At 45.9% G+C, this 115343-nt stretch carries 94 protein-coding genes and 1 riboswitch (2 of these 95 cut by a window edge); of the genes, 37 read left to right on the plus strand and 57 right to left on the minus strand.

Annotation, left to right across the window (positions count from 1 at the left end):
* Positions 1–1839, minus strand: the 5' portion of a protein-coding gene (locus AAHF22_RS11935; RefSeq protein ID WP_347325230.1) for an ATP-dependent DNA helicase. It extends 444 nt beyond the left edge of the window; only the first 1839 of its 2283 coding nucleotides appear in the window; the start codon lies at positions 1837–1839; its stop codon lies off the left edge, out of view.
* A gap of 570 nt (positions 1840–2409) precedes the next feature.
* On the opposite strand from AAHF22_RS11935, the gene AAHF22_RS11940 reads away from it, so the two are divergent.
* On the plus strand, positions 2410–3144 hold the full coding sequence (locus AAHF22_RS11940; protein WP_347325231.1) for an NPP1 family protein: 735 nt from the start codon (positions 2410–2412) through the stop codon (positions 3142–3144).
* A gap of 449 nt (positions 3145–3593) precedes the next feature.
* Here AAHF22_RS11940 and cidR read toward each other — a convergent pair whose 3' ends face one another.
* Positions 3594–4478 (minus strand): cidABC operon transcriptional activator CidR, encoded by an 885-nt coding sequence (gene cidR / locus AAHF22_RS11945; protein WP_347325232.1) that lies wholly within the window; start codon positions 4476–4478, stop codon positions 3594–3596.
* A 936-nt stretch (positions 4479–5414) separates the two neighbouring features.
* On the opposite strand from cidR, the gene AAHF22_RS11950 reads away from it, so the two are divergent.
* From AAHF22_RS11950 to AAHF22_RS11960, 3 genes are all read left to right on the plus strand, one after another.
* Positions 5415–5786: a CidA/LrgA family protein gene (locus AAHF22_RS11950; RefSeq protein WP_347325233.1), complete on the plus strand. Its 372-nt coding sequence runs from the start codon at positions 5415–5417 to the stop codon at positions 5784–5786.
* Positions 5783–6463 (plus strand): CidB/LrgB family autolysis modulator, encoded by a 681-nt coding sequence (locus AAHF22_RS11955; protein ID WP_347325234.1) that lies wholly within the window; start codon positions 5783–5785, stop codon positions 6461–6463. Before AAHF22_RS11950 ends, AAHF22_RS11955 begins: the two co-directional genes overlap by 4 nt.
* 429 nt (positions 6464–6892) lie before the next feature.
* Positions 6893–7375, plus strand: a complete 483-nt coding sequence (locus tag AAHF22_RS11960) for an AbrB/MazE/SpoVT family DNA-binding domain-containing protein (protein WP_347325235.1) — start codon at positions 6893–6895, stop codon at positions 7373–7375.
* Between the two features lie 424 nt (positions 7376–7799).
* Here the strand turns inward: AAHF22_RS11960 and AAHF22_RS11965 are convergent, their stop codons facing one another.
* The 4 genes from AAHF22_RS11965 to AAHF22_RS11980 all read right to left on the minus strand — a co-directional run bounded on the left by AAHF22_RS11965 (position 7800) and on the right by AAHF22_RS11980 (position 12333).
* Positions 7800–8585 carry a DUF2087 domain-containing protein gene (locus AAHF22_RS11965; protein ID WP_347325236.1) on the minus strand — a complete coding sequence of 262 codons (786 nt, stop codon included), beginning with the start codon at positions 8583–8585 and terminating at the stop codon, positions 7800–7802.
* A gap of 350 nt (positions 8586–8935) precedes the next feature.
* Positions 8936–9559, minus strand: a complete 624-nt coding sequence (locus AAHF22_RS11970) for a hypothetical protein (RefSeq protein ID WP_347325237.1) — start codon at positions 9557–9559, stop codon at positions 8936–8938.
* Positions 9560–9908: 349 nt separating this feature from the next.
* A complete protein-coding gene (locus tag AAHF22_RS11975) occupies positions 9909–11093 on the minus strand; it encodes an MFS transporter (RefSeq protein WP_347325238.1) in 1185 nt (394 codons plus the stop codon).
* Positions 11094–11240: 147 nt separating this feature from the next.
* Positions 11241–11340, minus strand: a riboswitch (purine riboswitch).
* 99 nt (positions 11341–11439) lie between these two features.
* Positions 11440–12333: a LysR family transcriptional regulator gene (locus AAHF22_RS11980; protein WP_347325239.1), complete on the minus strand. Its 894-nt coding sequence runs from the start codon at positions 12331–12333 to the stop codon at positions 11440–11442.
* A 117-nt stretch (positions 12334–12450) separates the two neighbouring features.
* On the opposite strand from AAHF22_RS11980, the gene AAHF22_RS11985 reads away from it, so the two are divergent.
* The 4 genes from AAHF22_RS11985 (at position 12451) to AAHF22_RS12000 (ending at position 17678) form a co-directional block, all read left to right on the plus strand.
* Positions 12451–13824, plus strand: a complete 1374-nt coding sequence (locus AAHF22_RS11985; protein ID WP_347325240.1) for an MFS transporter — start codon at positions 12451–12453, stop codon at positions 13822–13824.
* Positions 13825–14164: 340 nt separating this feature from the next.
* The gene (locus tag AAHF22_RS11990) at positions 14165–15031 is read left to right on the plus strand and encodes a PRD domain-containing protein (RefSeq protein WP_347325241.1); all 867 of its coding nucleotides are present in this window, start codon (positions 14165–14167) and stop codon (positions 15029–15031) included.
* Between the two features lie 373 nt (positions 15032–15404).
* Positions 15405–16898: an N-acetylglucosamine-specific PTS transporter subunit IIBC gene (gene nagE / locus AAHF22_RS11995; RefSeq protein WP_347325242.1), complete on the plus strand. Its 1494-nt coding sequence runs from the start codon at positions 15405–15407 to the stop codon at positions 16896–16898.
* 324 nt (positions 16899–17222) lie between these two features.
* On the plus strand, positions 17223–17678 hold the full coding sequence (locus AAHF22_RS12000) for a DUF4385 domain-containing protein (RefSeq protein WP_347325243.1): 456 nt from the start codon (positions 17223–17225) through the stop codon (positions 17676–17678).
* A 153-nt stretch (positions 17679–17831) separates the two neighbouring features.
* On the opposite strand, the gene AAHF22_RS12005 is transcribed toward AAHF22_RS12000, so the two are convergent.
* Positions 17832–18590: a pentapeptide repeat-containing protein gene (locus tag AAHF22_RS12005; protein WP_347325244.1), complete on the minus strand. Its 759-nt coding sequence runs from the start codon at positions 18588–18590 to the stop codon at positions 17832–17834.
* A gap of 201 nt (positions 18591–18791) precedes the next feature.
* Here AAHF22_RS12005 and AAHF22_RS12010 point away from each other — a divergent pair, with 201 nt between their 5' ends.
* Positions 18792–19799 carry a MerR family transcriptional regulator gene (locus AAHF22_RS12010; protein WP_347325245.1) on the plus strand — a complete coding sequence of 336 codons (1008 nt, stop codon included), beginning with the start codon at positions 18792–18794 and terminating at the stop codon, positions 19797–19799.
* A 1291-nt stretch (positions 19800–21090) separates the two neighbouring features.
* Here AAHF22_RS12010 and AAHF22_RS12015 read toward each other — a convergent pair.
* The 3 genes from AAHF22_RS12015 to AAHF22_RS12025 all read right to left on the minus strand — a co-directional run bounded on the left by AAHF22_RS12015 (position 21091) and on the right by AAHF22_RS12025 (position 23955).
* Positions 21091–21648: a GNAT family N-acetyltransferase gene (locus tag AAHF22_RS12015; RefSeq protein ID WP_347325246.1), complete on the minus strand. Its 558-nt coding sequence runs from the start codon at positions 21646–21648 to the stop codon at positions 21091–21093.
* 382 nt (positions 21649–22030) lie between these two features.
* Positions 22031–23326, minus strand: coding sequence for an MFS transporter (locus tag AAHF22_RS12020; RefSeq protein WP_347325247.1), 1296 nt, complete (start codon positions 23324–23326; stop codon positions 22031–22033).
* Between the two features lie 158 nt (positions 23327–23484).
* Entirely contained in the window at positions 23485–23955 is a 471-nt protein-coding gene (locus tag AAHF22_RS12025) for an ArsR/SmtB family transcription factor (protein ID WP_347325248.1), read from the minus strand.
* 388 nt (positions 23956–24343) lie between these two features.
* Between AAHF22_RS12025 and AAHF22_RS12030 the strand changes: the two genes are divergently transcribed.
* Together AAHF22_RS12030 and AAHF22_RS12035 are read left to right on the plus strand one after the other, a co-directional pair.
* Complete coding sequence (locus AAHF22_RS12030) at positions 24344–25288, plus strand: YxiH-YxzG fusion protein (protein WP_347325249.1); 945 nt, start codon at positions 24344–24346, stop codon at positions 25286–25288.
* Between the two features lie 587 nt (positions 25289–25875).
* Positions 25876–26871 (plus strand): hypothetical protein, encoded by a 996-nt coding sequence (locus AAHF22_RS12035; protein ID WP_347325250.1) that lies wholly within the window; start codon positions 25876–25878, stop codon positions 26869–26871.
* 239 nt (positions 26872–27110) lie between these two features.
* On the opposite strand, the gene AAHF22_RS12040 is transcribed toward AAHF22_RS12035, so the two are convergent.
* The 3 genes from AAHF22_RS12040 to AAHF22_RS12050 all read right to left on the minus strand — a co-directional run bounded on the left by AAHF22_RS12040 (position 27111) and on the right by AAHF22_RS12050 (position 30449).
* Complete coding sequence (locus AAHF22_RS12040) at positions 27111–28523, minus strand: MATE family efflux transporter (RefSeq protein ID WP_347325251.1); 1413 nt, start codon at positions 28521–28523, stop codon at positions 27111–27113.
* A gap of 604 nt (positions 28524–29127) precedes the next feature.
* Complete coding sequence (locus tag AAHF22_RS12045; RefSeq protein WP_347325252.1) at positions 29128–30057, minus strand: stalk domain-containing protein; 930 nt, start codon at positions 30055–30057, stop codon at positions 29128–29130.
* Positions 30058–30206: 149 nt separating this feature from the next.
* Complete coding sequence (locus AAHF22_RS12050; RefSeq protein ID WP_347325253.1) at positions 30207–30449, minus strand: hypothetical protein; 243 nt, start codon at positions 30447–30449, stop codon at positions 30207–30209.
* 502 nt (positions 30450–30951) lie between these two features.
* Here AAHF22_RS12050 and kimA point away from each other — a divergent pair.
* Positions 30952–32769: a potassium transporter KimA gene (gene kimA, locus AAHF22_RS12055; RefSeq protein WP_347325254.1), complete on the plus strand. Its 1818-nt coding sequence runs from the start codon at positions 30952–30954 to the stop codon at positions 32767–32769.
* Positions 32770–33164: 395 nt separating this feature from the next.
* Positions 33165–33797, plus strand: a complete 633-nt coding sequence (locus AAHF22_RS12060) for a hypothetical protein (RefSeq protein ID WP_347325255.1) — start codon at positions 33165–33167, stop codon at positions 33795–33797.
* A gap of 868 nt (positions 33798–34665) precedes the next feature.
* On the opposite strand, the gene AAHF22_RS12065 is transcribed toward AAHF22_RS12060, so the two are convergent.
* A complete protein-coding gene (locus tag AAHF22_RS12065; protein ID WP_347325256.1) occupies positions 34666–35418 on the minus strand; it encodes a hypothetical protein in 753 nt (250 codons plus the stop codon).
* Positions 35419–35668: 250 nt separating this feature from the next.
* Positions 35669–36652, minus strand: a complete 984-nt coding sequence (locus AAHF22_RS12070) for a DMT family transporter (RefSeq protein WP_347325257.1) — start codon at positions 36650–36652, stop codon at positions 35669–35671.
* 316 nt (positions 36653–36968) lie between these two features.
* Between AAHF22_RS12070 and AAHF22_RS12075 the strand changes: the two genes are divergently transcribed.
* Positions 36969–38471 (plus strand): aminotransferase-like domain-containing protein, encoded by a 1503-nt coding sequence (locus AAHF22_RS12075; protein ID WP_347325258.1) that lies wholly within the window; start codon positions 36969–36971, stop codon positions 38469–38471.
* Positions 38472–38880: 409 nt separating this feature from the next.
* Here the strand turns inward: AAHF22_RS12075 and AAHF22_RS12080 are convergent, their stop codons facing one another.
* Positions 38881–39672: a hypothetical protein gene (locus tag AAHF22_RS12080; RefSeq protein ID WP_347325259.1), complete on the minus strand. Its 792-nt coding sequence runs from the start codon at positions 39670–39672 to the stop codon at positions 38881–38883.
* 312 nt (positions 39673–39984) lie between these two features.
* Here AAHF22_RS12080 and AAHF22_RS12085 point away from each other — a divergent pair, with 312 nt between their 5' ends.
* Positions 39985–40434 (plus strand): GNAT family N-acetyltransferase, encoded by a 450-nt coding sequence (locus tag AAHF22_RS12085; protein ID WP_347325260.1) that lies wholly within the window; start codon positions 39985–39987, stop codon positions 40432–40434.
* Positions 40435–40620: 186 nt separating this feature from the next.
* Here the strand turns inward: AAHF22_RS12085 and AAHF22_RS12090 are convergent, their stop codons facing one another.
* Entirely contained in the window at positions 40621–41196 is a 576-nt protein-coding gene (locus tag AAHF22_RS12090) for a hypothetical protein (RefSeq protein WP_347325261.1), read from the minus strand.
* Positions 41197–41503: 307 nt separating this feature from the next.
* Here AAHF22_RS12090 and AAHF22_RS12095 point away from each other — a divergent pair, with 307 nt between their 5' ends.
* Positions 41504–42880: a DUF2252 domain-containing protein gene (locus tag AAHF22_RS12095; RefSeq protein ID WP_347325262.1), complete on the plus strand. Its 1377-nt coding sequence runs from the start codon at positions 41504–41506 to the stop codon at positions 42878–42880.
* A 525-nt stretch (positions 42881–43405) separates the two neighbouring features.
* On the opposite strand, the gene AAHF22_RS12100 is transcribed toward AAHF22_RS12095, so the two are convergent.
* The 3 genes from AAHF22_RS12100 to AAHF22_RS12110 all read right to left on the minus strand — a co-directional run bounded on the left by AAHF22_RS12100 (position 43406) and on the right by AAHF22_RS12110 (position 47305).
* Positions 43406–44782, minus strand: coding sequence for an amidohydrolase family protein (locus AAHF22_RS12100; protein WP_347325263.1), 1377 nt, complete (start codon positions 44780–44782; stop codon positions 43406–43408).
* An 829-nt stretch (positions 44783–45611) separates the two neighbouring features.
* The gene (locus AAHF22_RS12105; RefSeq protein WP_347325264.1) at positions 45612–46439 is read right to left on the minus strand and encodes a carbohydrate ABC transporter permease; all 828 of its coding nucleotides are present in this window, start codon (positions 46437–46439) and stop codon (positions 45612–45614) included.
* Positions 46439–47305: a carbohydrate ABC transporter permease gene (locus AAHF22_RS12110; protein WP_347325265.1), complete on the minus strand. Its 867-nt coding sequence runs from the start codon at positions 47303–47305 to the stop codon at positions 46439–46441. Before AAHF22_RS12110 ends, AAHF22_RS12105 begins: the two co-directional genes overlap by 1 nt.
* 577 nt (positions 47306–47882) lie before the next feature.
* Here AAHF22_RS12110 and AAHF22_RS12115 point away from each other — a divergent pair.
* Positions 47883–48110: a hypothetical protein gene (locus AAHF22_RS12115; protein ID WP_347325266.1), complete on the plus strand. Its 228-nt coding sequence runs from the start codon at positions 47883–47885 to the stop codon at positions 48108–48110.
* Here AAHF22_RS12115 and AAHF22_RS12120 read toward each other — a convergent pair.
* Positions 48107–49342 (minus strand): ABC transporter substrate-binding protein, encoded by a 1236-nt coding sequence (locus AAHF22_RS12120; protein ID WP_347325267.1) that lies wholly within the window; start codon positions 49340–49342, stop codon positions 48107–48109. The genes AAHF22_RS12115 and AAHF22_RS12120 overlap by 4 nt on opposite strands.
* 707 nt (positions 49343–50049) lie before the next feature.
* On the opposite strand from AAHF22_RS12120, the gene AAHF22_RS12125 reads away from it, so the two are divergent.
* Both AAHF22_RS12125 and AAHF22_RS12130 read left to right on the plus strand, forming a co-directional pair.
* Positions 50050–50352 carry a hypothetical protein gene (locus AAHF22_RS12125; RefSeq protein WP_347325268.1) on the plus strand — a complete coding sequence of 101 codons (303 nt, stop codon included), beginning with the start codon at positions 50050–50052 and terminating at the stop codon, positions 50350–50352.
* A gap of 118 nt (positions 50353–50470) precedes the next feature.
* Positions 50471–50749 carry a hypothetical protein gene (locus AAHF22_RS12130; protein ID WP_347325269.1) on the plus strand — a complete coding sequence of 93 codons (279 nt, stop codon included), beginning with the start codon at positions 50471–50473 and terminating at the stop codon, positions 50747–50749.
* Positions 50750–50918: 169 nt separating this feature from the next.
* On the opposite strand, the gene AAHF22_RS12135 is transcribed toward AAHF22_RS12130, so the two are convergent.
* Positions 50919–52580: a diguanylate cyclase domain-containing protein gene (locus AAHF22_RS12135; RefSeq protein ID WP_347325270.1), complete on the minus strand. Its 1662-nt coding sequence runs from the start codon at positions 52578–52580 to the stop codon at positions 50919–50921.
* Positions 52581–52905: 325 nt separating this feature from the next.
* Here AAHF22_RS12135 and AAHF22_RS12140 point away from each other — a divergent pair, with 325 nt between their 5' ends.
* Positions 52906–54261: an AAA family ATPase gene (locus tag AAHF22_RS12140; protein WP_347325271.1), complete on the plus strand. Its 1356-nt coding sequence runs from the start codon at positions 52906–52908 to the stop codon at positions 54259–54261.
* Positions 54262–54831 (plus strand): RloB domain-containing protein, encoded by a 570-nt coding sequence (locus AAHF22_RS12145; RefSeq protein WP_347325272.1) that lies wholly within the window; start codon positions 54262–54264, stop codon positions 54829–54831.
* Between the two features lie 131 nt (positions 54832–54962).
* On the opposite strand, the gene AAHF22_RS12150 is transcribed toward AAHF22_RS12145, so the two are convergent.
* From AAHF22_RS12150 to AAHF22_RS12200, 11 genes are all read right to left on the minus strand, one after another.
* On the minus strand, positions 54963–57107 hold the full coding sequence (locus AAHF22_RS12150; RefSeq protein ID WP_347325273.1) for a serine hydrolase domain-containing protein: 2145 nt from the start codon (positions 57105–57107) through the stop codon (positions 54963–54965).
* Positions 57108–57243: 136 nt separating this feature from the next.
* Positions 57244–58533, minus strand: coding sequence for a GHKL domain-containing protein (locus AAHF22_RS12155; RefSeq protein WP_371834057.1), 1290 nt, complete (start codon positions 58531–58533; stop codon positions 57244–57246).
* Positions 58533–59273 carry a LytR/AlgR family response regulator transcription factor gene (locus tag AAHF22_RS12160; RefSeq protein ID WP_347325275.1) on the minus strand — a complete coding sequence of 247 codons (741 nt, stop codon included), beginning with the start codon at positions 59271–59273 and terminating at the stop codon, positions 58533–58535. The genes AAHF22_RS12155 and AAHF22_RS12160 overlap by 1 nt, the downstream gene beginning before the upstream one ends.
* A 376-nt stretch (positions 59274–59649) precedes the next feature.
* The gene (locus AAHF22_RS12165) at positions 59650–60159 is read right to left on the minus strand and encodes a hypothetical protein (RefSeq protein WP_347325276.1); all 510 of its coding nucleotides are present in this window, start codon (positions 60157–60159) and stop codon (positions 59650–59652) included.
* A 378-nt stretch (positions 60160–60537) separates the two neighbouring features.
* Positions 60538–60798 carry a hypothetical protein gene (locus tag AAHF22_RS12170; protein ID WP_347325277.1) on the minus strand — a complete coding sequence of 87 codons (261 nt, stop codon included), beginning with the start codon at positions 60796–60798 and terminating at the stop codon, positions 60538–60540.
* Between the two features lie 379 nt (positions 60799–61177).
* Entirely contained in the window at positions 61178–62146 is a 969-nt protein-coding gene (locus AAHF22_RS12175) for a nucleoside hydrolase (RefSeq protein ID WP_347325278.1), read from the minus strand.
* A gap of 54 nt (positions 62147–62200) precedes the next feature.
* Positions 62201–62380, minus strand: a complete 180-nt coding sequence (locus tag AAHF22_RS12180) for a hypothetical protein (protein WP_347325279.1) — start codon at positions 62378–62380, stop codon at positions 62201–62203.
* Positions 62381–62465: 85 nt separating this feature from the next.
* The gene (locus AAHF22_RS12185) at positions 62466–63467 is read right to left on the minus strand and encodes a glycosyltransferase (protein WP_347325280.1); all 1002 of its coding nucleotides are present in this window, start codon (positions 63465–63467) and stop codon (positions 62466–62468) included.
* Positions 63468–63616: 149 nt separating this feature from the next.
* Positions 63617–64129 carry a GNAT family N-acetyltransferase gene (locus tag AAHF22_RS12190; protein ID WP_347325281.1) on the minus strand — a complete coding sequence of 171 codons (513 nt, stop codon included), beginning with the start codon at positions 64127–64129 and terminating at the stop codon, positions 63617–63619.
* A 213-nt stretch (positions 64130–64342) separates the two neighbouring features.
* Positions 64343–66496, minus strand: coding sequence for an ABC transporter substrate-binding protein (locus tag AAHF22_RS12195; RefSeq protein ID WP_347325282.1), 2154 nt, complete (start codon positions 66494–66496; stop codon positions 64343–64345).
* 69 nt (positions 66497–66565) lie between these two features.
* On the minus strand, positions 66566–67756 hold the full coding sequence (locus AAHF22_RS12200; protein WP_347325283.1) for a phosphotransferase family protein: 1191 nt from the start codon (positions 67754–67756) through the stop codon (positions 66566–66568).
* Positions 67757–68140: 384 nt separating this feature from the next.
* Here AAHF22_RS12200 and AAHF22_RS12205 point away from each other — a divergent pair, with 384 nt between their 5' ends.
* A complete protein-coding gene (locus AAHF22_RS12205) occupies positions 68141–68584 on the plus strand; it encodes a hypothetical protein (protein WP_347325284.1) in 444 nt (147 codons plus the stop codon).
* 309 nt (positions 68585–68893) lie between these two features.
* Here AAHF22_RS12205 and padC read toward each other — a convergent pair whose 3' ends face one another.
* Complete coding sequence (padC, locus tag AAHF22_RS12210) at positions 68894–69391, minus strand: phenolic acid decarboxylase (protein WP_347325285.1); 498 nt, start codon at positions 69389–69391, stop codon at positions 68894–68896.
* Between the two features lie 207 nt (positions 69392–69598).
* Here padC and AAHF22_RS12215 point away from each other — a divergent pair, with 207 nt between their 5' ends.
* Positions 69599–70204, plus strand: a complete 606-nt coding sequence (locus AAHF22_RS12215; protein WP_347325286.1) for a PadR family transcriptional regulator — start codon at positions 69599–69601, stop codon at positions 70202–70204.
* Between the two features lie 82 nt (positions 70205–70286).
* Positions 70287–70523, plus strand: coding sequence for a hypothetical protein (locus AAHF22_RS12220; protein ID WP_347325287.1), 237 nt, complete (start codon positions 70287–70289; stop codon positions 70521–70523).
* Positions 70524–70798: 275 nt separating this feature from the next.
* On the opposite strand, the gene AAHF22_RS12225 is transcribed toward AAHF22_RS12220, so the two are convergent.
* Both AAHF22_RS12225 and AAHF22_RS12230 read right to left on the minus strand, forming a co-directional pair.
* Entirely contained in the window at positions 70799–71647 is an 849-nt protein-coding gene (locus AAHF22_RS12225) for an aldo/keto reductase (RefSeq protein ID WP_347325288.1), read from the minus strand.
* Between the two features lie 727 nt (positions 71648–72374).
* Complete coding sequence (locus tag AAHF22_RS12230; RefSeq protein ID WP_347325289.1) at positions 72375–72890, minus strand: DUF2179 domain-containing protein; 516 nt, start codon at positions 72888–72890, stop codon at positions 72375–72377.
* A 231-nt stretch (positions 72891–73121) separates the two neighbouring features.
* Between AAHF22_RS12230 and AAHF22_RS12235 the strand changes: the two genes are divergently transcribed.
* Both AAHF22_RS12235 and AAHF22_RS12240 read left to right on the plus strand, forming a co-directional pair.
* On the plus strand, positions 73122–73463 hold the full coding sequence (locus tag AAHF22_RS12235) for a sigma-70 RNA polymerase sigma factor region 4 domain-containing protein (RefSeq protein WP_347325290.1): 342 nt from the start codon (positions 73122–73124) through the stop codon (positions 73461–73463).
* The gene (locus tag AAHF22_RS12240; protein ID WP_347325291.1) at positions 73415–73636 is read left to right on the plus strand and encodes a hypothetical protein; all 222 of its coding nucleotides are present in this window, start codon (positions 73415–73417) and stop codon (positions 73634–73636) included. The genes AAHF22_RS12235 and AAHF22_RS12240 overlap by 49 nt, the downstream gene beginning before the upstream one ends.
* 241 nt (positions 73637–73877) lie before the next feature.
* Here AAHF22_RS12240 and AAHF22_RS12245 read toward each other — a convergent pair whose 3' ends face one another.
* The 5 genes from AAHF22_RS12245 to AAHF22_RS12265 form a co-directional block, all read right to left on the minus strand.
* Complete coding sequence (locus AAHF22_RS12245) at positions 73878–75536, minus strand: FAD-dependent oxidoreductase (RefSeq protein WP_347325292.1); 1659 nt, start codon at positions 75534–75536, stop codon at positions 73878–73880.
* A gap of 539 nt (positions 75537–76075) precedes the next feature.
* Positions 76076–77713, minus strand: coding sequence for a DUF4127 family protein (locus AAHF22_RS12250; RefSeq protein WP_347325293.1), 1638 nt, complete (start codon positions 77711–77713; stop codon positions 76076–76078).
* 329 nt (positions 77714–78042) lie between these two features.
* Positions 78043–78888, minus strand: coding sequence for a carbohydrate ABC transporter permease (locus AAHF22_RS12255; protein WP_371834060.1), 846 nt, complete (start codon positions 78886–78888; stop codon positions 78043–78045).
* Positions 78889–78920: 32 nt separating this feature from the next.
* Entirely contained in the window at positions 78921–79805 is an 885-nt protein-coding gene (locus AAHF22_RS12260; RefSeq protein ID WP_347325295.1) for a carbohydrate ABC transporter permease, read from the minus strand.
* Between the two features lie 105 nt (positions 79806–79910).
* Positions 79911–81191, minus strand: coding sequence for an ABC transporter substrate-binding protein (locus AAHF22_RS12265; RefSeq protein WP_347325339.1), 1281 nt, complete (start codon positions 81189–81191; stop codon positions 79911–79913).
* Between the two features lie 222 nt (positions 81192–81413).
* Between AAHF22_RS12265 and AAHF22_RS12270 the strand changes: the two genes are divergently transcribed.
* From AAHF22_RS12270 to AAHF22_RS12280, 3 genes are all read left to right on the plus strand, one after another.
* Positions 81414–81899: a hypothetical protein gene (locus AAHF22_RS12270; RefSeq protein ID WP_347325296.1), complete on the plus strand. Its 486-nt coding sequence runs from the start codon at positions 81414–81416 to the stop codon at positions 81897–81899.
* Between the two features lie 50 nt (positions 81900–81949).
* Positions 81950–82804, plus strand: a complete 855-nt coding sequence (locus AAHF22_RS12275; RefSeq protein WP_347325298.1) for an HNH endonuclease — start codon at positions 81950–81952, stop codon at positions 82802–82804.
* 287 nt (positions 82805–83091) lie between these two features.
* A complete protein-coding gene (locus AAHF22_RS12280) occupies positions 83092–83316 on the plus strand; it encodes a hypothetical protein (RefSeq protein WP_347325299.1) in 225 nt (74 codons plus the stop codon).
* Between the two features lie 308 nt (positions 83317–83624).
* On the opposite strand, the gene AAHF22_RS12285 is transcribed toward AAHF22_RS12280, so the two are convergent.
* On the minus strand, positions 83625–85691 hold the full coding sequence (locus tag AAHF22_RS12285) for a TPM domain-containing protein (protein WP_347325300.1): 2067 nt from the start codon (positions 85689–85691) through the stop codon (positions 83625–83627).
* Positions 85692–85865: 174 nt separating this feature from the next.
* On the opposite strand from AAHF22_RS12285, the gene AAHF22_RS12290 reads away from it, so the two are divergent.
* Both AAHF22_RS12290 and AAHF22_RS12295 read left to right on the plus strand, forming a co-directional pair.
* On the plus strand, positions 85866–86534 hold the full coding sequence (locus tag AAHF22_RS12290; RefSeq protein ID WP_347325301.1) for an MOSC domain-containing protein: 669 nt from the start codon (positions 85866–85868) through the stop codon (positions 86532–86534).
* A gap of 225 nt (positions 86535–86759) precedes the next feature.
* Entirely contained in the window at positions 86760–87713 is a 954-nt protein-coding gene (locus AAHF22_RS12295) for an Rpn family recombination-promoting nuclease/putative transposase (RefSeq protein WP_347325302.1), read from the plus strand.
* An 84-nt stretch (positions 87714–87797) separates the two neighbouring features.
* Here the strand turns inward: AAHF22_RS12295 and AAHF22_RS12300 are convergent, their stop codons facing one another.
* From AAHF22_RS12300 to AAHF22_RS12335, 8 genes are all read right to left on the minus strand, one after another.
* Positions 87798–89624 (minus strand): hypothetical protein, encoded by a 1827-nt coding sequence (locus AAHF22_RS12300; protein ID WP_347325303.1) that lies wholly within the window; start codon positions 89622–89624, stop codon positions 87798–87800.
* A gap of 3 nt (positions 89625–89627) precedes the next feature.
* Positions 89628–90599: a sugar phosphate isomerase/epimerase family protein gene (locus AAHF22_RS12305; protein WP_347325304.1), complete on the minus strand. Its 972-nt coding sequence runs from the start codon at positions 90597–90599 to the stop codon at positions 89628–89630.
* A 149-nt stretch (positions 90600–90748) separates the two neighbouring features.
* Entirely contained in the window at positions 90749–91579 is an 831-nt protein-coding gene (locus AAHF22_RS12310; RefSeq protein WP_347325340.1) for a carbohydrate ABC transporter permease, read from the minus strand.
* 89 nt (positions 91580–91668) lie between these two features.
* Entirely contained in the window at positions 91669–92571 is a 903-nt protein-coding gene (locus AAHF22_RS12315; RefSeq protein WP_347325305.1) for an ABC transporter permease, read from the minus strand.
* A gap of 95 nt (positions 92572–92666) precedes the next feature.
* The gene (locus tag AAHF22_RS12320; RefSeq protein WP_347325306.1) at positions 92667–94283 is read right to left on the minus strand and encodes an extracellular solute-binding protein; all 1617 of its coding nucleotides are present in this window, start codon (positions 94281–94283) and stop codon (positions 92667–92669) included.
* 298 nt (positions 94284–94581) lie between these two features.
* Complete coding sequence (locus tag AAHF22_RS12325; protein ID WP_347325307.1) at positions 94582–96195, minus strand: extracellular solute-binding protein; 1614 nt, start codon at positions 96193–96195, stop codon at positions 94582–94584.
* A 485-nt stretch (positions 96196–96680) separates the two neighbouring features.
* On the minus strand, positions 96681–98963 hold the full coding sequence (locus AAHF22_RS12330) for an AraC family transcriptional regulator (protein WP_347325308.1): 2283 nt from the start codon (positions 98961–98963) through the stop codon (positions 96681–96683).
* A 280-nt stretch (positions 98964–99243) separates the two neighbouring features.
* Complete coding sequence (locus AAHF22_RS12335) at positions 99244–101820, minus strand: winged helix-turn-helix domain-containing protein (protein ID WP_347325309.1); 2577 nt, start codon at positions 101818–101820, stop codon at positions 99244–99246.
* 169 nt (positions 101821–101989) lie between these two features.
* Here AAHF22_RS12335 and AAHF22_RS12340 point away from each other — a divergent pair, with 169 nt between their 5' ends.
* The 3 genes from AAHF22_RS12340 (at position 101990) to AAHF22_RS12350 (ending at position 103844) form a co-directional block, all read left to right on the plus strand.
* Positions 101990–102373, plus strand: coding sequence for a tautomerase family protein (locus AAHF22_RS12340; protein WP_347325310.1), 384 nt, complete (start codon positions 101990–101992; stop codon positions 102371–102373).
* A 107-nt stretch (positions 102374–102480) separates the two neighbouring features.
* Positions 102481–103116: an FMN-dependent NADH-azoreductase gene (locus tag AAHF22_RS12345; RefSeq protein ID WP_347325311.1), complete on the plus strand. Its 636-nt coding sequence runs from the start codon at positions 102481–102483 to the stop codon at positions 103114–103116.
* A 44-nt stretch (positions 103117–103160) separates the two neighbouring features.
* On the plus strand, positions 103161–103844 hold the full coding sequence (locus tag AAHF22_RS12350; RefSeq protein WP_347325312.1) for a metal-dependent hydrolase: 684 nt from the start codon (positions 103161–103163) through the stop codon (positions 103842–103844).
* A 238-nt stretch (positions 103845–104082) separates the two neighbouring features.
* Here the strand turns inward: AAHF22_RS12350 and AAHF22_RS12355 are convergent, their stop codons facing one another.
* The 3 genes from AAHF22_RS12355 to AAHF22_RS12365 all read right to left on the minus strand — a co-directional run bounded on the left by AAHF22_RS12355 (position 104083) and on the right by AAHF22_RS12365 (position 107892).
* Entirely contained in the window at positions 104083–105318 is a 1236-nt protein-coding gene (locus AAHF22_RS12355; protein WP_347325313.1) for an MFS transporter, read from the minus strand.
* Between the two features lie 244 nt (positions 105319–105562).
* Positions 105563–106582 (minus strand): ROK family protein, encoded by a 1020-nt coding sequence (locus AAHF22_RS12360; RefSeq protein WP_347325314.1) that lies wholly within the window; start codon positions 106580–106582, stop codon positions 105563–105565.
* Positions 106583–106584: 2 nt separating this feature from the next.
* The gene (locus tag AAHF22_RS12365) at positions 106585–107892 is read right to left on the minus strand and encodes an ROK family transcriptional regulator (protein WP_347325315.1); all 1308 of its coding nucleotides are present in this window, start codon (positions 107890–107892) and stop codon (positions 106585–106587) included.
* A gap of 190 nt (positions 107893–108082) precedes the next feature.
* Here AAHF22_RS12365 and AAHF22_RS12370 point away from each other — a divergent pair, with 190 nt between their 5' ends.
* Positions 108083–108601 (plus strand): Crp/Fnr family transcriptional regulator, encoded by a 519-nt coding sequence (locus tag AAHF22_RS12370; protein ID WP_347325316.1) that lies wholly within the window; start codon positions 108083–108085, stop codon positions 108599–108601.
* Positions 108602–108759: 158 nt separating this feature from the next.
* Positions 108760–109293: a cupin domain-containing protein gene (locus tag AAHF22_RS12375; RefSeq protein ID WP_347325317.1), complete on the plus strand. Its 534-nt coding sequence runs from the start codon at positions 108760–108762 to the stop codon at positions 109291–109293.
* A gap of 211 nt (positions 109294–109504) precedes the next feature.
* On the opposite strand, the gene AAHF22_RS12380 is transcribed toward AAHF22_RS12375, so the two are convergent.
* A complete protein-coding gene (locus AAHF22_RS12380; protein WP_347325318.1) occupies positions 109505–111583 on the minus strand; it encodes a methyl-accepting chemotaxis protein in 2079 nt (692 codons plus the stop codon).
* A gap of 356 nt (positions 111584–111939) precedes the next feature.
* On the opposite strand from AAHF22_RS12380, the gene AAHF22_RS12385 reads away from it, so the two are divergent.
* Complete coding sequence (locus AAHF22_RS12385; protein WP_347325319.1) at positions 111940–112119, plus strand: hypothetical protein; 180 nt, start codon at positions 111940–111942, stop codon at positions 112117–112119.
* Positions 112120–112351: 232 nt separating this feature from the next.
* Here AAHF22_RS12385 and AAHF22_RS12390 read toward each other — a convergent pair whose 3' ends face one another.
* The 3 genes from AAHF22_RS12390 to AAHF22_RS12400 all read right to left on the minus strand — a co-directional run.
* On the minus strand, positions 112352–113287 hold the full coding sequence (locus tag AAHF22_RS12390) for a serine/threonine protein kinase (RefSeq protein ID WP_347325320.1): 936 nt from the start codon (positions 113285–113287) through the stop codon (positions 112352–112354).
* A 52-nt stretch (positions 113288–113339) separates the two neighbouring features.
* Positions 113340–114368, minus strand: a complete 1029-nt coding sequence (locus AAHF22_RS12395; RefSeq protein ID WP_347325321.1) for a GTPase — start codon at positions 114366–114368, stop codon at positions 113340–113342.
* Positions 114369–114472: 104 nt separating this feature from the next.
* Positions 114473–115343: the 3' portion of a zinc-binding alcohol dehydrogenase family protein gene (locus AAHF22_RS12400; protein ID WP_347325322.1), read on the minus strand. Its footprint extends 164 nt past the window's final position; 871 of the gene's 1035 nt are visible here — the last part of the coding sequence; its start codon lies off the right edge, out of view; the stop codon is at positions 114473–114475.

The raw sequence follows: 115343 nt of genomic DNA on the forward strand, positions 1-115343 counted from the left end.
CATATATTGATACGATGGAAAAAAAGCAAGATAGTTACCCTGACGCTCATTGACCAGCTCCGCGAGTAATTGTGCCAGTTCCTGTCGGGTGCGTTCCCGATCTCGATAGCGCGTAGACAGTGGCACGATACGTACCTCTAATTGCTCTTTTGAAAACGGCGACGGAATCGAAATATTGTAATCGTCCTCTGCGGCACCGAGCATATCGCGGTAATACCGGATCGGGGATAATGTAGCCGAGAAATGAACGACCGAGCGATATCCTTTAGCCGTCTGACGCAGCTGTAGCGATGGATCGATACAGAACATACGCAGCAGCACTTCACTGCCATCCTGCTCTACATAGGTAATATGGCTCTCCATATCGTACAACCGTCCAATCCGCAAAAAGGCCTGTGCAGCAAAATACGTTTCCAGCAGCTGCTCTGTGTCGCCGCTATCCCCCTGTTCCAACAATGTAGTCTCTGCGCGAATTGTGAATTCTTCTAGTAGTTTGAAAATATCTTCGGGCGCTTCACTGCGACTAATCATCTTCTCCTCACCCATCTGCTTGCGTAGCCGGATAAAATACGCATTGATCGCACCCGCAATTTTGGACAACGGCTCCGAACTATGCTGGTAATCCCGTTTCAGATCGAGAAAGGCGGCTTTATTTAGCTGGGCGGAAAACATCCCGCGTCCACGGTCGACCAGATTATGTGCCTCATCGACGAGCAGTACCGTACTTTTACGCTGATCGTCGGTTAAACGCTTGAGGGATACGCGCGGATCGAACACATAGTTGTAGTCGCAAATGACCGCATCGGAAGCGTAGGAAGCGTCCAGTGACAGTTCAAACGGACAAACGGTATGCTTTTGCGCATAACGCTCGATCACATCACGATTCATGAGCGTTTCGTTCGTTAACATATCGAGAATCGCTTCATTAATCCGGTCGTAATAGCCATCGGTGTAGGCGCAGCTTTCACGTCCACTTCCACCCTCAGCTGTACAGAAGCAAACTTTATCTTTTGCAGTAATGGTCACGCCGTGCAAATGCAGTCCATTTTGCTGCATACGCTGGAGGGCATCTTCGGCATTGGCACGGGTGACCGTTTTGGCAGTAATGTACATCAATCGTTCGGCACGTTCATTGCCGATACTTTTGATCGCAGGAAATAAGGTGGAGATCGTCTTGCCCGTTCCGGTAGGCGCTTCAGCGAACAGATTCACCTGCTCACCAATCGTCTTGTACACCGCACCAGCGAACTGTCGCTGACCCGAACGGTATCCGGCAAATGGAAAAAGCAGTCCTTCGATGCTATCATTCCGACGCCTGCGATGCTCTGCCAGCATCTCCGCGTAGGGTGCATATTGCTCCAGCGTATCCATCGCAAAGTCATGTAGCTCCTGACGGGTGCGAATCCGCTCCAGCTTCGTTTCTTTGCCGCTACTTTTGTGCACATAGGTGAGCTGAATCCGCACCTGCTCCAATTCGCGTTGCTCGGCTAACATATGCCCATACATTTGCGCCTGTGCCCAGTGTACTTCACGCCCATCTCCGATATCCTCTGCTGTAATGGAGGTGGACTTGATCTCATCCACCGTTAACAATCCAGACTCATCCGTCCATAGCCCATCGCAGCGTCCTTCGATCCGAAATAACAGGTCACGTAGCGGAATTTCAATCCGTAGATGCACTTCCTTTTCGCCCTCTTCACCGTATCCTTCCTGCACTTGCTTATGAATACGTGTGCCTTCCTGCATCGTTTGTGCTACGCGAAAGCCAGATTCGATGCTGCCGCTCCGATACACATATTCCACCAGCGGACGCACTGGAATATCGATTATGGTCGTCATGACCTTCACCTGCCTTTTCTCTATATGTGTAGCTGTTTTGTATCTATATTTGTATCTGTATTTGTATCTATATCTGCCTCTATACGTGTCTGTGTAGCTTTATTCTGATTATCCTATCAGATGCAGCAAACGTATATGTTGGGTGCTTCAATCACTCCAGCAAGGAATAAGGGACGGATTCCCTCCCGTCTTGCACAGCAATCTATGCAGTAGAATGGAATTATAGATTACCGAGATTCTCGCATTGAAATGCTGCTCAAATCTATACAAGCTTGCTTAAGGAATTTCACAACCTAATATAAATTTCTTTATTGCCTCATCCATCCTCATGGTTGCATGAAAGATTCGATATAACTTCAAAGTGGTGTTCCTCACTATAATTGCTATTTTGTTACTCACTAGACTTTCTATCTTGCTATATTGTAGGCAAAATGATAGACAAGCTTCCTAGAGGTCTGTTTTTCGCCCGTTTATTCATGCCATTACTCGCTATATTGATATGGATATCTGCCTGATCCAATTGGATAATATTGCTATACATAGCATCTTACCGATACAGGAGGAATACATATGAAGCATACCGTCTCCAAATGGTTATTATCCGGCACACTTGCAATAACAGCCTGTTCTGCTATTTTACCCGTTTCGTCCAGTCATGCCGCTGTCATTAATCATGATCAGGTCGTTGGCTTTAGCGAAGTGACACCGACTAATGATTCACAGCGCGCCGCGAAGACATTTCAACCTTTTCTAAAAGTGTACAATGGCAGTGTGCCATTCCCGGCTGTCGATGCGCAGGGCAATACAAGCGGTGGACTCAAGCCAACTGGATCACCGGAAGGACAGAGCAGCAAAAGCATCGGACAGGTGTATGCACGTTCGGCATCGTATAATGGAGCTTGGGCAATCATGTATGCGTGGTATTTCCCGAAAGACGAAGCTTCTCCATCACTCGGTCATCGTCACGATTGGGAATGTGCCGTCATCTGGATCGACGATCCAGCGGCTGCCAATCCAAAGGTGCTGTCCATCGCCTACTCCCAGCATGGCGGCTTTCAAAATGCAGCGCCAACCAGCAATAATATGAGCGGTGCGCATGCACTCATCGGCTACCGCAGCATCTGGCCGCTGAACCATTCTCTTTTTAGTGTAACCGATGTCGGTGGTACACAACCGCTAATTAACTGGGAACAATTAACACCAGCCGCACGCGATGCGCTGAATACGACTGATTTTGGCGATGCGAATGTTCCTTTTAAAGATTCGAATTTTATGAACAATTTGCAAAAGGCATGGTTTAAATAAATTCATATTCTCTATTTAGAAAAGCCGCTAGCTCTCATCGGAGTATAGCGGCTTTTCGCGGTCAGCACTACTTGTAGCTGTTAAGTTCTTTAGGACTTTGTTAAAGGTTTTTGGTGCTTGTGCTTGTGCTTGTGCTTGTGCTTGTGCTTGTGCTTGTGCTTGTGCTTGTGCTTGTGCTTGTGCTTGTGCTTGTGCTTGTGCTTGTGCTTGTGCTTGGCAAAGTATAATCGAGCTAAAGCCTATTTACACATATTCAATTCGCATGATCAAATTATCTCTGCTTACCTCTATCGTCTCTATAAAATTCAGCTCCACAACTCCGCTTTAACCCAACCATACCAATCCATGCGCGCCCAACTTATCGTCATCTTCAGTCCTACGTACTACTCATTCTCCAATTCGCCTGATACTTCGTTAATCCTCACTTCTCACTTTTTACTTCTTCCTGCTTATTTCTGCATCTGCTCCCTCGTAAACCGTAACCATTCCCGTGCCGCAAACGATAAATATCGTTCTCGATGCCAGATCATGCCAAGCTGCCACGGAATCGCTGGCTGTACATCTGGCACGATATGTAGCTTCTGCTGATTGATTTGTGCGCAGATCGTCTCCGGCAACAATGCAATGCCCAGCCCTGCGCTTACCATCTCACTGATCAGATCCCACTGCGAGCTTTCATAAATAATTTTCGGCTGAAAGCCTGCTCGTATGCACGAATCAATAATCCGACCGTGCAATGTAAAATCCTCCCGGAAAATAATAAACGAATCCTCCGCCAGTTCAATCAGCTCCACCTGTTGCCGACCCGCGAGCGGATGCATGACCGGTACGAGCAGATTCAGCTTTTCCTCTCGAAAGGAGAAATATTCTAGCACCTGATCCGAAACAGGCAACACCGCAACCCCGATATCCAGTGCGCCGCTCACCACATCATTTTCCACCTTCTTACCACCATCTTCAAACAGCTGGATCGTCACATTCGGATACAACTGATGAAACTGCCCGATAATCCGTGGAAAAAAGCGCGATCCGATCATCGGCGGCAACCCGATACGCAGGTGCCCACTTTTCAAATTACGCAAATCATCCAGCTGCGAGGACAAACTTTCAAACGACTTCACAATATTTTGCGCCTGCTGCTCAATCACCCGCCCCGCATCCGTCAACTCAATCGACCGCCCGACCCGATTAAACAAAGCCGCCCCAAGCTCCTCCTCCAACGCCCGAATCGTCTTACTAATCGTCGGCTGCGTAATAAACAACGCCTCCGCCGCCCGCGTAAAACTCCCCAACCGCACAACCTCCATAAAATACTGCAAATGCCGAATATCCATACAAGCCCTCCTTTATACGATGTTATATACTCATGTGTTCATGCATTTATATGTTCATCTATTAATTTCTGCCCTTTTTGTTTTACGATTTTCCTTACCGTCTTATCGCCTTACTATATTATTCTCTTACTATCCTAATGCCCTACCGCCCTACCACCTTACTATATTGTTCACTTACTCTCCCAATACCCTACTGCCCTACCACCTTGCTATATTGTTCACCTACTCTCCCAATACCCTACCGCCTTACCACCTTGCTATATTGTTCACTTACTCTCCCAATACCCTACCGCCTTACCACCTTGCTATATTGTTCACTTACTCTCCCAATACCCTACCGCCCTACCACCTTGCTATATTGTTCACCTACTCTCCCAATACCCTACCGCCTTACCATCTTATCCTCTTGCTGCCATACCGCCTTATTGCCTTACGGTTCTAAGGTTCTACTGATCTACCGCTCTACTTCTATACCACTATACCGTTCTGCCTCTCTATTGCTCTATCGTTCTACCACCATACTGCTATACTCTCCTACTGTCTTATATCTATTGCAATTAGTTCTTAAATGCCCACCCTACCAAAGCGGGTATGCAAACACACCTGTTTCTCCTCGCACGGAACGGAGGGAAGGAAATAAGGGGAAAGGACGACTTTGGAGGGGCGGGAATCTTCAAGTGATCCCAATTCCAAAAGATTCCCGCGGCTCCACCCGAGTCCGTCCCCTTATTCCTTCCCGGAGTGATGTAACCAAGAACCTCCCCGTGTTTCATAAGCGCCCCCACCAACTCATAGCCAAAAGGAATACATTTCATGCCATATATGAATTTTACTCATGAAAGAAAGAGATGTAAACTTTTCACATCAGATAAAATACTCTGCATTTATTTACAATCCCGATGAACACATCGAATACAAGAGAGAAGGATTTATCTCATGAAAAATATAGGGAAAGGCATACTCCAAGTCGCTGCGCTGATGGGTTTCTCCGAGCTACTAAATCTGCTGGTAAGCTGGCTACATTTGCCTGTTCCCGGCAGCATTATCGGTATTGCGATTTTGTTTATTTTACTGCAATCTCGCGTCATTAAGCTGGAATGGGTCGATATCGGAGCAAGCTGGTTACTGGCTGAATTACTGCTGTTTTTTATCCCATCTGCTGTTGGCGTGATGAACTACATCCCGATGCTGGAGCAAGATGGGGTACGCATTATGGTGATCGTTATTTTCAGCACGATTCTCGTGATGGCTAGCTCAGGTCTACTGGCAGCTATTATGTCCAAACGAAAGGAGCGTCATTCCTCATGAATTCAATTATTTTCCTGCTGGCCACACTGATTATCTATGCCGGAGCGAAGAAACTGTACAAACGCTTTCCGCGTGTATACTTATCCCCATTACTGACGACTCCACTTGTGCTGGTCATCGTGCTGTTAATGATGAAAATACCGTATACGAATTACAATCAAGGTGGTCATCTGCTATCGCTGTTGCTACAACCAGCGACAATCGCCTTTGCGATTCCACTGTACAAAAACTTGCACACACTTAAAAAGCACGCCAGCGCGATTATCGCCAGTGTGCTCTGCGGCTCGATCGTTGCGGTTAGCACGTCCGCACTGTTTGCAAAGCTGTTGCATCTGGATCACAATCTGATGAGCAGCATCATCCCCCGTTCAATTACAACACCGATTGCAATGAACGTATCGCAAGCGATCGGCGGCGTACCGACGATAACGGCAGTATTTGTGATTATTACTGGATTGATCGGCAGTATGATCGGTCCCTATATTGTAAAATGGTTCCGCATTGAAAGTGAGATTGCACGCGGTATTTTGTTCGGAACAGCAGCTCACGGTACAGGCACATCCAAAGCATTTGAGTTAAGTTCATTAACAGGAACGATCTCCAGTATATCGATGATTCTGTCTGCTTTATTCACACTGGCTACAACGCCACTTCTTGCACTTGTTATGCTGCCCTGACCGGGCAGCTTTTTTTATGGCTGTATAAATAAACTGTGACATACATAACTACATAAACAATGCCCTTTCGATTCCTAACATAAATGTATAATTTTATACGTATAAGTGAATAATTATTAGTTTAGTTTAAATTTTTATTATATTAATTGCGTATTAATCGATTGCAATTTCTATTAATATTTGTTTGAATTGTTGCGACAATTATATGTAGTTCGCTGTTAAATTCATTATTATATATGTATTATTAACGCACATATTCGGACAATTTCCAAAATTTTTATGAAGTCCCAATTGTAAAAGATGAATTTTATACCGATATTGTTGTATATTTATATAAGAGCAGCCTGATGATTGGAGCCAACAGGCAGACAAGTGTTGATCAAGCGATAATGTGATAATCTAAACTGACCAAAGCGGAGGACCTTTATTATGAAAAAAACAGGTATGGTACGTCAATTGGACAGTCTCGGCAGAATCGTTATTCCGAAAGAAATTCGGGATACGATGGAGATTGGCATTAGTGATCCGATGGAATTTTTTATTACGGAGAAAGAGATTATCTTCCGCAAACACAAAGGCATTCAGTGCATCTTCTGCGGTAGCTTTGACGATCTGGTGTATTATAAAGATCAATTTATTTGTGGTGTATGTGCTGAGCAAATGGGCGATGAATCCCAGCATACACCGATGGCAGAAATGACGGAAGCGCCTGCATTTGGTCGTAATTTGCAGTCTTCTCTGCGTAAGTCCAGAAGCAAACGCGGCGAAATGCTAACCAAAGTAGAAACGGCGATGCAGGAAAATCCTGGCGCTACGCAAAATGAGCTAGCTCGTATACTCGGCATTTCTCAAAGTCGTGTCTGCCAGATTCAAAAGGAATTACGCGCCTCCGGTTCTACGTATGAGCGCTAAGCAAGACAGAGCCTGACGAGAAGCTTGACTGACTCTATGACATGATCAGCTGGCGAACAGAGTCATGACTCGTTTATTATGTTCTAGTTAGAAGCTATAATCGATATAAACGACAGAAATAGCCTTTGATGTGGCTGTGCTCCAACCTTTTACTTATACTGGTATCGATTCCATTATCCGGTATACCCCTACCACTTGTAGAAAATGTAGTGGATCTAGCTGATCGTTGGATTTCCAAAGACCGAAAACGATCTTGCGATCATGATCTGTTTCAGACTAACGAGGATCTACCTATAGATAAGCTTGTGCTCGCCTAACCTTATTTTGCGCGCTAACTTAAATTTCGATACACATACCAATGAACACCCTCTCCATTCCGTAACGTCGGAGTCGAGAGGGTGTTTTTATATTGCGGTTCGTATGATTATTGCTTTACCCAGTAGGCACTACCATCCTCATGACGATCCATAAAACCATATTCGATCATATAGCGGCGCAGTGTAACATAGTCGGCAAAGGCGGTGGATAGCACCTCATTCACCTGCTTTTCGGTATATTGACGATCCTTTTCAAAACGCTTCATCAGATGACGTAAAATAATAATTTTCCGTTTTTCTTTACGCGGAAATTCCGATAACGGTCCATCCAATCCCTCTTTAAAATACTGCTTCAAAAAGGAGGCACTTTCTTGTTCTGTAATGTTATAACGCTCATCGACCATCGTGGCGGTACGATGAATCTCAATAAATGGCGCTGGATCATGACTCTGCTGCTCCAACAGCTCCATGATCGCCAGCAATACACGTGCTTGCTTGGCTTTTTCACGCAGAGCAAACCGATGATTACGAATTGTAGATTTACTACTGCCATGCTCTTCGACCAGATCGTTATCACTTTTACCTTCATAAAAAGATTGCAGCAGCTTGCATTGCAGCTCTGTCAATCCGGTAAGCTTCTTGTTTAACGTTAGTAAATAGTGAAACATGGAAACGTAGTTCAACCGAATATGCTGTTGTACAAAGCGTTCTGCCTCATAAAACAAACCATCCTGCTCATAAATACGCCCTTTCTCAAATACTTTGCCATCAATCAGACACACAAAACCACCAAATGGCCCTGCCTGTGTATCTTCCATATAGCCTTGCTTCAATTGCTCCAGAGAAGCCTGCCAGAAAAGATCAGATTGCTGCTTGCTGGATATTTCGCTCATCATGAGTTGCTCCTTTGCCTTCATAATATATTGGCTTCAATAATACATTCGACTAATACATTCAATTTTCACATGTGATTAATATTTTAATGTCTACTAATATAATAGTCAAATTATTTAATTGTCTATTTTTAAACCAGAAGCACATTATATATTAACAAGTGATACCTACACGAATAATGTAATAATACTCACGTAAAGACCACATAAAGATTCCCATAAAAAAAGTCCATTACCGGTTTATATCCGATAATGGACGTATTATTGAAGTTCGTACTACAAAGTTCGCACTAACGCAAAGCTACCTCTACCATCGAAGCTGCCAACTATAGCAAACTACATTGATCGCATCAACCTAGCTCTTTTTGCAAATAACTTGTGACTGCATTAATTTTCGTCTGCATTTGTTCCAGCTGTAGTGGCGACTTCTTCGAAATTCTCGTTATTTGCACAAGTATATTGTCGTACGCAATCGAACATGTATCGTACTGTTTCAGTATTTGCTCCTTTTGAGCCGTAGCAAGCGCTTTGCTGGGCCATGAAATTATGTCTTTGCCGAGTGAATGCTTTAAATAGATCACATCAATGATAGTGAAAGCATCTCCACCTGTATCCTCGTAAATTAATTGCTTTTGCGTCGTATCATTAGATTGATCACCATGTAACGTCAAAAATGAACGCGTATGGAATGAATCAGCTGCATCAATGGCTACAAGATTCGTATCTTTGGTACGATCGACTAGATGTGCATCGGGGAATCTTAATTCAGTTGAACTTTTGTTAAATAGTTCCTTGTATTGTTGGTAGCTATATAGTGCATCATTGTTACTTTCATGCTGGTTTGCACTGCTTGTCATCTGCTGGGTTGTATGGCTAGCCTGCTTATTTGTAACAGAATCCACATGGTGATCACAAGCTGAGCATACAAGTAAGACTACACCGAATGGAATCAGGATCGACTTCATTTTAATCACAATAGTAACTTCACTCTTTTCTATGTAAACTATGTATTCTCTCCACTATATTCTTCCATCCAGTATATTGTACATATGATAATACTGATATCAAGATCACTCCTTTTCGCCTAACCGCACCGCTTAAAGCTATCTAATCACCAATCATGTCGCGGCATCTCTGTCATACATTCATTATGAAATGTAATCCTGCGGAATACATATCCAATATAATTCCTACGATAAAATAAGACCGGACACCCTCTTCATGCAGAGTGTCCGGTCTTATGCTTATTCACGATCTATTCGTAATATTCCACTTTATTTTCATCCATACTTTTCATTAACACCATATCTTAAACACTTTATGTTACGACGAATGCACCGTCTGCTTACTCACACGTCTAGCCGCTACAGCTGGACGGGACAGCGAGTACAATGCGCACAGGAACGACAGGACAACAATCGCTGCGCCGACCCATGAATTGAAGTTGACGTTACCGGTATTTTTGATCACGATTCCGCCGAGGGCTGAACCGATCGCAATGCCGACCTGTAGGGCAGAGAAGTTAAAGCTTTGCTGGATATCGGATGTTTCAGGTGCATTTTCGATCAGATAGCTTTGCTGTGCTGGCGACAATGCCCAGCTGAGTGCGCCCCAGACGAACAATACAACTGGGAAGATCCAGATCGATTTTACAGCTAGCGGCAATACCAGCATCGTCAGGGCGAAGACGCCGATTACGATCAGGATACTACGACGGCTACCGAGACGGTCAGACATCATACCGCCGATCATCCCACCACTTACTGCGGCAATACCAAAGACGAAGTATACAATACTAATCCAGTACGCATTCAACCCCATCGTATTTTGCAAAAATGGCGTCAAATACGCATACATCGTATAGTGACCAGCCAACAGCAGCATCGTTACGAGATGAGCGCTGAAGATTTTAGCATTTTTCAGGGAAGCGAGCTGTGCGCGCAGTGGCATCGATTCTTCCACTGGAATACGATCCAGGAACAGAGCGATGATCAACATCGCGACAAGCGTCAGTAGCGCAATCGCCAGGAATAAGACACGCCAGCCGAGTGCTTCTTGAATCAGAACGCCAATCGGCACGCCAAGTACGATCGACGAGCTAATCCCCATTGAGATAATACCAATCACACGAGCACGGAATTTTGGAGCAACAACTTTGACGGCAATCGTCAGCGACAGTGTAACGATCAGCGATCCACTCGCTGCGGTTAGCATACGCGATGCAAACAACACTTCATAGTTCGGACTCCAAAATGCAAGCAGGCTACCTGCGGTAAACACGAGCATCGACCACAGGTACAGCGACTTCCGTTCTACACGGGAAGTCAGTGCCAGTAAGGTCGGGCCAGCAATCGCATAAACAAGTGCATAAATCGTAATGAGCTGTCCCGCCGTACCGATCGATACGTTCAGGTCACGGGAAATCTCGGGCAGCACACCACCGATAATCAATTCAATTAAGCCGACCGTGAAGGTCGCAATGGTCAAAATCAGTACCTTGAAATTCAAGCCTTCTCTCTCCTTTGTTTTAAACGATTCATTTTTAACATGCCTGCAGACAGCTCCATATCGTCATCGGCCGCTGCTTATGTTCAAAACGGGAGTGTCGGAATGCTGCAAAATCCATAAAAAAATCCTGATTACGACAGGATGCATAGACGATGCACCATCTGTAGTAATCAGGATTGTTCGGTTCCTGGTAGAGACCCTCAAACCATATTATTGAGGTTATACACGATGTATGATAATTCCTTCACTCATTCAATTGTAGGTTAAACAGAGATGGGACATCCCATCAACATTACATACCTTACCAGATGGGAAATGGAATTTCAATAGTTATTTTCGTTTAATTTTAATCATTATATTTTTTTGCCAGCTCTTCAAAATGCTCTTGAACGACTCGTTGAAATTTCTGAGCTGCGGCAGAGATATATTTTTCCTGTCGCCATACTAGGGCAATCTGCCGGAACAGAGGCGGCTGGGATGGGAGCAAACAGATGCTGTCGCTCACAGGCATGCCGGTTGCTGGAATAAAGCCAATTCCGATTCCAGCTTCAATAAAAGCACCCAGACGCGCTGGTTCATTCCCCTCAAAGATGTATTCCGGCACAAAGCCAGCTGTCTGACATGCTTGATCGACCAGATCGCGTGTATGATATCCCTTTTTCACCCCAACTAGCCGTTCATGAGCAAGCTGGATCAATGGCAGACTCTCCATAGCTACCTTTGCAAGCGGATGACTGGTAGGAATAGCAATCAGAATCGGATCGTTGCACACAATTTCATACACCAACTGCTCATCGTGGATCGGCAACGATGTCAAACCAAAATCAACCTCACCTTTGTGCAACAAGTTTTCCAGTTCGTCGGTCGCACACATTTGCACATGGAACTGAATATGCGGTTCTTGCTCCCGAAATGTACGCAAAATTTGTGGCAATGTACTCGCATTCGTCACAGCGAGCCGAATCGATGGCAGACGTGACTGACTCCAATCGAGCAATTGCTGTCGTCCCTGTTCCAGTTCAAATAACGCCTTTTCTGCACGTGGCAAAAAAGCATGTCCGTACACGTTCAGCTTCAACTTTTTGCCCACACGATCAAATAACGGTACACCTATGCTTTGTTCCAGTCGCTGAATCGTTTTGCTTAATGATGACTGTGTCACATACAAGCTTTCCGCCGCCTCCGTCATATGCTCCAATCGCGCCAACTTCACAAAATACTGCAATTGCAACAATTCCATCCCTGCACCTCTTATTCCTTTGAGTCCATTAATTTATGTATGTAAATGAATTGGAGTAAATAAACGATTTCTTTTATTATACACCTATCTCATTTCTATCCTAAAGGGGGCACCACGATGGAATTATGTCGTAATTACATGGTACTGGCAATGAGTCTGGGCATGCTGCTCAATCCATTAAATTCGTCAATGATCGCTGTGGCTATTCCATCATTGCAACAGACGTTTGGGATTCCATTAACGACGGTGGTATGGATTGTATTTGCTTTTTATATTACCGGTGCTATCTTTCAGCCGATCATTGGCAAAGCCAGCGATTGGTTTGGGCGACGCCAGCTGTTCCTGCTCGGCTTGATCATTGCGCTGATTGCTTCACTGGCAGCTTCATTTGCAACTCATTTTGGTACGCTTGTTACGATGCGAATTGCCCAGGCGATCGGCACCAGTATGACCGTTACCGTTGGGCTTGCACTGGTGCGTCATCATATTACACAGCGGCGAGAACAGGCGTTATCACTAATCTCGTCATGTCAATCAGGCGCTGCGGCACTCGGACCGTTTGTCGGCGGGTTGCTCCTTCACTGGTGGGGCTGGTCTTCCATTTTTGATGTTAATGTACCGATTATACTGATCAGTCTTGGGCTGGCATGGAAATTTTTGCCGAAAGAATCGTCTCAGCATGACCTACGTCAAGTTAACGTATCCCTACATTCATCATTACGCCAGATCGATCTGATCGGCATACTGCTGTTTGCAATTGGGCTGATCGTCTTGCTTGGCAGTCTACTATCCGGCAAAACCAATGCACACTGGTCATTCATGCATATTATCGGCGCATCGGTTGGATTGTTGGTACTGATAGTATTTGTACGGCATGAATGGAAAATGGACAGACCGTTCATTCCGCTACGTACATTGTCCGAACTACCAGCGGTAAGCTGGATTACGGTTAGCTTTATGATTGCCAATGTGTTGTTTTATGCGCTCTTTTTCGGCTTTCCTTCCTATTTGCAGCAGGTGATACGACTCGATTCGCTGCATACCGGTCTGATCATGCTTGTGCTCGGTCTGTCTTCAGTAGCCGGTGCCACGCTTGCAGGCAAAGCGCTGCGCCGCTATTCATGCCGGATTATATTATGGCTGGCTGTATCACTGATGCTGGTCGGTTCTGTTCTGCTAATAATTCTGCAAGTGCATTCGTCATTGTACTGGTCGAGTTTGATTTTGCTGCTGTTCGGTTGCAGCAATGGACTCAGCAATGTAGCAATGCAAGCGGATCTGATGGAACAGACGCCAGCATCCGTCGCTGGTGTTGTGTCCGGTCTGTTTAATATGGCGCGCAATCTGGGCGGTATTGTCGCTTCGATGCTCATTAGCATCATAGCCGGTGCTGTATTTACAGCATCGCAATTCCATACGCTAGCGATTGGCTTGCTCGTATTTGTAGGTATCTATGGTGGATTATTGTATGCACGTAACAGATTAATGTAAGGTTAGATTACAAAAGAAAAAAATTTTCATTATGAAAATACAAAAACGATATTGACGCCTCCTCCCATCCGTTATATGCTACGTATGAAACCGCAAACAAATTAAATACAACGACCGTACATCGGCGTGTTACCAGTAATGGGCATGAGCCAAGCAACGGACGATACCAGAACCCGGTCAGGGTACTGATGTGTCTCCCTTGTCTTGGCTCTTTTTGGCGTTTCTGGGCTTGGATGGATGGCATGTCAGGTATAAATTGCAAACTGGACGGCTGAAGCATCATTCTTGCTTTTCGTCAGCGCCTGACCGTGTTATTCTGCAAGCAAGAGGTGATATCGGAATGAGTATAGACCATCGATTGTTGCGTGTAGATCGCATCATCGGCAACAACATCGTCATGGCCTCCTCAGAGGCGACCGGTGTTGAATATGTGTTGCTTGGCAAAGGATTAGGTTTTGCTGCCAAAAACTTGCAACAACTGGACACAGCGGATGAACGAATCGAAAAGCGGTTTCGACTCGAAGACCGGGAACAGCTAATGAACCATCCAACCTTTTTTGAGGATATGGATGCCCCTGTTATGGATGTATCGGATCGCATCATCCAGCGGATCGAACAGACCTTTCCAGAACGGTTGAACGACAAAATTTATCTGGCTCTGCCAAGCCATATCCAATTCACCGTGTACCGGATGCGTCATGAGATTGAGATTATGAATCCATTTTTGCAGGAAACCCAGCTGTGCTTTCCGCAGGAGTATGAGGTAGCTCTGGATGCGCTGCAAATGATCTGCGAGGCGTTCCATTTGGATATTCCGGAAGATGAAGCCGGCTTCCTCACGTATCATATCCATTCTGCGGTCACCCATGTTCCGCTGGGGCAACTGGTAAAAATGTCATCGCTGCTGGGCAAGCTGCAACAGATGATCGAGCAGGAGCATCATATGACGTTCCGGCAGGGTAGTATGAATCAGGTACGTCTGATGATCCATTTGCGCTTTGCATTGGAGCGAATCGTTCACGGCTCACTCGTGGACAATCCGCTCATCCAGCAAATTCGCGATCAGTATGCCACAGAATACGCGCTCGCATCGCGCATGAAGAAAGTGATCGAACAGGAGCTGAAGCTAACTGTACCGGAGGATGAAGTTTGTTTTCTGGCTATGCATCTGTATCGGCTATTTCGCACATACAACAAGGACAGTTAAATTCGAATAGGTGCCTGTACATTCTTTGACTTTATACCATCGTGTTGTGCCCTCCATCGCTGCGAAGAACGCTACGTACTCTCAAATTCAAACGGTAAACGATAGATCGCGCTTCACCACCGGAGTTACGACGGATCGGCTGCCATTCATCCGCTAATCATACGTCCTTATTTGTATCCACCATTGTGTGATCAAGATAAGCGTGAGATTAGCGGATGAATGAGCGATGTACTATATTCCGCCATGAAAATATTTTTCAATTTCTTGTGCTTTTCAGTGTATTATTTCATCATTTATGGATTTACAAATAGGATAGTCATAGCGGAACTGCTGTATTTGCGCCGTCCCTATGACTGACAGGGGGATTATGCTCATGCTTCAATTTTTGCAAAAGATCGGTCGCTCGTTGATGCTTCCAGTCGCTACATTGCCTGCCGCAGCTATTTTGCAAGGGATTGGCTTGCTCAACTATGAGACAGATATTCCGCTCGGCTCTACGGTGGGCGGCTTTATGAATCACTATATTACTCCACTATTGACTGCCGGTGCTGGTGCGATTTTTGGCAATCTCGCCCTAATTTTTGCCGTCGGTATTGCGATCGGGATGGCACGCGATGCTGTTGCCGCGCTGTCGGCTGTGCTTAGTTATATGATTTTAACTGCAATTCTCGGTATTATTCCGGGCATGATGGGCTACATACCAGATGATGTGAAGCTCAACATGGGTGTGCTGGGCGGTATTCTCGTCGGTCTGTGGTCCGCGTATATGTACAATCGTTTCCATAATATTAAAATGCCTGACTGGCTGGGCTTCTTTTCCGGTAAACGTTTTGTACCGATGATTACGGCTGCGACGACTATCGTACTTGCTACATTGATCGGTATGATCTGGAGTCCAATTCAAGATGTAATCTCTGCTTTTGGAATGTGGGTTGTCAGTTTGGGTGGTCTGGGTGCTTTTATATTCGGTGTAGCAAACCGTCTGCTCGTACCGATCGGTCTGCACCATGTATTGAACTCGATCGCCTGGTTCCAGATCGGCGATTATACCGATGCTGCCGGTAAAGTTGTGCATGGTGACTTGACTCGTTTCTTCGCTGGCGACAAAACAGCAGGCATGTTCATGTCTGGCTTCTTCCCAATTATGATGTTCGCTTTGCCAGGTGCAGCACTTGCCTTCATCCATACGGCACGTCCGGAAAAACGTAAAGCTGTAGCAGCCATCTTCATCAGTGCAGCCATCGCTTCATTCCTGACCGGTATTACCGAGCCGTTGGAATTTGCATTTATGTTCACCGCACCACTGCTGTATGTTGTGCATGCCTTACTAACCGGTCTGTCCGGTCTGATCATGTATATGCTGGATATAAAACTCGGCTTCGGTTTCTCGGCAGGTTTGATCGACTACCTCGTCAACATGAAACTTGCAACGAATCCGCTGCTTATGATTCCGGTCGGTCTGGGATTCTTTGTCCTATACTATGTATTGTTCCGCTTCCTGATCGTCAAATTCAATCTTAAAACACCAGGACGTGAGGACGATGATCTGGCGGTAACCGCTGTTCCAGCTACAGGTACAGCATCCGCTCAACCCAAAGCTGCCATTTCAGCATCCGGTGAAACGGAAGACAGCAAAGCTGCAAAAGTGCTAAATCATCTCGGCGGCGCACACAATATCGATAGCATCGACGCATGTATTACCCGTCTTCGTCTCGTCGTAAAAGATGATCGTCAGGTCGAAGATGCGGAGCTGCGTAAACTGGGTGCAGCAGGCATTATGCGACTCGGTCACGGCGCTGTACAGGTTATTTTCGGTACACAATCCGAAGCACTCAAGGATGAGATTAAAGATATCATCGAGAAGTAATCGAGGGGCATAGGATATAGGCCAGTAGGCTCTATCTATTCCACGCTCGAATACACAGATGACGAGTTAAAATAAAAGCATCGCAAATCGTGCATCTGTTTATAAAAAAAGGTACTCCTCAACCCTATAGCATCGCTCGCAGTGATCGTCTCGCTGCTGGCGATGCTTTTTTATGAAAATAGAGCTGAATGAAACTGACGACCATCCGACTGTCGATTTCAGCATGCCCTTTTACCCTATGAACAAAATGAACAAACTTGCAAACGAATACATCGATCGATAAACGGGTAAATGACTGGAAACAGACCAACCGAGGTGAATGCTATGCCCGACAAATTCGATTACGATCTCGATTATCCCAACTTGAATCTACGTGAGCACCCCGAACTGTATCGTGTCGGTAAAGGTGAACAGGGCGTGCTCATGGTAGAACCGTACAAAGGTGAAATTCTACCTCACTGGCGTTTCAAAACACCGGAGATCGCTACGGAATCTTCCGAGAAAATCTATGCGATGTTTCTGGAGTATAAGCAACAGAACGACTTCGTCGGCATGGACATGGCCCGTAAATTCCTGCAAATGGGCTATACGCGTGCGCGTCGCTATACGAACCATAAAGGCGGGCGCAAATACGACGAAGACGGCAATATCCTGCCCTACACCAGCGATCCGATTAAGGCAGAATCGGCGCGCATTTTCAAAGTGAAATGGGATGAAGCGAAGGCAGATGCCGATTATATACGGATGAAAAAAGAGCATCAGCAGCGTTACGGCGGCTGATGCTTTTTTCGGGCTAATACACAGGCTGTATTTTGTTCCCTATATCAAATTTTAATGATATACGATAACAGATGCACGACAATGACAATCAAAGTAGCGTTTAAAAATGGTAGATAGGAGCCAGCACATACATGTCTATTTTGACTGTCAGCGTTACATATCCAGCTCTACATACTGAACAAACTTCCGCACAAACCAATCTCCATAGATTTTCTTCATATACGCCGTATTGAATATATATTGCTCTACACCTTCCAGCTTCTGTACATAACGCAACAGTCTTTTTTGCTCATTACCAGACAACTCATCGTCTTGCGGAATATGCAGTAACGCTTGTTGTATACGTGGAGCTAGATCATCGACATACACATGATTTTTCAGTTTCGGTGGCACGGATTGCGTCAAATCGCAGCCGCGAAATTCCACACCGTCCAGAATACAGTTTTCAAAATCAGCTTGCAGCTTGGATCGACCCTTTCCCTCAAATGTAATATCGATCAGCTTTCCGGCGAACGTACAGTTCACCAGATGGGAAACTTGCAGCACACGATTACTCAACTTACATTTACTGAATACACAATCAATAAACGTTGCATGTTCAATCGTCATTCCCCTCATATCACAAGAGATAAATTCGCAATTTACAAACACAGCTTCATCTTCTCCAATGCCTACCGCACGCAGATCGCAGCGGACAAATGTGCATGTATCGATCGTACAATCGGCAAAAAATCTCGCATTATTCAGATCACAGGTATCAAAAACCATTTGCTTGAGCGTACAGCCAAAAAATATAGGCGAGCCTACATTCGAGTTTGCTATCGTGGCGCTATGTATCGATTCGTTCTCATACCTTACGATCTCCTGAAATGGTTCGTTATCGACTGCGATATAGGATTCAAGCTTTCTCATCAAATAGATCGCATCCTTTCTGGATTTTTATCGCATATACATATACTGCTTACTTCTATCTATAGTATGCCAAATGGTGTCATTACTTCGCTACATCCTCTATATTTAGAGCAAGGCTTTTACAATGTTCACTCCAACCTACAATATGATCAACAAATAGGATCTATCTATAACATATAACATTCACAAGCAGGTGATAGGATGAAAATCAACGAACTGGCGCGCAAGCTGGGCATATCGGCGCGTACGATCCGCTTTTATGAGCAAAATGGCTTGCTGCCTGGTGTGGAGCGTGAAGATAACCGCTATCGAGTATTTAGCGACGAAGACGTCTGGCGATTGCAGACGATTATCGCCTTACGTGAAGCAGGTATGACGGTAAAAGATATTCGTGAGGTGCTGGAATCGGAGTCAGCGCAGCATACCGTAACAGATCGGGAGCGGCTGCGTTATTATTTGGAGCTACAGCAAGCACTGCTTGCCGGACAGTGGCTGGAGATGCGTAGAATGGCGGAGACGACATCGCAAATGTTGGAGCTGCTACAAAAAGAGCAGGAATTGCCATTACAGGAATTTTTTGAACTGGCTCAGCAGGCTAGACAGCTGCGTGAGCTACGGCAGCATTGGCGAGATCACTGGAATTTTGATCAGCGAGCGAGCGAACATGATCAGCAGGTACATACCGATCGGGCTGCTTATCCAGGCTATAATGAAGTGCTGACGCATACTGCTACCAGCGTGCGTGCTGCACAGGGCGAACGCGGGCTGGATCTTGGGACGGGCACAGGCAATTTGGCTGGAAAGCTACTGGCACAAGGTGCACATATGGCAGGCATCGACCAATCTCGTGAAATGCTCAAACAATGTCGGAGCAAATTTCCTGCCCTGGATGTGCGTGTCGGCAATCTGCTGTCGATTCCGTATGATGATCGGAGCTTTGATTTTGTTGTGTCCAGCTTTGCTTTTCGTTATCTTGCTGAACCGGAATTACCGCTAGCACTGACAGAGATTCGGCGCGTATTAAAGCCACATGGACGAATATGTATTAGTGATATCATGCCGGATGAAGCGAGCGCTAGTGTATCTTCTCCTATCATTGTATTGCAAAATTGGCTGGAGCAACACGATTATATGCTACAGCGTACCTCGCCTTATGCTGGCGTGTTCACGTTGCTGGCGGTTCCGATTCGTCCGTCGTCATCCAGATGAACGCAGAAAAAGACCGCTTTTTCGGATTGATCGTGATGTCAGGGAAGAAATCCGAAAAAGCGGCCTATGATTGTGTTTATCGTTATATTGATGATGTTGAGGAAAGCCATATTGCGGAGTTGATATGAGGATAAAGGTACCGCATTTATTTAATGATAATGATGACACCACGATCCATGTGTTTGGACATATGCTTGCCTCCTTTGGCAATAAGTAGTCTAGCGTGTATGGCTACAATGGCCGTTTACTTAATAATGATAATTACGCTACGCTCGTTGTTCATAGGTGGCTCCTCCTCTCACGGGATGATCGCGATATGAAGCGATTACTTGGTTACGATGATAATAACGCCGTGTGCCGGTGCTTTGTGCATGGGGATCGCTCCTTTCTGTTAGGAATGGATACCGGGTATAGACCATTAGGTGATGATAATGATGACGCCGTGATTGGAAACCATTTGCATCGTTGTTCCTCCTGTCTATGAATGAATAAGCTTCCGTTTGGGAGCGGATAAGGGGTGGAGCTTGCATTGATTGCTTACTTAATAATAATAATCACGTTACGTTCGTTGTTCATGGATAGGCTCTCCTTTCATAGTAGAATCGTAGAATGATCGATGGAGATGCTTACTTCGTTACGATGATAATCACGCCGCGTGCTGGTGCTTGTTGCATGGTAGGTCCTCCCTTCAAATGATCTCATATGGATGTAGAGTCCAGGTTGATTACGTAATGATGATAATGACAGTCCGATTGGAATGTGTCTGCATCGTGATCCCTCCTTTAGGCAGCTATAGTAAATGAGATGTTATATCGCTGTTATTATGCAACTTGTGTGATGATAATAATGACGTTCAAAATAGAGCTTGTATGCATGTCCATTCCTCCTCTCAGCATTGTGTATGTAATGGATTAAAAGGGACTGCCCACTTGGTGATAGGGTGGCTTACTTTGTTACGATGATGATCACGTTGCGCTCGTTGTTCATGAGTATGTCCTCCTTTCACTGGTGGATAGCTGATGGCGAATTACTTCGTTACGATAATGATCACGCTGCGTTCGTTGTTCATGGATATGTCCTCCTTTCGTTGATGGATGCCCTGATGACGAATTACTTCGTTACGATAATGATCACGCTGCGCTCGTTGTTCATAGGTACATCCCCCTTCCATTGTTGATAAGCGAACCCTGTACACCTTACTTCGTTACAATAATAATCACGCCGCGTGTTTGCATACCGCTCACCTCCTTGATGAAATATCGATTATGCTGCGCCATAGCTGCCTACATTCTCAGCGAGCAACTGCATAGGGCTTCATCTGCGATGGATACATGACGGCGGATTTCAAAATGCTGTACATGTACATATCCCGATGCTCGCCTTCGCGGTACACATGGTCTCGTAAAATACCTTCCTGCTCGAAGCCAAAAGCGTGAATAAGTTTGAGGGCACCTTCATTGTGCAGATGCACCTCGCCGGAGATTTTACGCAGGTTTAGGTAATTGAAGCAATATTGCAGGATCAGTTCGGTGACGTAAGTACCGACCTTTTTACCGACATATTCGGGTGTCAGCACCAGACCGTATTTGCAGCGCTGATGAATGTACGACGTTTCATACAACATCGCCATACCGGCACGTTCGCCATTGACCTTAACGATAAACATTTTGTTATCGCCGGATTGGAAGAAACTGACCGTTTTATCGATACTGCTCGCCGAGATCGGATACTCTGACGGTTCCAGTGCATTCATAATTACCGTCGGACTATTGTAAAGCTGTAACAAAAATGCTTTATCCGCTTCCTCTACGCCCACCAAAACGATTCCTTGCTCTACATTCATCAACATCATAACCCCTCCATCTTTTTATTTGAGTGATCGATCCATTCCACAATACTGCCTAGCCTATATTTTATAGAAGCTTGTATTCAACCTCTTCAAGCTGTATGACAGCAGACGCTGCGGCATGTTCAGGATGCAGATTCAAGGATGCCATGACCTGGGGCGCTGCAAAATAACCGGTGTGATGATGTTACAGCCCATGCGCTTAATAGAAGACTTCTGCGAATATCGTCTGTTCTATAGGTAATTGATGGGCAATGGGACAATGGGACGGAGTGTCTAAAAATAAGGGTTGGCTATTCACTTTTACTTTTACTTTAGCTGTTAGTTTCAGAACTGTTGGTTTTAGGTGTTTACTGCGTCGATGTTCTCTTATCTGTGCACTGGTTTACTCTGCCATTCCGAGTACAGCCGGTGTCATATCCTTCGCTGGCGGCATAGCACGGGTATGCTTGTTTAGCAGCCAGTAGGCGGAATTTAGAATGACGATTACGCCACAGGAGATGATCAGCACGCTATTGCCTGCCCATGCTCCAAGCACTCCACCTAGAATCGCTCCAATTGGCGCGATCGCGGCAGATAATCCGAGTACAGCAGCCATCACGCGGCCGATTAATTGCGGCGGTACAACCGATTGAATCATAACCTGCGACAGTACGTTGATCATGCCTGCGGGAATCCAGCCGATTGCGAACAGAGCAATCGCCATCCAGGCTGCCGGCACCACACCGGTGAGCATCCAGCACACACCACAGATGAAGATGAGCAGGCAGTAGAGCAATCCCATTTTGAAGCGATGCAGCTTGAGTAGCGAAGCGGCATACGAGCCAGTGATAATGCCTACACCCGCAGCAGCCATGAAAAATCCGTAGTATTGCGCGCCGCCCCAGCTTTCTGCAAAGGCTGGAAGTACAGCGTAGATCGAAATCCCTGCCAGATTGACGAAGATGATACCGAGTAACATTCGTGTGAAGATCGGCTTTTTCAGCACATCCAATCCTTCGCGCAGATCGATGTTATATTGTCGGATTACACTTTTTAAAGTGGGGCGCTTTGCTTGCTGGGACGTTATAGCGGCTGTTTGTTGTGTAGCAGTTGCCTGTTCTTTCTGAACTTGTGGCAAGCGCAGTAAGGTGAATAACAATGCGGTCAGGACAAAGGTCATGCTGTTCAGATAGAACACTGATACAGCGCCGACCATTGCAATCACGATACCTGCCAGTGAGTTGAAAGCTGCATCACTTCCTTGATAGGCGATGGCAAATAATGAATTCCCGCGTGTAAGCTGCTCTTTTGGCAGTACCTTGGGCAGTAAGCTTAGCTGCGTCGGGTAAATGAACTGGTTAAGCAGCGAGATGATCGGCATCAGCACTAGCACGATGGTGATCGTTAGCATGCTATAGGCATACAATGTTGGGATGATCAGCAGCAACACCGATTGTGTAATCTGCGTAAAGATCATTAGCCGCTTGGCTGGAAAGCGATCGATGAGCGGTCCCATCACGATCTGAGCTAGTGCCGGAAGTGAAGTTAAAAATAACGCCAATCCCGTATACAGTGTCGAACCTCCGAGCTGATAAACGATCCACATGGCTGCGATAGCATAGAAGCTGTCGCCCATATTGGCTAGAAAACGTCCACTTAACAACAAGGTGAAATTCCAGTTTCGTAATATTGAACTCATGTTATTTTCTCCTTTCGTGTTCTTTTAATTATTCGGTCATATTTTTTTGACCGTTCTGGTAAAATAAAAACCTACCCTTTTTACAAGTAATAGGTTTATATTCGGCGAAGGAAAATGACCCTTCTCGCGCATGACTAGCTACTCGTACCCTCTGTTTCTTAATCGGCTACTTTGGCGGTGCTGCGCTCTGCCCATTGAATCTTCACTTCATAGCTTGCTCCGTCACTATCGCCACCCTGTCCATTCAATTGTTCATACAGACGATCGATGCCTTCCAGAAAACGTTGGAGCGATTCGGCATTGCCTTCGAAATGATAATCCTTTTTCGTTAGCTGTGGTGCACCACTGAAGCTAAGCAAATCTTCACTCGGAATGATAGCCTTCGCCACTGGACTGTAGAACTTTTGCAAAATTCCATTTTTCTCTTCCCGGCGAACGACTTCGATAATTCCGTTTTTCTCCAGCTCTTGCAGATGATAATGGATTTTGGAACGGGACAGATCCATCTTTTCAGCAAGTTGTTGTCCGGTCATTGGCTCTCTGCCCAGATGATACAGCAGTTGAACGCGAAACGGATCACTTACGGCACGAAGCTGGTTTAACTCATTAATAATCAGAACATCTTTCATTTGCAACTCACTCCTACTTTTTTAAAACCGTCAGTTTTGTTTGACCGTGTTGTTTGATTGTATTGTATGTCGCCGGAGCTGGGATTGTCAACGGTTTTTTGGAATTTTTTTCAAAAGAAAATTCGAACAACTTACAGCTGGACGATGGATAGGCGATAAATGAAATTTTGCTTCTACTTATGCACTTGTTATGCACTTGAATTGAGAGATATCCACTAATGTGCTTGAATAAACACAATCGATCCAGCATACACCTGATACATCTATATTTTTTCCGTTTCCCCCATTCGCTATACTTGTGCCATGTTGCCAGTAGGATGTCGTTGCTATAATCGATTGTATCAACAGCAACGACTGTAATGCGGTCACTGCTAAGGAGGATATCGTTATGTCTAACGTTACAATCAAATTACTACCATTTGCCGATCTGTCCAGCTATATGGACGGCTTTACCCTCGTCTCCGCTCAGTGGGGACATGACGGTCTTGCCTACGTGCTGCTTATAAACGAAGTACCGGAGCGAAAGCAAGGCATGTTTGTAAAAACCAAACTGGAGCAGTCTTATACGTACAAAGTGCTGGTTGTGGCAGAGCAGTATATCGAAGAGCTTGTCATTCCAGATCAGCGATATTTGTATCATTACGTACAGCCGCTACATGAGCAGCTGCTGCTTGTCGGTGCGCGCGCTACTTATTATGGACAGGATCAATTTGATCGTAATGCCCGTGTATGGAGCCGCGATGGTGTACCTATGCGCGACTTTCTGCTGGGCGATGGCATCGAGAGCGTACAGGTAACCCGCGCTGGAACAATCTGGACGAGTTATTTTGATGAAGGGGTGTATGGCAACTATGGTTGGGTGGAGCCGATCGGTGCCAGCGGCTTGATCGCCTGGGATGCGGAAGGAAACATTCGTTACAAAAACACGGCTGCTTTAATCGATGACTGTTATGCGCTCAATGTCGTAAATGAGCAGGACGTATGGTTTTACTATTACTCTGATTTTCAGCTAGGACATATTACGAATGGTGTGCAGACAGAGTCTTCACAGGTCACGTTCTTACATCCGGGTATATCCGGTTCTTCGGGATTTATTACAGATGGCGAACATTTCTTATTCGATGCCGGCTATAACAAGCACGGACTATTCAGATTCAAAACCATGCACAAACCCGGACATTTAAACAAAGGCAGAGTGATCGAATTTGTAAACGAGCACAAACAACCATTACAGCATGCAAGGCAGGATTTGAGACAGGATCGCCTGTTATTCTGCACAGAACAGGCATTGTATGGCGTCACATTGAACGAAATTCAATCGGCGTTAGTATAAACGTCAGAACGCAATCATAGCCATTATAGAGCCAATAAATGGAGCGCCTTCGCATTTAGGAAAGCATCATCTAAAAATAGGTTGCAAAAATGGGTTGCGGCGAAAATAACGTATAAATATGATACGTGATATTATGCGAGCGTCGTATAGGAAAAGGTTATACGTTAATGATATCGTTTATATACACATCTGCTAACAAGGGATGGAGTCTAAATCGAGCAATTCTTCTGTTTATGTCGATTTTCTGCTAGGGTCATTGCTTTACACAATGGAATACAGCTACAATAGGCTGGAAGAGCCATGTCACATCAGCATTAAAACAGAACGTTTGCAATGTTTTATCACAAAGCTGAGATCACACCAGCACTGGCATTCCGTCTAAGCAAGACATTCATGCGGCATATTTTTTGACTACAACTCCATATCAAAACATGGTTCATAGCAAACAACAAAAGGATATCAAACAACAGAGTGGTATTACACACAAAGTGATACTAAACACACATTGATATTAAACACACATTGGTATTAAACAAAAAAATCATGCTAGCCCTACGCATCATCATTATCGAAAGGAGCATAACATCATGATGAACGAGCAGTACAACCGTCCGATATGGACGACGCTGGACCAACAACAACGACGAGATGTATTAGAGCAATTGCAGTCGCGATTACCAGAAGGCTTTGCATTGGATCGACTCGAAACGTTCAGCCGTTACGGACAGACGACCGAGACCGGTGTATTTACATATAAGGGCAATGAATTTGTATTTGTTCCTGGGGATACGGTTACGCTGGGCTGGGAGCAATGGCCGATAGAGCTGGATCAAGCTACACGCGAAGATCTGGAGGCGGGATTAAGCGAACTGGATATACGGATTGAAGAAGCCGGTTCCGTTCTATTGGAGCAAATGTCTCCTGTACGACAAGCTTGTATCTCTCCGATGTTGGTGGAGCGAAGCACCCATTCTGTAGGCTGGGATGCCTACACGCCTGAGCAGCTTGATCCAGAAGAAGATGAAGATATTTTGGAACATATTGAAAAGTTTAAAACGGCAACCTATAACACACTTGAAGTGGATCAGACGTGTCTGCTGAAGCGTGACGGTGATGAGATTAAGCTATATTTGTTCAACGATACCGATGATGTGCAGGAATGGAAGGAGCATTATTTATCTCGTCGTTTTACGTTGCTATCCGAGGATGAATGGGAATATGTATATGGCGGCGGTTGCCGCACCTTATTTCCGTGGGGCAATCATTTTGACTATACGATGAAGCTGCATCATTTTGAGAATCGGAATGATCCTAATGAAAAAGAGCGTCCGTATGATCTGAATTTGCCTAATGGTTTTGGGTTGTATTTTAACGGTGATCCTTATCAATATGAATTGACGTTGAATGCGGATGGCGAGGATATCGATAAAGGCGGCGATGGTGGTAATGCGATCTGCGGCGGGATTGGCATGATGCTCGGGTATTTGCCGGCAGCGACTTATTATCGGAATCCGTATCAAAATGAACTGGATTGGGCAGAGCGTATGAGTTTTATGCATTATCGGCGTGTAATTCGGCTGTAATGTATGCAACATTGGTGTGGCGAGGCAGCATTCACTCTGGGAAGGAATAAGGGGACAGACTCCGTTCCTTACTACTCGCATCATAAAAGAATTGCATAGGCAGCAAGTTAGAGCAGACTATAGGTTGAGTTAGGACAACGTGTTGATCGGTATTCAACCTTCTCATAAAAGAAAACGTTAAACAAATAATCCCGTCCACCATCTGGTGAACGGGATTGTTTATATAGATGCCAACAACATTATACCGGAGCGGCAACAGGCAATTGTTCGGGTTTCTCTGGTTCGTCGTGCTGGACAAGGGCGTGTTTTTCCCATGCTCTGCTCTTCCAGCGGAAATACATAATGATGGCGCGTGTCCACTCGTCGGCAGCGATGGCGAGCCAGATGCCGGCGAGACCGAGGTTCATTTTGAATACGAATAGATAGCCGAGCGGTAAGCTCATACATACCATAGAGATCAGTCCGATATAGACAGGGAACTTGGCATCTCCAGATGCACGCAAGGAGTTAATAATGACGATATTGCAGGTTCGTCCAGTTTCCAGCAGGAAGCTAAGCAGGATCACCTGCGAAGCCATGCGGATAATTTCGGGATTGCTGGTGAACATACCGATCAGTGGCTCGCGCAGCAGGATAATGATAATATCCATGACGAGCGTTGCTGCCATCGCCCATTTCACACTTTTCCATACGCGCTGATATGCTTCTTCTTTGCGTTTCGCACCAACGAGACGACCGACGATGATCGCTGTCCCCATACCGATTGCAATGCTGAACAGATAAATAAAGGTCGAGATATTGTTCGCATACTGGCGCGAAGCCATCGCTTCACTACCGAGGTAAGTCACATAAAAGACGAATACGAGCTGGCATAGTTGATACATAATTTGTTCTACAGCGGAAGGGACACCGATTTTCAAAATTTTCATAATGTATTCTTTCGACATTCTGAAGTAATCAGCAATCATAATGCGTACTTCCATGACACGATACATGAGCCAGAAGAAAATCAATACACAGACAAGACGGCTAATGATCGTCGAGATCGCTGCACCCTGTACGCCCAGCTGAGGCAAGCCCCAGTGACCGAAGATGAGCAGATAGTTCAAGCCGATGTGCAGTACGTTCATAAATACCGATACAAACATCGTTTCTTTCGTAAAACCATATGTCCGAATGACCGCAGCCAAAATGTTAATGAGTGCTTGTAAGAAAATCGCACCACCGACAATAGCGATATAGCTTTCAGCCAGTGCCAGAATATCACCCTGTAAATGCATGGCTTCCATGATATGTCCACCAAACAGCAGGAAGGTTCCACTCAGGAGCACACCTACAGACAGATTCAGTGTAATCGCCAGTGCGGTAATGCGGCTTGCCTCCAATAGTTTGCGTGAGCCGATATACTGGGCTACAACGATTGCGGCCCCGTTGCCGATTACCTCCAGAATCAGTATAGCGATGGAAATAACCTGGTTGGATGTACCTACCGCTGCAACAGCGTTGTCGGATACGTCACTTAGCATTAAGGTATCGACGATCCCCATTAACATAAACAGGAATACTTCGAGAAAAATCGGCCAGGTTAATTTAAACAGATTAAATTGTGTTTCAACAGTAGCTTTACCTTGTGCAGGGTTCATAGCGCTCATGATGTCACCTTCCTTTTGTTTGTTTCTTGTTTACTACAATCCGTTATGGCAGTCTTCGCTGCAAAAACCTTCAGACAAACTCATTCAGCTGTGTGAAGGCCAAAGGGCATTTCCGACGGGCATCTCTTAAAACTCTACGTATCTTAGCACATCCATTTTCCAAATGCACTACCTAAATTGAAAATTTCTGAAAGAATTTCAAATTTTCCGATTCAAACATTTTACAGACGGGTATAATGCCGCTTTTACAGAAAAAATGTGGTATACACTATGCGTTTTCCACAAGCTTACACAAGCAGTCCAGATAGCAAAAAAGGCATTCTAATCTTCTACACTCAGAAGATCAAAATGCCTTACATCATAAGGATTGTTGACGTTCGCTTATTCCGATACACGATGAACTCCTACAATCCTTCGTTCGTATAATGGAGCGATAATTGCATACATTTCCCATAAACTTTCATTATGAAAATCATTGTGAAAAAAGTCTCGTATTTTTGAAAATAAAAGCTTGCTCAATCGCTTACAAATGTCTTCAGCTAAGAACCTATTTTCATAATTTGGCAGATCAATCTTTGACGAAAAAGTATCTTGCAGCCATGTTTTATTGTTCAGCCAAAATTACCGATACGCTATTGTAGCCTGGTCGCAACGACATCGGGTTACCCTGAATCGACACACCAAATGCATCGTTAACGATACCAACGATACTCAGGCCTGAGCTGGACACGCGCTTTGCCCCAAATTCCATATTGTAGCCTGTATAGTATGCGACATAAGCATCCCCTATCGTTTGCAAATCAGCCTGTGTGCGATATACGAGCGAAAGCTGCTTTTTGCCTCCTGCTAATTGCTCAACAAGACTTACGCGCTCCGCATCTGCTGGAAACGGGAAATCGGCTGACAGATATGGACTTTGAATCACTCCGGTCGTTATGGAAACATTGTATACCGGCGCGGTTGGCTCGGTCAGTGTATCGATCGGTCCAGGTGTCGCTGTCACAGGCGCACGTTGTCCCTGAGTATCCGTTGTATTCGAGCTTGTTGCAGCTGGCGTTGTTGTCGTCGTCGTCGTATCCTTCGTAGCCGCAGAGCTGGCATTACTGGAACTATTGGAATTGCTACTATTGGAGTTCGTATTCGTGCTCGTTGCTGCCGCTGAATTCGGCGTTGTATTTGCCGCTGTATTTTTGGTCGTGGTATTGGGGGTTGCGGTTGTTGCGGCTGGCATCGTTGCTGCACCTGCTTTGCCGATCAGCACTTTATTGTTGACCGCATCGTATAGCACCGATGTATTCATCGTTTCCCCAATCGAACGAATAGGTAAATACGTGCTGCCTTCATACGTAATTGGAGTGAGCGGCTGTCCTTCTGCATTTAATAGTGTATAGGGTTGTCCATTTAATTCAACGCGAATGCCATGATTTTTGAATGCTTGTATTTGTTCCAACTTGGTGCCCGCATATACACCAGTGGAGCCAGCGAGCACTATACCTGCTAGCATCATGGGAAACAGCCATTTTGTCTTTTTCATTTGTCGTCCTCCTGTTCGCCAGATGATTTGCCGTCAGCGCAGGAATAAGAGTAGGTCGCGGCAATTCATATTGATATTAATATCGGCGGAAGGACCACGACTCATTATATAGTACAAATGTAATATTTTAGATGATGAGCGATGTTCACTTATTGTTCTCGATCGTGGCGGTAACGTTCTGTTTCCTCTTCGATACGGCGTTCGTAACTATTGCGATGTAGCCATACATTGTTGTTCAGATTAGCTATCTGGCCCATTGCAAATAACACGGTCAAAATGATAAAGATAAGGAAATACGCCTGCATAAAGTACCCCAGATAAAAGCAGGTCACGATCGCAGCGAGCATGAGCACTGCGACAACTAGCAATACTCGGAGCATGATTTTCTTCATATTTATTCTCTCCTGTCTTCGGCTATTGTTTTTCGTGCATAGAGGAGCAAATGCTATGATTATCTATCTTTGATCTAGCTTTGATCTAGCTTGTATCTATCTTTAGTATAGCTGTACGGATTGTGATTTGTCGCAGATCCTGCCTTTTGCATCATTTTAATAAACTTCTATAAAATTTAGCATGACTTTTTACGCGTTAGGAGTATAATGAAATACGCCTGTTCAGTCTAGCCGCCATGCGAGCTGCACAGCCGGTAAGAAAGGATATAGGTATATGCTTTTTCGATCCTGTAAGCCGGTATGATGTCTTGCTCTGATGTGTGGTCTATTCGGATGTCTGCATACCGCTAAAAAACTGAACAAACTGCGTTGATACAAGAAAAAGGGTGTATATAAATCGTAACGCATTTTATATGTATCCATGCTCGCCTTGTACGCGTATAATCATTATGTTATTTTTAACATCAATTATCAAATTTACACAACGAAGGGGTACAAAAAGATGCTAGGCAAGTTAAAGCGTATCTTGATCGGAAGACCGATGAAATCCGCAGAACTCGAAGCGGAAAAGCTGGGCAAACTGAAAGCACTCGCTATTTTGTCTTCCGATGCGCTATCTTCGGTTGCGTACGGAACCGAACAGATTTTACTCGTATTGATGGTAGCCGGTTTTGCTGCACTGTGGTATTCCGTTCCTATCTCACTGGCTGTATTGGGACTGCTGGTCATTCTAGTTATCTCGTATCGTCAGACAATCTTTGCTTATCCAACAGGTGGCGGTGCCTACATTGTCGCCAAGGATAATCTTGGGCAGATTCCAAGTCTGATTGCTGGCGGTTCATTGCTGGTCGACTATGTGCTAACTGTAGCGGTTAGTTCGTCCGCAGGTACAGACGCGATTACGTCCGCGTTCCCTGTACTGCATGATCATCGAGTATTAATTGCACTTGTAATGATTGTATTTTTGACAGTAATGAACTTGCGCGGTGTAACCGAGTCCGCATCCGTGCTGGCGATTCCGATTTATCTGTTTGTCGTCGCGATTTTCTTTCTGATTATTAGCGGTATGATCAAATACATGACGGGCGGCATTGAAGCGGCAGCTCCGGAATTTGGCGCTACCGTATCCAATGTCAGTCTGTTCTTATTGCTCAAGGCGTTCAGCTCCGGCTGTTCGGCACTAACGGGGGTCGAAGCGGTATCGAATGCGATTCCGAACTTCCGCCAGCCTGCTGAGCGTAATGCAGCGGCTACATTGCTCATGATGGGTATCATTCTGGGTAGTATGTTTATCGGAATTACACTGCTTGCCTACTGGTATGGTGTAAGTCCGCGTCCGACCGAGACGATCATTTCACAGATTGCTCGGATGACATTCGGTAGTGGTATTATTTATTTTATTATTCAAGGGGTCACCGCGCTTATTTTGTTCCTCGCTGCAAATACGGCATACTCAGCGTTTCCGCTGTTGTCGTTTATGCTCGCGAAAGATAAATACATGCCGCATATGTTTATGGTACGTGGTGATCGCCTCGGCTTCTCGAACGGGATCATCTTCCTGAGTCTGGCATCGGCATTGCTCGTTATCGTATTCCACGGGGAAACGGACAATCTGATTCCGCTGTATGCGGTTGGCGTATTCATTCCGTTTACACTATCTCAGCTCGGCATGATGATTCGCTGGATCAAACTTCGTCCAGCGAACTGGGGCATCAAGCTGCTGATCAATACGATCGGTATGTTGACGACACTGTCGATTACGTTGATCTTTATTTTCACCAAATTCTCGCAAATCTGGATTATCTTCATTTTCCTGCCGATCGTCGTATATCTGTTCCACAAAATCTATGTGCATTATCAAAATACAGCTGAACAGCTGCGCATCGATCTGGATCATGATAAGCCACAGCCGAAAGGTAACACGATTATTATTCCGGTAGCTGGCATTACACGGGTCGTTATGAATACGATCAGCTATGCACAGACACTATCGCCAAATGTGGTCGCCGTATATGTAGGCTTTGATGAAGAAGCGATTGAGAAAATGGAACGCAAATGGGAGCAATGGAATCCGGGCGTGCGCCTGATCGTCCTGCGCTCGCGGTATCGCAGCATTCTTGGCCCACTACGTCGATTCATCGATACAGTGGAATGGAAAAATGGCGAGACCGATCATATTACGATTCTCATTCCGCAGTTTGTTACCAAGCACTGGTGGGAAAGCATTCTGCACAATCAGACCAGCTTGTTGATGCGCGCATACCTGATCAACTATAAAGATGTTGTTGTCACGACAGTACCGTTCCATTTGAAAAACTAAGGTAACGTGTAGCCTTTACTCTCATGCGAGCCGTAGCTAGAGCGATCTAATGAAACAACCACGGTACGCTGCCGTATCGTCTCGGCGTACTCGCTGAATCTGTATCTTTTCCAAGTCTGCTGTAAGCCGATGATGCTTGCAGCAGGCTTTTTTGCTTGCCATGCACCTGGAAAACATTAGATAATAAGTTCATCCATGCATCAAGTTAATCGATCCACATAAACTCAGTACAAGCTCATTCCTCTACTACGTGAATCACCGATTATCCGATCTAACCGTAGCTATACACTAGAAGTTATTGGTCAATCATGCTACAAATCGGGTATACATCAGTAAAGAAATGTATACAAAATATTGTAGCCGTACACGATATCATACACATAGGAGGATGAATCATGACCAACAAACGCACGCTTCCACTCATTGCTGTGATGACTATGGCATTAGCGACACCCGTTTATGCTGCTAACGATCTGACCGTGCCCGCTGTGAAAGAAGCAACGGTGGCAACGCCGTCTGCTCCGCAGATGCCAAGTACGCCAGCCTCTCCATCCATTTCTGCTAATTCCAGTAGTTCAAATTCCAGCAGTTCGAATTCGGGTTCCAGCTCCAGTAGCAGTTCGAGCAGTACGAATGGTAGTGGCAATAGTTCATCCAGTTCATCCACACAGGCGAATCTAAACAATCGACTCGTAAATGTTGCTGGCTTCGATTCTGCCAAGCAGTTTACCGGTTATTTTGCTAACCTCAAGCGAGCGGTAGCGAAAGGGAATCTGGATGCGGTCGCTAAACGTGTCTCCTACCCACTAGCTGTTAATCAAGCGGATGGCAAACGGCGTAGCATTTTGAATGAGAAACAATTTCTGAAAGAATACAGCTCGATCATGACCTCAAAAGTGCGTAATGCACTGGCTAATCAAAACGTGAATGATGTGTTTATTAATTATCGCGGTGTGATGGTCGGGAATGGCGAGCTATGGATCGGAGTTGTAGGCGGTAAGCCGGGGATTTATGCGGTGAACCAGTGAGCGTAATAGTGGTAAGATGGCGTTGGGTATTGATTTAGGTATTGATTTAGGTATTGATTTAGGTATTTGCTTCACGAATTGCGCTATGTATTGCTTTAGGAATTGCGTTATGTTGCGTTATGTATTGCTTTAGGTATTTCGCGATGGACTGAACGTAATTTTTCATTTGTGAAAATAAAAGAAGCAGGATTGAAAGCTGTGATGTGATGGCTTTCGATCCTGCTTTTTCGTGCTTTGTGTTTGATGTGTGTGGGTTTCTTGCGCATCCACTCCAGGCAGAGAACATACCAACGACCTCCGGTTAAGCCGGGATACTTTGAATGGTAGGCAAGATGGTGGATCCCGGCTTAAAGGTCGGTCTTTTGGTATTGTTCTCTGCCTTCCGTTTCGTACAGGGAGGTGGATTAGGTGAACTTAGTGAACTTTACGCATTTTGCGAAATTAGCTGATTAGCAGACTTTAAGGACTTAACTTACTTCACGAACTTTGCGAACTTTGCGAACTTTGCGAACTTTGCGAACTTTGCAAAATCAACCGACTTCGATAGATCTGAAACTTTTACAACGAAATAAATGTCAAATGCTAAATCGCCATTTTCAATTAACTTCAATGGGTATGGAAATTATATCTTTTACTTTAAAAACGTAATACTGCACGGATATACGCGTAGTATTCAATGGTACTACTATCGACCGTGACCACAATAGATAAACTATTCCTTTTTAGATACATGAAGTACACGAAGTACATAAAGTACATAAATACAGTTAAAGTAATGACGTTAAGTTTGAAAAATACAGATGGCTGGCTTAGCTGTTAGGACTACATGTCGTACTTCCTGTACACACTCCGTAAGTTACGCCAAGCATTATTTCCCCTGGAACATGAGCTTGACTTGATCCATCGTGAGCACTCTTTTATGAAAGGGTGGGTACTCTTTGCTTTTCGGATCGTAGACGCTATCCTGTGGCAAATTGATGGCGTAGATGTAGTTGCCCTTCGCAGCGATACGGTCACCGTAAGGGACTTCGTCGGGTAACTGAGCATTCCAGACGGCGCGTGGGATTGCCATCAGCGTAAGGACAGACTGACCGTTATAGCTGAAATCGACGACCTCGGAGCTATCCATACCGGGTGGATGATAGATCGTTGATTGGATGCCTGTTTTCCAGGCGGGTGGATAGTAGAAACGGAAGTGCTTGCCTTCGTATACTTGCGTCTTCGTCTGGATGACGGTATTGATGGTTGGATTGACGAGTGCAGTATTGGATGTACTGGATGTTGATTGAGCTGCTATGGAAGACGTTTGCTTGGAGATCGAAGTGTTCGATGGCGTATTTGCTGCGATCGCATAAGAATTAGTGAGCGATATTGCTGCGGTACTGGCAAGCAGTATGCCCAGACTCACCGTGAAGAAAAGCTTACGTTTATGTGGCAATAGATAGGTGTTTGGAATAACTGTTGGATTCGTGGTTGAGTTCCGTTTACTTGCTAGGTGATCGGGAGCATGTACATAGGTGTCCGTGTGATAGGATGGTACGGATGAATTGGTTGGATGGATTGGGTTCGTTGGGTTTATTTTGCTCGTTGGATCGGTATCGATGTTGCGGTTGAATTTCATCGGTGTATCCCTCCATTTTGATAGGCTAGTGTTTTGCTTTAGCTACTTACCTAATTCGGAGTGGATAGGGATATTTCCTGCTGCTCAGGTAGGATCGATATGTTCGTGTAGGACAGATCAGCATGATCGGTACGAGATTGTGTGCCATCCTGCTTTCATGCTGATCTATCACCGAACGATGGGTATGCTTACGAGCTATGATTACTTTCTACTGCTTTTTGCTTTCTCATTGCCCTATTTGCAGAGCGATTTAGCGAGACTTGGCTGGTATCGGTTGTTCCAGGCGCTGCTCCCGTTCTAACGATCTTCTAGTTCTATGAACAACTCTGCTTTGCTTACCTTTCCAGAGCGTCTGCAACGATTCGAAATTGGTCAATAGGACACCGCATAATACAATACCTGCGCCCACAGCGACCATCCAGCTCATTGGCTCGCCGTATAGCGCCCAGCCAATGAGCAAGGCGAGTACAGGAGAAATGTACAGCCATGTCGATGGGAATACCGGATTTGTACGCGATACGAGCCAGTAAAAAAGTGTATGTCCACCCATCGAGCCGACGATGATCAAATAGAGCAGTGAACCGAGCGCCTGTGGTTCTAGCATCGCTCCCACATGAATTTGTCCGCGCTCGGTTAGCAGTGATAATAGGAGCAGCATCCAGCCACCGTGCATGAGCTGTGCTGCATTTTGCGCGATTGGTGATACGTCCGTCATGTTGGAAGACACCTGTTTGGAATACACAGCGCCGCTTGCATAGCCGATCTCGCCGATAATTACGACCGCACAGGCGAGCATCCACAAACCATGTACCGTACCGGACAAGCCTGGCAGCATGAGTAGCCCGACTCCGCCCAGACCAATAAATGCACCGACAAAGGCAAGGCGCGGCACATTCACCTTGAGCACCAGTGCACGAATGAGTAATACCATCGCCGGTCCCGTTGCCGACAGCAATGCGCCAACGCCCGAAGTTACATATTGTTCTGCCCAGTATAACGCTGCAAAGGTTACAAAGGTCATACTAGCGCCAATCCACAATGACTCCTTACGCAGCAGAACAGAAAAGCTTGTCTTTCCGCATAGACGCATAATGACCATCAAGATCAACCCTGCTACAAAGAAACGGACACCTGCACTCCAAAATGGAGGCATGCCTGCGTCCACTCCTACTTTAATGGCTAGAAAAGTTGTACTAAAAATAAGGCACATGATGGCATAGCCGAGCATAATCATCTGTCATTCCTCCTCTTGGTTCTGTTATTGTATAGGAAAAGAAACAGAACAGATGGAGTAAAGCAGAACAGATCGATAGGTATGCGCAGGCGATCGCGATAAGATGGAAGAAGCAATAGGATAGAAATACGCGAGTAGTGAAGTGCTGCGTACACGTATACAAGTTTGCGTACACGCCCTGGTGTTAATGCGAGATATATTCATTTTATGGCTACTTGTACTCAGGGCAATACAGCCATGCTACAAACTTTAATATCATCCTTACTACCAACTTCATTACATCCCTTAACGATATCGCTGGAAAGGAGCTTTGATGATGACATTCTCTCGTAACGCTATATCTTCCGAACACATCGATGCTCATGCATCCGCTAATTCTTCATCCATCCATTATCCACTGACACCAACATCCCGATCGATCGAGCTACCGGACACATCCACTCGTGTGTCGTATCGGCAGATCAGTTCCTATATCGAAGCACGTATTCAGCGCGGCGACTGGCAAGCGCATGAGCGTTTACCGTCCGTCAGACAGCTTTCGCGAGACAGCGGTATGCATCGCCTAACCGTATTTAAAGCGTATCAGCATCTAAAAACGCAGGGCACGATCTATGCGCGCAGCAAGTCCGGCTATTATGTCGCACCACCTGCCGTACACACGTTGACGAATGAAAATGAGCTGGAGCCTGCACGCTTTGATGGCACGCTCAATGAACTGCATCATCTGCCTGCACGCTTTCAATTTTCACAGGCGTTAATTGATCCCAATCTGCTGCCGAATCATTATTTTACGGAATATACGAAAAAGGTATTCGATCTGTATCCGAAGCTGCTCGGCACTTATGCCCATGTACAGGGTGATCTGGAACTGCGGCAATTGCTGGCACAATACTTTAGTCAGCATTCACGTTTCTACATCGAACCAGAAGAGCTATTGATCGCCAGCGGTGCGCAGCAGGCGATTTTCCTTATTGCTGAAGCCTGGATTCGTCCAGGTGATTATGTGCTGGTGGAGTCGCCTACCTATGCGACTGCACTGGACGTATTTCGGCAAAAGGGCGCACGCTTTCTTGAGGTAGATATCGATGCGAACGGCTACAATATCGAGCAAATTGATCGTCTGATGCGCCAATATCGTCCGCGTCTGTTCTATCTGAATCCAACCTTTCACAACCCGACAGGACTGTGTATTCCCGCCGAACAGCGCAAGCAACTCGTCGATCTGGCGGCACAGCATCAGTGCCTGCTAATCGAGGACGATACATGTAGCGATATCTACTTTGGCGCTGCGCCGCCTCCGCCTCTATTTGCTTATGATACCGAAGGGTATACGATTCATATTCGTAGCTTTAGCAAATACATTTCACCCGGTCTGCGGATTGCCTGTATCGCTGCCAGACAGCCGTGGATGCACATGCTCATCTCCTGCAAATCATTGACTGATGGAGGCACACCACTGCTGAATCAGAAAGTATTTTTGCACTATTTTATGTCCGATCGGTTGCACCGTCATCTGGATACGCTGCGCATTGCCTTGCGTATTCGTATGGAAAGAATGCAGGATGAACTGCAACAAACGAACTGGCGCTATACTGAGCCACAGGGCGGTCTGAATTTGTGGATCGAGCTACCGCAGGAATTATCTGCTTCCCGTTTGCTCAGCTATGCCTTAACAGAGGGAATTAGCTTCGTTCCCGGCTCCTTATTCGATCATGCGAAACGTCCCAGTCAGCATATTCGGCTGAGCTTTTCTTTTGCTAACGAGATGCTGATTGAGCAAGGGATGAAAGAACTGATCCGTATTGCCGACGAGTTATAAATATGCAGGATTGAACAATATCATTAGCTTAAACACACGGTTCATCCGTGTACATACCCGGCGCTAGCGTAGAATGCTAGCGCTTCATGTTGTTGGACGATTGGATCGTGAAGAACATAATCACTTCATAACTAAATTAACCGTCATGCTAGTTGGACATAAACCTAGTCTGTGCTTAGAAAAATGTCCAAACTGAGCATGACCAACCCCCCTTTAAAAAAATCGATTTCCTCTTGATTTGCCGGTTGGCTCTGACGTGCATTCGCTCCAGGTGTTTAGCCAGGTTTCAGGTGCAGAGCGATGGGATTTGGCTTGCGTATCCCCCTTAGAAAATAGGGATGATCCAAGATGAACGCAAACTCGCATCACAGGCCTACATTCTATCCGAACAGACATTATCGGACAGAGATTATTTTTCCAAATTCAGCTTCGCTGGTGACAGACGTAATACGCCATTCTCGTAACGGTACGTAGCGTCCAATTCACCGATAAATCCGGTCATACCGACTTGTAGCGAATAGATCGCTGTCAGCTCATTATGATCTACTTTGAACTGTTGTACCGCCCCTCCGAATACAGGCGGTTTGCTGGCAGCAGGCTGCTCGGGCAGCCCTTTTAACGCCAGCGAATGTGTTGTTCCGTTTAGTTTCAGTTCCAGCTGATCGCCATGCACGCTAGAACTGAATTGACGGGCAATTCCACTTTGCGGCGATTCGACCGGAATATTTTCACCATTTTGACTGAATACCTGCACGGTGTTTAGCTCCATTCCGGTGCCATAACCGGAAGTCAGATTTACGATGATCTCCTTCTCACCGTCTCCGTTCAAATCCGCCTCCGCTACCCACGGGGCGTATGTCGGATTCTGTACCTGCTCTCCTGGTAGACTGCACTGAAAAACAGGGGTGCGTATCGTCAAATGGTTGTACATGCCATTCTCATCCAGCTCTCCTTCGATCATCACGCCAAGAGCGCTATCGGCAAATACTGTTTCACGCTCACCTGTTGTTTGATCGGCAGCGTCTGCCGTCATCACACCTGAATTATCTACCGTAACCGCGTTCACACGAATCGGGGTCGAACTTGCACTTGCAAGCGTTTGACACGAATGTAGACGAGTCGCAGAGATCGTTTCCACACATACTGCACTTAAAATCAATGCCAAAAACAGCCATTTTTTCATATTCTTTTTTATATTCAAAGGATTGCCTCCTGAAAAATTATGCTTATTATGCTTTCATCGATCGTTTTCATGCTCCGCCTCGGAAAATCAGACAAAGCGGAGCCTGTTGCCTGACTGGATTATTCGGTTTCTTCCTCTATGCTAAGCTTTATTAACCATAATTGCCAGAAAAAATTGAAAATTTCCGAACAACCATTAATAATAAAGTCAGCAATATAAAAATACCGAACATGTGTAGCTATTTTTGTACACGGATAACAATAAAAGGGTTGTGGAACAAATACATTCATCCAGAAATGAAAGAGAATTTCTTACCAAAAGGAGTCTACCATGATCACCATTCGCGAAATGAATATGAACGATTATGAAGCGATGTACCATCTATGGAGCAGCACCGAAGGCATGGGATTGAGCGAAGCTGATGCTCCTGAACAAATCGACCGCTATCTTAAACGCAATCCAGGCTGCTGTTATGTTGCAATGAACACTAAATGTTCTGCTGATCATTGTATTGTAGGCAGCTTGCTCGCTGGACATGATGGACGCCGCGGATTCTTATATCATATGGCGGTAGCGGCTGAGATGCGCGGACAGGGCATTGCCAGACAACTGATTGCACGCAGTCTGGCAGCGCTGGCAGAGCAAGGAATCGATAAAGCGCATTTATTTGTCATGAGTACGAATGCAGAGGGGAAGTCCTTTTGGACAGCAAGCGGCTGGCAGAAGCGTACAGAACTGGACGTCTTTTCCCGGGAAATAAAAAGCTCATTCCCTGAGTGATGGAATGAGCTTTCTAAAATACAACTTTATAAGGCGCAGTTTATGTATTGGATCGATTATATATTGGATCGGTTTCGTATCCAAACGACCGTCCTGCTCGGTAGCATGAGATTACAACTTATCTATCCAGCGGAATCATAGCAAGTTAATGCAGCTGATAACGAGCATGTCTAGCCACACCTCATCTTAATGAGCCGACGACGAATCCTGAGGTTGTTTTACAATATAACGGCTAAACAGTGCCAGCGTGCAAATGACCAACAACCAGTACACTACACCTGACACGATAAAATAATCGTACATACTATCGATGTTAAACCACGAATCCATCGTTAATCCGTACATGATCAGCCAGACAACGAGAAACACAGGAATGATCATTACCGTTAAAAACATACTCCAGCCCTGACGAAATACATACTTTAAATCATTCAAGCTATAAATGGCTCCAAAACCAACCGAAATCACAGCCAGCATAATGGCATCTCGACCGGACACGCCTATGATCAAACCGCTCACGACAAAAGAAATGGCATATATGCCTACATACGCTGCCAGTCGTTGTAAATTGTAACTTATATGCTCTTCTTTATTGTAGCTGAGCCAGTTCATCGCTTTGATTACCAGACTCGTATACAACATAAAAACAACAATCAAATTAAATGAACTCCCACCATCGACTAGACCGCCTAACCACCACCCAGATAGCGCAGATAAGCCTATAGCGGCTAGAATTACACCCAGACTGAGCTTCCATGACATGTGCTGTCTCCTATACTCGATCATATGTCATCCCTCCTGTATAGACCATTTTCCAATAAGAAGAATTATTGGAAACGTCTACAACTTTGATTGTATTATACCTTTATTTAATAAAATGTGAAAACGGGGCGCGTCTTGCTACGTATAATCGTTTATCTAACTATTCGCTAAGGATGCCAGTAGACAGATTCCTACATGCGATCGGTAGACTCATTGTAACGATAGAAGGCGTTAAAGAAGTCTTTTCCAGCCCCATCGTTTACGCTATGATAGGGCTAAACGTACATCATATACAGGGGGACTGCATGTGAACTCAACGATTACTGAAAATGTAATTCGCACACGAACCAAGCTACGCCGGGATACGCTTATTTCGGTGCTGGAGGAATTTGATAGTGTTATTATGCAACTGGACGAATCGAAACGAGCGGAGAAATATCGCAAAATGGCGCAGACCGCGTTTTCCTTTTTTCGCGGAAGTGCATATTTGTTCTACTTTGATGCGACCCGGCATTATTTTCCGTATCATACGCCAGACGATCGTCCAACGTGGATTCAGGGCGACCTGCACTTTGAGAACTTTGGTGCGTTCCGTAATGAATCGGGCGATATCGTCTATGATGTGAATGATTTTGATGAAGGTTATGTCGGTTCGTATCTGTATGATGTGTTACGCATGTCGGTGAGCATCGCCCTCGTCGGTCGACAGCTCGGTTATGATCGTGAACAGCAATGGAATGTACTGGAGCAATACGCACTTACATATTACAAACAGATTCGCCGCTTTGCTTCAGGTAAAGATGATCCCGGCAAGTTCCGTATGGATGAAGAGCACGCAAACGGTGCGATTCGCAAATTGCTGCGTAAGCTGGAAAAGCGCAGACAGGGTCATTTTCTCGAAAAAGTGACTGCGGTCATGCAGACAGATCGTGTCTTTTTGGAAAATAGTGAGCTGGTGGTGCCTTCTACGCAGGAGCAACAGCTATTGGAGCAAGCATGGGCGGACTACCAGCAATCGTTGCTCTGCTGCAAGGATGATGTGTCTCACTATAAGATAAAAGATATCGCCATCAAACACGGCTCTGGCACTGCATCAATTGGACTGGATCGTTATTATGTGCTGATCGAAGGAGGTATCTTGCAACAAGGACAGGATGATATCGTGCTTGAGGTGAAAGAAGTGCGTGCGCCGGTGCCTGCTTATTTCCTGCCCTATAGTGAATCGTTCTGGCATAGCTTTGCTCATCAGGGGAAACGGGTAACGACGACGCAGCAAGCGATGCATCATCGAGCCGATCCATATCTGGGCTTTATCACCTTAGAACAACGCGACTTCTATGTGCGCGAACGCTCGCCTTACAAAAAGCGCCTCAAGCTAGAAAATATTACGAGCCTGAATGATATGCAAAAAATCGTAGCGAGCATGGCCAGTTTGACTGCCAAAATGCATGCTCGTGCTGATGCCGATGTGAGCAGCGGACTGCTCGACTACCATAGCGAGCGTGAAATCGCTCGTGCGATGGGTGATGAACCGGATGCGTTTGCACACCATATTTCGCGCTGGGCTTACGCTTACGCGGATCAGGTGGAACGGGATTATGCACTGTTCTGTGAGTGGACGTCACCGCTGCGTGCTAGTGCAGATGAAACGGCAACGGAAGCGGCGGAAACGGAAGTGGAATAAATAGCGTTAGATGCAGCTAATACGTTACAGCCATTTGTCTGAACGCAGTTATGTAGAAGCTTATCGCTCGTTTTAGAAGAGCATATTGGTTAGTATGGATGATGTACGATGATTTATAAATGTGTAGACGTATTGATTGATTCATGTGTAGATTTATTGGTGCATAGATGCACATACTGCCATAATAGCGCACAGCTACCTCTGTATTGAAATACGCACGCTCATGACTATCGTTCAGCAACTAAATACGAAATCGTATGAAAACAACTCCCGTTTCTTTATTAGAATCGGGAGTTGTTTTAGTTAGGTTAGCCGCAGTATCCATGTAGAAACTAACGTATGTTACAGCATACCAGAGCATTTCTGCAAACTTATATAGGTGTAAGCAGCATGGGAATCTACCATTTACTTCTAATCCGTACATTTCTGTGCGATAACGGAGTCCGTGCTTTTATTCCTTCCTGGAGTGTTATCTGCCCCAGCACACACCATTTGCGTACACGTCCTCACATCGCCCGGTTAGAATTAAGAATACACGATTCGATCTCCATCGGTAAATGTATAGGTTTCAGCCAGATATTCACGGCTTTGCAGCGCTAACTTGCGTACACGTTCCAGATCCACGTCGACCAGTTGACCATTACGCTTTACTGCGCGTCCGGCGACAAATACATGCTCTACATTAGAGGGTTGAGCAAACTGGACGACCGCGCCAATTGGATCGATCACAGGCAGCAAATTCAGATCGGATGCGCGAATCATGATCAAGTCGGCTTCATAACCTGGCTTGAGCTGTCCGATCCGGTGATCCAACTTTAACGCTTTTGCTCCGGCTGTAGTCGCCATCTCCAGCGCCTGTGCTGCCTGCACATTCAGCTCGCCCGGCATATTGCCAGACGCAATAATCTCTTCATTCACCCGTGCCCGTTCCGCTTGTAATGCAAACTTCATCTGCGTGAACATCTCGCCTGCGGTAGACGTCACCACATCCACACCAAGTGCTGGCATACCGCCCTGCTCCATAAAGAAGCCTGTCGCCGGATAACCATGTCCCATCATCATTTCCACTTCCGGTGTTACCGATAGCGATGCTCCAGTATCGGCTAGCATACGGTATTCATCGGTCAGCATTTTGTTGCCGTGCACCATGTTTAGATCGGGTCCTAGCAAGCCAGCTTCATATAAACGGGTAACCGAATGATCGTGTGCACCCCAGTTACCAAATCCAATATGCATCGAACAGACAGCATCCAGCTCACGCGCGATACCGATCTCTTGTACCGTTGTATCCCAGTGACTAAATTCAGGCCCACGAATGGCCAGTCCCAGTGTGAGTAGCTGATCATTGGAGGCAAAATACTGCTTTTTCACCCGATACACATCGTCCGATAACAGGAGTCGACTCTCCCGATTCCAATAATCCGTCTCTCCATTCACGCCAAGCGCAAATACCGCTCTCATCCCGGATTCCTGCAAACCACGCACAAGCTCATCGGTATGCTCAGGCGAATAGGGCATGCTCCAGTCGAGCAATGTGGTCACCCCGGAGTTAAGCGCTTCCAATGCGCCCAACAAATTAGCGATATAACTGTCCTGCGGACGTAAACGACTGCCCAGACCGCCATAATATAAATTTTGTAAATAAACAGGCAACGACCAGTTCGTCCCTGCTGTACGCACAAGCGATTCCCATACATGACGATGCGTATCCACCAGACCCGGTAGCACAATCATACCTGTCGCATCGATGGTCTCGTAATCATGTTCCGACACTTGCAGATTCGGACCGATCAGCTCAATACGTGAGCCGACGATGAGCACATCGGCTTGTCGATAACTGCCCAGCACACTGTCCATCGTTAAAACAGTTCCATTTTTCAGAAGATAGCCTTTAGTTTGCATAAGATTTTCCTCCTCCATGATGTAAAGGGTGTAAGCTATTTTGCTTTGCAAAATCGCTTTTCATTGCACCACGTGTTAGAAGAACGCTAACACTGGAAAATGTAAGCTATTTTGCTTTGCAAAAATCACTTTTTCATTGCACCACGTGTTAGAAGAGCGCTAACACTGGAAAATGTAAGATATTTTGCTTTGCAAAAATCGCTTTTTCATTGCACCACGTGTTAGAAGAGCGCTAACACTACAAATGGTAATTTTAGGATGTTCATGTTACATGATAACTTATAAAAAAGTTATTTACAATGGAAAAGTTAGTGAAAAAGAGCTGCTTTTGATAAATGACTGCACTTGCCGTTTAGCATTGCTTGATGCAGGTGCATATTTCATAAATAGAGTAGTTGATACTTTCAATTTAAGTTGGTCAATGAACTAGCATGTAGCAAAATTTTTGGACTGTTTAGATGCGCAAACTCGTATCGATATACGATGCACAGAACGGAGGACAGAAATAAGACAATGGACGAGTTATAGTGTTAGCGTATTCCTAACACAGGGTTCAATAAAAAGTCATTTTTGCGGAAGCAAACTACCTTACGTCTGCCAAGCACCGGAATCTACAATAATTCCTACTCCATCGATTTCTGTGCGATCCGGGTGTCCATACTCTTCTTCCTTCTCGGAGGAGTATACATCCCATAAGCTAAGCTCGTAATTACACAAATTTGAATGAATCGAAATAGCCTCTCCCTCACAACCTGTAGGTTGCATGGAAGAGGCTTGCGTTCGTTTGTGCACTTATTGTGTAGAGAAACAGCAGTATTGAACCAAACGTTTATTTTACCGAACCGCGAGTAACTCCGCTAATGATCCATTTTTGGGCAAACAGGTAGATGATGACCATTGGGAGCATTGCCAGTAGATACGAGGCGAATGCGAGATTAAAGTCAGTGTTAAATTGGCCCTGGAAAATGTATTGTACGAGCGGCAACGTATACATATTCTGGTCGCTGACGATGATGAGTGGCAATAGAAAGTCATTATACGTCGACAGGCAGACTAGGATACCGACCGTTGCGTTGATCGGTGCCATCAGTGGGAAGATGATGCGCCAGAATGTGCCCCATGTGCTTGCTCCGTCTACGGTAGCAGCTTCCTCCAGCGCGACTGGAATCGAACGGATATAGCCGACATAGACGAATACGTTAAAGGCAAGCGCGTACACGGTATGCAAAATGGTCAATCCGACCAGATTGGTCATATGCAGCGAGGCAGTCAGTTTGACGATCGGCAGCATAATGATCGGAAATGGAATGAACATCGCGCTAACAAAGTAGAAATACAATCCTTTGAAAAACTTGCTGCGCTGCATATTACGGCCGATTGCATAAGCGACCATCGAGTTCGTTAGCAGCGTCAGTACAACGGTGCCGGTAGTTACGAGCACACTATTGCGGAACGCTTGAAAGAAATTTGTCACTTCAATCGCATTAGCAAAGTTATCAAAACGCCAGTGTGTAGGCAGTCCGAATAGCGATTGTGCCATCTGCTGCGGGTCTTTAAGGGCAATCGTGAGCGCCATATAGAGCGGAAACAGAATGACAATCGTACCGATGGCAACGAGAATGTTGATCGGCCAGTTCGTTTTACGTGTATCCTTCATTACATATCCATCTCCCTTCTTTGCAGGAAACGAATCTGCACAATCGAAATGACCGCGATGACGATAAAGTAGATTACCGAGTTCGCGGATTGATACGCAAACTCACCGCCTTCAAAACCGCCAGTATAGATCAGAAATGAGATCGATTGTGTCGCACGACCGGGACCCCCATTGGTCAGGGCCACGATCTGGTCGAACACCATCAGTGCATTTTTCATCGCCAGCACCATATTGATCGTGAAAAATGGTGCGATCAGTGGGAACGTAATACTCCAAAATTCACGCCATTTGCTAGCGCCGTCCAGGCTGGATGCTTCGTACACATCACCTGGGATCGTTTGCAGACCTGCCAGATACAAAATTGTGTTCAGCGCAATCCCTTGCCATACCGCCACGATTACGACGCCAATCCAAGCAAGGCTTTCATTACCTAAAATATTGGTCGACAGCGATTGGATACCGAGCGTCTGCCCCCACACGGTGAACACGTTGGAGAACAGATAGTTGAAGATGTAACCGACGATTAACACACTCAAAATATTCGGCAGAAAATAAATTCCCCGGAAAAAGTTACGCAGTCGGATGCTAGCATTCAATCCGAGCGCGATCAACAAACTGAAAATGTTGACTAGAATAGTCACCACAACGGCAAACTTGATCGTAAACCAGTACGCATCACCCACTACATTGTCGGTAAACAGGTTCACATAGTTGCGTAAGCCGATAAAATCGTATGTTTGACCAAACCCGTTGTAATTTGTAAAAGAATAATACACACCCTGGATGGCCGGCAGTGTCAGGAATAGGAAAAATAGCAGCACTGCGGGAATCGTCATCCAGTAGTAGGTAGACATGCGTTTGGACATGGGGATGGCTCCTTTCATACTGTTGGTGGAAGCTTAATTTTTACAGGTGCGTGGGATGTACCTCTTAAAAATAAAGTTTGCTCGTTTGTGCTCGCAGACATAATGTGCTTGAGCAAGTACCACTCCGGCAAGGAATAAGGGGACGGACTCCCGTCTCGCACAGGAATCTACGGAGTAGGAGTAAGCTGTAGATTCCCGTGCTCAAAAGTCGTCCTTTCCCCTTATTTCCTTGCCTCCGTTCTGTGCTGCTTGCAGCATGTTTGCTTGTGCATTTTAAAACGGCAACCTTTGAAAAAAGTGACCGCTAATCAAAGTAGCTTTTTAGCGAACATTTGCCTGGGTGCATCATTTGTAAAGAAGTTAAGCTTCTTGTGGTGGGGATAGCAGTTAGAAGACCATGATGAATATGCGAATAGGTACTGAATAGTGCTTTGGTTTATTTTGAGATATGAATATATTTTGGTACGTTGGCTTTGAGCATGTTAGGGAAAATAGTAAGCTTTGGCATGTTTGCTCGCTGCTATGATGTAGGTACAGCATGTGCTGTTTTGTAGCTCATCATGAACATAGTGATTAGGTGGAGTCGTTTGATTCTGGTGACCTTTATAATGGAATAAAGGGACGGTTTATAAGCACAGGTACAGGTACAGGTACAGGTACAGATACAGATACAGATACAGGTACAGGTACAGGTACAGATACAGATACAGATACAGATACAGATACAGATACAGATACAGATACAGGTAATTTTAAGTTATTAGAAATGCAGTTTAACTCTCAACTTCACTATCTTTCCTCTTAACTGGCTCGGCGGGCGGCTACTTTGTTCCATTCTTTGTCCAGGGTGTTTAGGAAACCGTTGATGTCTTTGTTTTGTAAAAAGGCTTGGACGGTTGGGTTGAGTTGGACGGCGCTTGGGATGTAGTGGTCGACGAAATCGACGATTTTGCCCTGTTCGAAATATGGCAATAAGCCGGATACGCTGTCGTCTTTTTGTTGTACGCCATCGACGGCGGAGAACAGGTTTTGCTGGTCGATGTATTGCTGGCTGTTTTGCGGTTCCAGCAGGAAGGACAGGAATTGTTTGGCTTCTTCGGGATGCTCGGTTTGGGCGGAGATCGCCAGTAAAGTATCAACGCCGGCGGTGAGCTTCGTTTGGGATTCGTCGTTGCTTGCTGGTAACGGGAAGAAGCCCAATTTGATGTCCGGGTTCACTTTGCGGATTTCGGAAATCGCCCAGCTGCCTTGAATGTACATCGCCGCTTGTCCGTTGCCAAATGCGCGGTTTCCGTCGGAATAGCCTTTACCGAAGTTATCGTTATGTCCGTAATTCAACAGTTCTAGCTGTTTTTGGGCGACCTCCTGATAGGCGGCGAGGAATGTTGTTTTGTTCTCGCGACGTTCTTTATAAAAATCGATGCCGACGAGCGAGCCGCCCATATCGTTAAATGGCAGATTGCTTTGCCAGTCATCTTTGTACGTAAAATAAAATGGGATCACGCCTGCATCTTTAGCTTTTTGTGCGGTTGCAATCAGCTCATCCCATGTCTTCGGAACCGACAGGCCAAGCTTTTCAAAAATCGCCTTGTTATAAATGATACCGCTTGCATTAAGCGCAAATGGAACGCCTGTGACTTCCTGCATGCCTGTCACATCGCTTAGCATCTGTACATATTGTGGATTCACCTTTTTCAACAATGGATCATTGGTCAGATTGAGAAAAATCCCACTCTGTGCCAGCAAGGAATATGTATCTGTCGCGCCCATACCGATTAGATCAGGTACTGCATTTTTGACGACACGCGTTTTGAGTACCGTCTCGGCATCCGGCGGATTCACCTGACTTACGCGAATGTTCGGATGTTCCTTGTTAAACTTCGCAATCAGTTCATCAAAGCTCGCTTTCGCTTCCGGCTTGTTCTGGAAAAATTCGAGCTGCACGACATTGTTGCCAGCTGTATTGCTGCCTCCACATGCCGTTAATATCAGGACAAGCAGCATCGTTGCAATCCATGCACTTCCCCATTTTCTCATGCGATCATCCCTTTCAAGATTAATACATTGAACGATAGAAACGAATGATCTACATTCCCATCTTGTGCTTGGCCCATGCCTTGCCTGTACGCGGGCGCTAGTTGCTAATTATGCAAACGCAAGCCGCCTAAGATGCGAATGAGAACGGTCTCTACCGGTCATGACGATTGACTACTACAATAAACGTCTTGTGAAGCGCTTACAATAAGCACGAAGTCGGAAAAAGGTGGATGAATAGGATGATTTTATTATAGTTTGTGCATTTTAAGCAGTTCCTTTTTCCCATACATCCATTACCCTTTTCATTGCTATCTAAACTGCTTTATGCCGTGTTTTTTTGCAAGTTTTACCAATCTGAACTTAGCCGAATAGCGTGTTCCGTTTTTTTAATAGGGTAGGATTTTAGATATGGATTTATCCTTTTTTCTTAAAAGAGAATTACAGTGGAGTGCTGTAATAGATGAGCAATAAAGTTTGAGATGGATACGTGATGGAGTGTGCGATTATATTATGATGAAGTACGGTGGCTATGAGAGGGATAGACGGAGCGAGATCCTTTAGCCATAGCTATGACGAATGAAGTAGAAATCCACTGCATCGGGTAGAGTGAATACGATCAACATCTGTTTTACGTGTGAACATATTGTCGCAACGCTTTCAGATGGTAAGATAGAGAAGAGAATGATGGAACGAAAGGAGGAATAGATGTGCTACATCCGATTCATCCGCTTGTATATGCCGGGCTTGGTGCAGGCGTAGTCATGTATTTATTTGGACTGCTGCTGGCTTATTTTTTCCCCAAGCCTCGCTTTTTACGCTTTTTGCCGGGATTGCTGGGCGTGATGGCGTGCGTTATTTTACTATTTCAGGCTTTATCTAAACAAGCTGGAGGTCAAGGGATCGCTGCCTTCTCACTTGCTTTAATCGGTATGTGTCTGATCGGACTTGTATTGCTGATGTTTCAGCTCTTTTACCAGTTATCTCGTCAGCAGACCCGTGACAAAGCTTAGTTTGTTTATTGGGATTTGTGAGCCTATTATATGTACATCTTTATATTATGCATGCATAGCGTAAGCTCGTGGATCACATGTACTCATATTCAACATGATATGTACAGGAGGTGAACCGATGGGATTTTTATTTGGCATTAGTGGTGGTACTGCGCTTGTACTGCTGGTGATTAGTATCGTACTGGCACGACGGAATCGGCAGTCACGGACGATTCCGTTTGTACCTGGGCTGATCGGAGTGCTGCTGGGAGCTATTTGCATGTTATTCAGCCTATTTCAGGCTAGCTTAGAAGGCGCCATGTATTTGATGATGTCGATTATGTGTATCGTTGGCGCATTGGTAGCGTTGTTCATTATGCTTATGATTGGACAACGGCTTTCGGGACAACGCAGTTAATACTGCACTAGGGCTGCACCGTTCGCCATCGCCAACAGCCAGTTCATTTCTGCACGGATGCAGAAGGAACTGGCTGTTTTATGTTATACACGGTTGCGATCATGGGATAGCTCATTAGGATCATCGTACTATCGAATCATCGCATATTCTAATTATTATGCCTATTCGCTTACGACTCCCCTCCATGTAACGCCAACGGTGCCATTTCCTCATAAAAGGTAAGTCGATTTTTCCCCGCACGTTTGGATTGGTATAACGCTTGATCGGCCATACGCATAATCTCAATCGGATTGCCGCTAGCTGCTGGATAAGCGGCGGCACCAATGCTACAGCCAATGACAATTTTCTGATAATCCAATACAAACGGGCGATTTAAGCTTGCAATGATGTTTTGTCCATATGCTGTTGCCTGTGCCACTAGCTGATCCCCCTCGGTACGCAGCACAACGAGGAATTCATCACCGCCAAGTCGCACGGTAATTCCGTCTGCGCAGCCAACCTCATTCAAGCGCTGAGCGACCTTTTGCAACAGATGATCGCCTGCCTGATGACCGAGCGTATCATTTACTTTTTTGAAGCCATCCAGATCGATATACAGAAAAGCTAACTGCTGTCCCTGTTCATCTACCGATGCGATCGTCTGCTCCAGATAGTTTTCCAGTGCCGTCCGATTGGGCAAACCTGTCAGATGATCATAATGCGCGATCGTCTGCATCTGATCCAGCTCTACATCCTTTTGCCCCAGTGCGTACACCATTCGATTCAGCGAACGTGACAACATACGAATTTCTTCAAAGCCAACGTTTTCTGGCAATGTGACATCCTCACCAGCAGCAAGCCGATCGGCACGCTTCGTTAGACGCAAAATCGGCTGTGCAATACGTCCAGCCACAAACCAACCGATAATCGCAAACACGACTGCTGCACAGATCGCCGCGACCACACTAAAGCGATTTAGCTCTGCAACAGAAGCTAGCGCCGTCGATTCGGGCTGACGCACAAGCACCGTCCAACCGAGACCTTTATAATCCATATAGCCTTTACCGTAGGCATAGCCGGTCAAATACGTTTTGCCATCCGGCCACTGCTCCAGCTCCCAGCCGTTTCGTCCTGTTTGCGCTTCGCTAACACTGCCCAGATGGAGCGGCTGACCGACCATATTATTCGGTCCAAGCAGCACCGTCTGATCGTTACGGCTAACGATAAATAGATCGACATTGTTATCTTCACGCCGCAGAGAGGATAGCATGGAGCGCTTTACCTCACGTGCCCACTCCCAGCTCATATGCGCAGCCAGCACGCCGATCGTTTGACCGGAACGATCCGTGACAGGAAGACTAATATCGACGAATTGCAATGGTTCGCCGCTTGGATTCGGCAGCAGCTTGGCCAACAGTACCGCATCATGCACATCACCGATAAACTTTTGCTTGATCCCTTCTTTGTATACCGGACGCTGCGATAGATCCTGTCCGAGCAAAATATTACCGGTCGATGCGATCACTTTACCACGAGTATCCATATACCCGATCCATGAAAAGGAAGGAACGCTCGTCTGAAGCTGATCGAGCATCTCATGAATATCGTCTTGATCGATCGAATCGATCAGCACGGGTAAACGGGCAAGCAGATCCATTTCACCTGAACGTGTCCACATAAAATTATCCAGCTTATCTGCCGTATCGTATGCCGTGCTGGATAACGATGCTCCAATCTCTTCTTTCACACTGTGAGCTGAATAGCGATTTAATACTAGCCCGAGTGCGATCGACAGCACCAGAGATAGCACAATAAAGATGAGTACCAATCCGGTACGCAACTTGAAACTCATATCATTTCCTCCGTATCTCTATCTCTATATGTATATTGCCATGTTACGTATGCAACGCTTATGATGCTCGCTATCTTGCTGCTCTAAACAGTATCGGTAAAAGTGGTGGTTTTCTGAAGAAAGGAGTGTAGTATTTTGTATGAAAACGGCGTTTTGTGTCGAATTTTTACTCGAAATTTAATCCAGAGAGATAATCTACAAATAGAAAATCTATTTTATAAATTATTTTTTTAAAGTAAATAGCGTTATTTTCAATATAAAATCATCCAAAAATAGCTTATCTATTTTAATATCACTTTGTTATACTATGTAAAGGAGGGATACTATGCTATCTAAATTTTCAGTAAGTAATTTTTTATCAATTAAAAACGAGTTAGAAATTTCATTTAATCACGCTTATAATAGCGCTGGTATTTTTAAAGATAATATTTTGTTCGAATATTACGAGAATACTCGGAAAAGAGCAATTTTGAACGGCTCATTATTACTCGGTGCGAACGCTTCAGGTAAAACGAACATTCTCTTGGCACTTCGTATTATGCGCGAATATTTTATGAATAGTATTTCATTTCTAACACCAGACGATATTGAATTGCCACTTGTTCCATACAAATTTGATGACAATCACTTATCTAAATTTAATATTGAATTTGTCGCTGAACTTATATCAGCAAATACGAATGATCCACAATCCTATTTTATTAATTACGAATTTTCATTTGACCATTCATCCCAAAAAATTGAATATGAAGCATTATATTATCGTAAAGTGTTAAAAACTAAGCTGGATCAGCCTGTGTATATTTTCAAACGCTCCTATGATGTAATTGATTTTGTATCTCCTGAAATCTCTCAAATTTTAGAAAAAATTAAACAGGAAAATATTGCTCATAAACTCGTATTATCTTTAATACTATTTGATATTAACAGGACGTTTTATCAGCAAGAAATTCAGACATTGAGTTTCGAAATTGCAGAGACCTGTGGAGAATTTTTAGTCGACAAGCTACTATTTGATACAAGTAGCGATAACTTGAATGAATTCACACAAGAAGTAAATAAAAATCAAGTATTCAAAAAGTATATTTTACAAAATCTCAATAATTTTGATTTTGCTTTGACTGATTTTAAAATTGAAGATGTAACCGATGATGTTTTAACTTCTCTTTCAACAGCAGATTTTTTTAATGGAATGCCCGCAACTATACAAAAAAAAATGTTGAATGATGCCAGAAAAAATAAACACTACCGAATTGAAACTATTCATCATGTAGAGGATGTAAATCACACCTTACCTATGGGCATAGAATCAGCAGGTACACGTAAATTCCTCGCAAATTCTTTGCCAATCTATGAATCCATTTTAAATGGGGGCATCTACATTAGCGACGAGTTTGAGAGCCATTATCATTTCAGGCTACAAGAAGGAATCATAAACAACTTTTTGAACGAAGGTAAAGAAAATCGAGCACAATTTTTGTTAGTTACTCATAATCCATATTTATTAAACCCTGATTTTTTTGCTAAGGAACAGATTTACTTTGTGGATAAAGACAGAGAAGCAGAGAGCACTTTAGTATTCTCGTTAAAAGAGTTTAAAGAAATCACATACAATAATCACAACTGGTCTCAACTCTATATAAAAGGTAAACTTGGTGCTGTTCCAGAGGTGATCTTCTAAATGAATATGTCACTAAGAAGAACCATTCATATTTTATATGAAGAAGCCTCTATGAAAAGTAAAACGATTAATTCCAGTGAGCATTTTTATGTAGAACATTCCTTCCGCAGAAAAGCGAGCAGAAATACAAATATCATTTCTTACGGCAAAGACAAAGAAAAAGATTTCACACGAGAACTTCGAGCAAGCATGAAAAAGAAAAATAATATAGATTCTTTTTACATCGTATTGGATACCGATTTCGATGTTGCTCGCACTAATATATCGCAGATTGAGGCCAAACTAGCAAAATTAAATAAACAATATCCATCTGCTAAAATCATATTGTCTAGCCGTAGCTTTGAATGTTGGTTGTGTATGTACAAACGTGATCTATATGCTAAACCTTTTACAAGCCAGGAAGATTTGAATCGGGATGTTAAAATAAACAACCATACTATTTCTGATTATGAAAAAACAAGAACTTGGTACCAAAAGAATGCCGATAATCAAACACATATTCATTTTTTGGCCTCTTTATCTCCTGTTAGTTATTTCGATGTACTTTTGGATGATATTTTACAGTCGTAAACATATATTTGAACTACGTATATACGATTGCTCGTTGCGAATTAAATAATGATATAGAAAAATCTGATGCCCTCAATATAAAAAGGCATCAGATTTTTTTACATTCAGATTTGTAAAAGGCTTATTGCTGTTTATTTCTTCTCCAACCTAATATTCAACACATCCCCGGCTTTACCGCCAAATACAACCTTTCCACCTTTAGGCAATACAGCAGTATTAGCGCCTGTAGCAGCGGATAGAGCGAGCGGTGTATCGTCTTTATCATATACGACAAAGCCTGCATTGGCTGGCAATTTCACCGTCATTTGCTTGCCTGCGGCATGATCAGGAACGTTGAACCAGCGTGCATTACCGGATGCTGGAATCGTCACCACGGAATGATGTCCGCCACTTAACTTACTTACCGCATCTTCGCTCACATAGGTGCGACCATCCGCTTGCAAGTATTCCACGCCATTCTGACGGGAAAAGTCCAGATCAAACGCGTCACGACCATTCATCACCGGAATTTCAGCTACATTGACCGCATGATCAGCATCAACAATTTGCGTACCGTTCGCATAGCCGCCTGAAGCATCCAGCTTCACTGTTTTGGTTAGAATCGACGGTGAGATATAGAAGAAGGAATTGATTTTCTCATCCAGCGCATAATAAGATTTGCCTTCACGCTGCTTCCACACTTTCGCTACAGAAGCATCCAGCGGATTTTTATCCAGCTTTTGTAGTTCGTAGAATGCCATCCGTGCATGCCCGATACCCGGAAATACAAGGTCGCTGCGGATGCGCACATACGTATGTCCATTCGTTTGCTTGTCAAAGGCAAGAATGGTGCGTCCATCTTCGCTTGTAAATTGCTGCTCCCCTGTATACACATACGCTTGAGCCGGAATCAGATCGCTCATCATCGCAGGCATTTCGATTTTGCCATCTTTGATTGCAATTGTACGTGTTTCTCCTACGGTAGCGTATAAACCTGCGTACTGGTTCATCGTTTCCGGCATTTTTTGCTGTACAGGCTTCTCAAATGTAGGCTCTGGCGAAATGCTTGTAATCGTTCCAGTTTGCTTCAAATATTGCAGTAAAATATTCGTCGCTGCCGTTGTATTAAATACAGATGAACCGCCAGCACTCACGAGTGCAATCGAAATATCGTGATCAGGCAAGCTAATCAACGCGGAGTGATACATGATCGTATCGCCGCCTTTGGTCGCTGCACGGATACCGTAATCACCAAATGGTTCCAGATCAACCGAATCCCAGCCCAATCCGTAGCCAAACGCATTTTTCGTTTCAGGCACCCATACGCCGTTTCGGTATTCAGGCTGAAGCATCGCGTTGGCAGATGTTGAGGATAACAGTTCTGGATGCTTACCGATCAACACTTCGGAGAATGAAGTTAGCTCCTCGGCTGTCGAATACACACCACCTGTGCCGAGAATATTCGCATTTTCCGTCGGCAGTTGATTGGACAAACCTGGCAGACGCAGCGGTTCCAGCCTGCTCCGATCAAATGTATCCAGCGGTGTTTTCGTTGCTGTTAGCCCAAGCGGTTCGCTCACACGCTGTTGCAGGAATTCACTGTAGCTCATACCGCTGACCTGCTCCACCAGCAGCTCCAGCAGTTGAAAACCATCGTTCGCATATACAGAATACTCGCCTGGATCAGACTTCAGGCGTTCTTTGCTCAATTTGTTTAGCAATTGATCGATATTTTGCGTATCGTTATCGTCCATTAGAATCGTGTTTTTGTAATGGGAGCCATACAAGCCTGCTGAATGGTTCATGAGCATACGTACAGTAATTTGTTTGTAACGCTCATCTGCCATTTTAAAATTAGGAAGATACGTTGTCAGTGGCTGATCGATATCCACCTTGCCTTCGTCCGCAAGCATCATCGTTGCAGCGGTCACATACATTTTGCTAATCGAACCGATGCCAAACATACTGCCTGCTTCAATCTGCTGCTTGTTGCCCTCATCATCCAGCGTTGTACCGCCGGACAGCACAAGCTTGCCACCATCACGAATCGCATATTGCGCCCCGGTTACGCCGTAGTTGGCCATTAAAGCTTCGATCATTTCCTGTGCTTTGGCCTGGGCCAGATTGCTTTGTGCCGTGTTGCTTTGTGCCGCCATTGATGTCGGCATCGTATAGGTTGCTGTGGCAGGACTGACTGGTGCCGCAACACTCTGTGCCTGCGCGATCGGCATCGTCAGCATAAGTGCCACAAGTGCGGTCGTGCCTGTCTTTTTCCAAATCGGTATCGATTGTTTCATCGTATTGTTCATCCTCTCATTCCTGTTTTCAGTTCCGCTATCTATGAACCGAGCATAACGGATAACTATAAGCCACATACAAAAATGCCCTGAACGGCAAAAAAAGACCCCCGAACGACATGGTCGAGGATCTTATTTATGCTGAAAAAGGCAGCATTACCATATTATCAAACGTATGCGCTTCCGTTTCAATCGTCATATGACCACCGTATTTCTCGCAGATGCGCTCAATATTCGTCAGCCCAAACCCATGATCATCCGGCAGTGACTTTCGGGTGTGCAGTTCGGTAACCTGACGTTCGGTTTGGTTACGCACACGGATGAATAATGCCGATTCACTGGAACGAATTTCGATCCGAACGAGACGGTCTTCCGCTTGCCGCACACTCTTCGATGCTTCAATCGCATTGTCCAGCATATTGCCAAGCACAATCGATAGATCATAGCGCTCGATCGGTAGCTCTGGTTCACGCAAACGCAGTTCAGTATCGATGCGAATACCGTTGGCGCGCCCAACATTAAGCGTATTCGTCAATAATGCATCCACGACCAGATTACCTGTGTTCACACGTACATACGCATGATCGATATGATCTAGCGTTGTACGAATATGCTGGATCGCTTCTTCACTACGACCGCGCTCGATATATTCCGCGACTACGAGCATATGCTTGTTCGTATCGTGAATGATACGCTTAATCTCTTTGAAGCTATGCACCGTTTTCTCATAATTGGCATCCTGGTAGTCCATTTGACGCTGCAACCGATCATTTTGCAGCGTAAGATGAAAGCGGGCGATCAGCGTATCCAGCATGTACACAACCAGCACATTCAATACGATAAAGCCGAAGATCGCGATAAAATAATGGACATTTTTCTGGCTATAAATCGTAAACACATTAACGAGATAAATGGTAATCAGCGGTACACTTAGAAAGGGTAGGGAATATCTCGCTTCCAGCGGGAAACGCCGCCGCTTCACCACAAACCGAATCACCATCGTAACCGCAAACATCACCGTACAGCTAATTAATAGCGTGATCGCCATCCAGATACGTATCGGTGTCTCGTGCAATAGGGTAACATCCGACTGCACCGACGGAATAAACAAATACATAAGCATCAGATTAATGAGCGTTAACAACACCGCATACAAAATCGTGAACATCACTTTTAACTTCTGAGACACCGCATAACCTTGCGCGACTAGAAAAATAATCCCCACCGCCATGAGCGAAGACACGATATTCGGCCAATCCAGCGCAAAATAAGCAAAGCCTAACGGAAGAAAGACAGCGATCCAATATTTCTTACTCGACTTACTGTTCTCGCTTCCAAATACGGTATTAAAAAAGAAATGCAGCTGCACAGCCATCACCAGTGTCGTGCCTATATGTAGTAGCAATAACCATATCGAACTCTCCATCATTCTATCCTCATCACCATAAAGCGAGTGCAGGCGTCTTTCACCTCTTTGAGTTTGGATCGTCCGATCGGCAATTCCATCCCATTGGACATAACGACCCGATTACCGGCGAATTTGTGCACATGAGCTAAATTGACCAGCACCGACCGATGAATTTGCAGGAAACGCCCACCTTTTAAAGCATCTGCATAACTGGAAATCAATCCGCGTCCATCGTGCACATCACGCGTAGTCGTAATTTTCAGCTTATGCTTCACCGTCAGACTATTCGCCGCTTCGATCGCAATAATATCATCATGATGCAGCACCAGCTCGCCTTCAGCCGACTTAACGATTATAATTTCCTGCTCCTTCTCCTCAAAATACCGACAAAGCTTAAGCATCTTCTCGGCAAACACTTCGGGATCAACCGGCTTGAGTAAATATTGAAAGGTCATCACATCAAAGCTTTCCAGCATATATTCCGCATAGCTCGTCAGGAAAATAATCTGCTCACTCAGCCGCTTCATCTCCCGCAGCTTGCGTGCCGTCTCGATCCCGGTCAATCCATCCATTTCGATATCGAGTACCCAAATATGAAAAGGTTCGCCGCCATTGCTGTAATGCGACACTAGCGCTTCACCTGATGCAAATTGTTCAGTTGCAAAATCAATACCTGACTTCACAGACAAATCAAGCAGCATCCGCCGCACATCGTCCCTGCGCGGCTGCTCATCGTCACAAATCGCGATACGGTACATAGTTGGCGCTCCTTTCGTGATTGTATTTTTATTATATATTTTTAGTAAGTAGCGAAGTTAAAAGATATTGCTCAGGCAATGGCTATTGTTTACGCGTACAGCAAAATAAATGACTCCTAATAGTCTCCAAAACCCTTTTTTTGATTTAACGTAAATTAGATATACACCTATTTGATGATCAAATTACCACTCTCCTATTATTTAAAACTCAAACTAATTTCATATTTTTTAAAACATAATAGATAAAAACGGTAATTAATATACTAATTCAAAACATCTAGCTATACTATGTTAAAGCTCTATTCCATAATCGCTAATAAAAAGTTAAAAAAGAAACCACATGGAGTATATGTACTCACCTGTGGCTAAGTTATTACTACCGTTCATCAATATAATATCCTGAAGTATCCCAGTACATCTCATATTGTACCAGCATATCTAAAATATCTTTCACTGGATCACCATACTGAGATCTTAGTGAGGCCAAGACATCGGTGTAAGTTTTGCCTTCAAATAAATAAGATGAGTAACAGTAAGAATCAGGTACATATATAGGATTCCCCAAATATTTTACAATTCTCAAGCATACATCTCTCATATCTTTTCTCTTCTCTACATCTTTGAGAAAGAACAGCCATTCCCATTCCGTCACAAGCTCAACAAGGTGAGCACTGATATTGAATGTTATTTCGTTCAGTCCAACTAAACTTATAAACCCATACTCTCTATAATGCTCTTGCGGATCATTATTATATAGTGTTACCCATTCCAGATCTTTAAGAATTAACATATCTTTACATTCAAGCGACAGGAAATCTTTAAAATAATTAACCATTTCAAATGTTGGTAAATTACTCTTATACAACGCTGTAAATTTTAATCCCACCTTGCTCACCACCTTCTAAATGGTCTCCATATCAGTTCCAATATCCCCTATATTCCAAATATACATGCCCTCTCTCTTCCAGACCTGTAACTCCATATAATCATATAAAGGGACATTATTTCTTTGGTAATCAGTGTTCTTATACGCTTTTCCAGTAGTGGGATCTGTCCCTGTGTTCTTAGCTAAATGAGTAACGTTCCTTTCTGTCCATAAATTTGAATAGTAACTCCGATAAAAATAATTACAGACTTAGTAGGGTACGAATAGAGATAGACCTTGGAAATTCCACCAAGGTCTATCTCTTAAACAATATTTCATCATCTCTTTATACATATATTTCAATTACACATTCAAGATTAAATTTTGTATATCTAAATATTATTCCTCTTCTGTACTAATAACCCTTCCGACACCTTCTAATATATCTCGTTCTTCGATATACCACGGTTCTATCATCTTTATAGCACTTAGAGGAATTAATGCGCGCGTATCATCACCTGATTTGTATGGCATAATTACAATGACATTATTAAAATAATAATAATTAACATACAATCCGATAATAATTGCACCATCCAAAAAAGTTATTTTAATCCATTTTTCAAAATAACCCTTCATGAATATCTCTTGATTATTCATAGTTATTCTCCTCACATTTTTATAATTAATCTTTCATCACCCATTCTCCAGTCAAAAAAGAAAATTCCATCATCTGTCCATATTTGGACATCATACATGAAATTAGTATCTTTAAAACGGTCATGCAACTTTATCTGTAAATTCCTAATACGATCTATATCATAATCAACATGATTATAAGTCAGATCATAAATAACTACATTTGCTCCTTGATCTACAATTCCTTAGTAGAATTACTATATTAAAATTTCCAATAAAAAACGATTGCTTCTCAAATACAAAAGAAACAATCGTTTTAAAACTCTCGCAATCTAGTTTTTTTGCAAAACAACCTCATCAAACTTATTGAGCTAAATTAAATGATAGTTATTCATATGCACTACTCAATCGCCGTCAACACATCCAGCAACATCTGCTTAAACAGCGGACGATCGATATTTTCACATACCCGTACATTCGGCTGCTGACCGAGACGGCCGTTAATATCGACCACGCTATAACCGCGTGTCCATTCGCCTTTCGTTTCCACATCGACAAAGTATTCATGCGATTCGGTCATAACCGCTTCATTCGCAGCTACAGCCATCAATAGCGTATCCGGGTGCGTCGTGCCGTTCAGCCGATGTACCTGTTTGTTAAACTGCATGACGACCCGATTCACATCGATGAAAAATTGCGAACCCGACGTACCAAGCGCCTCAATCTCGGCATGATCGTCATCATCCATCAGCGAGTAACGTGTACACATTTCCCAGCCGACCATCGTGGTCGGAATGCCGGAGCGCAGCACGATATGAGCCGCTTCGGGATCAACGTAGAAATTGTATTCCGCCGCTGGTGTGATATTGCCAAGCGCATTGTTCGTGCCGCCCATCACATACAGATGCGGAATTTTCGGGACGATCGTCGGGTCCTTTTGGATCGCCATCGCAATATTCGTCAGCGGCGCAATCGCCAGCAGATGAATTTCGCCCGGATAGCGATGCACCGTTTCGATCAGAAAATCAACCGCATGTCCGTCTGCCGGACGCTGGATCGCTTTGGGGAAATTGGAGCCGCCCATGCCGTCACTGCCATGCACATCCTCCACCGTGCGATGATGCTCGGCATTCCATGTCGTTAATAGTGGACGCTCACAGCCTTTGTAGACTGGAATCTGTCCAGCTGCGCCGCCTTTGCCAGCTACTTGAATCGTATATAGTGCATTTTCAACTTCCTGATCAAATTGTACATTGCCGCCTGTCATCATAATGCCCTGTACATCAAAATGATGCAATGCGGTTAAAATAGCGATCGTATCATCGCCAGCTGTGTCCGTATCAATAATTGCTTTGCGTAAAGTGTTCATTGTATTCGCTCCCATTTTCGTATGGATAAATATAGTTCTACATTTATTTGCCGCTCAAATAGCGGTTGTGCACACTCGGTGCTGTAACGTGATGTGTATATTTTCTGGCATAGAGGGACTAATCTCGTAGTGCTCGTCCGGTACGAAGTGCATATGCCCAATCATGTCGTCCAGTGCAGCGATGTTGCCGTGAATGTCTGCGATAACGGCAATTTTCATACCTTCTGTTGCCATACGCCTCTTCCATTCTGCTCTGCGCTTCATACTTGATTGCTCAGAGTCATACTCGATTACTTAGAATGCTGCTTCTCACTACCTGCTATCCTTTCAGCCACTCCGAGTAGAAATTCCGGTAGCCTTCTTTCATTATCCGGCTGGAAAAGGTCGCAAACGCATAGTCACGGTTATCCTGGGAATGTCGACGTGGCGAGGAAGCCGCCATATTGACCAGCTCAAACCAGTTTTGTTCGTTACCGGCAAACGAATGCGCAGAGCTAATATGGTCATAACACGGATGCTCCGGCTTGACTACAATTTTGCCCATCGCGAGCGCTTCGGTTAGCGGCATCGCAAACGTGTCGAATTTGGAGCAGCTCCAGTACACTTTCGCACTGTTCATCAATTGGAAAATCTCATCCTGAGACAGGGCAAATTGCAGTTTAATATTGGACGGGATATCGTATTTCTGCATACTTTCACGATAACGCTCACCGCCAAATACCATATACACTTCCTTATCCGGATTACGACGCGCATATTCCAGCACCAGATCCGGACGACGATTCTCCTCATCGCGACCGATCCACAAAATCCGATTATCTACAACCAGATCCGGGTTATAATGCCGCTCTGCGAGCTGTTCGCTAAAACCGATCGGGATCACATTAACATCGGTAATGCCGAACTGCGCTGCCATTTGCCGTTTGAGAAAGGGAGTCTGCACGACCGCCTTATTTACAATCGTATAAAAAGGTTTCATCATTTCATAGCCGGTTAACGCTGGATCAGGGAAGCTATGCGGAAACAGCACACTTTTGGGCAAAAACATATTTAAAAAGGTAAAGCCTGACACCGTATACAGCACATGCTCAATCCCATGCTGATGAATCTGATCCAGTACGATATCGTAATTGACCAGATCGCCCTTCTCATGCTCATAGCCAGGCAACCAGTCATATCCGCTCACATGCCGCTCCGGGGAAATAAACACGATCTCCACCCCAAGCTCCGCACTCAGCGCCTTCAATCGTTCCGCAAATACTCGCGGTCCCTGATTTTCAGTAAACTGGATTTTGCGCATTACAAGTCCGATTTTTGTCACGATGTATTTCTTCCTCCCGTCTTGCTGCCATATTCATTACAACTATAGCGATTTTATTTTCATATGCCAACTATATACGTCCTTCATCACATCGAAAAAGCTCTGCCGGATAGGATGAAAATGATCCGGCAGAGCTATAGGATACTGAATTAAAATTGCAGTAACTTATAATACAAATTCGTCGCGTCTAACCCACCTATAGCCGATATCGCAAAGTGGGGAATCTGCCCTGCTTGTATATAACCAAGCGAACGATACAGCGTATTGGAGGGATCGCCATCTCGCGTATCCAGCACGAGCAAGATACGCTCTTTCTCCCTCGCATATTGCTCCGCTTGATCCATCAGCAGGCGAGCGATACCGCGGCGGCGAAATGATGGATGAACCATAAGCTTGGCAATTTCTGCGCGGTGCATCCCATTGGGCTTGTTACATAAATGGATTTGTACGGTGCCTGCGAGTTGTCCGTCAATTTCAGCGATCAATACGATCACATCTTCATCCGGCACGCTACGCCAGTATTGCTCTGCTTTCGCTACCGATACTGGTGGTAAAAATCCGATCGATGCACCATCATGCACGACTGCGATTAACATCTCGGCGAATGCAGATAGTCGGGTATCCAGCTGTTCGATTCGTTCAATCCGTATCTCTGTTTCCATATGATCTCCCCCTATGCTCTTTCATCTTACTTTGAGACGACCTGGCTCTACTAGTTCCATTTACTTGGAATGAACAGTGATGTCCTAACACATGTATTCGATCATGGCGATAAATGGACGGACATCATCGAGCGGTTCTATCATCTTATGACGAAGTATAGAGCGATCATGCGGACAGAAAAAGGGTAAATAGAGCGCCTAACTTTTCCACTTTTATACTTGATTCTGTTCCACCATATACAATCTGCCAAAATCGACCCATCCTCGCTCATTCATATGTACACCACGCACAAATGAAGGCAGGATCATGCTTGCTGAGCGTTCTGCCAGAAATACCGCGCTGGAGGTAGCTTGCAGCAAATGATTTATGCGATGTAACCATTCAGCAGCAGAAAGTGGAGTTGCAGCTAGTCGTTGCTGCTCCTGCAAAGACTGATCTGGATGATGTTGTTGCTGTTGTTGCTGTTGCTGAGATAACGCGCTGACTGAATCACCGCATTGGACGAACACATTACCGATTGAAGCAGGCTCAGACGAAGTTGATTTTTGCTCCAATGATAGGTGGGAAACGGATGCTGGTTTCGAGTCCTGACTCACATGTAGCTGACTGCTACTTCCATCGTACACAGGCATATTCGTCAGCAACAGTCGAGCCGTTAACGGCTCCAACAAGGTCAATAACTCCTGCGGCAGCATACGCCGAATCAGACTTTGACTGGAATGCATATATTCCAGCTGACGCTGTACTCCGCCGCCTATGACTGCCTCAAACAACAGCAGGTCAGCTTGGTCTACAATCTCATCGCTCACCAGATCAGACCAGGCGACAATATGTACCGCTATACGAATACCGATATTGTTGTATGCCTCACGCAACCAGTATGCCACGCGCTCATGGCGTTGAAACGTATACAGTTGCAATTCTCTGCCATCGTAGGCAGAGAATTGTAGCTGTTTTACCGCATTATACTGTTGATCTTCGTTAATATACTGCCGAGCTTCGCTAATAGCGAGATGACGCATGCCATCGTCGTTATCTGTCCCATCATTAGCTACATTGACGGGAGCTATACTGGTTATATTGGAGCGCGACCCATTCGAGTCTACACATAAGTTATCCGCCCGTGTAGACGATGTATGGCTAAGCAACAGCCCCCGAGCTGGAGCAATATACGTATCGCCCATCGCAGCTACTAGCGCTGCACGATCCACCCCATCACACAGCGCCTGCCGTAACGCTTCATCCTCTGCTAATATGCCATGCCTGCGATTAAGCATGAGCATGGATACGCCCGTCTGAACATCCTGACGTGGCAAATGATGAAAGGCCGCGGTATCGAACTCCCCCGTCAATACAGTCAACATGCCCTGACTCCCAGCTCGTGCAAGCGGTGCCTCCTGTTCTGGCACGATCACAATTTCAATCCGATCCAGTAGCGCTCCCGTGCCATAATACGCCTCAAAGCGCTCTAATACACATCGCCCTGCTGTCCGTTCGATTAATCGATAAGCCCCTGTACCGATTGGCAATAGATGCTCCTGCCATAAACCGTCCGGTACAATCGATGCTCCACTATGCGACAGCAGCAAAGGAAGCCAGTAATTCGGCTCTGTCAGCGTGATCACAACCGTATATGGACTTGTAGCATGAATTTTAGCGACTTTGGCTAGTAACCAGCTATGCGTATAATCGCCACTTTGCAATCGGCGTAAGCTTGCCACCACATCGTCTGCGGTCAGCAAGCGGTCATGATGAAAACGCACATGCTTATACAGATAAAAGGTCCACATCTTCCCGTCCGCAGCACATGCCCAGGCATGCGCAATACCCGGCAACAGCTTTTGCTCCTCCGCGCTAAATTCTACCAAACGGCTATACAGCTGATCGATGAGCTGTGTATCAAAAGCAAACACCGCATCCGCCGGGTCCAGACAGACGACCGGACGGTAAATAGGCAATCGTAGTATATCCGTCAGCTCTGTCGGTGAAGGTCGTCCCACCGTATAACCAAAATATTCACCCAGCCAGCTTCTAAATATCACCTCTACCTGCTCCGCTATGCCTGACTCACGTATCCAGCCAAACGCATCAGCCACATCGCCGCGTTGCACTCGCTCCTTTGCTTCATCCAGCACTACCTGAGTCAACGACTGGCAAAAGGTCAATACCGATGTATGTCCACGCCCTCTCCCAGATACAAACGTAATCCAGCCCGCATCTACCAGACGTGCGGTAATCAGGCGCGCATTCCGCGGCGTACAGCATAGCGCAGCAGCCAGTTCTGCCGTCGTCACATGAAAGGCTTCTGCTTCGCTATGTTCAGACCAATTTATTCGCAGACACACATATTCTTCGGCAAGTCGCATTTTGCACTGCATCTCCTTTCACGGCTGACGATTTGTTCATCTACAACGATTTATCCAGGACGATTCCATTCATTCGGCTGGATATGTGTCCTGCCATACAGCCAGACATTGCTCCATATGCTGCTGGGTTTCAGCCTGCTGCGCCAGCAACAGCGCATGTGGCCAGATCGGCGGTTGTTGCCGCAGATCATTTTGGATCAACAATAGCATCCAGATCGAGTAGATGATCGCATACAGTAGATAATCCTTTTCAAATTCGGCAAATGTATTATACGCACGAAGCACAACAGGATAGCGCTGTGAATGAGTAGCAGCAATCGCTTTGCCGCTACCACTTGCTACCCAGTACCGTTTCAGCAAGCTATGACGAAGTTCAGCCGTCATTTCGCGTGGAAACAATGGATGGGATAGATCGATCAGATGATACAGATCCCAGAATAACGAGCCGGCATGACTATGCTCCCAATCCAAAATAATCATCGTTCCCTGCGGATTCACCCCATAATTGCCAGCGTGTAGATCACCATGCAGCAAAACAGATGGTTGTGCTGCTATACGCTCGGTCGCCTCGTAAATATGATGCTGTAATGCCAACAGCAGTTGCTCGGATACGTGCGGTAATGGCTCGCAGCAGGATGGGAACGTATCATTTGCATGAGCAGCGGAAGCATGAATAGACAAAGCGATCTCCTGCATAACTGCTTGCACCTGTTCCCAGCGCTCTAACAGTGAAGAGGAAGCGATAGGTAACGGCGGCTTTTGCCCTGTTTGCGGTAGCCTGGTGAGATGATGCGCAGCTACTGTATGCCAGCCTGCCATCTGATCGATTACCTGCTCCAGCACAGCAGACGAATGCCGATGCTCCAACACACCGATATCCTCGGTAACGATCCAGCCTACAGGATGGGAAAGGACGACCATCGACTCTTCCACTGCGGCTACGGATGCTAACATCGACTCATGTAAAATGTCCAGCTGTTCAGCTGGCGCAGCGTAGGCAATCAGTGCTGGATAGGCTGGCGGCTGCGCTAGCTCCGACAGCAGCGGCATCACCTGTAGATAAGCTTGAATTTCCCGAAAACGGTCGTCACCCGGTGGTAATGGCTTATAAATATAACGATTTCCATCCTTTAATCGGAAGCGCTGTACCGATTGTCCATGTAAGCCTGTATATAAAATTTCGATATGAGATGTCATTTCGCGGTTCAATTGACCATTCGGTCGTACTAGCTGTGTCCAGTCCAAGTTAGTTGGCTTCACTCTAATTCGCCTCCTTTGTAGATATGATACATGTTTCTATTTCAGTTATGTTTATATCTATATTATGTGATTACTACACCTTGTATGAAAAAACATACTTTATTAAGACAATAATTCTTGCCAATGGTTTTTACACATGTTAAAATTTATAGAGTAAGACTTACGTGAACGTTGGCATTTCACGTACCGCGCCGGGCGGCATTTATGTATTCACACATAAATGGAAAATAATAAAGGCGAGCATGCTACATTATGTGTTGTGAGTTAAGAATGCATAGTGTCTAGGTACATCCTACAGAGAGAATGTCTCTGTCATTGCCAAACTATTATGAAGCGACCTTGATCATATCAAGGTCGCTTCTTCTATAAAATGGGAGAATACTCGTGACGTTATTAACAGTTGAACAGTTATGCTCATTAAATTCTATTGCAAATACCGAACAAGTTTCTTTGAAATTAATCGCAGAGTTCTATGATAGATATTTATCAAAAAAGCAAATGTACTATCGTATAGCACATAAACAGCAAGAAATTAGATTAAGGTTTGAAAGTGGTGCACTCTGTCACCTTTTAGGCATTCATCATATCGTTTCAGGTAGAGAAGGGAAATCTCATTTAGGTCACGAGAATCTAAAAAACGAAAAAATCACTTTTAAAACATTAGAAGCTAGAAATCCAAACTTATATCAAGAAGATCAATTAAGAATGCTGGGCTTTCACTTAATATATCAGCTAATTCAAAATCCTAATCTTCAAGAAGGGGATAAGAAAGGGATTTTGAGCGCCGATTTTATTTTTCATGATAATATTACTGCAAAGAGAGCTTAACTTTTTTTGAGAAAGCAATTTGATAAAGAGCCTAATTCAAACTTTTATGTTCCAGTATCCTATAGCATCGATAGACGATTACCTAGTAAGAAAAAGATAGGTGTAAAAGAAATAAAAGAAGTCCCTTTCCATGACGGCGAGTAGATACTTAAATCAATATGAAGCGGATATAATAATAGTGTGTCAGTAGATACAAACCAATACAGCTCCCCCTACTTCTATACTAAAAATAAAAACCCGTGCTATTCGAACATCGAGTCGAATACCACGGGTTTTATTACGCATACTTACTACTTCTATGATGCAAAATCAATCTTTCTTCAACGGACGACCTGCACGAATATCATCGGTCATACCTGGATAAGGGGCGACCGAGATCACGTCCTCATTATCTACGCCCGAATTTTCGATAAAGGTAATATCGGCAAATTCCGGTACGACATATTTAGGATACGTTTCGTATTTGAGACGCGATTCTTCCATGAGCGCGATGTGATCATTTTGGAAGCAGACGGTAATATCTGGACGCTCATGCACCCATTTGGGGAAGAAAATAATACCGTGCATACGCTTTTCTTCTGGCATAAAGTTCAAGGATACGTCTGTGCCTGTTGGTTCTGTCCATGACACTTTATATACGCCTTTAGTTAATTTCACCAGATCGACTTTTTGATCGCGAACCCAGCGGCCTGCAACCATACCGGAGTGAATACGGTAGTCGATCGTGTCGTTATTTTTGATATAAATTTCATACTCCCAGCCATTCTCATACGTATAAATCATATGACTGCCTACAAAGTTTTCCATTGTTAAGCACCAGCTTTCCGTTATGATGATGGGTGTAGCAGTGAATACTAGTTACATCAGGCATGCTCGGTGAACGGCTTTAATCCACCATGAAATTCATAAGCAGCGCATTCACCAAACATGTAAATATCAACATGTTTATTTTACCATCATCCTATGCTATGGTCAAATCAACATATAAATTGCTAATCGAAGGAGATAAACCCTGTGCGAGTTTTAAAATATGCCATTCTCGGCTTGCTGTATCGTCAAGAATACAGCGGTTATGACATTACAAGTCAGTTTAAGCAGGAAATCGGTCAATTTTGGAGTGCTAAACATAGTCAGATTTACCCGGAGTTACGCAAGCTCGTCGATGAAGGTCTGATCGAATTCCGTACCCAGATTCAGGGGGAAAAGCTGGAAAAGAAAATGTATACGATTACCGATAGCGGTCGCCAGCAGCTGCTAACATGGGCAGCGCAGCCAGAATCATTGCCGGAAACGGAAAAAGACGAGTTTATGCTGAAAATGTATTTTATTCATACGTTATCATTACTAGAAGCACGCACACTGTTCGAGGATCAGTTGCGACAGCGGCGCGCCAAGCTTGCTGATTTACAGCGGCGGTATGAGCAGTTAATGCCCGTATTTGTAAGTGAGGAGAATAAAGCGACACCTTCAGACCGCGCGCACGAGCACAAGAATGGCGATCGCCTCCCCCTCCAATTTAACAATCCGCATCTCGGTCATTATCTTGTTCTATCCAAAGCACTCGCACGTGAGCAAAGCTATGTAGATTGGCTAGAACGCCATGTTAAACTGTTTTCATAATAGGGGGGTGCTATCCCACACGAGGGTGAAATGAACGACGATATTGGCCAGGCAACTTATCGCATGATGGAGGAGGAGAACGATGCGCAAGCATATCATTCGTACCATTATGATTAAAGAGACGAATGCAGCTGTATTTCATAGTAAATTAACGGAAGTCATCAATGATGCGCAACAGTATGATCTCCAGGTGGATGTACAGTACAGCACGGCAATGTTGCCACAAACGTCTACGATGAATACCCGTTCCAATCATCCGAGTCTTGTGTCGGATCATATTATACATATGGCGCTTGTGCTTGTGTATGATGAGGTGTGACACGACAAACGATACTTTTTAATAGAATTGAATGATGCAATAAATGAATGGCTCGGTAGAGTATCGAACCTGATTGGCAAAGCCAACTTTCCTATGTACATTAACAAAAAGGTGCCCCATGTCTAATGTTAGGGCACCCTTTTTATCCTTATATTATTCGTAGTTATCGTGTTTGCGCCTATCCTATTTATACGTATACTATTTACCGCTATATCATTTACTATTTATAGCTATATCATTTACCATGTACAGCTATATCATGCCTACGGTTATACTCAAAACTCTTCATACTCCGCCGGATCTTGATCCCACAGCCGTTTGTTTTCTTTACTAAATGCAGAAATAACGCTCATCTGCTCAGCGGTCAGCTCAAAGTCGAAAATGCTCATATTTTCCTTCTGATGCTCTGCTGAGCCAGCCTTCGGAATCGGTACGGCGCCAAGCTGGGTATGCCAGCGCAGGATGATCTGCGTTGGCGTTTTGCCGTGAGCTTCGGCGATCGCGCGTACAGCTTCATCTTCCAGCACACTTTCGCCGCGTCCACGACCGAGCGGACTCCATGATTCGGTAATGATGTTATGCTGCTCATGGAACTTACGTTGCTCTGCCTGCTCAAAGTACGGATGCAGCTCAATTTGATTCAAGCACGGCACCACATCCGTCTCCCGAATAATACGCTCCAGATGCTCGGGCAGAAAGTTACTCACACCGATCGAACGCACATAGCCACGCTTTCTCGCTTCGATCATCGCCTGCCATGCTTCGACGTATTTATCCGTTTTCGGATTCGGCCAATGGATAATGTACAGGTCAAAATAATCCAGTCCGGTGCGCAGCAACGATTCTTCGATGGTCACCAGCGCTTGATCGTACCCATGACGACGACCAGGCAGCTTGGAGCAAATGTGCAGCTGATCGCGTGGCACCGAGCTATCCTGCACCGCCTTACCCACCGCACCTTCATTTTCATAATTAAACGCCGAGTCGATCAGCCGATAGCCAGTATCGATCCCCTGCCGAATCGCGTCAGCACCTTTATACCCGTTAAGCGAATACGTGCCCAGCCCAATTGCCGGGACCTTGTGTCCATCATTCATCGTCATCATCGGTACTTCGCTTGCCATATTGATCATCCTCCCTCAATCTAAAAATAGTCCAGTGGCTATATCGCCCTACCCTAGCACTTTAAACATACAGCCGCCGCAAAGAAACCCATCTTTTTACAATAAACATGAGTTTCTTGGCGGAAAATAAAGATGAGTACAGCTATAGGTAGGGTCACTACATCCTGCGGTTCGTCTATATACGCTTTGACGATACTCCAATGCGATACGTGTTAGTGCTACAAATGCGATACGTACTACAAATGCGTTAAGGAATAAACTACATGTAAACATGGAAGTCAAACGCATACCTGCCTGCTATACATTTTCACACTTATAACAAATAACTCGCTGCTGGCATCCCAATTAGATGCAAGCGCGAGTTATTTCATTTCATGACGGATGAGATCGATTAGGATCACTTTTTTATATCCATTTAGTTCACTTTATGTTCATTTGGATTCATTTAGATCACTTTATATCGATTTAGGTCGCTGCAACCTATCCTATCGCTGTATATCGAGCCATTCTATCTTACTAAGTTCGTTATTTCCAAAGAGAAGCTGAAAGACATTACAACTTGTGATTGTACATTCTATCTTACTAAGTTCGTTATTCCCTATAAAAACAGTTCGCAGTAAACAGCGAGCTGCTCATTCTATCTTACTGAATTCATCATTTCCTATCCATTCAGCAGGCTACCATGCTATAGGATCGCTCAAGCGCGTAAACGAAACCGTCATTCCCATTAACGCTTGATCGCCTTCGTCCAAAAACCTCCGTGAAACTCGCGCGGTTCGACCATAATAACAAACGCTTTTGGATCGATCTCCAAAATGTTTTTGTACAGGTTTTCCCGATTTTTACGTTTAGCCAAAATCTCCATCATGATCCGCTCGCCATCACGACCGTGACCGATCCAGGCGGTCACGCCATAACCTTTGTCGCGCAGCACTTCGGCTAGCTTGTAATTCGGCGCATCGCTAATCACTTTGACGGTAATATATCCGAGCGCAATCTTCTCCTCGATCCATGAGCCAAGCAAAATCCCCATCCCATATCCAACGGCATACACGACCAGACTCACAATCTGATCCAGGTAGCTGAGCACCATATTCAAACCAACGACATAAATGACGACCTCAATCGTCCCGATACTGGCGGCGATATACTTCTGACCTTTGAGGGTCAGAATCGTGCGTAGCGTATACGCCGTTACATACACAATCTGAATCGCAAAAATAAACAGCAAAATCGTAAACATTTCCCAAAACACCTTTCCGGGCCATTCCCTCAGCTTCCTCGCGTGTCAGATCCTCTGCACGCTGCATCACCTACCGTCAGAGCAGCAAGATTCCGCCAAAAATCATCTCTTTTTCGGCTATAGAACCGATTGACTTCCTACGCCATCGAACACTTTTCATTGTAAAATAAGAACATAAGTTCCCTTAATTGGAAATCATCGTATTCATTACATCATAAGGAGTGATAGCATATGTCAGTCATTTTAACGTTAAGCGAACAATACAGGCAGCGACTCCGGCAAGCATCGTGGCGGATGCAGTACCGCGCCAAGACCCGATTATATCATGAAAATTTAAGTTTAAATGAACAAATTCACCCTGTTTCCGTAAAATTCGATGACATGAATACCGTCATTGTACAGCAATGGATCGACAGCCTTCCCTGGGAAAAGGCACGTTATATTATGACATACCTTTATATGGAAGGACAGAGTGAACAAGAATTGGCAGCAAAGCTGCACATCAGTCAACAGGCGGTGAATCGATGGAAACGCAAAAGTATCCAATTCCTCTCCCAGACCAGCAATTTGTAATGTTGCTCGAACAGGCTCGTCGTCCGGATGGACAACAGGCAATGCTGGAGCTGCTGGACTACTATGAACCAGAAATGCACCAGCTAAGCCGTTATTTACCGATGTCGCGCGAAGATGCGATGCAGTCGCTACGGCTGGAGCTGATCGAGCTGCTCAAAACAGAACAGCTCTGATCCGGCTCGCCGGTTTATGTTATTCATTATCTGCTAACGTATGATCCATTTTAGTTCCTATACGCGTAGTTTGTGCATGCACAGTTCGTATATTTACGGTACATTCATTTACAGTGCATATAGTTCCAATTCAGGTGTCTACATTTCGTTTAGTTGCAGTTCCTTTAGTTATAGTTCTTTTAGCTATAGTTCCTTTAGTTACAGTTGAGACGGTTTCCTGTCTTACGCTGTATTGATGATATTAAGACGTTGGCGGCTGTAGCACTTCCTCTTCCACTTCTTCCGGCCAGTGCAGCTGCACACCGCGATCTTGTAACAGCTCCTGGTAGCGGCTCACATGTTCGGTCGACTCATACACTTCCTGCGGTGTCAATTCATTCGCGAGCGCATAGGCTGCCAGATAACCTGCGGCTTCACCGATATTCCACTCGACCGGATGCAGACGATAGCAGCCGCCAGCAATCTGGGTCATGCTAATGTTTTTGCAGGCTGGTAGCAGATTGGTCATACGTACCGGAATGAGCGAGCCAAGCGGAATTTCAAACGGATAGTTCGGAATATAAAATGTCCGATGCGTTACGACCGTTGGATGCAAATCCAGCGAATAGCTACCGATTCCTACACTATCCTCATAACGCTTAATGCCTTGTTCGCCGCGTAGTTCTTTGCTCACATCATGCTCAGTGATCGTATACTTCCCTTTGATACGGCGCGATTCACGAATGTATGGTGCTTTGGCGAGACCATCTTCCGTACCGAGAATATCGCCGCGCAAACGAATACCAGGATAGCCTTTGCCACCGTCTAAGCGCGGCGCTTCCGTTTGTAACCAGTAGACGAGCGATAACGTCAGCTGACGTGCACTTTCCAGATTCGGCAGACGTTCTTGCAACGGAACACCGGTGACAGGAGCGGCATAATAGTCATTCATCGCCCAGTTCAGCAAAGATACTTCCGCACTTAGCTTTTCCGTCCAGATCGCTGGATCGACAATTCGGCGATAATCCCATAGTGAAGTCACACCTTGCTCGTTCGGAAATAGTGTGAATTCCTTCAGCTTGGTCGTATCATTCGCATCGGTTGCGTACCAGCTCAAAATCGGATATTCGGAAAAGGACGGCTTGTACGCTTTCCAGTAATCGTATTCTGCCGGACGCTCAATGGTGAAGTCTCCGCCTTCGATATAATCGACTGCTGCTACATGCGTGATCGACTGCATATCCAGCGGTTCTGCTTCCTCCAGCGCATGCGGTTCATCCGTATCCGAGCGTGCTTCTGCACCGCTCACATATTCTGTTCCACTCAGCTCCAGCAGATCGCCTTCGTCTGTGCCATCCAGATAATAACTGCCAAACAGCGTCGTATAGTTAGCTACGCCAACAGGGGCATGTTCGTTCTTTTGTACCGTGACCGATACGATACGATCTTGCTCGGTCACCGCTTCTACAGGCACGGTACCATACAAAATGCGAATACGTCCGGTGTTCACATAGACGGACAACATATCCTCCAGCACCTGTAACGCAATTTTCGGTTCATGCGCCAGTCTACTGACCCAACCGTTACCAGGATTGAGAATTGGATTTTCCAGCGCTTCTTCGGTCAATGGATAATTGAGTCGGTAGAACTCGCGCACACGCTCGCGGAATTCGATAAATGTACCTGGTGCTCCGATTCCTTTTTCAATCCAGCGATGTTCATCCGGTGGAACTGCCTGTGAGGTTAACTGTCCGCCAATCCAATCGGTCGGCTCGGTTAAAATGACGTGCAATCCTTGCTTGGCTGCTGCCAGTGCGGCGAGCGTTCCGCCCAGACTTGCTCCAATTACGATCACTTCGGCTTGCAGAGATTCGTGGCTGGCATGCTTGTGCGCAGGGTGGGTCGATTGTTGTTCGGTCATAGGGATGATCTCCTTTCGATTATGCAAAATCATTAGCTGTACTTGCTGGGATTAAATGAAGGGCTGGGACATACACCACTCCGGTAAGGAATAAGGGGATGGACTCAGGTGGAGCCGCGGGAATCTACTGGATTAGAAATGAATGTAGATTCCCGCCCCTCTGAAGCAGGCAGTAAGATATTTTGCTTCGCAAAAATCCCTTTTTTATGGAACCTCGTGTTAGGAAAGCACTAACACTGTAAATCGTCCTTTCCCCTTATTTCCTTCTCGCAGTGAAGCGATGCTCGCAGCATAGGCATTTAAATCATACAAGTACGTGAGCCTTAGCCGTAAACAGCTACGATTTACTATTCGTAAATAGCTACGACTTACTATTAATGTAAATAATAGAGCTATTTATACAATCAAATGAGTACATGAATGTAATTGTTATTTCACATCTCTATAAGATAGGCAGTACAGTCGATACACCATTCATAGCTGTTATTCGTTTACCCTTATCTAAATGATATACAGCCTATCCATTATTCACCCTTTACTTATCCTTCCTGTCTCGCCTTTACGGATAAGCCTACTTCGAACATGCGATTCCAGGGCATGTAGCAGTCCAGAATGTCGATCGTGTAGCCTTCTTGAGTTAAGTATTGGGCGATGAATTGCTCCAATCCTTCTTGCACCATAGCAGATACGCGTCCTCTTGGGCCGTCGAGGTTGAATTTGTCGAGTCCTAGTTCCTGGATGGGACCATTGCTCAGTGCTTTGCGCACGATCGAATCGTAGCCGAAATCTTCGACATAGCGCAGTGCCAGAAAGTTCATCTGGCGCTGGGAATGTCCGTATTGTGCAAACAGCATCGACTGGGCGATGACGGTTCCAAGTGTGTTGGAACTGGTGTTCCAGCCAGCATAACCGCCGAGTTGGTACAGTATGCCCGCTTGCCGGAGCAGGTCGAGCAGTTCCAGATCGCCGCCGTTGGCGTAGGCGATATCGGCTAGCGCGACAACGGGATGATGTTGCTTTACTGTGAATGACGGATTGTTATGTTGATCAGGTTCTGTTTCTTTTTCTATCCCCTGTTTGGCATATGCACCTGCTTGTTGCTGTCGTAGCAAGTAGGTCGCATATTGTACCAGCTCAACGATGCCGCGCTCGGTATCGTAGTTAGGTGAAGGTGTGCCCTGATTGACAGCCTCGCCCATCCGTTCGCCCGGTGTATTGAGTAGCAGCACGATATCGGCTTCGTGCTGGCTCGATACCATCATGCCGCCAGCGGCGATAATTTGATATTTGAGCGTTTCCAGTAAGGGGCGATCCTCGTAAGCAGGCACAATCTGTGGGCCGCGTACAGAGCCGAAGCGCGGGTACACACGTGGTGTATAGTCATGGAGCGTATTCAACATCCGGGCGATAAGTGTGCAGCCGACTTCATCGGCACCTGGATACATATATACTTTTGTCCCTAATTGGCGCTCGCGAATCCCGGCGCGTACACGCTGCTGATCGCGTGCAGTATAGCCATACGGCGCAGAATCATCCTGTGGGAAAATAAGAAAATCGATCGTTCCATCTGCTACATATTCTAATGCCAGCCGATTCGCTTCACGGTTTACAGCACGGCGACCGAGATAATCGTCCAGCACTTCCTGTGGCAATCGGCTGTTAATATCGTCCAGCTCGCTCTGCTCTGCCGGAGTAAGTTCCTGATGTTCGGCTAGATGTTCCAGATAGCCTTTACGGAAAATCTCTCTGCCCCAATCTGCATAATAGTCTGGTTCTTCATCGGAGGACGAGTATTGCGGACAACGCATAATCAATTGAAAGGCATAAATAATCAGTTCCGGGTGATTCGCCTTTAACTCACGTAAGCGTGACAGTCGTCCAGCGATGGTAGCGGTGCTCAGTTCATGCAATCGTGAAGGCACAATGCCGCCATATAACAGTGTATCCAGGGACAGGACGGCTCCAGCAGCGCCCTGACTTTCCATATCGGTCCATGTCCATAGCCGATCGGTGTCGGCAGGTTGCTTCTTCTGTCCCATCCATTCCAGCGGTGGACGTACAGGCTCCACATCGGTTGTTCGCACGAGTCGATAAGGGAAATGATAGTTACATGGCCGCTCATCGAGCGGCATGATGACGATTTTGGCAGCGTGCTCTGTCGTATTACGGATACTCATGTCGTTACAGCTCCTTTCGTATCATCACACCACCAGCCTGCTCGGTTGCACAGAATACGGCACATTTGCCGCTCTGCCCCGATACAGGCTGGTTTCATTTACATTACAATGTACACTATTCGATTCACTTCTATGCTGGATGCTTTGTCAAAGTCCGAAACGATATCGATCCATCGATCAGGATCATGCCGTTTCTACAGTAAAAGGTATGAGAATGCTCTCAACAAAGGGTGATGAGAATGTCCTCCACTTTTAAATGTCATACGTTTTTATATAGTACGTGCTCATTTGCTAGCAATTATCGGTTCAACCGATTTCCTTTCACCCCATCAACCTTTTACCGCACCAGCCAGCCCTTCCATATAATAACGCTGGGTAAACAGGAACACGACGATAATCGGAATCACCGAAATGATCGTACCTGCCGCAATCCAGCCAAAATTATAGGCAAACTGTCCGTTTAAATACGTCAGCGCAGCTGCCAGCGGATACTTTTGCGGGTCATCCAGTACAACGATCGGCCACAGAAAATTGTTCCAGAACGCCATCACTTCCAGCAGTAATATGACAGCGATGCCCGGCTTCACGAGCGGCAACACGAGTTGCCACCAGATACGCAGCTCTGATGCGCCGTCCATTTTACCGGAATCACGAATCTCCGACGGGATGCTGAGGAACGTTTGCCGCATCAGAAAGATGTTAAACACCGACACCGCCGCAGGCAGCACGACCGCAATATACGTGTTCCCCAGATGCAGCCACTGAATGGTCAAATAATGCACGATCATCGCCGTTGCCGACGGAATGATCATCGTGGCGATCAGCATTGCAAATACCATATCCCGTCCTTTAAATCGAAACAATGCGAGCGGGTACGCCGTCATACACGACAAAATAATATTCGATACAACTCCAAGCGCTGTAATGATAACGGTGTTCATAATGTAGCGCGGGAAATTCATATAATTCCACACCTGCGTATAATTCGCAAAATCGATAAACGTCGGCCAGATCGCAGGCGGATTGGAAAATACATTACGCCCCGGCATGAGCGATACGCTCAGCAGCCACAAAAATGGGCCGGTCATCAGTAGCGCAATCAGAATCAATAGCGCATAGATCAGCGTATAACGCAGTACCTTTTTCACTATACGTATCGCGGTAGCGGACGACATGCTATGATCACGGGAATGCTCCATCGCTTTGTTCATGAGTAGGTCTGTACACCGCCTTTCCGGTTCAGACGGAACACGATGATGCTTAACGCACCAACAATCACACTAACGATCAAGCCAAGTGCGGACGCATAGCCAAAGTTAAATTGCTCCAGACCCTTCTGGTAAATGTACAGGCTGGACGTCAATGTTGCGTTACCCGGGCCGCCCTTGGTCAATACGAACATTTCGTCAAATACACGAATCGCCCCCATCAGCGAGATCAGCGTACAGAACAAAATATGCGGACGCAGCAGCGGAATCGTAATCCGCAAAATGACCTGTCTCCGATTCGCTCCATCGATCATCGCCGCTTCATACAACTCGGATGGAATCGACTGCAATCCAGCGAGATACAGTACCATATAGTAGCCTAGCCCTTTCCAGAGCGTAATGAACATGAGCGCATACAGCGCTGTACTGCTGGTGGAGAGCCAGCCGACCTGTTCATGAATGATACCAAGCTGCATCAAAATATAATTGACCACACCGTTGCTGCTGAACAGCCAGCTCCACATGAGCGCGACCGCGACCATCGAGGTCACGACCGGCACATAATAAGCGGCGCGAAATGCTTTGATCAGCGGCAGCCGTGTATTCACCAGAATTGCCATCAGGATCGAAATAATTTGAATACACGGCACGATCAGCACGTACACGAGCGAGTTCCACAGCGAAGTGAGAAAACTGCGATCATGCACAGCAGTTACGTAATTTTCAAAACCTACATAATGCGTTTCCCCGATGACCGAATAGTCGGTTAGGGAGAGCGGAATGCCGTAAAGAATCGGCCACAATACGAATACGGCCACAATCAGCAAACCGGGAGCCATAAAAGCCCACGCGGCAAACGTCTCGGTTCTCATCCATCTTGTCATGCTCGTCCACCGCCTTTTCAGGGTCAGTCCGTTCTCATTTCAGATGATAGGAATCATAATGATCTGCTCTTTGCGTCAAGTATTGCCTCTGTACACATGCCTCGTTTACTGCTTCAAAATCTGGTTTACTTCCTGCTCTGCCATACTCAAACCTTGCTGCGGATCTTTGCCGTTCAGGAAAATTTCCTGTAGCTGTACCGCAATCGCCGAGTTAATATCGCCAGCATTAGGCACACCAACCATGTAATCGACCGCTTTATCCAGACTTTCGGCAGAAGCTACTTTTGCCTGTGCTTCGAGTGAATTGTTATTTTCGGTAAAATAAGCGTCCTTGATCGATGCCTTCGTACTTGGCAACGTATTCGCTGCCTTCGCAAATGAAGTCTGATTGGTCGCATCCGTAATAAATTTGGCAAATTCAGCCGCTTGCTCCAGCTTGCCTGACTTCGCCGGCACGACCAGATTCATCGTATTGGATAGACGCACATCCGCCTTGCCTGTCGGCAACGGTACGGCAATCGTATTTTGATACACATCTGGTGCAGCCGTTTTAATAAAGTTAATGAAGGTTGGACCGGCGATCTCAAATGCCGTTTGCTCGCTGGAATAGTATTGAATTTGCTTGTCAAAATTAGCATCTTCGCCCACGAGCACACCCTGTTGAATAAGCTGCTGCATATGTTGGATCATTTGTAGTGCCTGTGGTGTATTGAAGGCGGCAGCCGTTTTATCCTCATTCAGAATCGGAATGCCTTCTACCGGAAATAGTCGTGCAGCAAAGGTGAGGGCATAGCCGCTCGCTCCGGTTTTCGCCTTGATCGCGCGCGCCCATTCATTTAACTCATCCCGCGTTTTGGGCGGCTTTGTTGGGTCCAGACCTGCCTGCTTCACCAGTCGTGTGTTCATATACAATACTTCGGTGCCGGTATACCAGGGCAGTGCATACGGTTTACTATCAAGTACGGTGGAATTGAAGATACCGTCAAAATAAGATTGGCGTTCTTCATCGCTTAAATACGGTGTTAGATCAGCCAATGCGCCTTTGGAAGCCATCTGATTAGCAAACTCCGTATTTAAATTTACGACATCAGGTACGTTGCCACTCGCAATTCCGGTTAATAATTTATTGGAAATGGCATCGTATGGATAATCGCTCCATTCGACCGTGACGCCGGGGTGGTTTTTTTGGTATTCTGAGATTAGATTATTGAAATAATCATTAAACGTCGGTTGCAGCGCAATCGTCCAAAACTTAATCGTTACACGTCCATCTTCTTCATTACTACTTCCGGCATCCGATCCGCACGAACTGAGCAAAGAAGCGAACAGGACAGCCAGTAGACTCAATATCGTCAAGCGTCTCATCTTCTTGTTCACAGGCTTCATTCCTTTCATAGTTTCAATCAGCTTCGTCTGCTCCACCATTTCCGTACTCTGACCTATATGTAGCTTGCCACGGGAAAAGTGTTTTCGATTCTCTTCCCTGCCCTTGTCACGCATTATATCAAATTAAAATGTAACAAAAAAGGGATGAGAAGGAATTAAAAGGGAATCATGAGTAGAGTAACCAACAGCATGGCTTAATTATCAGCGAAGAAGGTGAGTTAGATGCAACCTGCATGGATTTTACTGGCAGTCGGCATTGTCGCAATATTGTTGGTCGCCGTCTGGATCATTCTGATGCTGTTTTCCCAGCCACGTAAATGGATCAATCATCATACACCCAGACCGGATGATGCAGCTCCTGCTTTACCAACAGAGCGACATCCAGAACCGCGTAATGTGGTCAATCTTGCCGATTTTCGTCAGCGTCGTCATACGCCAGGCAAAGAGAGTAAACGCGCCCATCAGTTACCTCAGCAATTGCTCAAACGCGATCAAGTACACGAGCACAAAAAGGTGGTGCCTGCGACCGTAAGACCGCTGCCCCTATCCAAATCCGGCGAGGTGCCCAAGCTACGTTTGCAAAAATGTTCATATTGTAAAAAGGAAGTTCATCGCCTGACTTTCTATGCTACCGATAATGGCGGTCTGGTTGGCGTATGTAAAGATTGCGAACCGATCGCCAAACGACAGGATCTGCTGCCGTTGTAGACATAATAGCTATACGTAACAGGATAATTTACAGAAAATAGGTGAGAACGATGCAGCATCATTTTCCGGAATCAGCAGCAGCCGCTGCCGGTGAAGTAGACCCGGCTCAGGAGCAAGAAACACATGCGGCAGAACAAGCATCAGATAAAGTTTGTTCTCGCTGCGGCCAGATGTATCCACTCTCCCATTATTTGAAGCGCACCGGACGTAAGTCCGGACGAGCACGGCGGCGCGGCACATGTCGTAGCTGCCGTAAACAATTAAAAAACGCCCACACCGACCCATCACCTGCTTCAGTCCCAGCGCTGACAGAGATCGCGAGTGAGCAACCGATATCTTCACCTGGATTAGGTAGTGACGCAATATCCAGCAATATAACCAGTACCCATAATACAACCAGCGCCCCTACCAAAAAAGTTCATCCATCAGCAACCGATCATGAAAGCGGATCACCGATCGTCACTGCACGCCCGGTTCGTAGCCTGCCTTCGATCGAACCGAGCGACATTCGTGGACATGGTCTCGACCTGTCGATTTTGCGACCAACTCGCCGCGGTATCGTACACATGCGCGGACGCACCGACAAAGGTCGCCGCTGGCATCAGGAAACCGATCTGGAAACGGCGATTACGCTCGTCAAACAATATGCAGCCGTCGTCGTCAACCGCCACACCATTCGCCGACTGTACAGCAATCGTTCTTTTCGCAAATACATTTTAGAGCGCGATCACTACACCTGCTACTTCTGCGGCGGTCCTGGCGATACGATCGACCATCTGCTACCACGCGCAAGAGGCGGACATACTACACCGCTCAACTGCGTCTGCGCCTGCAATTTATGCAATCAAGCCAAAGCGGATCATGATCTGCATCATTTTATCCAGCCGATTGATGACGAAAGGTGAAGGATGAGTAGTAGTCGCTTAGGAAGTGATCCTTCTTAAGCAGTTGATTACCTGCTTCATGGCAGACGATAATTTGCCTATTTTGTACAAATGGTCACCAGGTTGCGAATATGTATCGCTGGTATTGATTTTAGTAAACAAGCGATATGATTCCTTGTTGGAGTGATGTGTGCCTTACAATTACTCTTTCACTTCATATACATGAAAATGTTCCCATTTTTAGTATTGAAGCCGCTTTCGTAATGCATTATGATAAAACCATCATACGCAGAGCGTTGGAGGTCAGGATGCACAAATATCAATTCATCTGGTGTGAAGGTGTATGCGGCTACGGCGGTGTCACCTCACTTGGAGTTATGGCGATGCATTATATGGATCATACCTTTGCACTAACGCTGGACGGCATTTTGGGAGAAATTTCGCGTACCGTACCGCTCTTTTTGTTATGCGGTTATTTGCTCGGTGAACTGATCTGGCGCTGGAAATCTGTCCGCTCGCAGACAGATAAATAAGTGCATACTTGAGACAGAACATACATTGTGCCCGGTAGGAAAACGTACTAAATACGAAACCGACATCATACCGATCAAACGATACCAACCAAGCGATATCTACAAAATGAAATCTATTCATCAAAAAGCCCTGTTTCCGCCAGCCATCCACCGTGTACACGATGAGGCTGCTTGGAACAGGGCTTTTGGGCTAGTGTATTGAAAAATAGAGCAGCGAGCAGCTTTCTTTTCTCCAGCTTCTCCATTTACTCCACTAATAGACTACATTATTCAGCATTTAGCATATATCATTCAGCATCCATGCTATATTACTCCGCATCGTTTAATTTCCGATCTGTATGCAGCTTTCCCACGTCTTCGTCTATCTTTTGCTCGCCGGAGTCCATAGAAGAGACGTCTTCATTATGCTCATCCAAGCGCATAGTCGCATCCACCGTTTCAAACTGACGAATAAGCAGCTCCAAATGCTGCTCAATCACTTCAAGTGCCTGCTCAGCAGCATGCAGGTCAATCGGTTCTTCCAGCAATAGCAATCGTGCTTGCTCCAGCGATTGAAAACTTTGCTCCTGAACCGGCTCAACCTGTAGATGATCCAACGGTAATTCGCTCAGACGACTGGCAATATCACGATGATGACTGCTAAGTGCTTCCCAGCGCTCCATATCCAGCTTTTTACGCAAATCCAGCTCTTCCGGGTAGCTGAGCAGCGCCAGACGTTGCTCCTGTAGCCGCTGAATGGCAGCGCTAATTTGCAAGCTATCCTCATAGGCACGTCCATAATGAGGCGTCTTGCCAAGCAGATTGTGGGCAATTTGCGGACAAAGTCGTTCGATACGCTGGAGCAGATGCTTCATATCGTCATATCGTTCCTGCTGCTCATGCAGATGATGTACCGCATAATGTCCTTCCAGTCTTGCCCATTCGCGTGCATGCCAATCGGATAGCGATTCGTATTCTTCGATCGTTCGTTCCGCTTCCTCGGATACGTGCATCGCCTGCTCGCGAAAACGAAGCATATCCTGTAATAGGCGCTGTGCTTGCTGGATATGACGATCCAGTGTGCGCTTCGCCGCCAGTGCGCCATCGCGATCGCCGCGAGTCTGTAACTTTCGCATCCGCTGTTGATCGGTGCGTGCCCGTTCCAGCAATGCTAACGGATTTTCCTCTCCGCCCGTATAAAGTCCTTCATGAGCAATCTGTGCCTCCAGTTCGTTTGCAAGCCAATCCAGATCATAAGCGGCATCAGGATATAGAGCTGTAAGCTGCTGCTGTCCTTCATCCTCTGCTAGTTTGTTCGTCTCGGCAGCTATAGTCGATGAAGGATTGACTGTAGCAAGCACCTCCGCAGGGACTGTACCATGAAGCAGCGCATGCTGCTGCTCCAGCGGCACCAGCTGCTCCTCTACAAGCAGCAAATCATGCTCTAGCCGTCCAAGTTCCAATCTGGCACGTGATAGCGATAGAAGTGGCAGACGAATGGTACGCACAGTAGAGCGGCATTGCTCGGTGTGTGCAAGCTGCTGCTCCGACTCCTGACGTAGTTGCGATTGGAGCATACTTTTATCCTTGCTACCGCCGCTTGCCAAAATATCCGCATTCAGCGCATCCGATTCGAGCAGCACGGCAAGCCGATGCTCGATTTTATTAATCCGGCGCTGGATGGCGGTTCGGCGTCGAAGTAGCTTGCGCCGTGTAGATAATTGCCGTAATAGGAACGCTCCCGTAGCAAGTAACAGCAAGATTAACACCGCTGCGCCGATCTGAAGTACAAGCTGACGCTTATAATGCAAGTTTTCACTTTGCTGCCCTGTCAGCTGCGCTATATCCGATGTCGCCGGAGAAAGCGTGCCTTCCTCCGCATCGGCTGCTTGCACGTCTTCCCCCGACACCGGTCCTAATCCGTTAATATACTCACTAATCGCAATGACGCCGCCGGCCACATCGCCATTTTTGGCATACGGTACAAATTGCGTATCGGTCACACCACGCACGCTTCCTGCGCGGCTAGCTGTAATGCGCGCGGCAAGTTCATCATTTTTAAATGCCATATGCACAAAATTCGGATTCGTCGTAATGAGCAACAATAGCTCATTGGAGCCAAGACCAAATTCATCATAGAGCTGATCGACCAACTTCATTCCAGCTTCCTCGGTGTAGCCAGATGCTGTGATCACATACAGCTTGTAATGATGATTCGCCAGTGCGCGATTCATCCGCCCCAGATCTTTATCGGTAAATAGCCCAGCATCATCTTTTACATGCTGTTTAAAATACGGACTGGCACTCGCGCCATCGCTCACGATCGCTGGTAAAACTGCACTAGCAATGAGCAGACAGAGTATGATCCTATACACAAATCGAAATAACCTTTCCATCATGCTCCCCTTTATATGTTGAACTCCAGAACGCCAGGCGTTTGAGTATCATTTATTGAAATCGTATCCACTCATTATTATGATACAATTATCGCCAAGACACAAAGCTGGAATCACCGTGAATCCTTCATCGTCTCATAAAATATATTGCGATCTCACGCCAAAGGAGTTTATATGAACACATCTATAACAAAGGATACTCAATCCGCACGTCTGCTGTCCTTGAATACAGGTATGCCACTTGATGTCGAATGGAACGGCAAATCCGTCTATACCGGCTTTATCAAAACCCCATCCTCCGAGCCGCTTCACATCAGTTCTGACGGGATTGAGCAAGATGGCCAGGGCGACTTAAAAAACCACGGTGGCCCGGATAAAGCAGCCTGCGTCTACTCCGCCGATCATTATCCGTGGTGGACGGAGCAAATGAATCGCCCATTCGAGGCAGGCGCTTTTGGCGAAAACTTCACCGTGCACGGGCTGCAAGAACAGAATGTCTGCATCGGCGATACATACCAGATTGGCACGGCGACGGTTCAAGTGAGTCAACCTCGTCAGCCCTGCTTTAAGCTGTCTGCTCATCTGGAACGTAGCGAAATGATCCTTCGCGTGCGCGATACCGGCTACTCTGGCTTTTATTTTCGCGTGTTAATACCAGGTACAATTCAGGCTGGCGATACGTTCACATGGTTAAAGCGCGAAGGCAATGGCACAACGATCGCCGACTGCAATCGCGTGCTGTATGGAGAGAAAGGCGACACGCCTGCACTGCGACAATTACTCGATGAGCCTGCGCTGGCGAAGTCGCTGCACAAGCATTTGAGTAAGCGTTTAGCCGATTGATACGGCGGCTATAGGATGGATGATAAATATAGCACTGAGCATTCATACTCTTTGAATGTTCAGTGCTTTTTTTTACCTCGAATAAGAACACTTGTTCTTGTGATTTATCTTACTTCTCGTTAAAATAAAAGTACCTAAAAAGACCCTACCTACATATCCCCCACCTGTAACCTCACCTGACTATCGAGGTTTCTTTTAGCAAAATTCATACACGGAGGCTTGTATATGAAGGAGCTGCTTGATCCCCGCAATGATTTTTTATTTAAACGCATTTTCGGTAGTGAAGAGAATCAAGATGTGTTACTTGCTTTTCTAAACCGGACATTTACCGAAGCCCATCAACCCCCACTACAGGAAATTATCGTGCTCAATCCTTATATCGAAAAAGACTCGCCCCTCGATAAGCAATCGATTCTGGATATTCGCGCGCGAACGATAGAAGGGGAGCTGATTAATGTTGAAATGCAGTTATTTAATCGCTATGATATGGAAAAACGCACTTTATTTTATTGGAGTAAGCTATATTCTTCGCAGTTAGTTGAAGGGCAGTCGTACAGTACATTGAAACGATGTGTAACTATTAATATTTTAGACTTTTCACTACTCAAAAATGACCCTTATCATAGTATATTTCATCTGCGTGAAGATCAGACAGGAATTACGCTAATCGACGATATTGAGATTCATTTTTTGGAATTGCCCAAGTTGAATGCTCAATCTGTCCATTTAGAACAGGGCGGATTAGCCAACTGGCTACTATTTCTAAAAGGCGTAACACCAGACCAATGGGAGGTACTAACGATGAACGAACCCAAGCTCAAAAAAGCGATGGATACGCTGGAATTTCTCAGTCAGGATCAGGAAGCACGCATGCGTTATGAAGCCCGGCAAAAATTCCTTCACGACCAGGCTTCCTTAATGGAAGCAGCCAAAAATGCAGAATTGTACGGTTTTAAGGCTGGAATGGAACGTGGCTTGGAAGAAGGGATCGAAAAGGGAATCGAGCAAGGCATAGAGAAAGGCATAGAGCAAGGCATTGAGAAAGGAATTGAGAAAGGCATTCAGCAAACAGCATTACGCTTATTGAAGCTAGGATTAGACATACAAACCATCAGTGAAGCAACGGGTTTAAACGAACGCGACATTCGTTCCCTATCCGACTCTTCATCATCCAATTAAATAGACATTACCTACAAAGCAAAAGCCGCATAGACAGGAAACCCTGATCTCATGCGGCTTTTACAATTAAAGTTTTGACCTGACCTATACGATGGAGTCGATATCTTCCCCTTGCTGACGCTCCAACCATTGTAGCGCCCGCGTTTCGCTATCCATACTCGTTCCAGGCGACAGCCGAATGCTAATTTTATGTTCAAACGGTGTCATCAGGTTCACCAGCAATGTGCGACAATCCAATGGATAGGAAGCTTCTCGCACCGACGTTGCCTTGTGCTCGCCTGCACCACCGGACAGTACCATCCAGTCCTCACCGCTTTCTACACGGATCAGTCCATCCTTCCAAAAGGCTACTTTATTCTCCACTATCGGCTCCAGTTCACCATCTTCTGCAATGAGATGGGACTCGCTGCCGAAAATAAACGACAGCTGTGTCATCACTTCCGCTGGCTCGGTTGAACGAATGTACAGATCGATTCCACCTACCTGCTCAACCATTTCCACCTCTACACGATATTCACATGTATGCGTCGATGCGCGAAATTGATGGGGTAGCAAATACCACGGACTCACATCGTCCGTAGCCGAACGTGGCAGCTGCTCTGTCGGAATCGGGGCATTGTAGCCTTTGTGATAAACCGCGGTCAGCTTGTATCCGCTAGCCGTTTCTTCCAGTGTCTGCATCGGTACAAAGCCCGGACCAAAATACGATGCTAGCTGCAAACCAAGCAACTGCACTTTCCCATGACGAAGCGCCAGCATAGAAGATGTTTCCGTCATCATCGTCAGGCTCGTCTGTTCATGACGCATGCGCAGTACAGGTGCACCAAAATCCAGATGTGGACGGCTATACCGAATCGCATTGTGATGACCGGCCGCAGGAATGCCTGCTACATACTGCTGGCGACCGAATTCGCCATTGATCATACGACGATAGTTGTGCGGCAACTGAGCAGGTTGCACTTCATCTTCTTCTGCGCGCGGGTAGAGCAACATCCCAATCAATGGATTGTTGGCACAGCTAAATGTTTCCTGCACCGCATCTGCCGCCAGCTGCTCCATCGCCGCAAAGCGTGGATCATGATCAATCGTAGTCATCAGATAATACGATAACAGATAGCTTTCCATCGTAAACTGCTGTCCAAAATCCTGACGTCCCGAATAATCGGTCACAACCTCACCGGACGGATGGATCAGATACATCATCATCTCCAGATTATGTCGTACCGGATCAAGTAGCTCTGGACGATTTAACTCACGTGCCGCATGGATCAGCATCACATCGCTCACCGCATTGTAAATCCCATTGCTACGCTCGGTCCATTCACCATCTGGCGTAATGTCCATTCCTTCCGCCATCCATTCATCTGCGCGCTGTGGCAGCCGTACATCTGCAAAGATCCGATATAAAAATCCAAGCGCCGCACATAACACCCAGCGATGATTGGGTGTATGACAGCCGCCGGTCAACATTACCGGAATCGTACGTTCCAGAAACAAACGCATATTGGCTATCGTCTCCTGCGCCTCCGGCCATGCTTCGCGTGCTAGCAACATATACAGTTGAGCATAACCGACGATCACAAAGCCTGTATCCGGTGGCGAATGAAAGTTTGTCCAGCCAGGCGAGATGGAGCCATCCGCATGCTGAAAACGGAGCATATAGTTAGAAGCCAGCTCCAATCGCTTCAGCAAATCGGCATTGTGATAATAAACCGAATCCCGATTGACTAGCGCTGCTGTCCACACCGCCATCCAGACCGGCGTGCCTACACTATGATTCGGCCAGGCGATGCCGTTTGTCACATCGATAACACCGCCATAGTAGCGACTCTCCGCTTCCATCACTTGCCGATGCATGCCAAGCTCCACCCATTCTTCATTCAGATTGACCAGCTTATCCAGCGTCTGCATCGGTTATACTCCTTTCGTGCTGCCTAGTTTGCGCGCAGCGATTTTGCTCATGAGCAGCTTATGACTTTCATCAATTTCATGCGGCTGACAGGCTGCTTTCAACTCATACACTTTGACCGGCGCATGATCGATAATATCAAGAAAGCGATCGAAAAATTCCATATCACCGCTATGCACATACGGACACCAGTGATCGGATAATCCTAGCGTTTCATGAATGTGGACGCCAATAATATCTTCCTTCATCGCATTCGCTTCTTCTGCATTATGGTACAGTCCCATCCGATCCATCATCATCCCGTGACCGATATCATACCAAAGATAGACCGGTGCGCCCTTCATCCGTTCGCGTACCGTTTTCGCTTCGGAAAGCGTAGGCATCTGATAGCAGCGCGAACGTGTTTCGATACCAAACGCCACATCATAGCCTTTCGATACTACACGATCACACACTTCCTCCAAACTATGCTGAATGCGCTCCAGATACGTTGCCGCCAGACGTTCACGTCGCTCCAGCATTTCCGACCATAGCTTCTGATAAGCAGGGGAGTCCTTGCCTTGATCGTGGTAAATGCCTTTCAGTTCTTCATCGATATTATAAGCAAATGGCACCTCACCCGGATGTACTACAACGGCTTTGGCACCATAGCGATGTGCATATTCCGCTGAACCAACGAGCAGATCGATTGCCTTTTTGCGTTTCTCTTTGTCTTCAAAGCCGAGCAATACCGAATCGGTACCATAATCCGGATCAGGCGTATGCGGAAATGTATTATGCACACTCGACACGCCGATCTGTCCGCGCTCAATCATCGGCTCGATCGTTTGTAACATGTCACGGGTCACATTGTAATTTAGCTCGACATATTGAAAGCCCAGCTCTTTGATTTCCTCGATCATCGCCGCTCCATGATCGGGATGACGCTTAATGTTCCAACATGTAGAAAATGAATATTCGCCTTTGGATGTGTACATCGTCAACCCTTCCTTCTCTCTATATCGTAAGGTCCGTCTGTTTTCTGTCCTCAGACCGCACCTCCGTAGTAAAAAGGATGCGGCCCCCTGTACGGGAAGCCGCGATCCTGACTATCGTTTGTGCTATGAAATTGTAGTTTTATGCCTAATCAACCCTTAACCGCACCGAGCATTACACCGCTAACGAAGTAGCGTTGCAACCACGGATATACGATCAGAATCGGCACCGTTGCGAAAATAACACTCGCCGCCTTTAGACTTTCCGGCATCATATTGGCTGTACCCGCAACCTCATTACGCATCAGTTCGGTTGCCATATTGTTCTGGATCAGTTGATACAGCTTCAATTGTAGCGGATACAGCTCTGGACTGTTAATGTACATGAGCGTGTCCATAAATCCATTCCAGCGTCCAACCGCATAGAACAGACTGAGCGTTGCAATAACCGGCATCGACAACGGTAAAATAATGCGGAGCAATGTACGGAAATGACTGCTGCCATCAATCTCTGCCGCTTCTTCCAAGCTGTCCGGTATCCCTTTAAAGAACGAGATCATAATGATCAGATAAAATGGACTGATCAAGCCCGGCAGGACGAGTGCCCACATCGTGTCAAGCAGGTGCAAGTTACGCACCAGAATGTACTCTGGAATGATACCACCACTAAAGAACATCGTGATGATGATCACGACCATAAAGAAGCCGCGACCTTTCAGATTCGATTTGGACAGCGGATAAGCTGCCGCAATCGTCATCACCATACAGAACAGAGTAAAGACCGCAGTCAGCATGACCGTAAAGCCAAGCGAACGAATCATCGACGGATCACTGAACACTTTTACATACGCTTCAATCGTGAATTCTTTTGGGAATAACGTAACTTCACCTGACATAATCGGGCGCGACGAGCTAAGCGAGATTGCGAGCACGTGGATAAAAGGGAAAATACAGATCAGTACGGATACAGCAATGAGCGTCATATTTACAATATCGAAGACGCGGTCACTACGGCTGACGTTAGGCTTCACTTTGATACGATCCGTTTCATTAACGCGAGCTGCTTCTGCCATTACAAAATCCCCTCCCCGGTCGTTTTCTTCGCTGCAAAGTTTGCACCTAATACGAAAATGAGTCCAACAATCGCCTGGAACAGACCCACAACGGTCGCCAGCGTATATTGTCCGGATTCCAAACCGATCCGGTAGACGAATGTACTCAGCACGTCGGAATATTCTTGCACGGCAACGTTACCGATAACATAAGGACGTTCAAAGCCGATCGTTACCATGTTACCGAGGTTGATAATGAGCAACGTAATGATCGTTGGACGCAGTCCCGGCAAGGTAATATGCCAGATACGACGCATCCGTGTAGCACCATCAACTTCTGCCGCTTCATACAGCTCTCTGTTAATACCGGTCAGAGCAGCAAGGTACAAAATCGTCCCCCAGCCTGCGCTTTGCCATACACCAGTCAGCAAGTAGGTGATCAGCCAGTAGTTCGGATCTGTCAGAAACGGAATCGGCTGGAAGCCCATCGATACCCACAGATTGTTAATAAAACCAGATTGCGTGCCAAACACTTGATACACGATACCGCCGATAATAACCCAAGAGATAAAGTGCGGAATATAGAGAATGGTCTGCGAAAGTTTCTTAAACCACACCGTTTTAACCTCATACAGCATAATCGCAAGGATCAGCGGTGCCGGGAACGAAACGATCAGGTCCAGAATATTCAACATCAGTGTATTGCGAAGAGTACGATAAAAATCCTGGTTTTGAAAAACCTCTCGAAAGCCATCCCAACCAATCCATTCACTGCCGTTAATGCCCTGGAAAAAGTTAAAGTCTTTAAATGCAATCTGTACGCCATACATCGGTCCATATTTGAAAATGGCAAAGTAAGCGAGCGGTAAAATGAGCAGGAAATACAGCTGCCAGTATCTTCTCAGGTAGGTGGACGTCTTCACTGTCGTACTCCCCTTTCAGCTTATAAATAGGGAAGCCGCCTGTGCCTGTAAACCAGGCGACTTCCAATCCTTACGATCAATCCTGTGCAAATCAATTACTTGTTAGCGCCGCCCTCTTGGAATACTTTGGTGCGCTCGTCGAGAATCGCCTGTCCACCGCTGCTCATATAATCTTTGAGTAGAGCATCATACGTTGTATCGAATTGTGCTGTTGGCGCCATTGTTGCTTTAACGATCAGCTGTGAATATTTATCTTGCAGTGCACTACCATATTTCGCTTCCGCTTCAATCGGTTTGTTAAAGTTCACCGGTGGGATCGTATCCGTATTGGAGATTTCAACCGATTTGCGCATCGCTGCCTGGTACTCTTCCGGTACTTGCATAATATAAGCGTCATTATTTTGCTCTTCTGTACCTGCCACTTTACCATTGGCGATAATTGCCATATCCCCATAGTTGTACAGACGGTTTTGCGCTTCAGTCGAAGCATTTTCTTTGGCTACAGGTACACCATCTTTTAAAGTGTAGTTTTCACCCTCTACGCCATTTTGCATATCGAACAGATTTTTGCCAGATGCCATCCAGTCCAGATACTTGATCGCCTCTACCGCTTTGCTGCTCGATTTCGGGATCATAATGTACAGACCATTCGAAGCATATTCTGGCTTCGCATGTTTGCCTTCGTTGTTCGTAAACACATCGGCTGGTGTCAGCTTTGCATCTTTCACATTCGCTTGCAGGTTTTTGTACGTTCCGTTGTACGTGAAGTACAGCTCGCCTGCATCCTCTGTGTAGAAACCAACTTTACCGTTTTGCACATCCTGCCACAGTTGCTTTTTGTCTTCATCGAGACCGAAGTCGCGACTGATCATGCCTTCGTTGTACAGTTTGTTCATAAACTTCAGACCATCTTTAAAGCCTGGCAGCAACGTTGGATAATCGCTGGAACCGAGCTTTTGGGTCAGTGTGTACTTCTGTTCATCGGTCAGCGGCTGCTGAACGAATGACCAGAGCAATGGCTCATATTGTGCCGGAGCGATTGTCATCCCAAATGGAATTAATCCGCTACCCACTTTACCTGGGTCTTTCTCTTTGAATGCTTTCAATGTTGTATACAGTTCATCGGTTGTTTGCGGTACGGGCAGCTTGAGTGCATCGAGCCAGTCCTGACGAATATAAGAAGCGTATTTGCCAAGCACCGAACGTTTGCCCGGAATGGCGAATTGTTTGCCTTCGATTTGTCCGTAGGAGAGTGTATCCTCACCGAGGAATTTTTTTAGGTTCGGACCGTACTGATTTAGCAGATCCGTCAGATCGGTCAAACCGCCTTGCTGTGCGTAACGGTTAAATGTGCCTTGATCGTAAGTAAATACGATATCCGGTACATCGCCGCCACTTGCCATCAGTACGTTCAGCTTTTGCAACTCTTCCGAACGCGGGATCGGTACGTATTGAACATCGATTTTGTTAGGTTCACCAAAACGCTCATTAACCAGCTTCGTCATATAGTTGTCGCTGATTGTCGAGCCTGCCGGCGAATTACCACGGTCAAACACTTCAACTTTCAGTACTGACTTGCCATCCGCTGTAGTTGCGCCAGCTTCACTACCTGAACTGGAACAACCAGCGAGTACAGTCGTACCTGCGAGTACCGTTGCCAGCATAATACCCGACCAGCCCTTAAACCATGTTTTACCAGAAACCAATTTCATTGTTCCAACCCCTTTATTCACTTTTCTCCCTCTTTAACTTTAATGACTGGACAAGTTAATTTTCCTGTCATAATCTCGTGTTCGGGATGTCCTCATTATGGCATTCAAGTATAAAAAGGCTCAATAAACTTGTTTCCGAGTATAAACATAGCATGAGAAATCGCTGATATCATGCGTTTTGTAGCCACACTGCATTTTATAAATAACTTTTAATGTTATATTAATGTTATTTATTGTAGTGTGGCTACAGACAACGTATAAGTTATAAGCAACTATAATAATTCATCATTTCGAAAGATTATTTATTATATGCGCCTTCTTGAAATGCTTTTGTACGCTCATCCAGAATCGCCTGTCCACCGCTGCTCATATAATCTTTTAACAGAGAATCGTACGTAGCATCGAATTGATCCGGTGTGACCATTGTCGCTTTTACAACGAGCTGATCGAATTTATCCTGCAAGGCACTACCATATTTCGCTTCCGATTCAATCGGTTTGTTGAAGTTGATCGGTGGGAATGTGTCGCTGTTCGAAATCTCGACCGATTTCCGCATATCTGCCTGATATTTCTCCGGCATTTGCATAATGTAAGCATCATTGTTTTGTTGTTCCGTACCGACGATTTTACCGTTAGCGATAATGACCATATCACCATAGTTGTAAATGCGGTTCGTTACATCAGCCGCTGCATCTTCTTTAATGACAGGCAAGCCATCTTTAAGTGTATAGTTTTCGCCTTCTACACCATTTTGCATATCGAATACGTTTTTGCCGGATGCCATCCAGTCCAGATATTTGATCGCTTCAACAGCTTTTGTGCTTGATTTTGGAATCATAATGTACAGACCGTTTGGAGCGTATTGTGGCTTGATGTGTTTGCCTTCGTTGTTTGTGAACACGTCGGTTGGTGTCAGTACAGCGCCTTTTACGTTCTTTTGCAGGTTTTCGTATGTGCCGTTAGCGTAGTACGGGTTGCCTGCATCTTCCGTGAAGAAGCCCACTTTGCCATTTTGGATATCCTGCCCAAACTGCTTTTTATCCTTATCCAGACTGAAATCACGGCTGATCATGCCTTCGTTGTATAGCGTATTCATGAATTTCAGACCGTCTTTGAAGCCTGGCAGCAAGGTTGGATAATCACGCGAGCCGAGCTTTTGCGTCATTGCATATTTTTGCTCATCGGTCAGTGGTTGTTTGATAAATGACCAGAGTAGCGGCTCATACTGTGCCGGTTCAATCGTCATCGCGAATGGAATCAATCCGCTGCCCACTTTACCCGGGTCTTTCTCTTTAAATGCTTTCAGTGTGCTGTACAGCTCGTCTGTCGTTTGTGGCATTGGCATTTTTAATGTATCCAGCCAGTCCTGACGAATATACGAAGCGTATTTGCCAAGTACAGAGCGTTTGCCCGGAATGGCGTATTGTTTACCTTCAATTTGTCCGTAAGCCAGTGTCTCATCGCCGAGGAACTTTTTCAGGTTCGGACCGTACTGGTTCAGCAAATCCGTCAGATCAGTCAAACCGCCTTGCTGTGCGTAACGGTTAAATGTGCCCTGATCGTAAGTGAATACGATATCCGGTACATCGCCACCGCTCGCCATTAGTACGTTCAGCTTTTGCAGCTCTTCCGAACGGGGAATCGGTACATATTGTACATCGATTTTATTCGGTGCACCGAAGCGCTCGTTAACGAGTTTGGTCAGGTAGTTATTCGTAATGGTAGAACCCGCTGGCGAGTTGCCGCGATCAAACACTTCAACTTTTAATACCGATTTGCCATCTGTCGTAGTTGCTCCAGCATCACTTCCTGAACTTGAGCAGCCTGCCAGTACGGTAGTGCCTGCGAGCATAACCGCGAGCATCGTGCCGGTGAGTCCCTTCATCCACTTCTTACCTGAATACGCTTTCATTTTTCCATCCCCTTTTATCGGCTTTTCCCCTTATGAGTTATGACTGTTCCGAACTAGCGTAATTTTCATGTGTTCCATTTAGGGTTGCCCCAATTATGGCATTCTCAATTTAAAATTCTCAATAAACTTGATTCCTTCGATAAACTACTATAGAAAACGCTTACATTTGATGTGATTAACCAAATTCAACGGATAAACTATTTTCAGCAGCTCACAAACCGCATAACAGCGGGCTTTTCGGAACATGACGAAAGAAGCATGTCACATCGGACACGCTTCTTTTGAGGTATAAAATTTGGTTTATTGACTGTTTATTGACGCTATATTCGCTTTATTACCATATATGATTATCATCAGTTGATCAGAACTTAACCTTAGATTGATCAATATCGATCCATTCTATATTACTCACGAATTAACAGTTGCTATTCATTGTATGACTATAAGCGATATACTTTATCCTCTGCGCCAACCCCAATATCCGTTTATTTGCGTTGTTCACCTGGTGGTGAAATTAGACTGCCCGGCTTCATTTTGAGCTTGCGATAATCACCAGGCGTCACACCGATAATACGTTTAAATACACGGCCGAATGTAATCGAGTTGGCATAGCCGACTTGAATAGCGATATTTTGAATCGTATCCTCGGTGGAATGCAGCAATTCCTCTGCACGCTGTAAGCGAAGCTGGACAAGCAGATCAATAAATTTTACATCCAGTTCGGCTTTGAACAGATGGCTGACGTATTTGGGTGTCACATTAAAGCGTTCGCTCAGATGATTCAGAGACAGATCGGGATTCGCAAAATGCGCCTCCATATAAGCCTTCATATCACCAATAAGCGCGCGTTGATTGGTAGAGTCGCCTGCTTCTTCATAAACGCGATATAACTGTTCCAAATAAGGCATTAATGCGAGCTGTAGTTCATCAACCGTCTCAGCATGAGCGATTTGTTCCATGACCGCCTCTGCCTGCTCACTCGCCAGCAGGCGATCCAGCGATTCCGACATGCCCTCCAGCTCGCGATTCAGCATTTGCAGCAAGGACAGTACGAGCGAGCGTATGCTATCATCGCGCAGCACGTCTTCCTCTAGCTTACCGAGTAGTTGTTGCAGGTGATCACGCCATTCCGGCTGACGCAGGCGGAATTCTTTGATCCAATCGGAGATCGATTGCAAGTAACGATAGCTATCTGGCTCGCCGCCTTCCGGCAGATCGCTGTACATGACCACTCCATCTCGTCCAAGCGTCATCGAATATTTCATCGACTCCACTGCTGTATCATACGCCAGATGTAGCTGAGACACTTGCTTTACCGTCACACCCGTACCAAAGATCATCGGTAAATGCAGATTATGCTCCACCCATTCTCGACTACCCGCAGCAAGGGAAAATAACAATCTTGTCCACTGACGTGCATCGCCTTCACCTGCAATAATAATGCCAGCACGACGCGCACTGATCCATTCCGACCAACCATACACGCCATCCTGCTGCGCCAGCTCCTGAAATACATTGGTTAGCGCCAGCTTGAGCGTATTATGCTCCTGTGAGTTACCCTTTTCGCGAAACGCATGATAATCTTGAATTTCAGCCACGATACATGTATACGTGAGCGCTTCATCGACGCCTGTTCGACCGTTTAGCTCCGGAAAAATCCGCAATCGCTCCAATTCCTGAGGCAATTGTTCCGGTGGCTCCCCTTCAATCCAGTTCATAAACAGACGACGGCGATGGATGAGCAGGTTCTCATGATGCTGACGCTCATAATCGACCGTTTGCTCGATCAAGCTCTCCAACGCCTGATCAATCAGCGCCATTTCATCCTTACGCGGTGAATCATGAGCGGACAATTGCAGCGAGTCGATCCGCTGCATCATCACCTGAATCGGTTTGTAATTTTTGCGGGTGATATAAATAATGTAGGCGATCGATGCCAGTACGACGAGTACACCGATCAGTACCCAGATATACGAAATGACCGATACCCAGGCAAATAACTGCCCGGCACGCAAACCACTCTCCATCGTCCAACCGAGACGCTGCGAGCGCAGCACAGTTAACGGTTGGTCATGCTCAAACGTATCCTCTTCCGTCATCACAGGCGGATAAATCTGCTGACCTGCCGCATCGGTAATATCCAAAAACGATACCTGGCTATTCACCATCGATGCTGCCAGTTGCTGCATGCCATAAACGCTCACATTAATAACGATCATGCCCTGATCGCCAAAAGGAAGCGGTAGACGCTTGTGCATACTAATGACCTGACGTTGCTTATCCCCGCCCATCTCGGCAAAGGAACGCATAGTTGACCAACCTTGCTGTTCCGGCTCTTTCAAAGCACGATCGATAAACGCTTCATCACGAAAACCGGTCAACGATTGCAGTCCCTGTACAGTCAATACGCTGCGATCCGAATCGCGGTACACATACACTGATTCCAGCAACTCATTGTTGTCCATTAACTGACGTAAATGCTCCACGACTTGATACGTCACACCTGTATTCCCTGTATTTCGCTCCGCTAGAAATTCATCATATAGGGGTGACGTTTCCACATCACGCAATACATCCATCTCAATTTCCTGTACCGATCGCTCCATCGTATCGATCATATAACTAGTCGAGATGCGATCCGCACGAGCGGTTTCTTTTTTGGAAATCTCATTGATGACGATAAATGATAGGAAAATGAGCATCGAAATCGTCAGTAGAAAAATGGGAAAATACGATAATAGCAACCGCCGATACCAGTTTTTTGACAACAATGGACTTCCCCCTTCCCCAGCATACGCTGTCCATCGATTTCAACAGGTACGTTAAATGCACGGTAGGTTTCTTTCTATAGATGTACTCTTTATCCGTTTTTCGATAGGATTGTTATTTGGATGATGCTATCAAATATGACGCAGAAAAGTTCCAGTTCTTTTTTATTCTATACTTTTCTGCGTATTCTGTAGAGTGATTTACACAAATTTGCGGATAAACTTTCTGCAATATGCTCTTACCATACATTATCGACTTATTATGGGATAATATGGAGCGCTATAATTCCAAACAGTATGCTACCAGGCGTTCTCTGGACAGGTGATCGGACAGTAATCGGATTTCCCGCTGCTCATGCTCGGTAAGCTGCTTGTTCACTTCCAGATCCATCTGCTCCATATCGATTCCATCTGGCTGTTCGCCCATCATCTGCTCCTGTTGACGATATCGCTGAGCCGCATGAATCAACATCGCTGTCTCTCGATATCTTTCCGTAGCATACAGAGCAGCAATCAGCCCTTCCAGACTACGAATTAACACCCATGTACCTTTGTAGATCTGACTGATCGAAATACTTTTTTTAAAATAATCAATCGCTTCCTGAAATTGCTCTGCTTGCAGGGCAGCATATCCGAGGCTCTCATAAGGCCCGGATAGCTCCCAGCGATCATCTGCTTGCTTAAAGTAGTGAATACTTTCTTTTAATAACATGGTGCCCGACTCTACTTCGCCCAGCAACAGCTTCATACGTCCCAGTGCATGTAACGAGCTTGCCAGATTCCACACATCTCCATGCTGGCGAGCCATCTGTATACTTTCCTCCGCATGTACAACGGCTTGATCTAGCTCTTGCTGATGCATACGAATAAAGGACAGTAGCCGCAGCGAAGCAGAGTGTATGACATTATAGTGTTCGCTGTGAGAGAGTATTATACTTTGTTCGACAGATTGATAGGCCTCTGGCAGATGCACCAGTACAAATTGAATGACGCCCTGTCCATGATAAGCCGTAGCTAGCGCTTCTCGATCATACGCTCCCAGCTGACTGTCATGATCCAAAAAGCGACTCAGCCACAATAAGCCTTCATTCCCCATCCCTTCATGTAGCCAGAACCAGTACAACGACGAAGCGATACGCATACCGCTGTTCTCGCTTAAAATGCCTTGATATGCTCGCTGCATCGCTATACTCAAATTGCTGTATTCCAGACGAGTCTGCTGTAGACACTGATCTCGCTCGCTCGTGCGAAATGTGAATGATAGCTGTCTAATTAATACATCATAATAACTTGCATGCGCGATATATACGTCCTGAATAGAAGCTGTCGACGCTTCATCATAAAGCTGATGGTGTGCATACTCCCGTATCGTTTCCAGCATGCTATACCGAACAGGTCCAGCTTCATACTGCTGTTCACGCATCACAAGTGACTTGTTTACAAGACTGGATAACAGATCGATGATTTCTTCCTGCTGGATCGGATGATCAGCCTGTTCCTCCGGCTCACGTTGTACACAAATCGCCTCTACCGCATCTAATGTAAAGTTCCGTGCAAACACGCTCAAACGCTGTAATAACTGCTGCTCCTTACGATCAAGCAGCGAATAGCTCCAATCGATCGTCGCCTTGAGCGTCTGCTGACGTGGAGCCGCTGTCCGCCGTCCTCCTTTTAAAAAGGTCAACAACTGCGTCAGGCGCTCGGCAATCTGCTCGATCGATAAAATAGTTAGCCGCGCCGCTGCCAGTTCAATCGCCAGCGGAATCCCTTCCAGACGACGACAGATGTTCTCAATCGCGTGCATCTCCTGCACAGTTGGATGATGGTGTGGATGAACCAGCTGCAATCGTGCCACAAATAGCTGTACCGATTCTGAGGTAACGATTTGTTCGGCAATCGGACTGGCGATGTCATCGGTTTTCGGTACGGTAAGCGGTGGTAAACGATATACCTGCTCCGCAGCGATATTCAGCGATTCACGGCTTGTTACGATCAAACGGAGCTGCGGATTTGCAGCGATGAATGTCTCAATCAATGCTGCTCCGGCATCCAGCAAATGCTCACAATTATCCAAAATAAATAAAATGCGTTTCTCTTCAATATACTGAAGCACAATGTCCAATTCGGAGCGTTCCGGTTGATGCTGTAGACCCAGCACAGACAGCGCATAATGATTAAGCAAATCGGCATCTTGCAGCGTTGCTAATTCCAGCAGCCATACGCCGTCTGGATATTGCTCTTTCATCTGATGGGCGATATGGATCGCAAGTGCGGTTTTACCGATTCCGCCCGAACCGACGATGGACACGACCTGCCCTTTTTCCAGCATGAGCCGTATAGTTTGCATATGTGCATCACGCCCGATAAATAGTGCCGCCTGCTGGGGGAGATTGCCTGTTGAGCGATGGGAATGCTGGCTTACCCGATCCATAGCTCGCTCATTCGGCATGATCGCCAGACGTTGTAACGATTCCGCGTTCGTCATCGTGTTAGTCTGCTGATAGGCTTCAAGTAGCCCGGCAAACCATGCCTCATCAAACGATGCGAACTCCCGCCCGGTTAAGGAACGCGCTTCTGCCATCTGCTTTACCGTATCCCATAATAATCTAGCTTCTTTCATCTCCGCATCGACTACGAATTTACCTGCCTGCAAAAATACCCCGATCAATCTTTTTAAGCTACTACTGCCCGGTGTGCGATCTCCATTTTCCCATTGCTGTACCGTTCGCGGGTCTACGCCTACCTGCTTCGCGAGATCCACCTGACGCATTTTCTGCTGGAGCTGATGAGCAGCAGGACGAGTACGTAGCTTTTTGATCATATCGGCGGGCCATTCCTTTTCCACATGTTCATTCATCCTTTTTACCACCCGCTATTTAAAATTGAGGAGCAGTTGTTCAGCTGTACTCCACTATATGAATTCGTGTCTACACGAACAAACACGAACTTATCTACATTCGTTTTTATTATTTTAACGGATAATATGAGCCTATGACATTCAAACCCCCGATAAAGGAGCAAACACGATGCCATTAACACGTATTTCCATGCTCAAAGGTCGTCATACCGACACGAAGGAGCAAATCAAATCACTGGTTGCTAGTACCATTGTCGAACAGCTGAATGTACCGGCTAACGACCGTTTTATAATGCTAGACGAATATGAAGCCGATCACTTTCACTACGATCCAACCTGTCTCGATATTGCGCGTACCGATGATCTGCTCATTATTCAAATTACGCTTAATGCAGGACGTCCAACAGAGGTCAAAAAGCAATTTTACGAGGCGCTGGCAGAACAATTGCATGGGCAGCTTCAACTGCGTAAAGAAGATATTTTCATCAATTTAATCGAGGTTACCCGCGATAATTGGTCGTATGGTAATGGGTTCGCGCAGTTCGCATTGTAATCTAGCTGCGGTCTGCGCATTCGAATAGGTGGGATGACCAATAGTTTAGCTCTCCACCAACGATATATTTCGATGAAAACAAACAAATGAAGAGAGGATGTTACATCATGGCTACATTGTTATACATTACTGCACACCCGGGGGAAGCACCTACCTCGTATAGTCTCGCTGTAGGCGAACAATTCGTTCAGGCATATAAGCACGCTCATCCAGCGGACGAGATCAAGCATCTAGACCTGTACGATGCGGATATTCCGCATATTGATGCCGAAGTGCTGGAGGCATGGGGCAAGCTCGGTCAGGGCATAGCTGCGGCTGATCTGACCGTATCGCAACAGGATAAAATGACAAAGCTTGGCCAGATACTCAACCAGTTTATGACAGCAGACAAATACGTTTTTGTGAACCCAATGTGGAACTTCTCGTACCCGCCTGTTATGAAAACATATATCGATGCGATCTGTATGCGTGGACAAACGTTCAAATATACCGAAAACGGCCCTGTCGGTCTATTACAAAACAAAAAAGCACTGCATATTCAAGCTAGCGGCGGCATCTATGCCGAAGGCCCAATGCAGCATATGGAAAATGGCAATCGCCATTTGAAAAATGTACTCGGTTTTATCGGTGTACATGATGTAGAAAGCATCCTGATTGAAGGCATCTCGTACACGCCAGCACGTGCTCCAGAAATAAAGCAGCAAGCGATTGAAGCTGCACGCCAGCTTGCACAAACATTTTAACGCTTGCTCGTGTGCACCGTCCTTATGTGAAAGGAGCCTATTTTATGAACGTTACGTATCATGGTCATTCAGTTGTACAGATTGAGACGCAAGGCACAACCATCTTTATCGACCCGTTTCTGACCGGCAATCCGGTAGCGGACATTGCAGCCGCCGATGTGAAAGCAGATGTTATCCTATTAACGCATGGTCATGGGGATCATGTGGGCGATACGGTCGAGATCGCCAAACGCAACAATTCGCTCGTGATCGCTTCTGCCGAGTTGTGCGATTGGCTTAGCTGGCAAGGGGTACGAACGCATGCGATGAGCATCGGTGGCGCAAGCTGGTTTGACTTTGGTCGGGTCAAATTAACCCAGGCATTCCATAGCTCCAGCTATACCGATCATAAGACCAAAACCATTATTTATACCGGTATGCCTACAGGCATTTTGTTCACCGCCGAAAATAAAACGATTTATCATGCTGGCGACACCGGTTTATTTTCCGATATGAAACTAATTGGTGAGCTGGATCAGATCGATCTGGCCTTCCTACCGATCGGTGATCGGCATACGATGGGACCGCAGGATGCCGCCCTTGCTGCTGAATGGCTGAAAGCGAAAGCTGTTGTACCCGTACACTACAATACATTTCCTTTCTTCAAGCAAGATCCGTATGATTTTGCCGAGCTGCTGGAGCCGGGAGTCGGTAAAGTGCTACATCCAGGCGATAGGCTACAGCTGTAATTCGCTTCAAGCGAACCGCAGCTTATCAGGCTTACACGTAAAGCCAGTCTGCATCGGTGCAGACTGGCTTTATTATGGATATTTTGTTGTAAATAGGCTTGGGGTATAGATTCTTTTGCTATCTATGCTGAATGTATGCACAAATACAATCCGTAGCCGAAATCTCAACGTCATTCTAACTTCCATCACATCTAATATATTTAATACATTTAATACATCATACATCTAATCGTAGCGCTTAACCGAGCACTGGTGTATGCTCCCGACTACGACTCGCCACATAGCCGAGCAATACCGCACCCAGTCCCGCACTAATAATACAGGACAGGTTCATCGCTGCGGCGCCGCCTGCTTCTAGCAAATACCCGTTCAGCAGATTGCCCGCGATGCCAGCCAGACCGACAAACACCATATTGAAAATGCTTTGTGCGGTCGCCTGCATATGTCTGGACGCGATGCGCGATACATACTCCACCGCCGAAATATAGAAAAATCCAAACGATAGCCCATGCAGCAATTGCACAGCGATCATCACCCACGGCACCGGAAAGACGTACTGAATCCCCCACCGTAAAATATAAGCAAAAGCCGCAATGAGCAGCATCCGTTCATGCCCATAGCGTGCAATGACACGCGCAGCAATCAGCATCGCTGGAATATTCGCTGCCGAAGCGATAAATAACCCTACCCCTGCCAATTCCAGCGTGCCGCCTGCTTGTTCAAATGACAGTACAAAATACGAGTTAAAGGCGGTCAATGTCTGATTGACCAGCAAACAGCCACCGAGAAAGCATAGAAACAGACGATTCCCGAGTAAGCTACGAATGCCCGTAGATAGCGATTGTTGAAGCACACGACTCTCATCCGAACGACGCGGTAAGGTAAACGTTAATACCGCTGCAAGCAGATTGAACACGAGAAACGGAATCCAGATCAATGACACATCGATCCGACTCACATACAATCCACCCAAATAGCTACCTGCTGCGGTGCCGAGGCTACCGAGAAAACGAATCGCCCCATACGTCGTATGCGCCTTCTGTGCAGCGACTAGCGCATATGAATCCGCCATCGGTGCCTGTGTAGCCGCGAATACCATCGAGATCGTATAAATGATCGTTAATACGATAAAATACGGACTCTGATAAAATACCGACAACAACGCAGGCACCGCTACACTTAACATCAGTACAAGCCGCATCTGCTGAAAACGGTCAACGACCATCCCCCAGAACGGCTGAATCAAAATCGAAATAAACGTACCGATCGACATCAATAAGCCGACCTGTGTACTGCCTAATCCACCATGCACCAGCATTGTGGACATATACGGATTGAACATACCGCCTGCCAGTCCAGCCAGCAAATAAAAACTGCGAATACGAAGCAGCGTCTGCTGCGCTTCGCGATCTACCGATACAGCGGACACAGCTTCCCGTTTCAGTCTTGCCTTTTCACCAAACAATGAACCCATTCCATTTGCTCCTTCTCTACCCGTTATCCAACGCTCGCGCTGTCTGCTTCGTGGCAGCAGCTTTCTCTACTGGTCATAAACAAAAGACGAGGTGGCGGACTATACGTACATCCAGGTACGCTGTCCACTTCTTTGTCCTGTCTCCTTGCTCATGCCATTGATCTTATAATGATCGTCCGGGTGTCCCGGTATATACAGTATGGTCATGGATTGGTGTTCTATGGTGTAAATAGCCAAAATAAATCTAGCGTTCAGCTGGCGTACGGAACGTTTGCAATACACCATACACAGCGCCCAGTGCGCCTGCTTCATTACCTAGCTGCGCTGGAACGAGCTGTGCTTTGATCGGTGTAAATTGCTGTACACGCCGCGCCAATTCGCTCATATAATAACTGGATTCGGACACGCCGCCACCGACGACGATGCGTTCGGGATTGAGTAGCGACACAATATTCGCGATCCCTGCTGCCATATAACCGATTGGCTCCTGCATGATCGTCTGTGCATCCATGTCACCTGCTGCTGCAAGCTGCAATACATGCACCGCTTGCACATCCTCCACCCTGCCAGCCTGAGCAATAATGTGCTCACCCACCTGTCCATGTTGCTGACGCAACCAGCGGCGTGCATGTTCGCCAATGCCGGTGCCCGATGCGAGCGATTCATAGCGTCCAAATTCCAAACTGCTCACCGAACCGCTCGTTTCTTCCGGTCGATGATCTACGACAAAATACGAAATTTCTCCGGCAGTATATCCGGCGCCACGATGCAATTCACCGTTAAGAATCATCGCACCGCCAATGCCCGTACCGACCGTGACCATCACCATCTGCGTACTGCCCGCACCGGCACCCTGCCAGCATTCGCCCAGCGCAGCCATATTCACATCATTATCCAGATACAATGGACCATCATAATACGGCCCGATCAGCTCTAACAGATTCATACCATCGAGCGGTAAAGCTGGCACATGATGAATCATGCCGGTTTGCGGATTCACAGCGCCTGGAAAGCCAATCCCGATGCCTGCCAAACGATCACGCAGCAGTCCCACTTCTTGCAACACCTCATCCAGTTGCTGAAACACACCTGCGATAAAGGATTCCGCATCCTGTACTTGCACCGTCGGCCTCTTATTGCGCACGACAATATGACCACTGCTGTCTGTAATTAAAATTAATGTCTTCGTACCGCCGATATCGATGCCTGCTGTATAGCCCTTACCAGACAAGCCGGATACGGATTGTGCTGCGGATGACTTCATTCTCATACTCCCCCTTGATTTTGTTGGATCGGTTCCTTGCCGCCAATGACTAACATTTCCTCGCGAATATAGCGGAATGAGCGCTGTACGCCAGCCCATGCGGCGCCACACATAATGGCACCCTCATGACTTTTGTCCAGTTTGGATGCGCTAAGCTCTGGCATTACTGGCACAAGAGCTGGCAATGCCTGCTGTAAGATTGGCAAAAACACCCCTGCCGCCTGTGCAATCTGTCCCCCTAGCACAATACGCTCCGGTGCAAGTAAGGAAGCCATCTGTGCCAGTGGTAAAAGGAGACGATCCGCATAACGCTCCATAATTTGCACAGCCAGCGGATGCCCATTTTCAGCCTGCTTCAATAGTTGCGGAATCGTCCATGTCGCTGCATCGGTACGATCCGTTTGCTGTACATCGTCTATTGGCTGTTGCATTTGCTCATCTACTTGTTGCATCGTATGGATGTGCTGCACGGCTTCATGCAGCAGTTCACGCAAGCCTTCATTACCGATATACTGCTCTAGCCGCTTATAAGCGGTTGCTAACGTACCGACTTCCGCTTGACGAAGAGCAGCCTGCCCCCATTCTCCAGCAGCTCCGGCAAGACCGCGATAAATCTGTCCGTGAATCATAATGCCGGTACCTACACCTTCACCGAGCGACACGTAAATAAAGCTTGAAGCGCCCGTACCATTTCCGTATTCCTGCTCCGCTACAGCCGCCAGATTCACATCGTTATCCAGCAGCACCTCAGCGTTCAACAATTGCCGCAGTGCTGGAGCGGAAAGAAGCTTTCCATAGCGCTCCAAATGGGGCAATAGTGTCTGCACGTACCCGGTGTGTGGATCGACTACAGCAGGAATACCAGCGCTGACAAATTGGATCGGTCCATCAGCAGGTGCATGCTGAGCAACGATATCGGTTAAGCGTTGCTGTAAAGCTTGCTCGGCCTCTGTTTCACCTTCCAGTTCCTCCCACGAAATATAACCAGTATGACGCACTTTGCCCGATAGATCAGTCATACCTGTCTGGATACCGTCCGCACCGATGTCTAACAAAAAAACATGAAACACTTGTGGATTGAATTCCAATACCTGTCCTTTACGACCTTGCTGATTCGTGTCGAGTCCGGTCTCCACGACGAGTCGATGATACAATAAATTTTGTACAGCTGAAGATACCGTTGGCTTACTCAAACCCGTACGACGACTAATCTCCGCACGCGATAATCCATCCTCGTTCACGATCAGTTCCAGAATCAAATATTCGTTAAAATTACGAATCATCTGTGGATTTCCGATAGGTGTCAGCATAGCAGCTCCTTTGAAATTTATTTTAGTAAATCACCTTTACTAATTGAATTGAACTCAGTATACGCTCGCTCATAGGCAGTGTCCATCGTTATTTTATTCATTTGGAAAAATGTTTTTGTCGCGATTTGTAGCGATGCGCAGGCATGTTATATTGGTGTTATGAGGCTAGTCGAAATGGAGGGTATCTGGATTGCAATTACATAAAGGCGACATTCTATTCAGACAGGGTGAAGAGGGACCACTATATAAAATCAAAAGCGGTCTGTTCAAAATCGTGCGTCTACACGAAGATGGAAGTCTATTTCTATTCAATATTATTGTGCCTGGCGAAATGATTCCGCATCATTCACTCATTAGCCCGATGAGCTATCATGGCACAGCGATTGCGCTCACCGACTGTGAAGTGGATGTTGTACATGCTGATACATGGTATCGGCAATTCAATGATGATCCCGCTCAATATCGAGCGATTGCTGGACTGCTACAGGAGAAGCTACGCATGATGCAGCAGCGTATCGATCAGCTAACACGCACGACACCGCTCGATAAGCTGGAACAATTACAGCACTGGTTTGCCACTTATCTGCAAGGTATTCCGATCACCGATCTGTTAACTCAAGATGAGATCGGACAATTGATTGGCTTACGCCGCGAAACGGTAAATCGACTGCTACGCGCTCAATCCCAGCAGCAAAAGGACAGCCGATAAACGGCTGTCCTTTTCTATAGTTCGATACGTTTACTCCATACGCTTGCGGTGATTCACTTACGCGATACGGGTTATCGTATACATAACGACGCTTATGCTCTTTTAGATGATTACGCTTTTTGAAATGACGATCAAGCTCGTTTGAAGGAGGAATTATAATGAAACCATCACCATCTTGCTCGATCCATACCCGGCTATTCGCCGATGACGGCACGATTCCAAATCATCCTACACTACCTGTCATCATCTATGCAGGCGCTTTTCCCGCTTCGCCTGATGCTATGGAAGATGTATTCAACCGAAATGGCTGGCTCAATAGCTGGACGAACGGTGTATTTGATTACCATCATTATCATAGTAATGCACATGAAGTTCTCGGTGTGATTAGCGGCGAAGTTACTCTACGCCTCGGTGGTGAAGAAGGCGAAACGGTCACCATGCACAAAGGTGATGTGGTCGTGCTGCCTGCTGGCACCGGACACTGCCGTCTGGAAGCGAGCGATGATTTTCGCATCGTTGGTGCTTATCCGCAAGGCATGTCCTACAATACACGCACAGGCAAGCCTGGTGAGCATGAGCAGGCACTGAAGGAGATTCCTCATGTTCCGGTACCGCAGACCGATCCGGTATTCGGAGAATACGGTCCCCTACTAGAACACTGGGCAGGAATCTCTATCCGTCATCCGCATTGATTTTTCATTGCTATTGTACTTCGATGCAATCGATTCACTCACATAAACTTAAACAAATTGCAAAAGCTCAAACGAATCGCAGCAGCTTCGGAATGTCTCGCTTCAATAAATATAGTTTGCATGGCACATACATCATGCGCTGCACAGATAACATGAGTTCAGCGAACATACAGCTCTATATCGATTCGTTCACAGCCTATAGCTATCTGTATTAAAATTTGAACTGATGCACGAGTGTACTCAGACGCTCCGCACTATCGCTCGTCTTACGAACTTCACCTGTCACTTCAGTTGCCCGATCCATAATGCGCTGTGCTTCTTCGGCAATCTCTTCTGTATTGTCGGCAGATTCATTATTGGAGAGGGCAATTTCATGAATCGCCTGAGCGAGATTTTGCACAGAAGCACTGAGTTGCTGACTCGTTGCGCTAAATTCGCTGACCATTTTATCAATATCGCCTGCATCGTTAATATAGTTGTCGCTTGTCTGTCTCATCATCTCATAATCCGCTGCAATTTCGCCGGTTAACAAACTCATCAGACGCGCGCTATATTCTTGCAAACTGCTCACCGAATCAACCACTTCATTGGCAATTCCTTGAATCTGACTGACCGTCTCGCGAGAAGCATCTGCCAGCACACGAATTTCACTCGCTACAACGGAGAAACCTTTACCTGCTTCCCCTGCACGTGCTGCCTCAATCGAAGCATTCAGTGCGAGCAGATTCGTTTGCTTCGTAATTTGCAAAATCGAATCACCGAGTGATTTGATCATCTCAACCGAACGGGATTGCTCCAGCGCTTGATCCAAACCTTCTTTGATCTGATAGTATGCCTTACCGGTTACGGCAATCGAATCTTCCAAACGCTGTTTCAATGTGCCTGCACGCTCATTAATTGCCGTAGCACGTTCTGCACCTTGATGAGCACCACTGGCAATCGTATCAATCGCTGTCTCGAATTCACGAGTCGATGCGCTAATTTCCTGTGTAGACGCGGCTGTCTGCTCCATACCTGCGGACATATTTTGCGTAGTTGCCGATACACTTTCGATACGTTCAGCCGTCTCGCGGAACGCTTCTGTCGTCCGATGATTGATTGCACGTAAAGTGTTCACTTCTTCAGATACTTGATAGATCGCGCCACGCGTCGTCTTCTGCATACTTGCCAGTGTACGGATCAGCTGTCCGGTTTCTCCGTTTGCACGCTGATATTTTTCCGGCAATTCATTCGAATAATCGCCTTTCGCCATCTGCTCCAGATGTGCAGAAGCAAGACGTACCGGACGAATAATGCTGCGCACGATAAAGAACAAAATGAGCAGCGCGACAATGACGCTAATTACGGTAATGAGCAGCATTAACCAGATCATACTTTGCACCTGATTCATATATACGCTAACCGGCTGCATTGTAACTACACTCAATCCAAGCACAGCATCTTTCTGAAAAGAAGCCATATAACGTACGCCGTTCAGTGTCACAAAACCACTACCGGAATCAGCATTTTGCATTTGCTGATACATACCTTCTGTATTCAGCTTGGCAAAATTCACCTTCATAATTTGGGACTTATCGGACGATGCAACGACTTCGCCAGCGCGATTTAACACGACAGTATCGAGCATATCTTTACTATTTTGTTGTACGACTTCCTTGAGCAGGTTGTTCACATTCAGCGGCATGCCGAATATGTCTGGATCACCACTTGTATTGTTGCGTGCCACTTCAGTATCCAGATTACCACCGATCACATCCCCAATGACGATAACCGCCTGACCACTTACAGGAGAGGTCATAATATCACTCACAAAGGGACCTGGCTTTTTCTGTACAGCTGGATACCACGGATCGGTAGCTGCTTTTAGCTCATGATTGACCGATTTGCCATCAATGCCATCCATGTAAATTTTGCCGGCATGTGTGAAGAAAATGTTCTCATACAGTCCATCCGCTTCTTGCAGTTTATCTGCAATATTGTCTTCGATACGTTCGTATTGCGTCTGATTGGTCGTTCCACTTGCATCTAAATTCGCAAAATAGTCGACCACATACGGATCTTCGACCATCGCGTCGGCTGCCGATTGCTGTCCTTCGGTAATGATGCTTAATTCTTTGACTTTTTCCGTTACGATACTGCTCAGTGACTGCATCGTCGATTGCTCGTACGATTGACTAACTTTGTAACCTACGATCATCATCGCGATCAGCATCGGTACGATAATACATACCGCAGCAATACCGAGAATGCGCGCAAAAAGGCTACCGGACCATTGTTTGATTCGATTCATGAATGTCTTGTCTCCCTGTGTTTAAAATAGATGGTATCCGTTACTATTTCATCTGATTTGGAAAAATCAGTCTGACTGCATGGTGTGATCAGGCGACTATCCATCGCATTGTTGGCTTATTGGCATCACTAGCAAATGAAACCGAGATGTTGAATAGGTCTTTTAACGCGATATATAGGTCTTATTGCACAATATTTAATAGTACTTCGTGATTATATATCACAAATTTCGACAATTGAATCATTTTTTTAAATAAATTGGTAATTATTTTGTGAAAGCGATCTTCAAATTTTAAGGAACCATGTCGGGGGTGTATCGTATATACATCATAAGATTAGCTAAGGAGGCTACTTATTATGGGTTTGATTAAAAGTATCATTAAGCAGGTTATGAAGTCGAAGTCGCATGGACAGCATCGTCATCGTTCGCATAGCAGCAGTGATCGTTATCGTGGGCATAAAGGGTACTCTCATAATCAATATGGGCATGGTCATTATAAGCGTAATCGTAAAGGCAAATCGTATAGCAGTAGTTAATCGATAACGAGCTGATTCGTACAGCACCACACATTCAACTTCCGATAACAACATTTTATGTAAATGGATACGCAATAATTTTTGGAATATGAAGCACTCTTTGCACTATGAAGCACTAAATGATAAAACAGTATAGTCTGGATCATTGAATGATCGTATATCGTAAACAGCCGCTTTCTTTTATAAGAGAGCGGCTGTTTTTTGTATTGATTTGATTGACAAGTAGTTTCTATTAATGTGATGGATGGGCAGGCTGTATGGAATGAGCACTATGTTCTAATGCCTGTCTAACTTCGGTAGCATCGGTATAAGGTTGGTCGGCTTGCAGCATTCGGCGTAACATGATGCGAGTATCAGGATGCAGCTTTAGTTCACTTTCCCAGCCAGAGGAAACCGCAGCTACGTTTGTATGGTTGGATAAGGAAGGACGCGTTGTCGTCTCATCGGTAATTGCGTGTTGCCCGTTCAAATCGGTGCTCGATTCGTCGTAGCTACTATACAACAAGTACAGCAGCAAATGTCCCATACCGTAAAAGTCACTGCTAACACTTAGCGAGCGGCGGATGATCTTTTCCTGCTCGTCTCCGCTCACAAGTTCATCCAGCTGTTGTACCAGCTCGCGCGGCTCAGCTTGATGCCAGGTTAGACCAAAATCGATCAGTTGCACCTGACCGTCATGCAACAATACATTGGATAAACTAATATCGCGGTGCACCATATGTTGATTGTGCATCTGCTCGATTAATTCCAGCAGCTGGAGCATCAACTGAATCGCTTCGTACTCCGTAAATACCGCTTGCCGCTCAAACAGCAACTCGCCTATACTGCGTCCTTCCATGTACTGCATAACTAGACAGTGTTGTCCGCGGTACAGGAACTGATCGAGTAGCGCAGGAATATGCGGATGTGCGAGCTGGCGCATCGTTTTACATTCGCGTTCATAAATAAGACGCGCGCGCTCCTCACCACCGCGTAGCGGATGCACTCGTTTTAGTACAACCGGACGGTTATGGTCGCTTCGATCTTCACAGCGATATGTAACTCCATAGCTACCGCTGCCCAGTGGACCAATAATCCGGTAACGCCCGTGAACAATCGTTCCCTCGCTATAATGTCGTTCCTGCAACCAGCGGGTAATATGTCCTCTGGCACGCTGTAATGCTCTCAATCTACTCCATTCCTTCCCTGTACCGAAGCATCTTTGACCGAAGCTTGTATACTCATTCTGGTAGCTTGCCTTTGTCCGTTTTGCTGCGGAATTTGCGGTACAGGCGGCTAATGCTTTCTGGCGTTACATCGACACCGCGCTCATAGGCATATTTGACCGAATAGCCCAGCGCCAGCGTGATCGATCCAGCTACGCCGGCTGCCGCAACAGAACCTGCACCGGGAAACAGCTTGACGACCTGCGCGAACAATGTTTTACCGAGATTGCCGACGATGGAAGCGATCACGATCTCTTTGGCTGTTTCACGGCTGATTGGGCGCTCATATAGCGTAGCAAGCCGGGTCAGCAGACCGATCTGAATCGCCGTCAGCGGGATAATATCCGCGCCAGGTATCGGCGCAGCCCCGATCGCTCCTGCTGAAGTCGCGGCGCCGATAATCCATTTGTTAGCGATGGAGGATTTTTCCTTGATCGTGCGGGCGAAGACGATATCCTTACTTTTTTTTTTGAGTAAATCGAGAATCGAGTAACGCAGCTGTTCAATATTGGTGCCTGTGCGCGATGAAACGGGAATCACCTCATACCGATTGCCTGTCTCCTGCCGAACACGATTGACCAGCCGATCGATCTCGTCAGCAGCATCGATCTTATTCAGCACGATGATGATATCATTGTTGATCTTCTCCAGCGCTTCCAGCGACCGTTTTTCCGCTTCGGAAAATACCGTACCCGCAGCATTCAGGAAAAAGAGCACCACATCTGTCTGGCGATAATAATCCCGTGTACGCGCCGAATTGCTCGTGTTTACATCGTTCAATCCAGGCGTATCGATCAAAATAATTTTATCGCGATATGGATATTCCTTAATCTCGGTCGTCTCGCCAGGTTCTGCACCTACACCAGCCACCTCATCGCCAATAATCCGGTTAATCGTGGACGATTTGCCGGCATTCACATCACCGACAAGTGCAATCATCACACGCTCCTTCATCTGGCGGTTAATCTCATCCATCTCCTGATCAAATGCCTGATCTGCCTGACGCCGAATATCCGCTTTGAGCTGATGCTCACTTTTATTCATCTGCTGCTCCTCCATCCATCCTCATAATCGCGATCTTGATCCTATCAGGCGTTATGTTAACTCCCATTATGTTCGTGCTTATTATAGCTAACCGGGTAGCTTACTTATTCCCAGCCTTCCAGCACCAGCTTACCGATCATATTGCCAGCTTCAAGCTGACGATGCGCTTCACGCAAATTGTCCGCGTTAATTGGCGCTAAGCGCTCGGCTTCTGTGCTATGAAACACACCCTCATCGACCAGCTTCGCAACCTGCTGCAAAATACGCTGTTGTTCCTGCATATCCGGTGTACCGTATTTGGCACGCGTAAACATAAACTCCCATACAAACGAGGCACTTTTATCTTTTAATAGACCGAGATCGACAGGCTCCGATGTCTCGACGATCGAGCAAATACGCCCCTGTGGCGCAATCGCTTCCGCCATCCCTTTCCAGTGCTGATCCGTCTGATTTAGGCAAAAAATATAATCCACTTCTCCAACTCCAAGCTCCTGTAGCTGTGGCAATAGCGGATCATGGTGATTGATCACATGATGTGCACCATGAGCAAGCGTCCATTCTTCCGTTTCCGAACGTGAAGCGGTGCCGATGACGGTTAATCCAGCATGACGGGCGATCTGCGTCGCCACTGAGCCTACACCACCGGCGGCGTTGATGATCAGTATCGTTTTACCGGCATTCTCCTGCTCATCATGCGTAATACCAAGTCGATCATAGATGCCTTCCCATGCGGTTAAAGCGGTTAGCGGCAATGCGGCAGCCGCAGCAAAGTCCAGACTGGACGGCTTATGTGCAGCAAGGCGGCTATCTACGACGTGATATTCGCTGTTTCCGCCCGGCCGTGTCACACTGCCAGCGTAGTATACTTCATCACCCCTCTGGAAACCTTCGACCATATCACCGACCGCTTCAACGATGCCGGCTACGTCCCAGCCGAGAATGCGCGGCTCGGATTCGACTTTGTCCTTCGGTGCA

This window comes from Paenibacillus wenxiniae, from assembly GCF_039822605.1.
In the GTDB taxonomy this organism is placed as follows: domain Bacteria; phylum Bacillota; class Bacilli; order Paenibacillales; family Paenibacillaceae; genus Saccharibacillus; species Saccharibacillus wenxiniae.

Bases quoted from the DNA above. Each gene is read 5' to 3' on its own strand.
- AAHF22_RS12050 (WP_347325253.1), bottom strand. From the start codon at position 30,449: ATGAAGAAAATCATGCTCCGAGTATTGCTAGTTGTCGCAGTGCTCATG.
- AAHF22_RS12345 (WP_347325311.1), top strand. From the start codon at position 102,481: ATGGCTACATTGTTATACATTACTGCACACCCGGGGGAAGCACCTACC.
- AAHF22_RS12305 (WP_347325304.1), bottom strand. From the start codon at position 90,599: ATGTACACATCCAAAGGCGAATATTCATTTTCTACATGTTGGAACATT.
- AAHF22_RS12275 (WP_347325298.1), top strand. From the start codon at position 81,950: ATGCAGCATCATTTTCCGGAATCAGCAGCAGCCGCTGCCGGTGAAGTA.
- AAHF22_RS12250 (WP_347325293.1), bottom strand. From the start codon at position 77,713: ATGAGTATCCGTAATACGACAGAGCACGCTGCCAAAATCGTCATCATG.
- AAHF22_RS12170 (WP_347325277.1), bottom strand. From the start codon at position 60,798: ATGAATAATCAAGAGATATTCATGAAGGGTTATTTTGAAAAATGGATT.
- AAHF22_RS12135 (WP_347325270.1), bottom strand. From the start codon at position 52,580: ATGAGTTTCAAGTTGCGTACCGGATTGGTACTCATCTTTATTGTGCTA.
- AAHF22_RS11955 (WP_347325234.1), top strand. From the start codon at position 5,783: ATGAATTCAATTATTTTCCTGCTGGCCACACTGATTATCTATGCCGGA.
- AAHF22_RS12230 (WP_347325289.1), bottom strand. From the start codon at position 72,890: ATGTTTACGATTTTGCTGTTTATTTTTGCGATTCAGATTGTGTATGTA.
- AAHF22_RS12060 (WP_347325255.1), top strand. From the start codon at position 33,165: ATGACCAACAAACGCACGCTTCCACTCATTGCTGTGATGACTATGGCA.
- AAHF22_RS12045 (WP_347325252.1), bottom strand. From the start codon at position 30,057: ATGAAAAAGACAAAATGGCTGTTTCCCATGATGCTAGCAGGTATAGTG.
- AAHF22_RS12075 (WP_347325258.1), top strand. From the start codon at position 36,969: ATGACATTCTCTCGTAACGCTATATCTTCCGAACACATCGATGCTCAT.
- AAHF22_RS12340 (WP_347325310.1), top strand. From the start codon at position 101,990: ATGCCATTAACACGTATTTCCATGCTCAAAGGTCGTCATACCGACACG.
- AAHF22_RS11980 (WP_347325239.1), bottom strand. From the start codon at position 12,333: ATGGAATTGTTGCAATTGCAGTATTTTGTGAAGTTGGCGCGATTGGAG.
- AAHF22_RS12150 (WP_347325273.1), bottom strand. From the start codon at position 57,107: ATGAAACAATCGATACCGATTTGGAAAAAGACAGGCACGACCGCACTT.
- AAHF22_RS12375 (WP_347325317.1), top strand. From the start codon at position 108,760: ATGAAACCATCACCATCTTGCTCGATCCATACCCGGCTATTCGCCGAT.
- AAHF22_RS12030 (WP_347325249.1), top strand. From the start codon at position 24,344: ATGTCTAACGTTACAATCAAATTACTACCATTTGCCGATCTGTCCAGC.
- AAHF22_RS12160 (WP_347325275.1), bottom strand. From the start codon at position 59,273: ATGTACCGTATCGCGATTTGTGACGATGAGCAGCCGCGCAGGGACGAT.
- AAHF22_RS12065 (WP_347325256.1), bottom strand. From the start codon at position 35,418: ATGAAATTCAACCGCAACATCGATACCGATCCAACGAGCAAAATAAAC.
- AAHF22_RS12290 (WP_347325301.1), top strand. From the start codon at position 85,866: ATGAACACATCTATAACAAAGGATACTCAATCCGCACGTCTGCTGTCC.
- AAHF22_RS12280 (WP_347325299.1), top strand. From the start codon at position 83,092: ATGCACAAATATCAATTCATCTGGTGTGAAGGTGTATGCGGCTACGGC.
- AAHF22_RS12105 (WP_347325264.1), bottom strand. From the start codon at position 46,439: ATGAAGGATACACGTAAAACGAACTGGCCGATCAACATTCTCGTTGCC.
- AAHF22_RS12320 (WP_347325306.1), bottom strand. From the start codon at position 94,283: ATGAAATTGGTTTCTGGTAAAACATGGTTTAAGGGCTGGTCGGGTATT.
- AAHF22_RS12240 (WP_347325291.1), top strand. From the start codon at position 73,415: ATGGAAACGCAAAAGTATCCAATTCCTCTCCCAGACCAGCAATTTGTA.
- AAHF22_RS12395 (WP_347325321.1), bottom strand. From the start codon at position 114,368: ATGAATAAAAGTGAGCATCAGCTCAAAGCGGATATTCGGCGTCAGGCA.
- AAHF22_RS12040 (WP_347325251.1), bottom strand. From the start codon at position 28,523: ATGAGCGCTATGAACCCTGCACAAGGTAAAGCTACTGTTGAAACACAA.
- AAHF22_RS12175 (WP_347325278.1), bottom strand. From the start codon at position 62,146: ATGAACACTTTACGCAAAGCAATTATTGATACGGACACAGCTGGCGAT.
- AAHF22_RS12365 (WP_347325315.1), bottom strand. From the start codon at position 107,892: ATGCTGACACCTATCGGAAATCCACAGATGATTCGTAATTTTAACGAA.
- AAHF22_RS11960 (WP_347325235.1), top strand. From the start codon at position 6,893: ATGAAAAAAACAGGTATGGTACGTCAATTGGACAGTCTCGGCAGAATC.
- AAHF22_RS12195 (WP_347325282.1), bottom strand. From the start codon at position 66,496: ATGCGACTTGCCGAAGAATATGTGTGTCTGCGAATAAATTGGTCTGAA.
- AAHF22_RS12235 (WP_347325290.1), top strand. From the start codon at position 73,122: ATGTCAGTCATTTTAACGTTAAGCGAACAATACAGGCAGCGACTCCGG.
- AAHF22_RS11965 (WP_347325236.1), bottom strand. From the start codon at position 8,585: ATGAGCGAAATATCCAGCAAGCAGCAATCTGATCTTTTCTGGCAGGCT.
- AAHF22_RS12120 (WP_347325267.1), bottom strand. From the start codon at position 49,342: ATGAGAAAATGGGGAAGTGCATGGATTGCAACGATGCTGCTTGTCCTG.
- AAHF22_RS12335 (WP_347325309.1), bottom strand. From the start codon at position 101,820: ATGAATGAACATGTGGAAAAGGAATGGCCCGCCGATATGATCAAAAAG.
- AAHF22_RS12265 (WP_347325339.1), bottom strand. From the start codon at position 81,191: ATGAAGCCTGTGAACAAGAAGATGAGACGCTTGACGATATTGAGTCTA.
- AAHF22_RS12025 (WP_347325248.1), bottom strand. From the start codon at position 23,955: ATGAAAGATGTTCTGATTATTAATGAGTTAAACCAGCTTCGTGCCGTA.
- AAHF22_RS12130 (WP_347325269.1), top strand. From the start codon at position 50,471: ATGGGATTTTTATTTGGCATTAGTGGTGGTACTGCGCTTGTACTGCTG.
- AAHF22_RS12070 (WP_347325257.1), bottom strand. From the start codon at position 36,652: ATGATTATGCTCGGCTATGCCATCATGTGCCTTATTTTTAGTACAACT.
- AAHF22_RS12285 (WP_347325300.1), bottom strand. From the start codon at position 85,691: ATGGAAAGGTTATTTCGATTTGTGTATAGGATCATACTCTGTCTGCTC.
- AAHF22_RS11990 (WP_347325241.1), top strand. From the start codon at position 14,165: ATGAGTATAGACCATCGATTGTTGCGTGTAGATCGCATCATCGGCAAC.
- AAHF22_RS12100 (WP_347325263.1), bottom strand. From the start codon at position 44,782: ATGCAAACTAAAGGCTATCTTCTGAAAAATGGAACTGTTTTAACGATG.
- AAHF22_RS12300 (WP_347325303.1), bottom strand. From the start codon at position 89,624: ATGCAGACGCTGGATAAGCTGGTCAATCTGAATGAAGAATGGGTGGAG.
- AAHF22_RS12035 (WP_347325250.1), top strand. From the start codon at position 25,876: ATGATGAACGAGCAGTACAACCGTCCGATATGGACGACGCTGGACCAA.
- AAHF22_RS12255 (WP_371834060.1), bottom strand. From the start codon at position 78,888: ATGTCGTCCGCTACCGCGATACGTATAGTGAAAAAGGTACTGCGTTAT.
- AAHF22_RS12245 (WP_347325292.1), bottom strand. From the start codon at position 75,536: ATGACCGAACAACAATCGACCCACCCTGCGCACAAGCATGCCAGCCAC.
- AAHF22_RS12000 (WP_347325243.1), top strand. From the start codon at position 17,223: ATGCCCGACAAATTCGATTACGATCTCGATTATCCCAACTTGAATCTA.
- AAHF22_RS12360 (WP_347325314.1), bottom strand. From the start codon at position 106,582: ATGAAGTCATCCGCAGCACAATCCGTATCCGGCTTGTCTGGTAAGGGC.
- AAHF22_RS12015 (WP_347325246.1), bottom strand. From the start codon at position 21,648: ATGTTGATGAATGTAGAGCAAGGAATCGTTTTGGTGGGCGTAGAGGAA.
- AAHF22_RS12310 (WP_347325340.1), bottom strand. From the start codon at position 91,579: ATGACGCTCATTGCTGTATCCGTACTGATCTGTATTTTCCCTTTTATC.
- AAHF22_RS11950 (WP_347325233.1), top strand. From the start codon at position 5,415: ATGAAAAATATAGGGAAAGGCATACTCCAAGTCGCTGCGCTGATGGGT.
- AAHF22_RS12110 (WP_347325265.1), bottom strand. From the start codon at position 47,305: ATGTCCAAACGCATGTCTACCTACTACTGGATGACGATTCCCGCAGTG.
- AAHF22_RS12270 (WP_347325296.1), top strand. From the start codon at position 81,414: ATGCAACCTGCATGGATTTTACTGGCAGTCGGCATTGTCGCAATATTG.
- AAHF22_RS12145 (WP_347325272.1), top strand. From the start codon at position 54,262: ATGAATATGTCACTAAGAAGAACCATTCATATTTTATATGAAGAAGCC.
- AAHF22_RS11985 (WP_347325240.1), top strand. From the start codon at position 12,451: ATGGAATTATGTCGTAATTACATGGTACTGGCAATGAGTCTGGGCATG.
- AAHF22_RS12225 (WP_347325288.1), bottom strand. From the start codon at position 71,647: ATGGCAAGCGAAGTACCGATGATGACGATGAATGATGGACACAAGGTC.
- AAHF22_RS12190 (WP_347325281.1), bottom strand. From the start codon at position 64,129: ATGGAAACAGAGATACGGATTGAACGAATCGAACAGCTGGATACCCGA.
- cidR (WP_347325232.1), bottom strand. From the start codon at position 4,478: ATGGATATTCGGCATTTGCAGTATTTTATGGAGGTTGTGCGGTTGGGG.
- AAHF22_RS12325 (WP_347325307.1), bottom strand. From the start codon at position 96,195: ATGAAAGCGTATTCAGGTAAGAAGTGGATGAAGGGACTCACCGGCACG.
- nagE (WP_347325242.1), top strand. From the start codon at position 15,405: ATGCTTCAATTTTTGCAAAAGATCGGTCGCTCGTTGATGCTTCCAGTC.
- AAHF22_RS12350 (WP_347325312.1), top strand. From the start codon at position 103,161: ATGAACGTTACGTATCATGGTCATTCAGTTGTACAGATTGAGACGCAA.
- AAHF22_RS12020 (WP_347325247.1), bottom strand. From the start codon at position 23,326: ATGAGTTCAATATTACGAAACTGGAATTTCACCTTGTTGTTAAGTGGA.
- AAHF22_RS12380 (WP_347325318.1), bottom strand. From the start codon at position 111,583: ATGAATCGAATCAAACAATGGTCCGGTAGCCTTTTTGCGCGCATTCTC.
- AAHF22_RS12090 (WP_347325261.1), bottom strand. From the start codon at position 41,196: ATGTCATGGAAGCTCAGTCTGGGTGTAATTCTAGCCGCTATAGGCTTA.
- AAHF22_RS12155 (WP_371834057.1), bottom strand. From the start codon at position 58,533: ATGGAGAGTTCGATATGGTTATTGCTACTACATATAGGCACGACACTG.
- AAHF22_RS12085 (WP_347325260.1), top strand. From the start codon at position 39,985: ATGATCACCATTCGCGAAATGAATATGAACGATTATGAAGCGATGTAC.
- AAHF22_RS12295 (WP_347325302.1), top strand. From the start codon at position 86,760: ATGAAGGAGCTGCTTGATCCCCGCAATGATTTTTTATTTAAACGCATT.
- AAHF22_RS12220 (WP_347325287.1), top strand. From the start codon at position 70,287: ATGCGCAAGCATATCATTCGTACCATTATGATTAAAGAGACGAATGCA.
- kimA (WP_347325254.1), top strand. From the start codon at position 30,952: ATGCTAGGCAAGTTAAAGCGTATCTTGATCGGAAGACCGATGAAATCC.
- AAHF22_RS12005 (WP_347325244.1), bottom strand. From the start codon at position 18,590: ATGAGAAAGCTTGAATCCTATATCGCAGTCGATAACGAACCATTTCAG.
- AAHF22_RS12260 (WP_347325295.1), bottom strand. From the start codon at position 79,805: ATGACAAGATGGATGAGAACCGAGACGTTTGCCGCGTGGGCTTTTATG.
- padC (WP_347325285.1), bottom strand. From the start codon at position 69,391: ATGGAAAACTTTGTAGGCAGTCATATGATTTATACGTATGAGAATGGC.
- AAHF22_RS12355 (WP_347325313.1), bottom strand. From the start codon at position 105,318: ATGGGTTCATTGTTTGGTGAAAAGGCAAGACTGAAACGGGAAGCTGTG.
- AAHF22_RS12385 (WP_347325319.1), top strand. From the start codon at position 111,940: ATGGGTTTGATTAAAAGTATCATTAAGCAGGTTATGAAGTCGAAGTCG.
- AAHF22_RS12140 (WP_347325271.1), top strand. From the start codon at position 52,906: ATGCTATCTAAATTTTCAGTAAGTAATTTTTTATCAATTAAAAACGAG.
- AAHF22_RS12180 (WP_347325279.1), bottom strand. From the start codon at position 62,380: ATGGCAACAGAAGGTATGAAAATTGCCGTTATCGCAGACATTCACGGC.
- AAHF22_RS11940 (WP_347325231.1), top strand. From the start codon at position 2,410: ATGAAGCATACCGTCTCCAAATGGTTATTATCCGGCACACTTGCAATA.
- AAHF22_RS12010 (WP_347325245.1), top strand. From the start codon at position 18,792: ATGAAAATCAACGAACTGGCGCGCAAGCTGGGCATATCGGCGCGTACG.